General features: G+C 61.1%; 105 protein-coding genes and 2 pseudogenes (1 of these 107 running past the window's edge). 47 read left to right on the forward strand and 60 right to left on the reverse strand.

Features of this window, described 5'->3' with window-relative positions:
* Window positions 1–99: 99 nt before the first annotated feature.
* Entirely contained in the window at window positions 100–1,698 is a 1,599-nt protein-coding gene (locus ABH944_RS17385; RefSeq protein WP_404607745.1) for a methyl-accepting chemotaxis protein, read from the reverse strand.
* 307 nt (window positions 1,699–2,005) lie between these two features.
* Here ABH944_RS17385 and ABH944_RS17390 point away from each other — a divergent pair, with 307 nt between their 5' ends.
* Entirely contained in the window at window positions 2,006–3,070 is a 1,065-nt protein-coding gene (locus ABH944_RS17390; RefSeq protein ID WP_404607747.1) for an SGNH/GDSL hydrolase family protein, read from the forward strand.
* A 9-nt stretch (window positions 3,071–3,079) separates the two neighbouring features.
* On the opposite strand, the gene ABH944_RS17395 is transcribed toward ABH944_RS17390, so the two are convergent.
* The 5 genes from ABH944_RS17395 to ABH944_RS17415 all read right to left on the reverse strand — a co-directional run bounded on the left by ABH944_RS17395 (window position 3,080) and on the right by ABH944_RS17415 (window position 9,310).
* Window positions 3,080–3,931, reverse strand: a complete 852-nt coding sequence (locus ABH944_RS17395) for a carbohydrate ABC transporter permease (RefSeq protein WP_404607749.1) — start codon at window positions 3,929–3,931, stop codon at window positions 3,080–3,082.
* 14 nt (window positions 3,932–3,945) lie between these two features.
* On the reverse strand, window positions 3,946–4,854 hold the full coding sequence (locus ABH944_RS17400) for a carbohydrate ABC transporter permease (RefSeq protein ID WP_404607751.1): 909 nt from the start codon (window positions 4,852–4,854) through the stop codon (window positions 3,946–3,948).
* Between the two features lie 81 nt (window positions 4,855–4,935).
* Window positions 4,936–6,180 carry an ABC transporter substrate-binding protein gene (locus ABH944_RS17405; RefSeq protein WP_404607753.1) on the reverse strand — a complete coding sequence of 415 codons (1,245 nt, stop codon included), beginning with the start codon at window positions 6,178–6,180 and terminating at the stop codon, window positions 4,936–4,938.
* A gap of 35 nt (window positions 6,181–6,215) precedes the next feature.
* Complete coding sequence (locus tag ABH944_RS17410) at window positions 6,216–8,156, reverse strand: beta-galactosidase (protein WP_404607754.1); 1,941 nt, start codon at window positions 8,154–8,156, stop codon at window positions 6,216–6,218.
* A gap of 11 nt (window positions 8,157–8,167) precedes the next feature.
* Window positions 8,168–9,310: an ABC transporter ATP-binding protein gene (locus tag ABH944_RS17415; RefSeq protein WP_404607756.1), complete on the reverse strand. Its 1,143-nt coding sequence runs from the start codon at window positions 9,308–9,310 to the stop codon at window positions 8,168–8,170.
* Between the two features lie 292 nt (window positions 9,311–9,602).
* Between ABH944_RS17415 and ABH944_RS17420 the strand changes: the two genes are divergently transcribed.
* Window positions 9,603–10,619, forward strand: a complete 1,017-nt coding sequence (locus ABH944_RS17420) for a LacI family DNA-binding transcriptional regulator (protein ID WP_404607758.1) — start codon at window positions 9,603–9,605, stop codon at window positions 10,617–10,619.
* Between the two features lie 29 nt (window positions 10,620–10,648).
* Here the strand turns inward: ABH944_RS17420 and ABH944_RS17425 are convergent, their stop codons facing one another.
* Complete coding sequence (locus tag ABH944_RS17425) at window positions 10,649–12,034, reverse strand: dihydrolipoyl dehydrogenase family protein (protein WP_404607759.1); 1,386 nt, start codon at window positions 12,032–12,034, stop codon at window positions 10,649–10,651.
* 320 nt (window positions 12,035–12,354) lie between these two features.
* On the opposite strand from ABH944_RS17425, the gene ABH944_RS17430 reads away from it, so the two are divergent.
* A complete protein-coding gene (locus tag ABH944_RS17430) occupies window positions 12,355–13,272 on the forward strand; it encodes an AraC family transcriptional regulator (protein ID WP_404607761.1) in 918 nt (305 codons plus the stop codon).
* A 19-nt stretch (window positions 13,273–13,291) separates the two neighbouring features.
* Here the strand turns inward: ABH944_RS17430 and ABH944_RS17435 are convergent, their stop codons facing one another.
* The 3 genes and pseudogenes from ABH944_RS17435 to ABH944_RS17445 all read right to left on the reverse strand — a co-directional run.
* Complete coding sequence (locus tag ABH944_RS17435) at window positions 13,292–13,645, reverse strand: DOPA 4,5-dioxygenase family protein (protein WP_404607762.1); 354 nt, start codon at window positions 13,643–13,645, stop codon at window positions 13,292–13,294.
* 131 nt (window positions 13,646–13,776) lie between these two features.
* Window positions 13,777–14,205, reverse strand: a complete 429-nt coding sequence (gene tssE, locus ABH944_RS17440; protein WP_404607763.1) for a type VI secretion system baseplate subunit TssE — start codon at window positions 14,203–14,205, stop codon at window positions 13,777–13,779.
* Window positions 14,202–14,957, reverse strand: a pseudogene (locus ABH944_RS17445) (AAA family ATPase); the annotation flags it as partial. The pseudogene ABH944_RS17445 and the gene tssE, both read right to left, overlap by 4 nt.
* Before the next feature lie 19 nt (window positions 14,958–14,976).
* On the opposite strand from ABH944_RS17445, the pseudogene ABH944_RS17450 reads away from it, so the two are divergent.
* From ABH944_RS17450 to tssJ, 3 genes and pseudogenes are all read left to right on the forward strand, one after another.
* A pseudogene (locus ABH944_RS17450) lies at window positions 14,977–15,756 on the forward strand (type VI secretion system baseplate subunit TssF); the annotation flags it as partial.
* Window positions 15,757–15,830: 74 nt separating this feature from the next.
* The gene (gene tssG / locus ABH944_RS17455; RefSeq protein ID WP_404608105.1) at window positions 15,831–16,799 is read left to right on the forward strand and encodes a type VI secretion system baseplate subunit TssG; all 969 of its coding nucleotides are present in this window, start codon (window positions 15,831–15,833) and stop codon (window positions 16,797–16,799) included.
* 17 nt (window positions 16,800–16,816) lie between these two features.
* The gene (gene tssJ, locus ABH944_RS17460) at window positions 16,817–17,500 is read left to right on the forward strand and encodes a type VI secretion system lipoprotein TssJ (protein WP_404607765.1); all 684 of its coding nucleotides are present in this window, start codon (window positions 16,817–16,819) and stop codon (window positions 17,498–17,500) included.
* A 119-nt stretch (window positions 17,501–17,619) separates the two neighbouring features.
* On the opposite strand, the gene ABH944_RS17465 is transcribed toward tssJ, so the two are convergent.
* Entirely contained in the window at window positions 17,620–19,131 is a 1,512-nt protein-coding gene (locus ABH944_RS17465; RefSeq protein ID WP_404607767.1) for a CoA-acylating methylmalonate-semialdehyde dehydrogenase, read from the reverse strand.
* 108 nt (window positions 19,132–19,239) lie between these two features.
* Here ABH944_RS17465 and ABH944_RS17470 point away from each other — a divergent pair, with 108 nt between their 5' ends.
* Window positions 19,240–20,181: a LysR family transcriptional regulator gene (locus tag ABH944_RS17470; RefSeq protein ID WP_404607769.1), complete on the forward strand. Its 942-nt coding sequence runs from the start codon at window positions 19,240–19,242 to the stop codon at window positions 20,179–20,181.
* A gap of 4 nt (window positions 20,182–20,185) precedes the next feature.
* On the opposite strand, the gene ABH944_RS17475 is transcribed toward ABH944_RS17470, so the two are convergent.
* Both ABH944_RS17475 and ABH944_RS17480 read right to left on the reverse strand, forming a co-directional pair.
* Window positions 20,186–21,409 (reverse strand): diaminopropionate ammonia-lyase, encoded by a 1,224-nt coding sequence (locus ABH944_RS17475; protein ID WP_404607771.1) that lies wholly within the window; start codon window positions 21,407–21,409, stop codon window positions 20,186–20,188.
* On the reverse strand, window positions 21,409–22,617 hold the full coding sequence (locus tag ABH944_RS17480; RefSeq protein ID WP_404607772.1) for a M20 aminoacylase family protein: 1,209 nt from the start codon (window positions 22,615–22,617) through the stop codon (window positions 21,409–21,411). The genes ABH944_RS17475 and ABH944_RS17480 overlap by 1 nt, the downstream gene beginning before the upstream one ends.
* Window positions 22,618–22,769: 152 nt before the next feature.
* Here ABH944_RS17480 and ABH944_RS17485 point away from each other — a divergent pair, with 152 nt between their 5' ends.
* Window positions 22,770–23,261: an Lrp/AsnC family transcriptional regulator gene (locus ABH944_RS17485; RefSeq protein WP_404607773.1), complete on the forward strand. Its 492-nt coding sequence runs from the start codon at window positions 22,770–22,772 to the stop codon at window positions 23,259–23,261.
* Window positions 23,262–23,319: 58 nt separating this feature from the next.
* On the opposite strand, the gene ABH944_RS17490 is transcribed toward ABH944_RS17485, so the two are convergent.
* Window positions 23,320–24,507: a pyridoxal phosphate-dependent aminotransferase gene (locus ABH944_RS17490; protein ID WP_404607774.1), complete on the reverse strand. Its 1,188-nt coding sequence runs from the start codon at window positions 24,505–24,507 to the stop codon at window positions 23,320–23,322.
* A gap of 103 nt (window positions 24,508–24,610) precedes the next feature.
* Window positions 24,611–25,546 carry a LysR family transcriptional regulator gene (locus tag ABH944_RS17495; protein ID WP_404607776.1) on the reverse strand — a complete coding sequence of 312 codons (936 nt, stop codon included), beginning with the start codon at window positions 25,544–25,546 and terminating at the stop codon, window positions 24,611–24,613.
* Between the two features lie 77 nt (window positions 25,547–25,623).
* On the opposite strand from ABH944_RS17495, the gene ABH944_RS17500 reads away from it, so the two are divergent.
* On the forward strand, window positions 25,624–26,295 hold the full coding sequence (locus ABH944_RS17500) for an HAD-IA family hydrolase (protein WP_404607777.1): 672 nt from the start codon (window positions 25,624–25,626) through the stop codon (window positions 26,293–26,295).
* Window positions 26,292–27,434 (forward strand): DSD1 family PLP-dependent enzyme, encoded by a 1,143-nt coding sequence (locus tag ABH944_RS17505; protein ID WP_404607778.1) that lies wholly within the window; start codon window positions 26,292–26,294, stop codon window positions 27,432–27,434. The genes ABH944_RS17500 and ABH944_RS17505 overlap by 4 nt, the downstream gene beginning before the upstream one ends.
* A gap of 26 nt (window positions 27,435–27,460) precedes the next feature.
* On the opposite strand, the gene ABH944_RS17510 is transcribed toward ABH944_RS17505, so the two are convergent.
* A complete protein-coding gene (locus tag ABH944_RS17510; RefSeq protein ID WP_404607779.1) occupies window positions 27,461–28,921 on the reverse strand; it encodes a purine-cytosine permease family protein in 1,461 nt (486 codons plus the stop codon).
* Window positions 28,922–29,357: 436 nt separating this feature from the next.
* On the opposite strand from ABH944_RS17510, the gene ABH944_RS17515 reads away from it, so the two are divergent.
* Window positions 29,358–30,629, forward strand: coding sequence for an MFS transporter (locus ABH944_RS17515; protein ID WP_404607781.1), 1,272 nt, complete (start codon window positions 29,358–29,360; stop codon window positions 30,627–30,629).
* 38 nt (window positions 30,630–30,667) lie between these two features.
* On the opposite strand, the gene ABH944_RS17520 is transcribed toward ABH944_RS17515, so the two are convergent.
* From ABH944_RS17520 to ABH944_RS17535, 4 genes are all read right to left on the reverse strand, one after another.
* Window positions 30,668–31,336 (reverse strand): YceI family protein, encoded by a 669-nt coding sequence (locus ABH944_RS17520; RefSeq protein ID WP_404607782.1) that lies wholly within the window; start codon window positions 31,334–31,336, stop codon window positions 30,668–30,670.
* Window positions 31,337–31,394: 58 nt separating this feature from the next.
* Window positions 31,395–31,907, reverse strand: coding sequence for a DUF3455 domain-containing protein (locus tag ABH944_RS17525; RefSeq protein WP_404607783.1), 513 nt, complete (start codon window positions 31,905–31,907; stop codon window positions 31,395–31,397).
* 100 nt (window positions 31,908–32,007) lie between these two features.
* Window positions 32,008–32,613: a superoxide dismutase gene (locus ABH944_RS17530; RefSeq protein WP_404608106.1), complete on the reverse strand. Its 606-nt coding sequence runs from the start codon at window positions 32,611–32,613 to the stop codon at window positions 32,008–32,010.
* A gap of 384 nt (window positions 32,614–32,997) precedes the next feature.
* Window positions 32,998–34,014, reverse strand: a complete 1,017-nt coding sequence (locus tag ABH944_RS17535) for a 1-aminocyclopropane-1-carboxylate deaminase (RefSeq protein WP_404607785.1) — start codon at window positions 34,012–34,014, stop codon at window positions 32,998–33,000.
* Between the two features lie 160 nt (window positions 34,015–34,174).
* On the opposite strand from ABH944_RS17535, the gene ABH944_RS17540 reads away from it, so the two are divergent.
* Both ABH944_RS17540 and ppnP read left to right on the forward strand, forming a co-directional pair.
* Window positions 34,175–34,684 (forward strand): Lrp/AsnC family transcriptional regulator, encoded by a 510-nt coding sequence (locus tag ABH944_RS17540; RefSeq protein ID WP_404607787.1) that lies wholly within the window; start codon window positions 34,175–34,177, stop codon window positions 34,682–34,684.
* Window positions 34,685–34,832: 148 nt separating this feature from the next.
* Entirely contained in the window at window positions 34,833–35,153 is a 321-nt protein-coding gene (gene ppnP, locus ABH944_RS17545) for a pyrimidine/purine nucleoside phosphorylase (protein WP_404607789.1), read from the forward strand.
* A gap of 94 nt (window positions 35,154–35,247) precedes the next feature.
* On the opposite strand, the gene ABH944_RS17550 is transcribed toward ppnP, so the two are convergent.
* From ABH944_RS17550 to ABH944_RS17560, 3 genes are all read right to left on the reverse strand, one after another.
* A complete protein-coding gene (locus ABH944_RS17550) occupies window positions 35,248–35,778 on the reverse strand; it encodes a hypothetical protein (protein WP_404607791.1) in 531 nt (176 codons plus the stop codon).
* A 147-nt stretch (window positions 35,779–35,925) separates the two neighbouring features.
* Window positions 35,926–36,816, reverse strand: a complete 891-nt coding sequence (locus ABH944_RS17555) for an alpha/beta hydrolase (RefSeq protein ID WP_404607793.1) — start codon at window positions 36,814–36,816, stop codon at window positions 35,926–35,928.
* 1 nt (window position 36,817) lies between these two features.
* The gene (locus ABH944_RS17560; protein WP_404607795.1) at window positions 36,818–37,549 is read right to left on the reverse strand and encodes a DUF4118 domain-containing protein; all 732 of its coding nucleotides are present in this window, start codon (window positions 37,547–37,549) and stop codon (window positions 36,818–36,820) included.
* A 281-nt stretch (window positions 37,550–37,830) separates the two neighbouring features.
* Between ABH944_RS17560 and ABH944_RS17565 the strand changes: the two genes are divergently transcribed.
* Window positions 37,831–38,145 carry a DUF4148 domain-containing protein gene (locus tag ABH944_RS17565; protein WP_404607796.1) on the forward strand — a complete coding sequence of 105 codons (315 nt, stop codon included), beginning with the start codon at window positions 37,831–37,833 and terminating at the stop codon, window positions 38,143–38,145.
* A 125-nt stretch (window positions 38,146–38,270) separates the two neighbouring features.
* On the opposite strand, the gene ABH944_RS17570 is transcribed toward ABH944_RS17565, so the two are convergent.
* The 3 genes from ABH944_RS17570 to ABH944_RS17580 are packed head-to-tail and all read right to left on the reverse strand — an operon-like array spanning window position 38,271 to window position 43,808.
* Window positions 38,271–41,327, reverse strand: a complete 3,057-nt coding sequence (locus tag ABH944_RS17570; RefSeq protein WP_404607798.1) for an efflux RND transporter permease subunit — start codon at window positions 41,325–41,327, stop codon at window positions 38,271–38,273.
* Complete coding sequence (locus ABH944_RS17575) at window positions 41,324–42,406, reverse strand: efflux RND transporter periplasmic adaptor subunit (protein ID WP_404607799.1); 1,083 nt, start codon at window positions 42,404–42,406, stop codon at window positions 41,324–41,326. Before ABH944_RS17575 ends, ABH944_RS17570 begins: the two co-directional genes overlap by 4 nt.
* On the reverse strand, window positions 42,396–43,808 hold the full coding sequence (locus ABH944_RS17580; protein WP_404607801.1) for a TolC family protein: 1,413 nt from the start codon (window positions 43,806–43,808) through the stop codon (window positions 42,396–42,398). The genes ABH944_RS17575 and ABH944_RS17580 overlap by 11 nt, the downstream gene beginning before the upstream one ends.
* Window positions 43,809–43,955: 147 nt before the next feature.
* Between ABH944_RS17580 and ABH944_RS17585 the strand changes: the two genes are divergently transcribed.
* The gene (locus tag ABH944_RS17585; RefSeq protein ID WP_404607803.1) at window positions 43,956–44,618 is read left to right on the forward strand and encodes a response regulator; all 663 of its coding nucleotides are present in this window, start codon (window positions 43,956–43,958) and stop codon (window positions 44,616–44,618) included.
* A complete protein-coding gene (locus tag ABH944_RS17590; RefSeq protein WP_404607804.1) occupies window positions 44,615–45,949 on the forward strand; it encodes an ATP-binding protein in 1,335 nt (444 codons plus the stop codon). The genes ABH944_RS17585 and ABH944_RS17590 overlap by 4 nt, the downstream gene beginning before the upstream one ends.
* Window positions 45,950–45,964: 15 nt before the next feature.
* Here ABH944_RS17590 and ABH944_RS17595 read toward each other — a convergent pair whose 3' ends face one another.
* The 6 genes from ABH944_RS17595 to ABH944_RS17620 are packed head-to-tail and all read right to left on the reverse strand — an operon-like array spanning window position 45,965 to window position 51,709.
* Window positions 45,965–46,798 (reverse strand): phosphodiesterase, encoded by an 834-nt coding sequence (locus tag ABH944_RS17595; RefSeq protein ID WP_404607805.1) that lies wholly within the window; start codon window positions 46,796–46,798, stop codon window positions 45,965–45,967.
* 38 nt (window positions 46,799–46,836) lie between these two features.
* Window positions 46,837–47,895: an ABC transporter ATP-binding protein gene (locus ABH944_RS17600; RefSeq protein ID WP_404607807.1), complete on the reverse strand. Its 1,059-nt coding sequence runs from the start codon at window positions 47,893–47,895 to the stop codon at window positions 46,837–46,839.
* On the reverse strand, window positions 47,892–48,788 hold the full coding sequence (locus ABH944_RS17605) for an ABC transporter permease (RefSeq protein ID WP_404607809.1): 897 nt from the start codon (window positions 48,786–48,788) through the stop codon (window positions 47,892–47,894). The genes ABH944_RS17600 and ABH944_RS17605 overlap by 4 nt, the downstream gene beginning before the upstream one ends.
* Window positions 48,789–48,796: 8 nt before the next feature.
* On the reverse strand, window positions 48,797–49,621 hold the full coding sequence (locus ABH944_RS17610; RefSeq protein WP_404607810.1) for an ABC transporter permease: 825 nt from the start codon (window positions 49,619–49,621) through the stop codon (window positions 48,797–48,799).
* Between the two features lie 10 nt (window positions 49,622–49,631).
* Window positions 49,632–50,657: an ABC transporter substrate-binding protein gene (locus ABH944_RS17615; RefSeq protein ID WP_404607811.1), complete on the reverse strand. Its 1,026-nt coding sequence runs from the start codon at window positions 50,655–50,657 to the stop codon at window positions 49,632–49,634.
* A complete protein-coding gene (locus ABH944_RS17620) occupies window positions 50,654–51,709 on the reverse strand; it encodes a substrate-binding domain-containing protein (protein WP_404607812.1) in 1,056 nt (351 codons plus the stop codon). The genes ABH944_RS17615 and ABH944_RS17620 overlap by 4 nt, the downstream gene beginning before the upstream one ends.
* 412 nt (window positions 51,710–52,121) lie before the next feature.
* On the opposite strand from ABH944_RS17620, the gene ABH944_RS17625 reads away from it, so the two are divergent.
* Window positions 52,122–53,813: a phospholipase C gene (locus tag ABH944_RS17625; RefSeq protein WP_404607813.1), complete on the forward strand. Its 1,692-nt coding sequence runs from the start codon at window positions 52,122–52,124 to the stop codon at window positions 53,811–53,813.
* A gap of 117 nt (window positions 53,814–53,930) precedes the next feature.
* Window positions 53,931–55,361, forward strand: a complete 1,431-nt coding sequence (locus ABH944_RS17630) for a cytochrome-c peroxidase (protein ID WP_404607814.1) — start codon at window positions 53,931–53,933, stop codon at window positions 55,359–55,361.
* Between the two features lie 9 nt (window positions 55,362–55,370).
* On the opposite strand, the gene ABH944_RS17635 is transcribed toward ABH944_RS17630, so the two are convergent.
* The 7 genes from ABH944_RS17635 to ABH944_RS17665 all read right to left on the reverse strand — a co-directional run bounded on the left by ABH944_RS17635 (window position 55,371) and on the right by ABH944_RS17665 (window position 63,780).
* Window positions 55,371–57,323, reverse strand: coding sequence for a PhoX family protein (locus tag ABH944_RS17635; protein WP_404607815.1), 1,953 nt, complete (start codon window positions 57,321–57,323; stop codon window positions 55,371–55,373).
* Window positions 57,324–57,652: 329 nt separating this feature from the next.
* Window positions 57,653–58,687, reverse strand: a complete 1,035-nt coding sequence (locus ABH944_RS17640; protein ID WP_404607816.1) for an NAD(P)-dependent alcohol dehydrogenase — start codon at window positions 58,685–58,687, stop codon at window positions 57,653–57,655.
* A gap of 37 nt (window positions 58,688–58,724) precedes the next feature.
* On the reverse strand, window positions 58,725–59,477 hold the full coding sequence (locus ABH944_RS17645) for an SDR family oxidoreductase (RefSeq protein WP_404659433.1): 753 nt from the start codon (window positions 59,475–59,477) through the stop codon (window positions 58,725–58,727).
* 7 nt (window positions 59,478–59,484) lie between these two features.
* Window positions 59,485–60,477 carry a sugar-binding transcriptional regulator gene (locus ABH944_RS17650; protein ID WP_404607819.1) on the reverse strand — a complete coding sequence of 331 codons (993 nt, stop codon included), beginning with the start codon at window positions 60,475–60,477 and terminating at the stop codon, window positions 59,485–59,487.
* Window positions 60,478–60,522: 45 nt separating this feature from the next.
* On the reverse strand, window positions 60,523–61,419 hold the full coding sequence (locus ABH944_RS17655) for a carbohydrate ABC transporter permease (RefSeq protein WP_404607821.1): 897 nt from the start codon (window positions 61,417–61,419) through the stop codon (window positions 60,523–60,525).
* Window positions 61,416–62,354, reverse strand: a complete 939-nt coding sequence (locus tag ABH944_RS17660) for a carbohydrate ABC transporter permease (RefSeq protein ID WP_404607823.1) — start codon at window positions 62,352–62,354, stop codon at window positions 61,416–61,418. The genes ABH944_RS17655 and ABH944_RS17660 overlap by 4 nt, the downstream gene beginning before the upstream one ends.
* Before the next feature lie 73 nt (window positions 62,355–62,427).
* Window positions 62,428–63,780: an ABC transporter substrate-binding protein gene (locus tag ABH944_RS17665; RefSeq protein ID WP_404607825.1), complete on the reverse strand. Its 1,353-nt coding sequence runs from the start codon at window positions 63,778–63,780 to the stop codon at window positions 62,428–62,430.
* A 355-nt stretch (window positions 63,781–64,135) separates the two neighbouring features.
* Here ABH944_RS17665 and ABH944_RS17670 point away from each other — a divergent pair, with 355 nt between their 5' ends.
* The 9 genes from ABH944_RS17670 (at window position 64,136) to speB (ending at window position 72,202) form a co-directional block, all read left to right on the forward strand.
* Window positions 64,136–65,260 (forward strand): ABC transporter ATP-binding protein, encoded by a 1,125-nt coding sequence (locus tag ABH944_RS17670; protein ID WP_404607826.1) that lies wholly within the window; start codon window positions 64,136–64,138, stop codon window positions 65,258–65,260.
* A 349-nt stretch (window positions 65,261–65,609) separates the two neighbouring features.
* Complete coding sequence (locus ABH944_RS17675; RefSeq protein ID WP_404607828.1) at window positions 65,610–66,467, forward strand: transporter substrate-binding domain-containing protein; 858 nt, start codon at window positions 65,610–65,612, stop codon at window positions 66,465–66,467.
* Window positions 66,468–66,492: 25 nt separating this feature from the next.
* A complete protein-coding gene (locus ABH944_RS17680) occupies window positions 66,493–67,155 on the forward strand; it encodes an amino acid ABC transporter permease (RefSeq protein WP_404607829.1) in 663 nt (220 codons plus the stop codon).
* A gap of 7 nt (window positions 67,156–67,162) precedes the next feature.
* Window positions 67,163–67,816: an amino acid ABC transporter permease gene (locus tag ABH944_RS17685; protein ID WP_404607831.1), complete on the forward strand. Its 654-nt coding sequence runs from the start codon at window positions 67,163–67,165 to the stop codon at window positions 67,814–67,816.
* Window positions 67,813–68,616: an amino acid ABC transporter ATP-binding protein gene (locus tag ABH944_RS17690; protein WP_404607833.1), complete on the forward strand. Its 804-nt coding sequence runs from the start codon at window positions 67,813–67,815 to the stop codon at window positions 68,614–68,616. Before ABH944_RS17685 ends, ABH944_RS17690 begins: the two co-directional genes overlap by 4 nt.
* On the forward strand, window positions 68,616–69,863 hold the full coding sequence (locus tag ABH944_RS17695; RefSeq protein ID WP_404608108.1) for a M20 family metallo-hydrolase: 1,248 nt from the start codon (window positions 68,616–68,618) through the stop codon (window positions 69,861–69,863). Before ABH944_RS17690 ends, ABH944_RS17695 begins: the two co-directional genes overlap by 1 nt.
* A 25-nt stretch (window positions 69,864–69,888) precedes the next feature.
* On the forward strand, window positions 69,889–70,581 hold the full coding sequence (locus ABH944_RS17700) for a DUF1989 domain-containing protein (RefSeq protein WP_404607834.1): 693 nt from the start codon (window positions 69,889–69,891) through the stop codon (window positions 70,579–70,581).
* A gap of 150 nt (window positions 70,582–70,731) precedes the next feature.
* Window positions 70,732–71,253 (forward strand): helix-turn-helix domain-containing protein, encoded by a 522-nt coding sequence (locus tag ABH944_RS17705; RefSeq protein WP_404608110.1) that lies wholly within the window; start codon window positions 70,732–70,734, stop codon window positions 71,251–71,253.
* Between the two features lie 10 nt (window positions 71,254–71,263).
* On the forward strand, window positions 71,264–72,202 hold the full coding sequence (gene speB, locus ABH944_RS17710) for an agmatinase (protein WP_404607836.1): 939 nt from the start codon (window positions 71,264–71,266) through the stop codon (window positions 72,200–72,202).
* A 463-nt stretch (window positions 72,203–72,665) separates the two neighbouring features.
* Here speB and ABH944_RS17715 read toward each other — a convergent pair whose 3' ends face one another.
* A complete protein-coding gene (locus ABH944_RS17715) occupies window positions 72,666–73,973 on the reverse strand; it encodes an MFS transporter (RefSeq protein ID WP_404607837.1) in 1,308 nt (435 codons plus the stop codon).
* A gap of 191 nt (window positions 73,974–74,164) precedes the next feature.
* On the opposite strand from ABH944_RS17715, the gene ABH944_RS17720 reads away from it, so the two are divergent.
* From ABH944_RS17720 to ABH944_RS17760, 9 genes are all read left to right on the forward strand, one after another.
* On the forward strand, window positions 74,165–74,905 hold the full coding sequence (locus tag ABH944_RS17720) for a GntR family transcriptional regulator (protein WP_404607838.1): 741 nt from the start codon (window positions 74,165–74,167) through the stop codon (window positions 74,903–74,905).
* Between the two features lie 45 nt (window positions 74,906–74,950).
* Window positions 74,951–76,627: a malonate decarboxylase subunit alpha gene (mdcA, locus tag ABH944_RS17725; RefSeq protein WP_404607840.1), complete on the forward strand. Its 1,677-nt coding sequence runs from the start codon at window positions 74,951–74,953 to the stop codon at window positions 76,625–76,627.
* Between the two features lie 6 nt (window positions 76,628–76,633).
* Complete coding sequence (locus ABH944_RS17730; protein ID WP_404607841.1) at window positions 76,634–77,491, forward strand: triphosphoribosyl-dephospho-CoA synthase; 858 nt, start codon at window positions 76,634–76,636, stop codon at window positions 77,489–77,491.
* A 15-nt stretch (window positions 77,492–77,506) separates the two neighbouring features.
* Window positions 77,507–77,809, forward strand: a complete 303-nt coding sequence (locus ABH944_RS17735; protein WP_404607843.1) for a malonate decarboxylase subunit delta — start codon at window positions 77,507–77,509, stop codon at window positions 77,807–77,809.
* Window positions 77,806–78,651: a biotin-independent malonate decarboxylase subunit beta gene (locus ABH944_RS17740; protein ID WP_404607845.1), complete on the forward strand. Its 846-nt coding sequence runs from the start codon at window positions 77,806–77,808 to the stop codon at window positions 78,649–78,651. The genes ABH944_RS17735 and ABH944_RS17740 overlap by 4 nt, the downstream gene beginning before the upstream one ends.
* The gene (gene mdcE, locus ABH944_RS17745) at window positions 78,651–79,469 is read left to right on the forward strand and encodes a biotin-independent malonate decarboxylase subunit gamma (protein ID WP_404607846.1); all 819 of its coding nucleotides are present in this window, start codon (window positions 78,651–78,653) and stop codon (window positions 79,467–79,469) included. The genes ABH944_RS17740 and mdcE overlap by 1 nt, the downstream gene beginning before the upstream one ends.
* Window positions 79,454–80,092 (forward strand): malonate decarboxylase holo-ACP synthase, encoded by a 639-nt coding sequence (locus tag ABH944_RS17750; protein WP_404607848.1) that lies wholly within the window; start codon window positions 79,454–79,456, stop codon window positions 80,090–80,092. Before mdcE ends, ABH944_RS17750 begins: the two co-directional genes overlap by 16 nt.
* Complete coding sequence (gene mdcH / locus ABH944_RS17755) at window positions 80,089–81,018, forward strand: malonate decarboxylase subunit epsilon (RefSeq protein WP_404607850.1); 930 nt, start codon at window positions 80,089–80,091, stop codon at window positions 81,016–81,018. The genes ABH944_RS17750 and mdcH overlap by 4 nt, the downstream gene beginning before the upstream one ends.
* 150 nt (window positions 81,019–81,168) lie before the next feature.
* Window positions 81,169–81,888 (forward strand): DeoR family transcriptional regulator, encoded by a 720-nt coding sequence (locus ABH944_RS17760; RefSeq protein ID WP_097272144.1) that lies wholly within the window; start codon window positions 81,169–81,171, stop codon window positions 81,886–81,888.
* Between the two features lie 876 nt (window positions 81,889–82,764).
* Here ABH944_RS17760 and ABH944_RS17765 read toward each other — a convergent pair.
* The 8 genes from ABH944_RS17765 to deoC all read right to left on the reverse strand — a co-directional run bounded on the left by ABH944_RS17765 (window position 82,765) and on the right by deoC (window position 92,572).
* Window positions 82,765–83,838, reverse strand: a complete 1,074-nt coding sequence (locus ABH944_RS17765) for an ABC transporter permease (protein WP_404607852.1) — start codon at window positions 83,836–83,838, stop codon at window positions 82,765–82,767.
* A complete protein-coding gene (locus ABH944_RS17770) occupies window positions 83,835–85,364 on the reverse strand; it encodes a sugar ABC transporter ATP-binding protein (RefSeq protein ID WP_404607853.1) in 1,530 nt (509 codons plus the stop codon). The genes ABH944_RS17765 and ABH944_RS17770 overlap by 4 nt, the downstream gene beginning before the upstream one ends.
* A gap of 78 nt (window positions 85,365–85,442) precedes the next feature.
* A complete protein-coding gene (locus tag ABH944_RS17775) occupies window positions 85,443–86,447 on the reverse strand; it encodes a substrate-binding domain-containing protein (RefSeq protein WP_404607855.1) in 1,005 nt (334 codons plus the stop codon).
* 88 nt (window positions 86,448–86,535) lie between these two features.
* Window positions 86,536–87,570 carry an ABC transporter permease gene (locus ABH944_RS17780; protein WP_404607857.1) on the reverse strand — a complete coding sequence of 345 codons (1,035 nt, stop codon included), beginning with the start codon at window positions 87,568–87,570 and terminating at the stop codon, window positions 86,536–86,538.
* A 16-nt stretch (window positions 87,571–87,586) separates the two neighbouring features.
* Window positions 87,587–88,543: a ribokinase gene (gene rbsK / locus ABH944_RS17785; protein WP_404607858.1), complete on the reverse strand. Its 957-nt coding sequence runs from the start codon at window positions 88,541–88,543 to the stop codon at window positions 87,587–87,589.
* A complete protein-coding gene (locus tag ABH944_RS17790; protein ID WP_404607860.1) occupies window positions 88,540–89,013 on the reverse strand; it encodes an RbsD/FucU family protein in 474 nt (157 codons plus the stop codon). The genes rbsK and ABH944_RS17790 overlap by 4 nt, the downstream gene beginning before the upstream one ends.
* Before the next feature lie 109 nt (window positions 89,014–89,122).
* Window positions 89,123–91,513, reverse strand: coding sequence for an aldehyde dehydrogenase family protein (locus ABH944_RS17795; protein ID WP_404607862.1), 2,391 nt, complete (start codon window positions 91,511–91,513; stop codon window positions 89,123–89,125).
* A 45-nt stretch (window positions 91,514–91,558) separates the two neighbouring features.
* A complete protein-coding gene (deoC, locus tag ABH944_RS17800) occupies window positions 91,559–92,572 on the reverse strand; it encodes a deoxyribose-phosphate aldolase (protein WP_404608112.1) in 1,014 nt (337 codons plus the stop codon).
* A gap of 257 nt (window positions 92,573–92,829) precedes the next feature.
* Here deoC and ABH944_RS17805 point away from each other — a divergent pair, with 257 nt between their 5' ends.
* Window positions 92,830–94,383, forward strand: a complete 1,554-nt coding sequence (locus ABH944_RS17805) for a sensor histidine kinase (protein WP_404607864.1) — start codon at window positions 92,830–92,832, stop codon at window positions 94,381–94,383.
* Between the two features lie 44 nt (window positions 94,384–94,427).
* Here ABH944_RS17805 and ABH944_RS17810 read toward each other — a convergent pair whose 3' ends face one another.
* Window positions 94,428–95,576 (reverse strand): CaiB/BaiF CoA transferase family protein, encoded by a 1,149-nt coding sequence (locus ABH944_RS17810; RefSeq protein ID WP_404607865.1) that lies wholly within the window; start codon window positions 95,574–95,576, stop codon window positions 94,428–94,430.
* Window positions 95,577–95,905: 329 nt separating this feature from the next.
* On the opposite strand from ABH944_RS17810, the gene ABH944_RS17815 reads away from it, so the two are divergent.
* Window positions 95,906–96,709, forward strand: coding sequence for a hypothetical protein (locus ABH944_RS17815; protein ID WP_404607867.1), 804 nt, complete (start codon window positions 95,906–95,908; stop codon window positions 96,707–96,709).
* Between the two features lie 55 nt (window positions 96,710–96,764).
* On the opposite strand, the gene dapA is transcribed toward ABH944_RS17815, so the two are convergent.
* Together dapA and ABH944_RS17825 are read right to left on the reverse strand one after the other, a co-directional pair.
* Window positions 96,765–97,619, reverse strand: coding sequence for a 4-hydroxy-tetrahydrodipicolinate synthase (dapA, locus tag ABH944_RS17820; protein WP_404607869.1), 855 nt, complete (start codon window positions 97,617–97,619; stop codon window positions 96,765–96,767).
* Between the two features lie 278 nt (window positions 97,620–97,897).
* Window positions 97,898–98,797 carry a DMT family transporter gene (locus tag ABH944_RS17825; RefSeq protein WP_404607870.1) on the reverse strand — a complete coding sequence of 300 codons (900 nt, stop codon included), beginning with the start codon at window positions 98,795–98,797 and terminating at the stop codon, window positions 97,898–97,900.
* Window positions 98,798–98,917: 120 nt separating this feature from the next.
* On the opposite strand from ABH944_RS17825, the gene ABH944_RS17830 reads away from it, so the two are divergent.
* Entirely contained in the window at window positions 98,918–99,391 is a 474-nt protein-coding gene (locus ABH944_RS17830; protein ID WP_404607872.1) for an Lrp/AsnC family transcriptional regulator, read from the forward strand.
* Here the strand turns inward: ABH944_RS17830 and ABH944_RS17835 are convergent.
* A complete protein-coding gene (locus ABH944_RS17835) occupies window positions 99,374–100,306 on the reverse strand; it encodes a LysR substrate-binding domain-containing protein (protein ID WP_404607874.1) in 933 nt (310 codons plus the stop codon). The two genes, ABH944_RS17830 and ABH944_RS17835, sit on opposite strands and share 18 nt — an antisense overlap.
* Window positions 100,307–100,463: 157 nt before the next feature.
* On the opposite strand from ABH944_RS17835, the gene ABH944_RS17840 reads away from it, so the two are divergent.
* On the forward strand, window positions 100,464–101,645 hold the full coding sequence (locus tag ABH944_RS17840; protein WP_404607875.1) for a M20 aminoacylase family protein: 1,182 nt from the start codon (window positions 100,464–100,466) through the stop codon (window positions 101,643–101,645).
* A 65-nt stretch (window positions 101,646–101,710) separates the two neighbouring features.
* The gene (locus ABH944_RS17845; RefSeq protein ID WP_404607877.1) at window positions 101,711–103,027 is read left to right on the forward strand and encodes an MFS transporter; all 1,317 of its coding nucleotides are present in this window, start codon (window positions 101,711–101,713) and stop codon (window positions 103,025–103,027) included.
* 96 nt (window positions 103,028–103,123) lie between these two features.
* Here ABH944_RS17845 and ABH944_RS17850 read toward each other — a convergent pair whose 3' ends face one another.
* The 3 genes from ABH944_RS17850 to ABH944_RS17860 form a co-directional block, all read right to left on the reverse strand.
* Window positions 103,124–103,573: a PaaI family thioesterase gene (locus ABH944_RS17850; RefSeq protein ID WP_404607879.1), complete on the reverse strand. Its 450-nt coding sequence runs from the start codon at window positions 103,571–103,573 to the stop codon at window positions 103,124–103,126.
* 118 nt (window positions 103,574–103,691) lie between these two features.
* Complete coding sequence (locus ABH944_RS17855) at window positions 103,692–104,750, reverse strand: aldo/keto reductase (RefSeq protein WP_404607881.1); 1,059 nt, start codon at window positions 104,748–104,750, stop codon at window positions 103,692–103,694.
* Window positions 104,747–105,127 (reverse strand): TIGR04076 family protein, encoded by a 381-nt coding sequence (locus tag ABH944_RS17860; RefSeq protein ID WP_404607882.1) that lies wholly within the window; start codon window positions 105,125–105,127, stop codon window positions 104,747–104,749. Before ABH944_RS17860 ends, ABH944_RS17855 begins: the two co-directional genes overlap by 4 nt.
* A gap of 283 nt (window positions 105,128–105,410) precedes the next feature.
* Here ABH944_RS17860 and ABH944_RS17865 point away from each other — a divergent pair, with 283 nt between their 5' ends.
* The 3 genes from ABH944_RS17865 (at window position 105,411) to ABH944_RS17875 (ending at window position 108,486) form a co-directional block, all read left to right on the forward strand.
* Window positions 105,411–105,692, forward strand: coding sequence for a DUF3311 domain-containing protein (locus ABH944_RS17865; protein WP_062092806.1), 282 nt, complete (start codon window positions 105,411–105,413; stop codon window positions 105,690–105,692).
* Complete coding sequence (locus ABH944_RS17870) at window positions 105,689–107,200, forward strand: sodium:solute symporter family protein (protein WP_404607884.1); 1,512 nt, start codon at window positions 105,689–105,691, stop codon at window positions 107,198–107,200. Before ABH944_RS17865 ends, ABH944_RS17870 begins: the two co-directional genes overlap by 4 nt.
* Window positions 107,201–107,283: 83 nt before the next feature.
* Complete coding sequence (locus ABH944_RS17875; RefSeq protein ID WP_404607886.1) at window positions 107,284–108,486, forward strand: porin; 1,203 nt, start codon at window positions 107,284–107,286, stop codon at window positions 108,484–108,486.
* A gap of 46 nt (window positions 108,487–108,532) precedes the next feature.
* Here ABH944_RS17875 and ABH944_RS17880 read toward each other — a convergent pair whose 3' ends face one another.
* Window positions 108,533–109,057, reverse strand: coding sequence for a hypothetical protein (locus tag ABH944_RS17880; RefSeq protein WP_404607888.1), 525 nt, complete (start codon window positions 109,055–109,057; stop codon window positions 108,533–108,535).
* Between the two features lie 162 nt (window positions 109,058–109,219).
* Here ABH944_RS17880 and ABH944_RS17885 point away from each other — a divergent pair, with 162 nt between their 5' ends.
* Window positions 109,220–110,152 carry a LysR substrate-binding domain-containing protein gene (locus ABH944_RS17885; RefSeq protein WP_404607889.1) on the forward strand — a complete coding sequence of 311 codons (933 nt, stop codon included), beginning with the start codon at window positions 109,220–109,222 and terminating at the stop codon, window positions 110,150–110,152.
* A gap of 53 nt (window positions 110,153–110,205) precedes the next feature.
* Here ABH944_RS17885 and ABH944_RS17890 read toward each other — a convergent pair whose 3' ends face one another.
* A complete protein-coding gene (locus ABH944_RS17890) occupies window positions 110,206–111,177 on the reverse strand; it encodes a bifunctional helix-turn-helix transcriptional regulator/GNAT family N-acetyltransferase (RefSeq protein WP_404607890.1) in 972 nt (323 codons plus the stop codon).
* A 298-nt stretch (window positions 111,178–111,475) separates the two neighbouring features.
* Between ABH944_RS17890 and ABH944_RS17895 the strand changes: the two genes are divergently transcribed.
* On the forward strand, window positions 111,476–111,868 hold the full coding sequence (locus tag ABH944_RS17895) for a hypothetical protein (RefSeq protein ID WP_404607891.1): 393 nt from the start codon (window positions 111,476–111,478) through the stop codon (window positions 111,866–111,868).
* A gap of 78 nt (window positions 111,869–111,946) precedes the next feature.
* Here ABH944_RS17895 and ABH944_RS17900 read toward each other — a convergent pair whose 3' ends face one another.
* Entirely contained in the window at window positions 111,947–112,225 is a 279-nt protein-coding gene (locus tag ABH944_RS17900; protein WP_404607893.1) for a PXPV repeat protein, read from the reverse strand.
* A gap of 61 nt (window positions 112,226–112,286) precedes the next feature.
* Window positions 112,287–112,463 (reverse strand): hypothetical protein, encoded by a 177-nt coding sequence (locus tag ABH944_RS17905; RefSeq protein WP_404607895.1) that lies wholly within the window; start codon window positions 112,461–112,463, stop codon window positions 112,287–112,289.
* 262 nt (window positions 112,464–112,725) lie between these two features.
* Between ABH944_RS17905 and ABH944_RS17910 the strand changes: the two genes are divergently transcribed.
* Entirely contained in the window at window positions 112,726–113,631 is a 906-nt protein-coding gene (locus tag ABH944_RS17910) for a sulfotransferase family protein (RefSeq protein WP_404607896.1), read from the forward strand.
* 100 nt (window positions 113,632–113,731) lie between these two features.
* On the opposite strand, the gene ABH944_RS17915 is transcribed toward ABH944_RS17910, so the two are convergent.
* Window positions 113,732–113,993, reverse strand: the 3' portion of a protein-coding gene (locus ABH944_RS17915) for a LacI family DNA-binding transcriptional regulator (RefSeq protein WP_404607897.1). It continues 773 nt past the right edge of the window; the window shows 262 of its 1,035 coding nt (coding positions 774–1,035); its start codon lies beyond the right edge, outside the window; the stop codon is at window positions 113,732–113,734.

The raw sequence follows: 113,993 nt of genomic DNA on the forward strand, positions 1-113,993 counted from the left end.
ATAGGTGCCGGCATTCCTTGATCCGTTGTTCAGGTATCCAAGGTTAACCGTTTCGTGGAAAACTAAACAGCCCTTCCGAGCTCTTTTTGAACTGGTCTTTTAGAGCCGAAACACCTCCACCGCCTCGCTTAATGTTCTCGCCTGACTCTTCAGGGACTGCGCCGCGGCGGCGGCTTCCTCGACGAGCGCCGCGTTTTGCTGCGTGCTCTGGTCCATGGTTGCAACCGCCAGATTGACTTGCTCGATTCCCTTGCTTTGTTCACCCGCCGCGGCGGATATCTCAGTCACGATCTGGCAGACGCGTTCAACCGCGCTCACCACGCTGCCAATAGTCGTCCCTGCACTTTCCACCAACGACGATCCGGCGTCGATATGCGCGCTCGAATCCTGAATGAGCAGCTTGATTTCCTGAGCCGCCGCAGCACTGCGCTGCGCCAGACTGCGTACCTCACCGGCCACGACCGCAAAACCTCGACCCTGTTCGCCCGCGCGCGCCGCCTCGACTGCCGCGTTGAGCGCCAGTATGTTTGTCTGGAACGCAATGCCGTCGATCACGCTCGTGATCTCGGAAATTTTCTTCGAATGGGCGGCAATGCCTTGCATGGTGGTCACCACATTGCTGACCACAGCGCCGCCCTTTACAGCCATTTCCGATGCTTGCGTTGCCATCTCACTCGCTTGCCGCGCGCTCTCGAAGCTCGCTTTCGCCGTCGCCGTGATCTGCTCCATGCTACTCGCGGTGGTTTCCAGCGACGCCGCCTGTTGCTCTGTCCGAACGGAAAGGTCATTGTTGCCGCTGGCGATTTCCGTTGCGCCAACGTTGATCGATTCGGTGCTGGCACGCACGGTCGTCACCGTCTCAACCAGCGATTGCTGCATCTGCTCGAGCGCACGCAATAGCGCGCCCATCTCGTTGTCGCGGCCGGTCTCCACCGGATTCGTCAGATCGCCCGCAGCAATCCGCTGAAACTGGCGAATCGCTTGCCCGACCGGTTTGACGATTGCGTTAAGCAATGCATGGCGCGCGAATGTGCCAATGACCACCGACGCGAACGCCGCCGCGGCAAGAAGCCCCAGCATGGTGTGGAAGCGCTCTTGAGCGCTCGTATAGCGCGCCTTCTGACGGCCGGTGAGAACACCTTCCAGTGCAGCTACCTGAGCGCTGAAGTTGTTAGCCAGCGCTTCGGTGTCAGCGCCCTGGAGTTGCTTGTAGGCTGAGAAATCGCTTTTACCCAGCGCTTCGAACGAGGCGTCCAGACCGTCATGCAGATACTTCTGACGCGCGGCGACAAAGCGGGCGCGCAGCGCTGTTTCGGCATCGTCCGCCGATGCGGTTGCCAGGTAAGCCCGCACTTCCTCATCGGATTGACGCAGGTCGTTGTGCGCACCTTCAAGCAAGGCTGGCTGAACGTCGCCTAGTCCATAAAGCGCTGCAAAGCTACCCAGCGCGAGACGCGCATGCATCACGTGTTCATAGCTGCTTTTGATTTGAAGAAGCGAGCGCGTGTCTTCCATGTACATCTTTTCAATCGCGGCGTTGCTGGTTTGCAGCGCGACGCCGGCCAATGCGCTTACCGCGATCAACAGCGTGGCAAAAACCGTCAACACAAGCGTGATGCTGGTACGCAAGCTGATATGACTGAACAGGCTGGTATTTCCCGAAAAATGGGATACGGCAGGTGTTTTTAATGTTTTCATCCGATTGTCTCCGACTCGTCGTGTACCTTCTATCGAAGGTATATCGGCGGGTCGAAGACAGGACTGGAGGGGTGTTCGATTAATAAATAAAACCAGCCCAATTAGCGGGATTTATCGCGGTTACAGGCGCTTTTTCTTGAACGCGGAATGGCCGATTAAAACAGGTAAATAGATGGACGAATCTCGTTGTGCCATGAGCAATGTCGAAGACGGCAAACGAACCCCCGCTGAAGCGCTAAAGCATCGAGATCGTTCTCGGCACCGAAACCCGGGTATTCTTCGATAGCCCAACTACCTGGAGCACCCCATGACAGTCCGCCGTTTTGCGTTCCTCGCGTTGACATGCGGTTTGATCGGTTTGTCGCCTTCATCGAACGCATCGGCCGATTCCGCCGATCCGCAACGAAGCCTCTTGCAGGTAGTCTCGTTCGGGGACAGTCTGTCAGACGTTGGCACCTATGCGTATGCCCGGCGATTTGGCGGTGGCACCTACACCACGAATCCGGGCGCGATCTCCGTTCAGCTTATAGCGCAACATTATGGGTCGAGCCTCACGCCTGCACTGACTGGCGGATTTGGACAGCCAAGCGTGATTCATCCCGAAGGATTCGGCTACGCTCAAGGGGGCGCCCGGGTGGCAGGAGCGCCGAACCCCGGTGATGCAACGGGCGACACAGGCGAGTTACAGACGCCGCTGACCTCGCAAGTGGCCGCTTATCTCCAGTCGCATACGCGCTTCACCGCAAAGCAACTGGTCCTCATGCAAGGCGGAGCCAATGATGTTCAGGATGCCTATGATGCGTGGGCGGGAATGATTGCGACCGGCGGCAATCCAGCTGCCTCTTTACAGTCGCTCCTACCGGCGCTGCAACAGGCGGCGCAGCAATTTGCGGGATTGGTGCACAACGTGCAACAACATGGCGCCACTCATATCGTCGTACAAAACGTCCCCGATATCAGCAAGGCGCCAATCGCAAACCTTGCCGATCAGCAGTTGCCGGGCTCCTCGAAAGTGCTTCGGCGTCTGGTGCAAGTATTCAACACTGCGCTGGATGAAGCGCTCCCTTCATCGCCGGCCGTATTGCGGATCGATGCGTTCACGTTCATTGATGAAGCGTCGGAGAACTATCGCCAACTTGGTTTTCGCTTCGACGGCAGCATTGGCACCAACGTAGCATGTGCGCCGGCAAACCTGCCCTTGGCGTTTCAAGCCGACGACACCAGCGCACTCTTCTGCTCGCCCTCGACGTATGTCTCCCCCCATGCCGACAACATCTACATGTTCGCCGACGCTTATCATCCGACGACTCACCTGCAAAAACTCATTGCGGACTACGTCGTGGTCCGGATCGACACGTGGTTGCACGAATAGCCCACCGCCCTAGCCCTTCGTTGCCCCGAACGTCAGTCCGGCAACGAAGTGCCGCTGCATGGCGAAGAACATCATGACCGACGGCAGCGCCGCCAGTATCGATCCCGCCGAGACCAGGTTCCACGCAGTTACCCACTGGCCTTTGAGCGCGGCAACACCCACGGTAATAGGCGCCGCCTCGTCTCCGGTGGTAAGGCACAGCGCCCAGAAATAGTCGTTCCAGACGAACGTGAAGACCAGGATTGCCAGCGCGGCCAACGCCGGGCGAATCAGCGGCAGGACAATGCGAAAGAACACCGTCCACTCATTCGCCCCTTCAATGCGCGCAGCTTCGACCAATTCGAACGGCAGTTGCTTGATGAAATTGCGCAGGAACAATGCGCAAAAACCGGTCTGAAACGAGACATGAAACAGGATCAGCGCGCCGACGGTATTGAAGATCCCCAACTGCAAAGACAGGTCCCGCACCGGGATCATCAGGATCTGGATAGGCACGAAGTTGCCCGCGACAAACGCCGCAAACAACGTGGTGTTGCCCCGGAACGAATAAATCGCCAATGCAAAACCGGCCATGGAAGCCAGCACGATCGAACCGACTACAGCCGGCACGGTAATGAGCACGCTGTTCCACAAATAGTGGAGCATGGGTGAAGTCGTCAGCGCGTCACTGTAGTTGGCGATCAGCGAAAAGTGCCGTGGCCAGCCCCAGTAATTACCTTCGACGAGTTCATCGGAGGAACGGATCGACGTCACCATCACGGCTATCAGCGGCAACAACCAGATCACCAGCGCGACCGGTAACGACAACTTGTAAAGCGCCCGGTTGACGGGCTTCCACTTGGCGACGGGCATTGGAAACATGGCGCGTTCCTGGCTTATTGCTCGGTGCGCAACATTCTGCGCAAGTGATAGACGATGTACACCATCATGATCGCGAACAGCACCACGGCGATCGCGGCGGAATAGCCGATGCGGTAGTACTTGATTGCCTGGTCGTACATGTAATAAGCCAGCACGGTCGAGCTTTCGAACGGACCGCCGCCGCTCATGACGGCGATCAGGTCGAAGCTTCGCAACGCCCCGATGATGGTCACCACGATCGCCATGAAGGTAGTTGGACGGAGTTGCGGCAGGACGACGTGCCACAGCATGGTCCAGCCCTTCGCGCCTTCCATGCGGGCGGCTTCTATCTGTTCGGAATTAAGCGATGTCAATCCGGTCAGGTACAGGATCATGCAGTAGGTCGTCTGTGGCCAGAGTGCCGCGAAGATGATGCCGAAGGTCACGTAACGCGGGTCCCCGAGCACCGGCACGCCATGTCCGAGAATCAGCTTCAGCAAGCCGAAGGTCGGGTCGTAGAACCAGCTGAACATCAGGCCGACCACCACGCCTGACAATACGAACGGCGCGAAGAACAGCGACTTCACCATGCGAATGCCTCTTACCGCCTGGTTCAGGTACAACGCAACGGCAAGTCCCATGGGCGGAGCCAGCAGGAACAGGATCAGCCACAAGACATTGTTCTTCAGCGCGGTATAGAAGGTGGGCGCGTGGAACAGTTCGATGTAGTTATCGAAGCCCACGAAAGTCTTCTCCGTCATGCCGTCCCAGTTGTAAAAGCTGAGCCTGAGGCTGGAGAAGATCGGCCACATCACGTAGATCACCACCATGATGCAGGCTGGCGCAAGGAACAGGAACGCGGCCAGCCGCTGCTGGCGCGCAGTGGCCGACATCTTTCTGCGGCGCTTTGTTTTAATCCCCGGAACGCTGAGGGTTTCGGACATGCGGTGCTCTCCTGATCCTGATGCTGATCCTGATACTGATCTCCGAGGCGGCTCGCAATAGTCGCGAGCCGCCATACCACGTTACTTCTTGTAGATACGCTTGCGTGTAGCTTCGAGCTGCGCCAGGATCGAGTCCAGCTGGGTCGGATCGGACACGAACTGCTGCATGCCCTTCATGCCTTCGTCAGCCATCTCCTTGGTCATGTCGCGGTCGTAGAACTGCGCAATACCCCCCTTCGTTTGCGAAAGGATCTGGAAGCCGATCTTCGAAATGGGATCATCCGGTTCCGGCGACTTGCTGTTGGCCGGCAACGAGCCCAACCCCTTCGCCAGTTGTGCGCTGATATCCGGCGTTTCCGCGAATGCCAGGAACGTGTGCGCGTCCGCCTTGTTCTTCGCCTTCGACGGAATATGCAAGGACTCCACCGGACCGTCTTCGGCGGTCGGGACGTTGCTGTCGATAATCGGGAACTGGAAGAAGCCCATCTGCGGCTTGATGTTCTCCGGGAATCCGCCGGTAATGAACGTGCCCATCAGCATCATGGCCGCCTTGCCCTGGAACAGGAACGGCTGCACCGCGTCAAGATCGTAGGACAGCGAGTTGTCGATGAAATCCTTGTCGTCGATCAGGCCCTTCCACGCCGTATAAACCTTCTTCACGCGCGGGTCCGTGTAGGCAATGTCGCCTGCCATCAGCTTCTGATGAAACGCGTTGCCGTTGATGCGCAGGTCGAGGTAGTCGAACCAGCCGGCGAGTGTCCATGCATCCCGCCCAGCCACCGCGATCGGCGCAATGCCGGCTGCTTTCAGCTTCTTGCAGGCGTCCAGGAATTCGGGCCATGTCTTCGGCTCCGCGGTAATGCCCACCTTCTGGAACAGGTCCTTCCGGTAGAACATGCCCCACGCGTAATACACGGTCGGCGCCGAATACTGCTTGCCGTTGTACGTGGACGATTCTTTCGTCGACGCGTACATGCCGTTCCAGCCGTTCTTGTTCCAGTCGGGCGTCAGGTCTTCAAACAGGCCGCGCTTCGCGTAGTACGCCATGCGCTCGCCGTTGTGCCAGTTGACAATATCGGGCGCGACGGTGGTGAGCCAGCCGGGCAATTGCACCTTGTAGGCTTCTTCATCGACGAAGGTCACCTTCACGTCAATATCCGGATGCGCCTTCTTGAAGGCATCGAAAGTCTGTTGCCAGACCGCGCGCTGGCTTGCTCCCTTGAACGCGATGTTCGCAGTCAAGGTGCCCGCCTGCGCGATGCTGGTCGTGGCTAAAACAACGGCCAGCGCCGCACCGGTCAGTCCGTGGCGAATCAAGGTTTTCATGCGTGTCTCCTCATCGATGAGTGTTGTTTGCTTCGCTATGCTCTGTAAATCGCGACGCCCTGCGGTTCTACTTCCTCCTGCCCCACTATGAAACTCGCAGCCGCCGGAATCTTGTATGGCGTCGCGTTGTAGTTGAAGACGTAAGTCAAGCCACCACGCCGGCTGATGCGGATACCCTCAGGCAGCGGTGCGGGATCCAGGCCGGCTGCTTTCGCCACGTTCAGGAAGATGTCCTGCGTCAGGGTCTCGTCGAAGAGGCTGGCGAGATAAAGCACGGAACCGCTGCGTACGATGGCGGGATGACCATCGGCGAACGTTGCTTCAACCTGCACGCCATTGTTCGTCTCGATGAAGTCACGCCAATGACGCGCCTCGCCGCGTTGATCCACTTTTTCGGTCACGTTCGGCCGCATCGACTCAACGCGCCAGACGCGAATGGGCATCAGTTTTGCGATGCCCTCCCCCGGCGGCAACGCAGCGGGAATCGTCAGGTTGACCGTCTTCGATCCCGTGCGCGGCCCAAGTACCACCTGCGCGCCGCTCGCCGCGAGCCTCGCGACAAACTCCGCGGGCACCACCGGCAACGGTGGCACGACGATCATCTTGTATCCGTCAAGCGGGGCATCGACCGGAATCACATCGACGTCGAGTCCAAGACTGCGCAACGCGCTGTAGTATTCAAACGCAAAACGTGGATAGTGAAAATCTGCGCCCTGCGGATGGATCTCGAATAGCCATTTTGCTTCGTAATCCCAAACAAATGCCACTTTGGCGGATACCGTCGATTCACCATCCGCTTCCAGCACCTGTTCGATTTCCTTTGCCACCAGCGACGCTTCCGCGCCGCCCAGATCCAGCCGGTTATCCGGTGTGTTCAGGCCCGCGTGCATCTGTTCCTGCGCGAACGGCGCTTGCCGCCAGCGAAAATACGATACGCACCCGGCGCCATGCGCAAACGCTTCCCAACTCCACAGGCGCACCATGCCTGGCAGCGGCGCGGGATTCCAGTGCGCCCAGTTCACCGGACCCGGTTGCTGTTCCATCACCCAGAACGGCAGCTTCGACATGCCGCGATACACATCGTGATTAAACGACGCGAAGTCGGGATGCCCCGTGCGCAGCCACTGCAACTTGACCGACGGATCGAACCACTGCTCCTCCAGCGCGCCGAGTGGATAACTGTCCCATGTCGCGATATCCAGGTCTGCAGCCACCTTGTAGTGATCGAACTCGGTGAATAACTGCATGAAGTTGTGCGCGACCGGCCGCTGCGGCGAATGTGCGCGAATGATGTCCGTCTGCATGCGGTTGTAGCGCACGATTTCGTCCGAAGCGAAACGCCGGTAATCCAGCCGATGGCTTGGATGCGCTTCCGTCACGGTGCCAACGGGCGGATCGATTTCGTCGAAGCTGCGGTACTCCATGCTCCAGAACACCGTGCCCCACGCGGTGTTGAGCGCGTCGATAGTGCCGTAGCGCTGCTTCAGCCACCCACGAAAACGCTGCACTGCGGCAGGCGAATAACTAACGACGGTGTTGTGGCAGCCGAACTCGTTGTCCGTTTGCCAGAACGCGACGGCGGGATGTTTGCCATAACGCTCGGCCACGGCCGTGCAGATCTTCTGCGACGCCTCGAAGTACGAAGGCGACGAAAAATCGTAATGCCGGCGCGAGCCGAATGCACGCGGACGGCCATCGGCGCCAACGGGCAGGATGTCCGGATGACGATCGATCAGCCACTTCGGCGGTGTCGCGGTCGGCGTGCACATGACGACTTTCAGGCCCGCGTTAGCGAGCACATCGATTGCGCGATCCAGCCAGCCCCAGTTGTATTCACCAGGAGTTGGTTCGATGCGGCTCCACGCGAATTCCGCAATCCGGACGCGGTCGATACCCAGCGCCTTCATGCGCGCCGCATCGTCCTTCCACATCGATTCGGGCCAGTGTTCCGGGTAGTAACAGACTCCAAGACGCATACGGTGCGCTCCTACGCAAATTGTTGGATGGCGGCCGATGTAACGGCGAAGCCGTCCTCGGTGAAGAGATGACACGACGCGGGCGGCACGTTAAAGGCCACGCTCTCGCCCTGCCGTGGTGTCTTGTCGCCCGGTGCCTTGGCGATCAGCACCGCGCCGTGCGGTTGATCGAGATGCAGATAGCTGTGCTCGCCAAGTTGTTCGACCAGCGACACCGTGCGGCTGATTTGCTGAACCGGTCCGCCGCTTGCGGCCGGTTCGAGATGCTCGGGACGAATGCCGAGCGTGACTGCCTGATCGGGCCGCAAAGCCTCGCCGTTAGCGTGAACCTGCAGTCGCTCGTTGGTTCCATCGAGGACGATCGACACGCTTTCCGCGCTGCCCAATACCACCCGCGCGGGAAGGAAGTTCATGCGCGGCGAGCCGATAAACCCCGCCACGAAGCGGCTTCTCGGCCGGTGATACAACTCGAGCGGCGCACCCACTTGCGCGATGCTGCCGTACTTCGCCGTGTCCGCCCCCGAATGCAGCAGGACGATCTTGTCGGCGAGCGTCATGGCTTCAATCTGGTCGTGCGTCACATAGACGACGCTGGCCGTATTGAACTGTTTATGCAGGCGCGCGATCTCGACCCGCGTCTGGCCACGCAAAGTGGCATCCAGATTGGAGAGCGGTTCGTCGAAGAGAAACACACCCGGACTGCGAACGATTGCCCGGCCAATCGCCACGCGTTGCCGTTGCCCGCCGGACAACTCCTTCGGCCTGCGTTCAAGCAAGGCCTCGAGTTGCAGCACGCGCGCGGCTTCCTTCACTTTCTGCTCGATTACGTTCTTCGGTGTCTTTGCCAGCGTCAAGCCGAACGCCATGTTCTGGTAAACGGTCATGTGCGGAAAGAGCGCGTAGCTCTGAAATACCATCGCGACGCCACGCTGCGCAGCCGGCACTTCATTGACGATTTTTCCGTCGATGTACAGGTCGCCGTCCGTGATGTCTTCCAGACCCGCGATCATGCGCAGCAGAGTGGATTTTCCACATCCCGAAGGGCCGAGGAATACGCAGAATTCGTGCTCGCCGATCTCCAGATCGACATCGCGAATCACGGGTGCGTGATCGCCGTACGCTTTTTGAACCGATCGTAACGAGATGCTCGCCATGCCGACGTCTCCGTGTTTTACCGAGGAGACAAAGGAAGGTTAAGCGCTTAACCTTCTGCCTGCGAAAAAACGATCCGTATTCGGGATCGTGTTGACCGGCTGTCTCCGTCCTAATGTTTTTTTAACTGCCTTGGGTCTCAAATCTAGCGGCGTCGGCTGATTTATACAAATGCCGGGAAGCCATCCCAAAATGTGGGCGTCTACGGGAGTAACTGGATGAAGCTGCCACCCTGGCGACACTTCACTGAACTTGGCCGACGTTGAACCGCTTGAGCCCTTGCTGCGAGATTCGATGACTACTTTGGCCGAGGTTGCCTTACGCGCCGGCGTCACGCCGGCGACCGTCTCCAACGTGCTGCGCAAGCGCGGGAAGGTGGGGGCCGCGACACGTCAGCGGGTGCTCGACGCGGTGGAGGCACTGGGCTACCGGCCGCACCTGACCGCGCGGGCGCTGGCGGAAGGGAGTGCACCTACGTTGGCGTTGATGGTGACCAGTATCGCGAACCCGTTTTATCCGGAGTTCGCGCTGGCGGCAGAACGCGCGGCACGCAAGAACGGGCGCTTCCTGATCGTATGTAATACGAACGAAGATCCGGTGATCAGCCGCGCGTACCTGGATCAGATTGCGGGGACCTTGTCCGAGGGCGTGCTGGTGATGAACTCCCGGATCGGTTTCGACGATCTTCACACCACCCGCAAACGCGGCACGCCCGTCGTGCTGTGCATGTGGGAACGGCCGGATGTATCGCCGGGATTGCCTTGCGTAGCGGTTGATTTTTTTGCGGCCGGGGCGCTGGCCGCGCAGCATCTGCTGGACCTCGGACATACGCGGATTGGTGCAATCATCGGGAGTCAGCCGGAAGGGGTGCAGGCAGCGCGATACGCCGGTTTTTGTCACACGTTGAAGGCTGCGGGCGTGGCACATCCGGCGCAGGAAGCGCGTTTCACCCGCGACGCCGTCCAGGGCGGCTACGAGGCCGCGTGTGAGTTGCTGACGGAGCACGCCGACCTGACCGCGATCTTCGCGACCAATGATTTGCCCGCGTTGGGTGCAATGCATGCGGCTGCTGATCGCGGCATGCGTATTCCCGACGACCTCTCAGTCATCGGGATTACCGACATTCAACTCGCTCGCGAGTCACGGCCGGGGTTATCGACGGTTGCTGTTCCTACCGACGCCGCCGCTGCGATGGCCGTGGAGCTGCTGGAAGCGTTGATCGAAAGCGGCGGCCACTGCGAGACGCCCATGCGTGTCGCGCCCCCGCCCGTGCTGGTCCAGCGCGCATCGACGGGACGGGTACGTAGTTGAAGCGTCGTTGAAGCCTTATTGAAGCCCTCTCACGCTCTCTCAGGGATCTTCGCGAACAGCAGGTTCAGCCCTTCCGCGATGGTCGGATGCGAGAGGATCGCGTCCCGGATAGCGGTGTACGGGAGATTGCCGAGCATGGCCATCTGCACCGTTGCAACCACTTCGCCCGCGTTCGATCCGAGCATGGTGAAGCCGAGGATGCGATCCGATTGCGTATCGACAATCGCTTTCATGAAGCCGTGCATATCACCGGTCGTGCGGGCGCGGGGGACAGATGCCATCGGCAACTTAGCCACGCGCACGGCAATGCCTTGCCGTTGTGCATCGCTTTCGTTGATACCAACGCGCGCAAGCTCCGGCTCGATGAACATGGCGTACGGAATGACGCGGTCGCGCGTACTCAGATTTCCGCCCGCGAGTTGCGACTTGAGCACGCGATAGTCATCGAATGAAGCATGCGTGAACATCGGGGTGCCCGCTACTTCCCCAATCGCCCATGTGTTCGGCGCGGACGTTGCCAGGCGCTCATCCACTTTGATGAATCCGCGTTCATCCAGCGCTACGCCCGCCACGTCCAGTCCAATGCCTGCCGTGCGCGGCACCCTGCCCGTCGCCACCAGCAGATGCGTGCCCCTCAAGCGTGTGCCGTCGCTGAGTTCGACCGTGACCGATTGCCCCGAGCGGCCGCTGACTTGCAAGGACTTGACCGACACCCTTATGTCGATTCCTTCGCCTGCCAGGATCGATTCGATGGCATCCGTGACGTCGGTATCCTCGCGCATGGCAACGCGTGGCGCCTCTTGCACAACAGTTACGTTACTGCCGAGCCGCCGGAACGCCTGCGCCATTTCAAGCCCGATATACCCGCCGCCGATCACGATCAGATGCTCCGGCAGCGAGTCGAGTTCGAGTGCTTCGACGTGCGTCATGGGGGCGGCGTCGCGCAGCCCGGGAATATCCGGAATCGCAGCGTATGTCCCTGTGTTAATGAACACGTGAGTGCCTTCAACCACACGTTCCCGTCCGTCGTTCATCGCCACCTGAATGCGGCGTGGCGCTATGAAATGTCCGGTGCCGAGGATCAGGTCGAAGCCCGATGCTTCGAACGCTTTTGCGTTGATATCGACCATGCCGTCGACCACTTCACGCACGTAACGCTGGACCCGCGTCATATCTGCCTCCGCGCCGTGAACAGCCTCCTTCAATATGTCTGCGGATTGCACGGCATGCATGATGCGCGCGGTTTGAATCAGCGCTTTGCTCGGAATACATGCCACGTTGATACACGAGCCGCCGATCATTCCTTCCTCGACTACGGCGACGCGCTTGCCTGATTTGGCGAGTTCCATCGCCAGCGTCTTGCCGCCCTTTCCGCCACCCAGAAACACATATTCGAATTGTTCGACCGTCGACATTTTCAGCTCCCTTTCAAAGGTTTGCGCATAGCTGACTCGAGCCGGTAAGGGAGGATTCGCGCTATGCCGAGAGAGCGGGTTCGTTTCGATGCCACCCTGCCCCCGCCATGACGTAAATGTAGGCGCACGCGGCGCAAATCTCCATGTCGGAGCGGCTCGAATGGCTGCTCGTTCGTCTCATTGCCCGGGCTTCGTTGCGGACGAATTGCGTAAGGTTGGGATATTCGCGCAGGTTGCTTCCGATCATCGCGGGTTTTGTTCTCCGGTAAGATCGCTACGCCGCCTTTTATGCGTTGCCCCTCACGTCGCCCAGCTCAACCATGGATGCACTCGACCGACTGATCCAGTTATCCCGCCTGCAAGGCGCGCTCGACCTGCGCTGCCTTCTCAGCGGCCAGTGGGAACTGGACCATCCGCCCGCTCCACCGAGCGAAGCGGTGTACCACGTAGTGCTCGCCGGAAGCTGTCTCCTCAAATCTCAGGGGAAGGCAGACGTGCTGCTGGAAACCGGCGATATTGTCATGTTGCCGCGCGGCGATGCCCATGTGCTGCGGGGACTTGAACTGGCTAACGGCAGCGAACCGGTTGAAATGGAGAACCGTCATAACGGCGCGGTAACGGTGCGCTCGAATTGCGGGCCGAATGCCGCGAGCCTCGATTTGTTATGCGGCCGCTTCAACTACGCGGCTAACGCGTTACTCATCGACGTGCTGCCGGATCTCGTGAAAATGTCCTTTGCCCGCGCGGATGTCCCTGACCTCGCGCGCATGGTCGGCATGATGCGCAAGGAGGCGAGCGAGGCAGCGCCCGGCGCGTATTCCATTGTGTCGGCGCTCTCCACCGCGCTGTTTACGCTGTTGCTTCGGGCGCACCTTGAACAGCAGCCCTCCACCACCGATGTACTCGCGCTGCTCGCGCATCCGCGGCTTGGGGCATCGGTCATTGCCATGCTGGAACGGCCGGCTGAGCGATGGACGATCGAGATGCTGGCGCAGCAATCGGCAATGTCACGCGCCACCTACATGCGGACCTTCGGCGCACTCACCGAAGACTCGCCGATGACCCTGCTTACGCGCATTCGCATGCAGCTTGCGGGAACCTTGCTGACGCGTACATCGAAGAGCATTGCGGAGATTGCGGACGACGTCGGGTATCAGTCGGAATCGGCGTTCAGCAAAAAGTTTAAAGATACGTATGGGGTTGGGCCGGGCGGGTTCAGGCAAGCGCGGGGGGTGTGAGCGGAGTGGACTGATTCGGTCAGGCCATGAAGTTGTCGAGCAACAGCTTGTGCGAGTGGCCGATCCACACGGCCGCGTCGCGATGGTCTCGCAACGGATCTCCGGTATTGGGATGGAGGAAAACGTCCAGTACGCCGTGGTTAAGCGTCAGCCATTCGACAATATCGGCGAATTGTGTGCGCTCGAAAGCAAGCTGGTACGACCATTTAGGATGCGGGCCGACAGGCTTCTCGTGGAATCGGCCAAGTTGCAGGGTATCGCCGAAACGCGTCGAAATTTCCTCGCGAAATTGCCAGGCGGCGTCGCGAGTGGCAGCGTCGAAGTAGATGTGGGCGTGCCAGGTTTGGATGGGCGAGGCGGTGGGGAGGGTCATGGGGGTTGGGTTGGTTGCGCCGGTAGGGATATGGATATTCTATTACCTCGACGCCCCGCTTGGTCGCGTTAGCTTTCAATACCCTATCCCTCGTGCGTCGCTTCTCCTGTGCGACACCCACTAAGGGCCTGCTACCGTTCAATGTCCTCACGCGTAGTCAGCCGCGCTTGTCCCTCTGGCGTGAAATACGTGCCATAGCGCACGAGTCCACCTTGGTGCAGTTCGCAGGTCATCGTGAAACTGAGCGACATGCCGTCCTCTGGATCGGCGGAAGCTATATCGATCGATTTCAGACGTGGCTCATACTTGAGCAACGTGTCTTCAATCTCGCGCCGAAGTGTATGTGCCGAGGCTGGCATGTGCCGGTAAATCTTCGATAGCTCACCCAGACCGTAGTCAGGCAAATGCGCGAGGCTCTCGCGGTGGCTGTTTAAAATGCGCTGGATGTTGTCGCGCACAGAAAGGAATGTTTGCTGGTTCCGGCTGTGAAAATCAATCGGGTCGCCGTTCGCAAAATGCCCCGTCACCGTTTCGAACAACCCAGGTCCGCCGCGCGTCATGGCGTGACGTCTTCGCTGATCGACATCGCGTGAACATCGTTTGGTACCTCATCGAAATCGACCGCGATTCCGCCGTCATCCGAGTACGACAGCCTGACTGCATGAAGCGCCTGAGCTTGCGACACACGCAGCAACAACTCCCGCGAAAGCACCGGCAGTATCTGCTGGTCGAGCAGGCTGTCAATATTGCGCGCCCCCGAATCCGGTAACTGACAAGCACGCACCAGTTCACCGATCAGCGCGTCGCCGCAGATAAGCGGCACGTTGAACTTACGCTGGATGCGCTGTGCGACCTTCGCGAGCTTCATTCGTACTATCGTCGTCATGGCGTATGAAGAAAGCGGCCAGTACACGACCGTCTGGAATCGGGCCAGCAACGCCGGCTGGAAATGTTCGATCAGCGTCGGCCTGATCGCCTCCATCAGCATGCCGGTGGTGGCCTCACCGCCGGCCTCGACCACTGCGTCCTGCGCAGCCATGATCTGCTCACTGCCCAGATTCGATGTCATCACAATCACCGTATTGCGAAAGTCGATCATGCGCCCTTCACCGTCGCGCATGAAACCGCGATCGAATACCTGGTAGAAGACGTTCAACACATCGCGATGCGCTTTTTCCACTTCATCGAGCAGGATCACGCTGTAGGGCCGTCGGCGCACGGCTTCGGTCAGCACACCGCCCTGGTCGTAACCTACATAGCCCGGTGGCGAGCCCTTGAGCTGAGACACCGTGTGGGCTTCCTGATACCGCGTGCATACGGTGGACACATCGGGCGATTTTGTCGAAACCTATTCGGTGGAGTCCATCGTCGGGTTCGAAACATCCAACGGTACCCGCTTCGAGTACGCGCCGTTCTCGTCGTTCCGGCACCGCGGCGGCATGCTGCGCCATGAGATGCCCGAGCGATATTTCCATACGCGGGCTCGACGCGGCCCGTCAGGACGGTTCGACACGTGGGTGGTGTTGGGCGGCCATGCGTGGGAAGGGGAGACCACGCTTCCGAAAGAAACGCTATCGCTTTCGATTACAGGCACAAACGGCATGCTGCCACGCAAGGGTCTTCGAGAAGCAAGCATCAACCGCACGCGTGGTGGCTTTACGAACGTGGCATCGGTGCGAAACCTCACTGCACCCACCTTGCCCGTCTATCCGCCAACAGGTGATCGCTTTCATTGGCGTGTACTCTCGCATCTGACACCGAACTATCTCTCCCTGCTGGACGCAGAAATCCTGCGCGGCAGTCTTGCGCTCTACGACTGGACCGATGGAGAATTGAACCGGCGGCGTATCGATGCGATTATCGACGTCAAACATCGGCCCCTGCAAAAGCTCGTCAAGGGTGGCTTGCTTCGCGGTGTGGAAATCGAAGTCACGCTTAACAGCGACAAGTTCGCTGGAAACGGCGATCTCGCGTTGTTCGGCGAGATGCTGAATCGGTTCCTCGCGCTGTACGCGACGATGAATATCTATACGAAGCTGGTAGTCATTTCGTTGCCGAGTGGACGCCGTATAACGTGGCCCGATAACAAGGCCGAGGGAGCGCCGTTTTGAACGCGCCTCATCGAGAGTTTCCGGTGCTTGAAGAGCGCACCCTCTTGCCCGTGTTACTGCACGACGCCACACGTATGAACTTCATGCGCTTTTGTGAGCTGATTGAACTCGCGGCACCCGATCTGCCACCTCTCGGCTCGACCGACTCCCCGGCAAACGAACCGGTGCGGTTTCGCTCGCATGCTCGACTCGGCTTTCCGGGCAAAGAAATTGATGCGGTCGAAGTCGACTACGAGGACACATCAAAACCCGCCGCCATCCGTACGACGTTCCTCGGGCTCTACGGCGTCGATGCGCGTATGCCATCGAATTTCATCGATGAAGTCGCGCCGAACCGTGACGGCGCGGAACCGTTGTCGGCCTTTCTGGACATGTTCCATCACAGAATCGCGACGCAGTTTTATCGGGCGTGGCGCAAGTATCGCTTCCCGATAGGATTTCAAAAGGGCGGTACCGATGACGTCTCCCGCTGTCTGGTCAGCCTGGTGGGATTGGGTATAGGCAATGCCGATATCGAGCAGACAGTCGGCACACGCAAGCTGCTGTCAATGCTCGGACTCGCCAGTCAGCGCACGCGCACGGCCGAAGGACTCGCGGGCGTACTGCAACACGCCGTGCCTGATGCAACGATTACGGCCACCGAGTTTCATCCGGTATGGATTCAACTAAACGAATTCGAGCCAACGGCGCTTGGTGAGAACTGCGTACTGGGGCGGGGCTTCTACGATCGAGGCAATTGCACGCGTGTAGTGATCGCACCGGCGACACCCGAATCGGTGTTGGGCCTGACGCCCGGACATGAGGTACATGCCCAAATCATGGCGCTGCTGCGCTTCTATCTCGGCTACGAAGCGAACGCGCATCTGGAGATGCATGTCTCGCCCGACCTGATGCCAAAAGCCGAGCTTTCATCTGACCAGGTGAGCCTTGGTTATACAACCCAACTCGCGCAAGCTGAACGGCCCTATACGACAGGCGCCATCACCCGAGTGCAACTTGGCACATGGGACGGTCGAACCACCAAGACCTGCACGACACATTAAAACAATGGAATGCAAGCATGAAGCCCACAACGATCCGACAGACGCAACTCGCCGCCGCGGCGTGCGCCATTCTTACTTTCGCGGGATGCGGGGTAGGGCAAGCCGTTAAGAGCGGCACCGTGGACGCGGCGAAATGGGCATTCACCACGCAGGTGAAAACCATGAACCTCGACTTCGTCAACCGGTCTTCGTCGAATACAAGCGGCACCGGACAATCGTTGTCGACCGTGGTGCGAATCTATCAACTGAAGACACCGCAAGCGTTCGATCAACTCGACTACGCGCAATTGCAAACAAATGATGTAGACGCGCTGAAGGCTGACCTGCTTGGGTCAACGGACCTTGTACTCAGGCCCAATGCGAACGCCAGCATCAGCGAGCCGATGAGTGACGACGCGGAGTACGTCGGCATCGTTGCATTCTTCCGCGATGATGGAAGGGATGCGAAATGGAAGTTGGTGCTGCCGAAGAAACAGTGGAAGAAGACCGATCCGGTGAAGGTCGAAGTGCGGGACAGCTCGTTAAGTGTTACGGGTATCGGCAACGAGGCCGTCAAACGGCACAGTGCACCGCAAACAGTGAACATCCCGCAAACAGCAAGTCCCAGCGCGCCACAACCGGTGAGGCCAGGTGGGACCCCGTCGGTCAAGCCATCAAGCAGAACTGCGCCCGTGGGAGATGATTGGGCACAACCAGCCTGATCGCGGTCGATTAACCTTCGGTCGGACACACAACTTCCCGGTGGTTAATCGACCAATCGACCGCAGGAACCGCAAAAACCACTCACGTTGCGGTCACCTTCGGCGGCGTGGAATCCCTCTCACTTAGCCGTAGGCATCGCGAACTCGGCGCCCTTCTCCGTGCTTTCCGGCCAGCGCTGCATGATCGACTTCTGCCGCGTATAAAACCGCACGCCTTCTTCGCCATACGCGTGCATATCGCCGAATAAGCTACGCTTCCAGCCGCCGAAACCATGCCACGCCATTGGCACAGGAATGGGTACATTGATCCCGACCATCCCCACTTCAATCCGCCGTCCGAACTCGCGTGCAATGTGTCCGTCACGCGTATAACACGCAACGCCGTTGCCAAACTCATGCGCGTTGATCAGATCAACCGCTTCCGTAAAGTCCTTCACGCGCACACAAGCCAGCACCGGCCCGAAAATCTCTTCCTTGTAAATGCGCATCTCAGGCGTCACGTTATCGAACAACGTGCCACCCGTGAAGAAACCTTCCTCATGTCCCGGCACCTTCAGACCACGTCCGTCGACGACCAGCGAAGCACCCTCTTCCACTCCCAACGCGATGTAACCTTCAATGCGTTCCAGCGCCTGGCGCGTGACGATCGGGCCCATTTCGGCATCAGCTTCCATACCGTTCTTCACGATCAGCGTGCGTGCCCGCTCCGCCAGTCGCGGAATCAGCTTGTCGGCCACATCCCCCACCAGCACGGCCACCGAAATCGCCATGCAGCGCTCGCCCGCCGAGCCATAACCGGCACCAACCAATGCATCAATAGCCTGATCAATATCCGCATCCGGCATCACGACCATGTGATTCTTCGCGCCGCCAAGTGCCTGCACGCGCTTACCGTGCTGCGCGCCGGTCTGATAAATATAATTCGCGATCGGCGTTGAACCCACAAAGCTGATGGCCTTCACATCGGGATGCACGAGCAACGCATCGACCACGACCTTGTCGCCTTGCACCACGCTGAACACGCCATCGGGCAGACCCGCTTCCTGCAACAACCCCGCCATGAACAACGACGCCGACGGATCGCGCTCGCTCGGCTTCAATATGAATGCATTGCCTGCCGCGATAGCAACCGGGAACATCCAGCACGGCACCATGCACGGGAAGTTGAACGGCGTTATGCCTGCCACCACGCCAAGCGCCTGACGCGTCGTCCAGTTGTCAATACCCGTGGACACCTGCTCGGTGTAGTCGCCCTTCAAGAGTTGCGGAATGCCGCAAGCGAATTCGATCACATCAATGCCGCGCGACACCTCGCCCTGCGCGTCGCTGAATACCTTGCCGTGTTCGGCGGTGATGATCGCGGCCAGCTCGTCGCGGTGCTTGTTCATCAGTTCCAGAAAACGCAGCATGACGCGCGCGCGCCGGATGGGCGGTGTCTCGCTCCAACCCACGAATGCCTTCTTCGCGCTGGCGACGGCAGCGTCCACATCGGCGACATCGCCCAGACGCAGCGTGCGTGCTTCCTGTCCGGTCGCGGGATTGAAAATCGGCTGGGTGCGCGTGCCCGTGCCGGGAACACGGCGGCCCTGGATAAAGTGGCCGACGTCCGCGCGATCGCTGAAGCTCTGCATGATGAGGCACCTGTATGAGTTGGGAGTATCCAGAGTGTAAGAACCCCGGACGTGTCTGCAAAGACGCTATGATTGAAATGATTGTTTTCTATGGTGAACAATGAAGATATGGAAACGCAACGTGTCGAGTCGCTCTGGACCCATCTCTATTGGCTGACAATTCTCGCGCAGCAAGGCAGCTATACCCGCGCCGCCACACGGCTCGGCGTGAGCAAGGCGGCCATGAGCCAACGGATTGCCGAACTGGAGCGCGCAGCAGGCGTTTCTCTGGTGCAGCGCACAACTCGCAGCGTGCGGTTGACGGAGGCGGGACAACGTCTGGTCGACCAGACCCGCGGCCAATATGAAGGGATCGCGCAAAGTTTCGCGGGCGTGCGCGATTCGGCGGGTATCGCCCGCGGCGAGCTGCGCGTCACCGCCCCCGTGGCGTTTGCGCGGCAGCAACTCGTGCCGCATCTGTCGGTTTTTCTTCGGGCAAATCCGGAAGTGCGCGTGCAGCTAGAAGTGTCAGACCGGATCACCTCGCTAGCCAGCGAAGGCTTTGATCTCGCGATCCGTCATAGCGCCGCGCCACCCGAAACGCATGTGGCCTGGACCCTGTGCGCCACGCGCTCGGTAATCGTGGCAACGCGAGCGTATCTGCGCCGGCGCGGCACACCTGCCTCGCCACAGGAACTGGCCGCACATGACTGCTTGTTCTATCCGCGTGCGCAGGAGGCGCCGGCCTGGACGTTCGAACGCACAACGGGACGCAAGACAGCCGCCGGGCGAGTGACTGTGCCAATCTCCGGGCCGTTTTCCGCGAACAATAGCGAGACCTTGCGCGACGCAGCACTCGACGACCTGGGCATCGCGCTCCTGCCCGATTTCAGCGCGCAAGCTGCGCTGCGCGCTGGGCACTTGATCCGGGTGCTGCCTGAGTGGCAGCCCAAGGGCGGGTTCGCTGAACAGCTTTATATCGTCAGGCCCTACGCGCCGCACGTGCCGCGTGCAGTGACAGCGTTTGTAACCTATCTGCGCAAGACCTTCGAAAACGGCTTCTCCGACTAGAAGGCTAGGCACCCTCCTTTTGCCGCGCAAGCCAGCCTCTCTGCGCCGCCAACACATCGTCGGCGCGCAGTCCTGTTAGCTGCCTGTACAAAGCCGGCGCGGTCGCGCCTTCGGTGTTCAGCAGCAATACGCTCGAGCGTTCGTCAAGCCCGAGCGCAGCGCGATCTTCCGCGCTGCTGCTCGCCTGAACGAGTCCCGCGAGTCCCGCGGCGCCCGACTCCCCGGCCACAAGAGGCACATCGCGCTCAGCACCAGCGGCTAGCATCCGCATGGCATCGACAGCGGCATCGTCGGGAATGGTCATGAAGGCATCGGCGAGAACATGCAGGAAACGCCACGCCAGCGGCGACGCTTCCCCGCACGCAAGCCCGGCCATGATCGAGTCGACAGAGCCCGTCGCCAGCGCCGCCTGTCCTTTGACTGCGCTTTGAAACAGGCAATCCGCCTGCTCCGGTTCGACAATCACGCAAAACAGCCGCCGCTCGGCAAAGCGCTCGGCGAAATAACTGACAACACCAGCCGCCAGTCCACCCACACCACCCTGAATAAACACGTGCGTGTAAGAGCCTTGATTGCGTTGCTCGATTGCCTCGGCGGCAATCGTCCCGTATCCCTGCATCACATCGCGTGGGATGGTTTCGTAACCCTCATACGAGGTGTCGGAAACGACATGCCAGCCGTGCTCACCGGCGAGACGCGCGGCTTCCTTCACGGACTCGTCGTAGTTGCCGTCGATCTGCACAATCTGCGCGCCCAACTGTTCTATCGCGAGTCGCCGTTCATCGTTCACGTGTCGATGCAACACGATCACACAACGGCATCCAATGCTGCGCGCAGCCGCTGCCAAGGCGCGGCCGTGATTGCCATCGGTCGCGCTGACGACCGTGAAATCCTGCAACCGCGCCTTGTAGTGCCCGGCCACCAACTTGGCCGGGATAAAGTTTTCGTCGGGCCAAAGGCGTCGAATCAAACGGATCAGCGCTATGGGCGCACCCAGCGCCTTAAAGCTTCCAAGCGGGGAACGATGGCCTTCGTCCTTCATGCTGATCGATCCAACGCCCAGCCGTGCAGCAAGATCCGGCAAGTCCCACAACGGCGTAGGACCGGCTTTCAGCCCATCCCACGTCGATAACCACGCGCGGCTTTCATCGGCGGCTTGAATGTTCAGGATGTCGCGCAGCGACTCGTCGTAGCGGCCCCGGCGCGCGCGGGCGTTATGTAGCAACATTAAACTTTCCTCGGATTCGGGTTATGGCTATGGATAACCGATAGTTTCGTGCGCACGATCTCGGCAAGATAGCGCGCGCCAATAGGCAAGACTGTGTCGTTGAAATCGTAGTGAGCGTTGTGAAGCGGGGTCGCACCCGGCTCGCCCTCGGCACCATTGCCAATGAACGCAAAGTTGCCAGGCACCACCTGAAGGAATGCGCCGAAGTCTTCCGAAATCATCATCGGGGCCACGTTGCCATCCACGTTCTCGGCTCCCACAACTGCGGTTGCAGCCGCGATCGCTGTCGGAACGCATTCCGGCGTGTTCACCGTAGGAACAAACTCGTGGGTGTATTCGAATGAACATTCAGCCCCATGCGCCGCGCAGATACCCTCACTGATGTTGCGCATCCGGGTCTCGAGTAACCGCTGCACGTCAGGCGTATAGCTGCGTGTATCGCCCTTGATGATCACCTGTCCGGGAATTGCATTGCGAATGCCGTCGGTGAACAGTTCGGTGCAGGAAATCACAGCAGACACACCGGGATCGACACTCCTCGATACAACCGTCTGTAAAGCGAGCACAACCTCTGCTGCAATCACAATGGGATCGATGGTCATATGCGGTCGCGCCGCGTGCCCACCTCGTCCATTGATACGGATAACGAAATCATCTTCACTGGCCATGATGCCGCCAGCCCGCGTCGCAATGGTTCCCGCGCGTTGACCGGGGATGTTGTGAACGCCGTAGATTTCATCCACGGGGAAACGCTCGAACAGTTTGTCGGCGATCATCGCCTTTGCACCCTTGCCGTGTTCCTCGGCGGGCTGAAAGATAAACCGCACGGTCCCGCTGAAATCGCGCCGCTCGCAAAGAAGCTTCGCGGCACCCAGCACCATGCTCATGTGACCGTCATGCCCGCAAGCGTGGGACTTGCCGGCGTGCACGGACGCGTAGCCGCGCTCCGGCGCCTGCTCATGAATGTTGAGCGCATCCATCTCCGCACGCAGACCAATCACACCGCGACCATCGCCGCAAGACAGGCTCGCGACAAAACCCGTCCCGCCGATACCCCGCGTCACCTCCAGCCCGAAATCTTCGAGCACGCCCGCCGCGAACGCACTTGTTTCGTGTTCCTCGAAACCCGTCTCGGGCGCGCGATGAAGCCGGTGCCGCCACTGCGTCAATTGCCTGTCGAAGTCCAACGCCTCGTTGCTCGTGTCCATTGTGTTGCTCCCATGTCCGCTCGATTCCTCTTGTGCTCCAGTATAGGAACCTGTGGATGAGAAAAAATCTCACATAAGACGCGATCTTCGATAAATTGATTCTATTTTGGTCTTTAACCTTCGCGATCGCCGCGTTCATCCCAGGACACCCCATGGCACTCGACCGGCTGGACGTTCGAATCCTCAACCTGTTGCAGGAAAATGCGGCTACTCCGCTACGCGTGCTCGCCACAGAGGCCAATGCGTCGGCCGCGACCTGTCAGCGCCGGATCGCGCAGTTGCGGGCAGACGGCGTGTTGCTGAAAGAGGTCGCTATCGTCGATCGCATGCGGGTCGGGCGGCCACTGACTGTGTTTGTATCGGTGGAACTGGACAAGCAGAACGACGCACTATTGCGCGCGTTCGAGCGGCGCATGATGGCGGAGGGTGATGTGATGGCCTGCTACGAAGTATCCGGCGAGTTCGACTTCCTGCTGATCGTGAACTCGGCGTCCATGGAGCGTTATCACGCGTTCACGCGCCGGTTGTTTTCGTCGAACAACAACGTGCGCAACTTCAAGAGCAACTTCGCGATGAACTGCTCGAAGTTCGAGACGAAGATTTCGATTGATGACCCGGAAGAGCCGGACGACGGGCTGGCATAAAGCGACCGGCGCGACGCTGGATGATTCATGCAGCACCAACACCGCCCGTCATCCCCGTTCAACCCTTCGCCTTCCCCACCAAACTCCCAACGAACGCGGCAATGCGATCGCAAGCCTGCGCAAGCCGTGCTTCATCGACCACAAAACCCAGCCTCACATAACCGCTCGCCGTCTCGCCAAACGCGCTTGCGTCGAGTACTGAAACACCTTGTGCACGGAACAACTGCCAACTGAAATTGTAGGCATCCAGCCCCGTGCCGGTCACATCGACCATCATGAACATGCCTGCCTCGGGCAATAGACAATGCAAGCCCGGCACGTCACGAAGACGATTGAATACAACGTCGCGCCGCCGCCGGTAGATCTCGCGCATGTCCGCCACAATCTGCATCCGGTTCTCGAGTGCGGTCACCGCCGCTTCCTGGATGAAACCCGGCAAGCCGTACAGCATGCAGAGAGCAAGCCGCCCCAGATGCTCGATCAGCGTCTTGGGTCCTATCACCCAACCCACGCGCCAACCGGGCATGGCATGCGACTTGGACAAGCTGCCGATAGTCACGGTGCGCTCGGCCATGCCTTCCAGCGAAGCAATGCTCACGTGCTCGCGCTCAAAGGTCAGGTCCGCATAGACCTCGTCGGCGACGATCCAGAGATCGTGCTTGCGAGCCAATTCGGCAATGCGCTCAAGGTCTTCACGCGGCATCACCACGCCGGTCGGATTGCATGGCGTGGCGAAGAAGATTGCTTTCGTACGCGGGGTAATGGCTGCCTCGAGCGCCGCGCAGTCCAGATGAAAGGCTCTCAGCGGATCAACGGCCACAGGCACCAGCGTTGCGCCCGATGCCCGGACGCTGGCCTCGTAGGTCAGGTACATCGGCTCGGGCACGATGACCTCGTCACCTGCTTCGCACAGGCACAAGGACGTAGCGAAGACCCCGTTCTGCGCGCCCGCGACCACGATCACATTGCTCGCATCCGCGCTCGTGCCGGTCTGACGCGAATGATCCCGCGCGATAGCGGCCCGCAACGGCTCGCGTCCAATCACTTCCGCGTAATGGGTGTCGCCGCCCCGCAGCGCTGCCACGGCGCGATCGACGATGACTTCGGGTGTAGCAAAGTCCGGATCGCCAACGCTCAGGACAATGACGTCCTCGCCTTTCTGCAAAGCCTGCTGCGCGGCGTGATGAATTTCCCATGCAGCCGTGCGCTTGCCCTGCAGGCGCTCGACGAGGTTCGAATACTTCATGCGCTCACTCCCTGAAGCGTGACCATCAACCCGGCACGCGATGATTGATCTCTGTTCCCTTCGATTATAAAGTCCGCCATGACGCGAACGTCAAGCGGCTGCGTCACCGCCCTTTCGTCTTCTCTCCCGCAGCCTCCGCGCCAAGATTCTCCACGAGATAACTCAACAGCGCCTGGATCCGCAGCGACCGCCCCTTGCGCGTGGGCACGAGTGCAATCACCGGCGCGCTGCCGAAATCCCAGTCACTCAGGAACCTCACCAGCTTGCCCGCGGCGACTGCATCGGCCACGTCCCATTGCGAGCGCAGCACGAGGCCGAGGCCTTCTTCCGCCCAACGGCGCGCGACGCTGCCGTCGTTCGTGGTGAACGCCGGCGTGACGCGCAGCGTGGTTGGCGACGATGGTTTCCTGCCCGCCTCCGACCTTCGCTGGCGCACGTGCCAGAGCGTCACGTCTTCATCGTTTTCGCGGATACAGATGCAGTCGTGTTCCAGTATCTCGCGGGGTTCGCCCGGGTAACCACGCGCCGCGATATAACCCGGGCTCGCGCATAACCAGCGCTCGTTCGCCAGCAACGGCCGCGCGCTCCAGGACGAGTCGCGCACCGTGCCGATCTGGATCACGACATCGGCGGCATGGCTGTGCGGCCAGGGCGTTTCCAGCAGGTCGAGTTGCAGGCGAATCCCCGGGTTCGCGCAGGCGAACCGCGCGAGCAACGGCGCAATATGCACGCGCCCAAAACCGAACGGCGCAGCAATCCGAATATGTCCGGCGAGTTGTGCGGTCTGTTCGCGGAAGGTGTCGGGAAGTGCCTCGATAGCGCTGAGCAAGCCCTGCGCTTCGCGCGCCAGCCTTGCCCCGTCCGCGGTCAGCGACATATGCCGGGCATCACGCGTGGCAAGCGTCACGCCCAGCGCTTTCTCGAGCTTCTTGAGCCGCATGGAGAGCGCCGACGGCGTCACGTTCAGGACGCGCGCCGCCGCGCTCAGTGATTCCGAACGCGCAAGCATGGTGACGAGCCGCAGGTCAGCAAGTTCCATCGTTCAATTTTGCTTAAGGATAGATGTGACTGGATTTAAACACAGCTTAGGGTTTCGTCAGTAAAGTCACGTCCATCATGCTCAATCAAACTACTGAAACTTATCCCAAAGCGGTGCTGTTCGACCTACTCACCGCATTGCTCGATTCGTGGAGCCTGTGGAACCGGGCGGCCGGCAGCGAAGCCACCGGCCGCGCCTGGCGCGCTGAATACTTGCGGCTGACCTACGGCTGCGGCGCCTATGTTCCCTACGAAGAACTGGTGCGCCAGGCCGCGGTACAGGTCGGCTTGCGTGAATCGGCCGCACGCACGCTGGAAGCGCAATGGCTGCAACTCGCGCCATGGAACGGCACGAAAGAAGTGCTGCGCAAGCTCGCACCGCACTGCCGGCTGGCTATTGTGACGAACTGCTCCAAGCGTCTCGGCGAGCAGGCCGCCGGCCTGTTCGATATCGACTGGGACGTGATCGTGACCGCCGAAAGCGCGGGCTTCTACAAACCCGACCCGCGGCCGTATCAGATGGCGCTCGGCCGCCTGAAGGTCAACGCGAATGAAGCCGCGTTCGTGGCCGGTTCAAGCTACGACATGTTCGGCACGGCGAAGACCGGCTTGCGCACTTACTGGCATAACCGCGTTGGCCTGGCGCTCGTGGAAGGCGCGCAAGCGCCCGAGATCGAATCACCCTCGCTCGACGCGCTGCTGCCTTGGCTGCGAGAGTTCAACTCATCGAAGGGAACGTCCACGTCATGACCCTGGATCAGATCCAAACCCCCGCCGCGCTGATCGACCTGACGCGCATGCAACGCAACATCGCACGCATGCAGAGCCGGATGGACACGCTCGGCGTTGCATTCCGGCCGCATGTGAAAACATCGAAGTGCGTGGAGGTTGCGCAGGCACAGCGCGATGCGGGTGCTCGCGGCATCACGGTGTCCACGCTCAAGGAAGCCGAGCAGTTTTTCGTGGCAGGCTTCAGCGACATCCTGTATGCGGTGGGGATGGTTGCATCGAAACTGCCCCGGGCAATGGCGCTGCGGCGCGCGGGATGCGATCTCAAACTGGTCGTCGATAACCTGGAAGCGGCGCTTGCCGTTGCGCAGTTCGGCCGTGAACATGGCGAGACCTTCGAGGTGTGGATAGAAATAGATACCGACGGTCATCGTTCCGGCGTCCAGCCCGACGAAGCTCGCCTGATCGATATCGGGCGGGCGCTGCATGGCGATGACACGCACCATGGCGCACGCCTGGGTGGCGTGATGACTCATGCCGGCTCGAGCTACGACCTCAATACATCCGACGCACTCGCCAAGCTGGCCGAACAGGAACGCGCGGGTTGCGTGCATGCGGCCGAGCGTTTGCGCGACGCGGGCCTGCCGTGCGATGTCGTGAGCGTCGGGTCCACGCCAACGGCGTTGGCCGCGCAGCATCTCGACGGCGTCACGGAGGTACGGGCCGGCGTGTATGTGTTCTTCGATCTGGTCATGTGCAACGTTGGAGTCTGCACGACCGGCGATCTTGCGTTGAGTGTGTTGACGACGGTTATCGGTCATCAGGTTGACAAGGGCTGGGCCATTCTCGACGCCGGCTGGATGGCGATGAGCCGCGACCGTGGCACCTCGAAGCAAACGAACGACTACGGTTACGGGCAACCCTGCACCTTGAATGGCGCGCCGCTCGACGGCTACGTGCTCATGGGCGCGAACCAGGAGCACGGCATTCTCGCGAACGTCGATCATCCCGACAGAGATATCGCCGCGCATCTGCCGGTCGGAACACGCCTCTTGATCCTGCCGAATCATGCGTGCGCAACGGGTGCGCAATTTCCCGCTTATCACGCACGCTCGGAGGATGGGGAAGTGGCCGTATGGGACCGCTTTTACGGCTGGTAGATCGGCAACGACCCCTTCACTTTTAGTTAGCTCGACACGGCTTGCGCATCCGAAGGTGTATCGATACGACCTGCATCAGCGGGCAGGATCAGATGCGCCGGCACATGGCGCGCCGCGCGACGCGCTACAAGGAAATAGAGCGCCGCCGGAACGATGAGACCAACGATCCACGAGATGTCAGTGCCGTCGAGCCGGTCAACCAGCGGCCCCGTATAAAACGCAGTGGAGATGAACGGCATCTGCACGAGCACGCCGAACACGTAGATGCCGATCCCCGTCATGTTCCAGCGCCCATAGCGGCCATTCGGGTCGTACAGGGCCGGCACGTCATAGCGATCACGCGTGATGAAGTAATAGTCGACCAGATTGATCGCGCTCCACGGCGTGAAGAAGGCGAGCAGGAACAGGATGAACGACGAGAACTCATGCAGGAACGCATGGCGTCCCGCCAATGCAAGCGCCATTGCCACGCCGATCATGCCGAGGATATACAGCAGGCGGCCGCGCCCCGACAGCTTGTTGTCGCCACGCAAACCGCTGACCACCGTCGCGATCGACATCACGCTGCCGTAGGCGTTAAGGGTGGTGATGGTGACCTTGCCGAAGGCAATGACGAAATACAGCAGCGCCGCGACCCCGCCACTTGCACCGAGCCCAACGACAAACGACACCTCATGCCCGGAGAACTGCCTGCCCGCCAGTGCGGCCGCGAACACCCCAAAGGTCATGGATGCCTGCGCGCCGATAGCCGAGCCCGCGAAGATCGCCCAGAACGTCCTGCCTGGGGATGTCGAGCGCGGGAGGTAGCGGGAATAGTCGGCCACATAGGGGCCGAACGCGATTTGCCAGGAAGCGGACAACGACATCGCAAGCAGGAAGCTGCTCACCGTGAAGTGGCGATTCGCCAGCAGCGCGCTCATGTCGTGACCCATGAGCAAGCGCGTGAACATATAGATGAACGCAACGACACCCACGACACTGGCGATCCGGCCGATCGCATGAATCACACGATACCCGAACACCGTGAACGCAACGATCACTGCGGTGAACAACACAATGCCGACCGCGTCGTCCACATGAAATAGTTGTGCGACGGCCTGACCCGCCAGCACCGAGCCGCTGGCCGAGAAGCCCACATACATCAGGCACACGAGCGCGATGGGAATCATTGCGCCGTACACGCCGAACTGCACGCGGCTCGAAATCATTTGCGGCAGTCCAAGCTGCGGCCCTTGAGCGCCGTGAAGCGCCATCACCGCTGCGCCGAATACCTGACCGATCACCAAACCCACCAGCGACCAGAACACGTCTTCACCGAGCACCACCGCAAGCGCACCCGTCACGATCGCAGTGATCTGAAGATTCGCGGCCAGCCACAGCGTGAACTGGCTGATGAGACTGCCGTGGCGCTCGGCGTCCGGAATGTAGTCGATCGTGCGGCGTTCGGCGAGGGCGCGTTCAGGGGCGTCACGGGTGGGGACAGACATATCGATTCCTCTTGATCGCGGCACCGCTTCATATGCGTGCCGCCAGTTCAGAACACTCAACCGCACGCTTGTTTCGTGCGACGCGGGAGGCCGGAGGACGCGTGCCCCGACACTCAGGCACGGACTATATGACTATATGACGGACAAAATGTATAGACAAGTTTGTCAGGATAAGTATTTATACCAATGAGAGGGAAATTTCATCCAAAGCATTACCACTAAGCATTCAACTCTCTTTCTGTCTAATCACCAATCATATTGACTCTTATTGTATAGACAAGTAGAGTTGTTTTATTCGCTTCTTGAAGTACGCTTTCACAGTATGTTCAGGACTGCGTTGTGCATCTCGGGCGGAACAGCCGTGGCTGATCGGGGCCATGCGGCGCGCGGGCGCCGAGCTTGGCCAAACTCGCCTGCCGGTCAAAAGGAATTGACGATGAAAACCAGAATATTCCCGGGCTGGTATGTGGTGTTCGCAGCGCATTTGCTGCTCGCGCTTATCTTCGGTGCCGCGTACTCCTTCGGCGCATTCTTCTCCCACATCCAGGCCAACTTCGACGCGGGACGTTTCTCCGTGGCGTCGGTGTTCTCGCTGACGGCCTTCATCTACTACACGACCGGCGTGTTTTCCGGTTCGCTCGCGGACCGTATCTCGACCCGGGTCGTGGTGAGCGCGGGTGTCATGCTGCTGGCGCTCGGCTTCTTCATCAGCAGTCTTGCGACAGGGTCGCTGCAACTGTTCATCGGGTCTTTTTGTTCGCTCGTCGGGTTAGGTGTCGGTCTCGTCTATGTTCCGACTGTGACGGCAGTCCAGCGCTGGTTCGTGAGAAATCGCAGCAAGGCCTCGGGAATCTCGCTGGCAGGTACGGGACTGGGCACCTTCATCGGCCCCACGGCGGCGGGACTGCTGATGCAGCAAGTCTCCTGGGAGTCGACCATGCGCATCTTCGCGGCAGCAATCGCCGTAGCCGGAGTCCTGGCAGCCATGCTGATGAGGAGCAGTCCTCAGGAACTCGGCCTGCTTCCCGATGGGGACCGCCAGGCCGGCAACAACACCGGCACGGGCACCGCGGCGCGCGCTCCGGCACAGTCTGGCGTGCGGCTTGCCGAAGCCATGAGGACCACCCGTTTCTGGTGGTATTTCGCGGCAATTCTCTCAGGCTCGATCGGTATGTTTCTCGCCATCGTGCACATCAATCCGTATGCGCGGCAGCTTGGCGTGTCACCCACCGAGTCGAACCTGCTGATCGGGTTGATCGGCGTGGGCAACGTGGCGGGGCGGCTTTTCCTCGGCAGCATAGGGGACCGCATGGGAGCACGCCGGCTCCTCGTCTACCTGACCCTGGCACTCGCGATCCTGAATATCTTCTGGCTCGGTGCCCATACGTTCGCCTCACTCGCCCTGTTCGCCATGCTCTTCGGCATGGCCAACGGCGGTTGCATATCGCTTTACCCGTCTGTTACGGCAAGCTGGTTCGGAACAGCGAATCTGGGTGCGATCCTCGGAGCGCTCTATATTGCAGTTGGCATTGCGGCTGTGGCGGGCGGAAGCATCGCCGGACTGCTGTTCGACGTCTATCAAAGCTACTCCACCTCGATCGTTCTCGGCGCGGTCTGCGCGCTGATGTCCGTCGGGTTCATCCTGATGGCCGGACGAGAGGCGCGATCATTCCCGCTGCGAGCTCCGTCCAGCCGTTCCTTCCATTGACCCGGCCGCCGCACGCTTCCCCGCGCTCACGCCGCCCATCACTGAGACGCCGCTTCCGGCGTGGCTGCGTCAAACTCCGCCTGGATTGCCACGTGTACGTCGTCGCCCACGGCCGGATACCACGTAGATAATCCGAATTGCGCGCGGCTGAAATGTCCGTCGGCGGAAAAACCCAGCGTCTGCAGCTTGGTCAGTGGATCCCGTGCGTGCCCATTGAACGTGACCGCCAGCGTGACCGGCCGGGTCGTGCCATGAATGGTCAGGTCGCCGGTCAGTTCTCCCTTGTTGTCGGCGGTGCGCCTGAACGCCGTGCTCGCAAAATGAATGGTCGGAAAACGCTCGACGTCGAGCATATCGTTGCCCTTGACCATCTTGTCGAGGAGCGGCACGTTGGTGTCCAGGCTGGTTGCATCGATATCCGCCGTCACCGTGCTGTGCTCCATGCCGGCCGCATCCCAGTTCAACTGCGCGGTCGTCTTGTCGAAGCGCATGACAAAGCGCGAATACTTGAAGTGATCGACATCGAAACTGACGTTCCAGTGATGCGCGTCGAGTTGATAACGGCCGGCCGGAACGCTTGCTTCATCGGTCGATACCGAATGCGTCACCACGCTCAGTGCGGTGCAGGCGGACATCGTCCCAACGACTGCGATGAGCAAACCCGTCCGAAGGGCGCGGAGGCCGGGCAGGAATCTGGAGTCATGCATGCTTGTCCCTTGAAGAAGTCGGCGCACGGGATGTGGTCATCGTGACCGCTCACCCAGGCTATTTATAGAAAATGTAATTGGCGATGTAAGGCGAGTTGCCAATCTCATGTTCGGTTGAACAGGGAGCTGCCGGCATCACACCGCCTACCGTGTTCACGCGCTGCACATAGCGAATGGCGGACAGCGTGCCGTTCGCCGCGGTGCTGCGGGCTTCGAGCAAGAGCTGCGGCACGCTGGCGGAAGCCTCGCTTGGCGTTTGCGCGATCACGTGACCCACGATCCGGCTGCCGTCGTCCGCTTCCCACGAAGGCCCGGCCGAGTGCCGGATCACCGCGTGGCCGCTTGCGTCGTAGAGCGTTGCCTGCGGGTTCTTGAACACCCAGCCAAGACGATGCTGTGCGTCGTACTCGCATGAGTAGACCTGCACGCCGGACGCAGTGGTCTCCAGCGCGCGCTCTGCCTGTGGGGGATCGATGGGAGAAGCGGCGAACGCGACAGTACTTGCCACGCAGGCTGCGATCACAGCGGTTGAACAGAGGACACCGCCCGCACGGTCGAAAATGGTGAACATGAAATCCCTGCTGGAATGGATTGACGAATGTGCTCACGAACGAGCTGATGATAGATTGTGCGCCCGAGTCCGCGCTGCAGGCAAAATGCCCTCGCCCGGCTCAGACCCGGTCCAGGTTCGCCGACGCGAACGCCCAGTTCAAGAGCCCCGACACGGTCGCGACCAGGTAGTCAGGGCGGCGGTTCTGATAGTCCAGGTAATACGCGTGCTCCCACACATCCACTGTCAGCAACGGCACGAGGCCGCGCGTGAACGGCGTTTCAGCGTTGCTCGTCTTGACGACGGCAAGCTCGCCCTGATCGAGCACCAGCCAGCCCCAGCCGCTGCCGAACTGCGATGCCGACGTGCTCACCAATGCCTTCGTCAACGCTTCTGTTGAACCGAACTTGCGCACGATTGCCGCCTGGAGTTTTTCGCTCGGCCGGGTCATGACCGGGCTTAGCGAATTCCAGTAGAAGTTGTGATTCCAGGCTTGCGCGGCGTTGTTGAAGACATCGGCGAGAGCGAGTTGATCGTGGGATTGCATGATCACCTGTTCCAGCGATGCCTGCGCGAGCGGCGTGCCGGCCAGCAGCTTATGCAGGTTATCGAAATACGCCCGATGGTGCTTGCCGTAGTGAAAGCTGATGGTGCGCGCCGAGATCACCGGGTCGAGCGCATTGTCAGCGTAAGGCAAGGGCGGAAGCGTTTGCGGCGATGAACCCAGGTAAGCGGGAACGACGCCGAGCGGCGTTTTTGCATCGGCAGGAGATTGGGCCGATGTGTCTTGCGTGGAGGCACCGAACGCAAGCTTCGAGAGCGCGATACTCACCGACGCTAACGATCCGCTTGCGATCAGACGGCGACGGGAAATGAGCGAATTGAGCATGTTGAAACCCGTAAGTGTGGAGTGGTTGCAGCCCTGACCGGTTCACCGGTCTTTGCTGACTGCACTCACACAACACCTCGGATTCAATATCTATTCCATCGCGAGCGGCAATTCCTGGCTGGGTATGGATCGACTGCAGGCAAAGCCGCTGGCCGCGTACACGTCGTGAACTTCGGATGGGCGCACAACGGACGTGTGCGTCCCGCATGCTGGTTCACCCGCTCAACCTTCGCGAAACAGGAAGCTGTAGGCGTTCAACGCCGGCACGCCGCCGAGATGCGCGTACAGCACCTTCGAGCCTTCCGGGAACTCGCCACGCTTCACTTTATCGATCATGCCGTGCATCGACTTGCCTTCGTACACGGGGTCGGTCAACACGCCTTCCAGCTTCGCGCAAAGGCGAATGGCTTCCAGCGTGCCTTCGTTCGGCAAACCGTATTCGGGGCCGCCATAACGTTCGTCGAGCACGATGTCGTTCAACGTGATGTCGCGTCCCAGTTCCACTTGCTCAGCCGTTTTCCGCGCGATCCGGTAAATTTGCTCACGGGTCTTTTCAGGCTTGGCCGATGCATCAATACCAATCACCCGGTCCGCGCGTCCGTCTGCCGCAAAGCCCACGACCATGCCCGCCTGCGTGCTGCCCGTGACCGAGCAAACCACGATGTAGTCGAACTTGAAGCCGAGCTCCGCTTCCTGCTGGCGCACTTCTTCCGCGAACCCCACAAAGCCCAGGCCGCCAAGCGGATGATCCGAACAACCGGCGGGAATAGCATAGGGCTTGCCGCCCGCCTTCCGGACATCTTCCAGCGCGTCTTCCCAGCTCTTGCGAAAGCCGATGTCGAAACCATCGGCGACCAGGCGCACATCCGCGCCCATGATCCGCGACATCTGGATATTGCCGACGCGGTCATACACCGCGTCCGAGTAGTTCACCCAGTTCTCCTGCACCAGCACGCATTTCATGCCGAGGTGCGCGGCAACGGCTGCGACCTGACGCGTCTGGTTCGACTGAATCCCGCCGATGGAGACCAGCGTGTCGCAACCCTGTGCGATTGCTTCGGGGATCAGGTACTCGAGCTTGCGGGTCTTATTGCCGCCGAATGCGAGGCCGCTGTTGCAGTCTTCGCGCTTGGCGTACAGGTCGACCTTGCCGCCAAGATGTTTTGACAGTCGCGCGAGCGGCTGGATCGGGGTCGGCCCGAACGTGAGCGCGTGACGGGGAAATTTCTTGAGGTTCATGTGTCACTCCGGTAGACAGCCAGGTCGTCGCATTAATTTGCGTCGATGAGAAGTATGGTAAAAAACTTCGTCCGAAGCGTGGTTGCGAATAAATTATCGTTTGTTTAATTGCCACTGGACTAAACGTGGATCGACCTAATTAACGTGTGAGTAAATCATCATGAGCGCAATAAAAGTTCGTGCCGGTTCACGTGTCAGCGACCCGGCGGGCGCCGAGCTGGACCGCGTCGACCGCGCCATCCTCAGGCAGCTTCAGCGTGACGCCTCTATTTCCAACGTCGCGCTTGCGGATAAGGTGAACCTGAGTGCGCCGGCCTGTTTACGCCGCGTGGAACGGCTTAAACAAGCGGGCCTGATCCGCGGCACGGTCGCGTTGCTGGACCCGAAGAAACTCAACGCGGGCATGCTGATGATCATCGGCGTGGTGCTGGATCGCTCCACGCCCGAGTCTTTCGCCGCGTTCGAGAAAGCCGCCCAAAAGGTTTCGGGATGCATGGAGTGCCACATTACGACAGGCGAGTTCGACTGCTTCATGCTGGTCCGTACGCGCGACAGCGAGAGCTTCAACCGCCTGCATGCCGAGCAGTTGCTGTACTTGCCGGGCGTGCGCCAGGTCAGGACATTCATGGTCCTGAAGGAAATCCTCTCGACGACCAGTTTCCCTATCTAGCCTTTCCGTGCCCGCCGGCAGGGCGCGTGACGCGTGCACGGAGTCATTGCCAAGCGGCAGGATAATGACTATGTTTTGCGGGGCGGCAAACCACGCTTAAAGGGTCGGCCATGCCGATCAACAAACCGGACTATAGGAATTTCAACGTATGACAACGACCGCACAATTCGACAACGCCTCGATCCTCAAGCGCGCAAACATTTACTTCGACGGCAAATGTGTGTCGCATACCGTCCTTCTGAGCGATGGCACGCACAAGACGCTGGGCGTCATTTTCCCGGCGTTGCTGACGTTCTCGACGCAAGCGCCTGAACAGATCGATGTGAACGCCGGCCGGTGCCGCGTACGTAATCCGGGAGAAGACGCGTGGCGTGAATACGGCGCGGGCGAGTCCATCACCGTGCCGGGCAACACCAGCTTCGAGATCGAAGTGCTTGAAACCGTCGACTACGTCTGCCACTACTTCTGAAACGCAGACCGGTCGCTCGCAGCGTGCGCTGCGGGGGACCTGAGCCTCACCTGACACCTCCTGACCCGATTGACGGCAAGCGCTCGCAGCGCCATCAATCGCTCGCCTTCGGCCCTCTCACATTGCGTGCAGGGCTTCCCGACTCAATCTGCCGACGCGCCGCCACCGGACAAAGCTCGGCGTACATCTGAACCAGCCACGCGTGCGGGCAGCCGTCGCTGATGAAAATACCGTTCGCGTTGAAGTCGCTCAACCGGATCTGGCGCGTCTGCAAGGCGGCCCTGAACGCGCAGCGTGCCTTGTGCCGCACAAACAGCGCGCCGAGCACCGCGATACCGAATAACGTCGCCCTGTGCCCGAACAAGCCCGGATCATCCAGCGGCACGTGCAGCAGCAACACGATGCAAAGGCAAACCGCCGTCAGCACCGCCACCGACGCCGACAACAGCACCGCGTGGGCGCGCAATGCAATCGACAAGGTGGTTTGCATGACAGTCTCTCCGGGCTCGCGCCCAAGCGGAATTTTCTTTCGATCTCGAACAAGGCCCGCTTCATCCGATGCTGCGCCCATGTCGACCGGCAGCGCGGAATGCGGCACCGTGGCAGTCTTGGGGAAATCGACCACCGCAGGCGCGATTGAATCCGCGCTCCGCATAGAGTGAGCGGGACATGCTTAAGCCACGCTTATCCGCGCGCGGAGCGTTCAGTTACCAAAAATTGTTTTGAAAGCTTCGGCGCCGCTTCAGGCCGCCGCCGGGCTGCTGCCCGGGCTTTATTTGCCGATGGACGCCATCTGCCGGAGACGTCGGGCCAGCGCCTTCGAAACCACCGGCTTCGCGCCACCTTCGGCGCTGCTGGCGGCCTCGCTTTCCTTGAGAAACACGGCTGTCTCGCGTGCAACGATTTCCCGCTCGTTGTCGGAGGTGATCATGTGGTACGAATCGTCGAGATAGATGGTGCGCAGAACCGTCGATCCAATGTTCGCCGCAACGAACTGCGCGTTGCGCGGGCTGGACGTCTCGTCGTCAATTGCATGGATCAGCAGGCAATCATTCTTGAGCGCCGCCAGTGTTGTTCTCACGCTCGCGGCAAGGCGGCTGGCCTCGTGCAGCGCGGGAAGCGAGATGCTCGACGGACCAACTTCGCTCAAGTCGTTACGTTGCATCGCCCGGCCGATCTTCGCGCGCAGCGCCTCGTTGCGCAGCCCGAACGGCGACTCCTCGCGGTATCTCCAGCGATTGCGCAACGGCGTGTAATAAGCCCAGCCCAGCAGGAATCGATACCACGGCATAGCCCAGCCGTCGTAGTCGAGCGTGACGGACAGCAGCACGATAGCTTGCGCGCTGGGGCGCTCACGCATGAGCGCCAGCGCCAGCGTAGCGCCCATGGACAGGCCGCACACGGACACTCTGGGGTAACGGGCACTCAGCGCATCGAATTCCCGGACCGCGGCCGCTACCCACGCTTCCATGCGTAGTTCCGGCGTGCCCGCGCTATAACCATAGAGGTTGGGCGCGCACGTGGTCAGCCCTTCGCTATTCAGGTAACGCGCGAGATGGCGCATTTCGAGCGGTGAACTGGACAGGCCGTGCAGCATCAACACGGCGTGATCGCTGCCGGGATAAAAGATCGAGCCGTTCAACGCGGGGGGTTCCTTTGTCACGCTATTCAACCGTGCGCAGGATCAGGAACTCGCCTGCGTGCGTGGTAAAGCGCTCGCAGATGCATTCCACAAGTTTATGCATGCCGTCGCCGGTGCCAATCCGCACGCGGTGCCGCCCCGGTTGCAAACCACGCTGCAGCCGTTCGATATCGTCGGGATGAGCATTGGCGAAAAGCCGCCCGGGCGCCATTTCCTTGGCGCCTTGCGCCGCGTCGCGATCGACGGCCTGCAGCAGGATGATGGCGTCGTGGTAATGCGGCAGATGCCGCACCAGCCGATGCGTTTCATCCACGACCCGGCGCGACAGCGCACGTTCGTTGTCCGCGCGCAGCAGCATTTCATAGCGCGACAGCGCGACCGCCGCGATCATTTCCGCACCGAATTGCGCGCGCCGCAGCCGTTCGATAAGGGTGATGGTCGACAGGGTGACGAGCGGGTACGAAATCGCCAGCATGATGTCATCGCGGGTGATTATCGTAATGTGTCCGTAAGGCGGCACAAACAGGAAATCGGCAATGCCCAGTCCAAGCAGCATGACCGTCAGCGAAGGAATGAGACCGAAGAAGTATTCGACCATGGCCGCCGCTATACAGAAAGCGACACCTGGCATGACCGGGCCGAGAAACGGGTGCAAGGCGAGTCTGACCCCGCTTGCGACACAAAGCGCCAGCGCACTCATCAACCACACACGCTTGCCTCGCGGCGCCCAGCGGCGGGCGTTTTGAATATTCATTAATGCAGCTTTGTGTCAGCGAAGTAACCGGGACGGGGATGGATTATTACACACAGTTACAGTCAGTGTGCCATGCGCGTGCTTAAGCTTTCCTTAAGGACCTGCCAGCGGCGGACGTGCCGCTGAAACCATCTGTTTGTGTATAAGGAAATATTAAGGATCACTGCGTAATCTAGAAGCATGCATCGCGGTTGACAAGCTGCGCGTTACGGCACTTTCCGCGATGTAGCCACCCCATATCCGGATCTGCCGGATAACCTCTCGTTCCAGGAGAACGCATCATGAAATCGCTTGTACTGTCGTTGCTCGCCGCCTCGGCCCTGACCCTTCCGCTCGCTTCATTCGCACAGACCGCGAACGATCCGGTCACCCGTGCGCAAGTCCGCGCCGACCTGATCAACGCCGAACAACAAGGGACGGTTCCCCCGTCGAAAACGCACTACCCGGCAGGTCAGGAGACCGCACCCGATACGACGCGTCACGCAGATCAACAGGACGGCGTAAACAACGCATATGGCCCCTCGACCTACGGATCGAGCCAGTCAAGCAGCGTCATTCCACTGAGCCCGCATAACTCCCTTTTCTCGCATCACTGATCAGGGTCTTGTGCACGCGGGATGAAAGTCCCGCGGCTGAGTGTTGTGAAGCTCGTTTGTGTAACTCGATGAGGGGCGCTGATCCAGCGCCCCTTGTTTTATGCGTTTGCCTTATTCCTTTGTCCTTATTCCTTTGTGCGGCGCGGTTTCATCAACAACTGCAGCAATACCGGCAACAGCAGCAGCACGAGCGGCAACTGCACGATCAAGCCGGAGATGATCGCCACCGCCAGCGGTTGCTGCATGGCCGATCCCTGGCCCAGCGCAAACGCCAGCGGCAGCAACGCAAGAATGGCCGCAATCGTCGTCATGGCAATCGGGCGCAAACGGTTCCGGCCCGCTTCTATCAGCGCCCGGTCGAGCGGCATCCCCTCGTCGCGCATCAACCCCTGCAGCTCCGATACATAGAAGATCGCCACCTCGGTGACAATGCCGACGATCATCGTCATGCCCATCATCGCGGAGATGTTGAGTTCAATGCTGGTCACCCACAGGCCGACAAACACCGCGCCGGTCGCCAGCAAGGGCATGGCAAGCACGGCCAGCGCAATGCGAAAACGCTCGTAGAGAAACAGCAGCAGGCCAAATACCAGCGCGACAGCCGCGCCGAATACGGTCATCAAACCCTTGAAGGCAATCTGCTGCTGTTTAAACAAGCCGCCTAGTTCGTAATACACGCCCGTGGGCAGCAGATTGGCCGTAGCGAGCACTTTCTGCACGTCGGCAATGGTCGAGCCCAGATCGCGCCCATCAATACGCGCTGTCACCGCCACCATGCGCTTCAGGTTGTCCCGGCTCACTTCCGGCTGGCCCGTCACGGTCACACGCGAAGCCACGCGATCCAGCGCGAACAGATGGCCGTCCGGCGCGCGGATCTGCAACTGACCTAGCTGCGTGTCGGTCAGTGCGAATGCACCGGCCACCCGAACCCGAATGCCGACCGTCTTCGGCCCATTCTGGAACTGCGTGGCAATATTGCCCTGCACCATGTCGGAGACAGCCTGTGCAATGCTCTGCGGATCCATGCCTTCGGCCGCCGCCGCATCCGGCCGGATGTGCAGTTCAAGCGCGTCCCCGGCGGGATTGATGCCGTCGTTCACATCCACCACGCCCTGGACCTTGCCGATCGCCTCAGCCACCTTCCGCGCGGTCGAGTCGAGAGTGGCCTGGTCGTCGGAATAGATCTTGATCTGCACAGGTTGTGGCACGGAGGTCAGATCGCCGATCAGGTCTTCCATCAACTGCGCAAGTTCGATACTGACCCCGGGCACGTCCGTTTCCACTTTCGAGCGAATCTCCTCCATCACGGTCTCGATCGGCTCGCGCTTGCCGGACTTCAGGCGCACGAAAAAGTCCCCCCGGTTCGGCTCGTTCAGATCGCCGCCCAAACCTGCGCCGGTTCGCCGCGAGTAAGTGGCGACATTCGGATTGGCGCTGACAATCGCCTCGACCTGCTTCATCAGCCGGTCGGTTTCACTGATCGATGTACCCGGCTCGGTGTGATAGTCAAGCACAAAACCGCCTTCGTCCATGGTCGGCATGAACCCGCTGCCCACCCGCGTGAACGCAAACGCAGCGACAACAACCAGCGGTACGAGGCCGATCAGGACCAGCACCGGCCGTGCGCTGACGCGGCCGATCAGCGTCGCATAACAGCTGTTCATCCATGTCGCGAGGCGCGTCTCCGTGTGCTCCTCCGCGTCCCTGGGCTTGAGCCATCGGTCGCAGAGGATGGGCACGGCGAGCCAGGTGACCATGAACGAAATGAAGAGCGCGCTTGCCATGGTGACGGACAGCGCCTTGAAGAACGCGCCCGTCACGCCAGACAGAAAAGCGAGGGGCACGAAGATGATCAGTGTCGCCGCGGACGACCCGGCAAGCGGCCGGGTGAATTCGAGCGCGGCCGCCATCACGCGGCCATGAAACGCGTTCGCGCCGCCCTCGCGCATGCGCCGCACGATATGCTCGATCATCACGATCGCATCGTCGATCACCAGCCCCACGGCCGCCGCCATGCCGCCGAGCGTCATGATGTTGAAGCCCATGCCGAACACATCGAGCAAGAGGATGGTCGCGGCCATCACGACCGGCACCAGCGCCACCGCAATCGCAGTGATCTTCCAGTTGCGCAGGAATGCGAACAGTGTCAGTGCAGCGAGCACCACGCCGATCATGATCGCGTCACGCACGCTCGTGGCCGCTGCGGTCACCAGTTCGCTCTGGTCGTACCAGTTGGCGAGGTGCACGCCCGGCGGCATCTGCGGCTGGAAAACGCTCAGCTTGGCGCGGATCGCCTTCGCCATGGCGACGCTGTTCGCGCCCGGCTGCTGGTAGATGTTGACGAGCACCGCGTCCTGTCCGTCGGCGGTCACCCGCATCCATTGCGGCGCGACGCCTGCGCGCACCGTGGCAACATCGCCGAGCCGGATTTGGGTGGGCCCGTTCGCCGCTACCATCACGTTCCTCAGGTCGTCGAGCTTCGTAATGGCCGCATCCGCTATGACCAGATAGAGCTTGTAGTGATCCTCGATCCGGCCGGTCGCCATGAGCACGTTGCTCGCGCTGATCGCCTTCGATACATCGGCGAGCGAGAGTTTGTAGGCCGCGAGCCGGGCGGGGTCCACGGCCACTTCGAACTCGTCGGTCGCGCCGCCGGTCACGTCCACGCGCGCCACCCCTTCCACCGACGACAACAGCGGGCGCATCTGGAACTGCGCCAGGTCGCGCAGCGCGGAAAGCGATTGCTGCTTCGACGTCAGGCTGTACGCGAGCACCGGGAACACTGTCGGGTCCATGCGGCGGACCTGCATCGACGTGCCTTGCGGCAACGTCCCGAGGATCTCGCTGATCGACGATTGCGCCTGTAGCGTGGCCTGCGCCATGTCGGTGCCCCAGTTGAAGTTCACCGATATCTCGGCGGACCCGCGGCTCGTCTTTGATTCGACATCGAGCACGTTGGGCACGCGCCGCAGCGCCTCTTCCACCGGCATGGTGACGAGCGTCGCCATCTGCTCGGCGGGGCGGTCGCCGGCATCGAGCGAGACAACGGCACGCGGGAACGCCACGTTCGGGAACAGCGATATCGGCAGCCGGAACGCGGTCAGTGCGCCCGCCACAGCGAGCAACCCGATCACGAACAGCAACGAGCGCCGGTGCGCCTGCATCCATTGGCCAAAGTTCATCGTGGCGCACCTTGTGCGCCCTGCACCGTCATGCCGTCCTTCAACTCATAGTTGCCGCTGACCACTACCGGCTGCGCCGCATTGAGCGGACCGTCAATGCCATAGCGGTCGCGGTCCTCTATCTGCGTCACCACATTCACGCGGTGCGCCTTGTTGCCGGACATAACCTGGAACACAAAGTCGCCATGGTCGTCCTTGAGCACGGCCGAGCGCGGGACGACCCAGTGCATACCGCGGTTCGTATCGATATCCGCAGCCACGTGCGTACCGGGAATGAACGCGCTATTGCCGAGCGGCACGTTCGCGGCCACACCGACGAGCTGGCTTTGCGGGTCGATAGACGCGCCCACCAGGACCACACGCCCGGCCACGGAGACCTTCGAGAGCGAGGTCGACAGGCCGCGCAGGCGGACCTCATCGCCGGCATGGATGTTGACGGCGTCCGAGGGTTCGACCGCCAACATCACGTTGCCGCGCTCGGGTCGGCCACTGTCCGCGCCGGCGAGTTGCATGATCGGCGCACCCGCCTGCACCTGATCGCCCTGCCCCGCTGAAACCTGCAACACCACGCCGTCAATGGGCGACACAACGACCTTGGCCCCGCTTGTGATTCCGCTCTGTGCCTGCGACGTCAGCGCCTCGCGCGCATCCTGCGCGGCTTTGCGCGCGCCAGCCAGTTGCGACGCGGTGGCGAGACTCTTGTCGAACAGTGACTGGGTGCGCGCGAACTCGCCGTCGGCCAGCGTCGCAGCGCTTCTTGCTTGCGTAGCGGCAAGCGCGGCAGCGGGATCGGCCTGCACGACAAACAGCGGATCGCCACGCCTTACCGGCTGACCCGTCTGCACGCGCAGTTGCGTAATCCGCGCCACGTAGGGCAGGTTGATCGAGGTGAGATCAGCCGCCGATGCCGCGACGATTCCATACGCGCGCACCGGTTGCGCGATGGGCGCGCGCTGGATCGGGACGGTCGTGACGGCGACCGCGGTGTCGTCGGCAAGAGCGTTGTTGGCTTCGAAGAAAACGCCGAAGCAAAAACAAAGGGCGATGCAGGCTTGCATCGAAAGCCGGTTATTTTGCATGTGCTTCAGTCAGGGTCAGGTCGGAAGAAAAGGCGTCGGGGATCCCGCTGCCCAGCAACGCCTGGAGGCCGACACGCTGTTCGGCCCGCGACTCGCGCAGCGTCGCGATATCCACGCGTTTGGTCAGCGCGGCCGACATCGCATCCGTGTACGCGCCGAGCGTCAGGTTGTGCTCGGCAAAGGCCGCGGCTGCGTCGCGCGCCGCATGCTCCGTGCCGGGCAACGCCGCTTCGGTCTGCTCGAGCTGGCGCGAGAGGATGGCGTCATCGGCACGCAGATGGGCCACGTCCGCGAACGCCTGGTTCAGGCGGTTTTGATATTCATCACGCAGACGCTGGCGCGTGCTTTGCTCGATCGCGATATTGCCGCGGTTGCGGTTGAAGATGGGCAAGCTCAGGTTGATCTGGAAGCCGGACGTGTAGACATTCGACGTGTCGCGCTGCCGGTCGAACCCCACCGTCAGAGACGGAAACTGGCTCATGATCGCCGCGCGATACTTTTGCTCCTGCGCCTCGTAGCCCGCTTGCATGGCCAACAGATCAGGCCGCCGGCGCGGCAGCGCCGCGAGCGCGTTATCCACCGTGGCGTCGTCGAGCGACGCGTCTTCAGGCTCGCGCACAAGCTGCAATTGCACGTCGGGCGACAAGCCCAGCAACTGGTTCAGGTCATGGTGCGTCTGCTCGGCCGCGCGTTCAGCGTCGGTATAAAGCTTGCGCGCGTCGCTATACGAAGTCAGTGCTGCGGTCAGTGCATCTTCGGTTAGGTTGCCCTCGCGCCGGGCCACGGCCATGCGCTCATAACGCGTGCGCGACAGGTCGCGCTGTTGCGCAAGCAACGGCAGCGTGTCCTCTTGAAAGCGCGCCTTGATGAACAGTTGTTTTGCTTGCGCCACCACCTGCCACTCCTGCCAGAGCAGGCCGAGATCGGTCTTCGCGACGGTCGCGTCCGCCGACTGCTTGTTGGGGCCGCGCGTGAAGATCGCCAGCACGTCCATGGTCAAGCCATAATTGAACGCACGCGTGGCGCCCTCCATCCCTGGGTAATCGCTGGATACGGCGAGTTGCGGATCAGGCAGCAATCCCGCCGAAAAGGCTTGTGCCCGTGCAATACCCAGGTCGTCGCGGGCGAGCTTCAGATCAGGATTGTTCGCCACGGCCAGCATGGCGACCTCTTCGATGTCGAGGCCGTCCGAGGGGTCGAAGCGATGCGCGGAAAGCTCAGGCAGGGGCATGGTCGCCGGGTCGATCTGCACGCGTGAGAGCGCAGTGAGCGAGGTCGATGTGTCCCGCGGCGCCAGCGGCTCGCGGTGATACCAGGTGCAGCCGGCCAGCAGCGCGGCGCACGTGCTGGCGCACACCAGTTTGCGCAAGCAGGAACTCGGGATGGCGGACAATGCAGGCAAGCCTGGCTCCTGGGCGAAGAAAGTGAACGGGCAAGATTCATCGAAGGAGCGGCTGATTCTAGGAAGCGCGTGCTTAAGGAACGCTTAAGCAGGGGCCGCCGACAATTGACGCTCCATACTTGTTGGCAGGACCTGGGAGAGTTGACGATGCGGCTATTACTGGTGGAAGACGACGAGATGATTGCCGAGACCGTGCTCGACTCCATGCGCCGGCTGGGTTACGCAATCGACTGGGCGGCGGACGGACGCGCCGCCGATCTGTCGCTTGGCAATGGGGTGTACGACCTCGTATTGCTCGACCTCGGCTTGCCGAAACGCGATGGCATCCAGGTGTTGAACACGTATCGCAAGGCAGGCGGTGCGGCGTCAGTCATCATCCTGACCGCGCGCGATGCCGTGGACGACCGCGTTCGCGGGCTGGATGCGGGCGCCGACGACTACCTCATGAAACCCTTCGATCTCGACGAACTGGCCGCACGCGTGCGCGCGGCGCTACGACGTCGAACCGGCCAGAAGCAGCCCATCTATACGCATGGCGAACTTGCTCTCGATCCCGCCTCGCACGAGGCCACCAAGGCCGGTGTGCCGTTGCCGCTGGTGCCGCGCGAATTCGCGTTGCTGCAGGTGCTGATCGAGGAGCCAACGCGCGTTTTCAGGCGGGCGGAACTCGAGGAGAAGCTGTACGGATGGGGTGAGGAAGTGGGCAGCAATACCATTGAGGTGCATGTCCACAGTCTCAGGCGCAAGATTGGCGCGGAGCAGATATTGACGATCCGGGGCGTGGGCTACCGGCTCAAGGGACTCGAATGACCTCCATTCGCCGCTGGCTGCTCGGCTGGCTGATCTTCGGGCTGGCCGCGACGTCGCTGGCGGCAGGTTATGGCATCTTCCACACCGCGCGCCGCGAAGCGAGCGAGTTGTTCGACTACGAGTTGCGCACCGTCGCGCTTTCATTGCCGGCGAATATTGCTACCGCCAACGCCGCCGAGCGGGCCAGCCACGACTTCAACGGCATAGCCGACGACCGTATTGCGATCGATATCTGGGACAAGCAGGGCAAGCTCGTTTACCACTCGCTCAAGGAGCCTGCGTTGCCGCGTGTCGCTGAAGGATTCCGGTCGATTGAACGCGACGAATATCGATGGCGCGTGTTCGGCCTGCAGCAGCCGGACCGGTACATCCAGGTCGCGCAACCGTTCTCCGTTCGCGAGGATCTTGCGCTGCGGCTCGCCTGGCGCACGTTGTGGCCGCTGGCGCTGGTGGTGCCGGTGACCATTGTGCTGGTGTTGTTCGTCGTGGCGCGGGGACTTGCACCGATCGGCGGGTTGTCGCGTGCGTTATCGCGGCGTTCGCTCGACTCGCTTGAGCCGTTGCAGGCGGGCACAAAGGTGCCGGTGGAGATCCGTCCGCTGGTCAATGCGTTGAACGACTTGCTGCGGCGTTTGAACGACGCGTCGCAGGCGCAGCGAATCTTCGTTGCCGACGCGGCGCACGAGTTGCGCACGCCGCTGACCGCGTTGAAACTGCAGCTTCAGGCGGCCCGGCGTGACGGGACGTTGCAAGACGATGGCCAGACGCTCGAGCGTCTTGAGGGACGGCTCAACCGGATCATTCACCTCGCACATCAGCTATTGGCCATGGCGCGCGAGGACGCGAACCGGGCGGCGGCGGTGGCGCCCATGAGCCTGCGGCGTCTCGCGGAGCGCTCAGTGAGCGACCTGTCGTTGCTGGCCGAGGCCAAGGGTATCGACCTGGGACTGGAGGAGCGTTCGCGCGACGCATCGGACGACTATGTCGTCATGGGCGACGAAGATTCGCTGGGTATCCTGCTGAACAATCTGATCGACAACGCGATCCGCCATACGCCCGAGGGCGGCAAGGTCGATGTGATCCTCACGCGCGATACACAGGGCATGGGCGTTGAAGTGGTAGATACGGGTAGAGGCATTGCGCCCGATGAACTGGACCGGGTGTTCGACCGGTTTTACCGCGGTGCCGGTGCGCAAGGGTCGGGCAGCGGGCTCGGACTCGCGATTGCATCGAGCATTGCGGGACGGCATGGGGCTACGCTCGATGTCCGCAATCGCGAGGACGGGAGCGGGCTGATGGTGAGGGTGGGCGGGTTGGTGGCGGGTGCGTAGTAACCCGCCAGGCTTTTAATCCACCAACGCCCCATCGTCATCAAAAAACGGATACGGCCCGTCGTACTGCTCGACGTATTCATGATGCGACACAAGCCCCACGGCCTCTGTCCAATAGTGCAAAGCAAACGCCCCAGGCTCAAGCACGAACGCCGACGGTGCATCTGCATGCAGATCAAGCACCACCTGATGCGCGGTCGACGGCGCGATAGAAGCGATCGTTCCCGCGAAGCGCTTATGCACCGGCCGATGCACATGCCCGCATAAAACGCGCTCCACGTTCGGATACCGCGAAATCAGCGCCTCCAGCTTCGACGAAGCTTGCGAGTCAAGCGCCATGTCGTCCATATGCCCGATACCGGTGGCAAACGGCGGATGATGCAACGCGACAATCACCGGGCGGCCGTCAGCGGCCTCCAACTGCTGCTCAAGCCACGCAAGACGCGCGTCGCATAACGTACCCGGGCTTTCCTGCGGCTTCTGCGAATCCAGTGCAATGACCCGCATATCCTGCACATCAAACGCGTATTGCACGAAGTCGCTACCAGTACCGCTTTCGTGCAGATAACCTGCATCGAAAACTTCGCGCAACGCAGCGCGATCGTCGTGATTCCCCACCATCAGATACACCGGCATCTCTAACGGCTTCAGGCACGCCGCCAAGTGCCGATATTCATCGGCGGTTCCAAAATCCACCAGATCACCCGTCACCAGCACGGCATCCGGACGCGGACTCAGCGCATTCAACCGTTCGACACAAGCGCGCAGACAGGCCGCCGTATCGACTTTTTTATACGCGAGCACACCGGGCAGCTTGATATGCAAATCGGTGATTTGAGCGAGCAGCATGGCATCTCCTTGGTTTGGCTTTGAGCGAGCGTGCAGGATCAGTGCAACGCGACCCAACCTTCGTCGCGCACCGATATCCCCACGGCCGTTCCCTCCGCCAGTTCGACACGGCCGGGCACATCGACAATCAACGCATCCGGCGCCGCGTCCCTGATTTTCAAGCGGGTGCGTTCACCCAAAAACAGCGCCGACTCCACCGCGCCGCGCAACTGCGCCGACTGCGGGTCGACGAGCACCGCATCTTCCGGCCGGAAGAAAATTTCCGGCCGGGCACCGTCCCGCGCACGCAGTTGCGCGACCAGTCCCGTCACGCTAATCGTACCGCCAAGCGTGACGAATGCGTCATCACGGCACTCGCCCGTCACCCTGTTCAATGTGCCGATGAATTGCGCCACCGCGCGGCTCGCCGGTTGATAATAAATCTCGCGCGGCGTACCACACTGCTCGATGCGCCCGGCGCTCATCACCACAATGCGGTCAGCCAGGGCCATCGCTTCCGACTGGTCATGCGTGACATAGATGCTGGTCACGCGAAGCTCGCGCAGCAATGCGTTCATCTCGGCACGCAAGGTCTCGCGCAGGCGGGCATCGAGTGCGGTCAGGGGTTCATCAAGCAACAATACACGCGGCCTCGGTGCGAGCGCGCGAGCCAGCGCGACACGCTGCCGCTGACCGCCGGACAGCTCCGTTATCGGCTTGTCCGCATGCGCGGTCAACTCGGTCATCTCGAGCAGTTCATCCACCCGCCGGCGCGCTGCCGACACCTCCACCTTCTGGATCCGCAAGCCATAACCCACGTTGCCGCGCACCGTGAGATTGGGAAATAGCGCGTAGTTCTGGAACACCATGCCGACCTGACGGCGTTCGATTGGCAATGCCGTGACATCGTCAGCGCCGAAGCTCACGCGGCCGCCGGCATCGGGTTTTTCCAGCCCCGCGATCAGGCGCAGCGTGGTGGTCTTGCCGCAGCCCGACGGTCCGAGCAGCACCAGCGTTTCGCCGGGTTCGATGCGGAGATCGACGGGTTCGAGCACACGCTGCCCGCGAAACGTTTTTGCGCAACGGCTGAGGGTGACGGGAACAGCTTCGAGTCTCATCGTGCAGTCTCTACAGGTTGGGTAAGGGTTTGCTGCCCCGGTGAACCGCTTTGCGACAACGCGCGCTGGCGTTTTGCTGCGGCGCGCTCGCTCTGCGCGCCAGCTGGATCGACACCCAGCCACTGCATCGCAATCAGCAACGGCAGCGTCATCAGCAGGAACAGGATGGTGTAGGCGCTGCCAACTTCAAGACGCATGGACGCGTATGCATCGGCGAGTCCGACCGGCAGCGTCTTGGTGTCGGGCGTATGCAGCATCCAGGTCAGGTTGAATTCGCCTATCGACAAAGTCAGCACCGCGAGCGCACCGGCAACTATGCCGGGACGCGCATTCGGCAGCACGATTGTCAGGAACCGCTGCGTAAACGACGCACCCAGACTGGCCGCGCCTTCTTCCATGGTCCGCAGGTCGGTGCCCGCGCAGACCGCCGCGACCGAGCGCACCATGAACGGCAAGGTAAAGACCACATGCCCGGCGACGATGAACCACATGCTCGAGCGAAACGCGCTCCAGCCGCCGTACACCGACAACAAAGCCAACGCCGTGGCAAGACCCGGCAATGCGATAGGCAGCACCAGCAGTTCTTCAACAAACCGCGCCCAGCGCGTATTGCTGCGTGCCAGCGCATACGCCGCCGGCACCCCGATAGCGAGTGTGATGGCAAGCGTTGCAAGCGCGATCTCGAGCGATAACCAGACCGAATCCTGATACATCGCCCACACCTGCTCCAGCCATTTGAGCGTCAGCCCGCTCGACACGCCGCGAAAATAGTTGACGGTCAATCCGGCCATCACCGACATCACCACGGGCACGACCATGAACGCGACCAGCACAAGCGTCAGCACCAATTGCCCCGCAACGAGCAGACGGCGCGGTTTCAGGAACTCAGGCATCGGCGTCCTCATGCGGTAGCGGCGACGGTCGCGCCGGTAAGGCTGCGAGCAACCGCCAGCACGGCCCAGGTAACGAGGCCGAGCACGATCGACAACGCCGCTGCCGTCGCAAGATTCGCGTTCAGCGTGCACTCGGTATAGATGGTCATCGGCAATACGTCGAGGTCGGTGGCGAGTGTGAACGCGGTGCCGAATGCACCCATCGCGGTAGCAAAACACACCGCACCCGCCGCAATCAACGCAGGCATCAGGGCAGGCATGACCACATCGATAAAGATGCGCCACGGCGATGCCCCCAGCGAACGCGCAGCCTCTTCCAGCGACGCATCCAGCTTCGTTGCTGCGGCCATGACGGTGACGATCACGCGCGGAATCGAAAAGTACAGGTAGCCCAGGAACAAACCGCTGAGTGAATAAGCGAACACCCATCGGTCCCCTGTCAACCGTGTGGAAATGGCGCCGATCAATCCTTGGCGCCCGGCCAGCATGATCACCATGAACCCCACCACCACGCCGGGAAACGCGAGCGGAAACGTCAGCAGTGCGACCAGCAATCGCTTGGCCGGAAGCTCACGACGCGCGAGGAATAATCCCGCGATGGTCGACAAAACCAGCGTCGCCGCCGTCACCGCCAGCGACAACGCAATTGTCGCGAGCAAGCTATGCAGATAACGCGAGTTGGTCAGGACCTCGCGATACGCGGTGAACGCATTCGGCACCGCACTGGCCTGCAACAACGCGACCAGCGGCAGCAGCCAGAACGCGCAGAACACGGCAATCGCGGGCGCCAGCAGGAAGATCCGCGCACGGGTGGAAAAGGTGGAGTCTTGCATGGCTGGAAGCTCAGTGCATGACGCGCAAATACTCTTCGCCGAACGCGCTTTGTTTGGCAGCCATCTTCGCGAAGTCGACGTCCTTGGCGCGCGCATACTCCGACGCCGGCAGGAACTTGGCGGCTATGTCAGCCGGCAACGCTCCGCCGCGCACCGGTCGCAAATACGCATTCGCCCACAGGCGCTGCCCTTCGTCCGACAGCACGAAATCCAGCACCTTCTCGCCGTTCGCCTGATGCGGTGCGCCCTTCACAAGGCTCATCACATACGGCACCACGATCGTGCCTTCCTTCGGGATCACGAACTCCACGTTCGCGTGATCCTTGTATTTCGCGCGATACGCGTCGAAGTCATAGTCGAGCAGGATCGGAATCTCGCCCGACATCACGCGTGCATACGCGGTCTGCTTCGGCACGATCGGCGCGTTGGCCTTCATCTTCGCGAACCAGTCGAGACCGGGCTTGAAGTTATCGAGCGTGCCGCCCAGCGCCTGGTTCACCGCCACTGCTCCCGCGTATCCCACGAACGCCGACGACGGATCAAGATAGCCGACCATGCCTTTGTATTCCGGCTTCAGCAAGTCCGCCCACGAGCGTGGTACCGGCTTGCCGTCGAGCGCGTCCTTGTTCACGAAAAAGCCCAGCGTGCCGGAATGGATCGCGAACCAGTAGCCGTTGGGATCCTTCATGCCGGCAGGGATATCGTCCCAGTGCGCGGGTTTGTACGGCTGCACGAGGTCCTTGTCTTTTGCCTGGAACGCCGATGAAACGCCGAGATACACCACGTCGGCAATCGGGCTCTTCTGCTCGGCCATCATCTGCGCAATGGCCTGGCCTGAATTCTTGTTGTCGAACGGCACGCGGATGCCGGTCTGCTTCTGGATGGCAGCAATCTGGCTCGCCCAGTCCGCCCATTCCGGCGGGCAGTTGTAGCAGATCGCGGTGCTGTCGGCGGTGTTGCCAGCACAGGCCGCGCCGGCCGCGCAAAAAGTGGCCGTTGCTGCAAGCAGCGACGCCAGGACATGACGAATTTTCATGCAGGATTCTCCGATACGAGGGAGGCCGTTCTGGCCGCAGGATCGATCAATGGCGCGATGGTCGCACCGGTTCTTACGCTATGAGGCAACTTGAAGGGAACGGGGCCGTTGGCCGTGTCGCCGGGCAAACCCAGCCGGGCAGCGAGATGAAGCCATGCGTACCGGCCAATCTCGCGGTTCGGCGTAGCGACGCTGGACAGCGCTGTCGATAACCATTCGCCAAGCGGAATGCCATCGAAACCAAGCACCGAGATATCGCCCGGCACGGACAATCCCGCGTGCCGCAAACCCCTCATCACGATGATCGCCAGCCGGTCATTGCTGCAGAACAGCGCAGTGGGCCGGCGGGCGGGATCGGAGAGATGGGCGAGCAGCGAAGGCGGCAGATCGTCCGCGTTGAAATCGAGTTCGATCGGAGGATGCGGTGTGAGGCCGGCGCCGAGCATCGCGTCTTCATAACCGCGATACCGCAAGCGCGCGCGGTCCGATTCCGCGAACGAACCAGCGAGCATCAGGATGCGCCGGTGCCCGCGCTGCAACAACGCACACACGCCGTCACGCGCTGCGCGCCGGTTATCCACCGATACCGCCGCGCGATACGCCGTGTCGTTATGCGCGAGCACATAAGGCAGGCCGATGCGGTCGAGTTCGTCCAGCAAGGGGTTGGATTCAGCGTCGGCAACCGTCGCGATCAGGCCATCCACGCGTTGCTCGCGCAGGGTCTCGATCGCACGGCGCTCACGTGCGCTGTCATACGCGGTGGTCATCAGCATCAGGCGGTAGTCGCTGGCGCATGCCGCTTCATCAATGCCTTGCAGCGACTCGGCGAAGACGGGATTGGCCAGTGTCGGCACGACCACGCCGACCAGCCGCGTGCGCACGCCGCGAAGCTGGCGGCCTCGTGCGCTAGGCATGAAGTCGAGTGCTTCAATCGATTCGCGCACCTTCGCGAGGGTCTCCGCATTCAGCAACTGGGGTGCGTTCAGTGCACGCGAGACCGTGGCGATCGAGACGCCTGAATGCGCGGCAACGTCCTTGATGGTGGAGTGCATGGGCTTTGGCCAGAGTGAACTGAAAACGTTTACAGCAGCAGCGATTATCGAAGCGCTCTGTGACGTCAGCATGAAAGGTTGCGACTCGTTAGCGAGTAAGGCTCGCGATTCTTTCCCTTCGCTTAAAAAAGCCGTGCCATCGAACAGCCGGGCCGCCGCTCGCGCCACCGGCCTTGAAGGACCAGCCCGTATCGCGCTTCGCCGTTACACCTTACCGACTCTTTCTGCTTGTTATTTCCACGTAACCACAGCGAAAGCAGACCGTCTTTTAGGGTTCATACGCAAGTGTTCCAATGCGCTCGGATCGAAAGAAAGGTCTTTGAACAGTCCGCATCCTAGTCCGCACCCGTCCCCAAAAGGCCAAGCGGCCACACAAGCACTGAAACAAACAACGACATCGGGAGCTTCACACATGTTTCGTCGAGCCTTAATGGTTGGCGTACCCACTGCAGCAATTGCTATAGGCCTGTACGCCTGCGGCGGTGGCAACAACAGCAATCCCAGTTCGTCGCAATCCATCCAGAACCGGATCGCGACAGCTACCCCCATCAAGCACGTAGTCGTGATCTATAACGAGAACGTTTCGTTCGATCACTACTTCGCTACCTATCCGAACGCAGCGAACCCGGCAGGCGAGCCGGCGTTCACGCCGGCAGCGGGCACGCCGGCAGCGAATGGCCTTAGCGGCACGTTGTTGACGGCGAACCCGAACTTCACGAACCAGGCCAACGGCACGGGCGCAGCCAATCCGTTCCGCCTGGACCGCACGCAAGCCGCGACGGCCGACCAGAACCACTCGTACACGCCGGAACAACACGCCTACGACAACGGCGCAGCCGACCTCTTCCCGAAGTACACGGGTAAGGGCACGTCAGGCGGCGCAGGTGCATTCGGTACCGCAGGCCAGGTCATGGGCTACTTCGACGGCAACACGGTCGGCGCGCTCTGGAACTACGCGCAGCACTTCGCAATGAGCGACAACGCGTACACGGCCACCTACGGTCCGTCCACGCCGGGCGCACTCGAAGTCGTCTCGGGCCAGACCAACGGCCTGCAGATCGTCAAGTCGAGCGCGGGCGGCCCCGTCACCGCAACGAACACGGGTTCGTACTACGTGAACGACGGCCAGGGCGGCTTCACGCTGATCAACGACGTTGATCCGGCCAACGACACCTGCTCGAGCACGACCGACACGGCGCTGATGACAGCCAAGAACATTGGTGACTTGCTGAACGCCCAGAACATCTCGTGGGGCGGCTTCATGGGTGGCTTCAACTTGTCGCTCGTGAACGCCAACGGCACGACGGGTTGCAAGCGCAGCACGTTGTCGCCGGTGGTCGGTGCGGCAACTGCCGACTATGTCCCGCACCACAACTGGTTCCAGTACTTCGCATCGACGGCCAACCCGACGCACGCACGTCCGAGCTCGACGGCAGTGATCGGCTTGTCGCTTGAAGCGGATGGCAAGACGCCGGAACCGGCAAACCATCAGTACGACACCGAAGACTTCTTCGCCTCGGTCAAGGCCGGCAACTATCCGTCCGTCAGCTTCATCAAGGCGCCGGCGTTCCAGGATGGCCACGCAGGGTATTCGGATCCGCTCGACGAGCAGGCTTTCACGGCGAATATCGTCAACTTCCTGCAGCAGCAGCCGGACTGGGCAACCACCGCTGTGATCGTGGCGTGGGATGACTCGGACGGCTGGTACGACCATGCCTACGCAGTGCCGAACTCGTCGTCGTTCGACGCAGTTGCCGACCAGGTGAATGGCGCCGGCACGTGCGGCACGGGTACGGCTCCGCTGGGTGTGAAGGGCGCGCCGGTCAATGGCCGCTGCGGTCCGGGCACGCGTATTCCGTTCGTCGTGATCTCGCCGTGGGCCAAGGTGAACTACGTGGACCACACGCTGATCAACCAGGCTTCGGTGGTTCGCTTCATTGAAGACAACTGGCTCAACGGTACGCGTCTCGGTGGCGGTTCGTTCGACGCAACGGCCGGCAGCATCAACGGCCTGTTCAACTTCAGCGGTTCGGGCAACAACCCGACGCTGTTCGTCGATCCGAACCTGGGTACGCCGGTCGCATCGGTTGTTCCCACCCTCTGATTGTTGCCTGAACGCCCGCGTCGGATCACTGACGCGGGCGGTAAGGTTCTTGCTGCGTCGCCGCCGGGCAACTGGCCGGCGGCGTTTTTTCAATGCTGCCTCTGCTTCCTGGTTAACATGTCGCACACCGTCATACCCCCGGTAACGCCCGCCGCAGGTGAGAAACCCCGCTTCCCCCGCCCGAAACACATCTTGCTCGGATGCATCGCCGCGGTGGTTCTCGGCGCCGCCGGATTCAGCGCATGGGCCGTCGCCTTCCCCTCGCAAGTACCGGCCCGCGTGGGCGCCATCGTGGAAGATTTGACGGGTGCCAATCCGAATCCTGTTGTCCTCTCCCGCCCCCCGGTCGCGCCGTTGAGCGCGGTCGCGCAACTCGGCCAGAAGATTTTCTTCGACGAGTCGCTGTCCGGATCCGGGAAACAGTCCTGCGCGTCCTGTCACAGCCCGGACCACGCCTACGGACCGCCAAACAAACTTTCCGTGCAGCTGGGCGGACCGCATATGAATCTGGAAGGCTACCGTCCGCCGCCTTCCCTGATGTATTTGTATCTGCAGCCTAACTTCAGCATTGGACCCGATGCCGGTGAAGCCGAAGCTCCGCCCGATTTCGCCGCCCTCGCCTCGCAGGCCGCCGGAACCGCCAAGGCGCAAAAGAACGCGGGCGTAGCGCCCGCAGCGCCGGCCATGGTGCCGCAAGGCGGTTTCTTCTGGGACGGCCGCGCCGATACGCTGCAGGCACAAGCGTCCGGCCCGATGCTCAACCCCGTGGAAATGGCCAACACCAGCGAAGCCGATGTCGCCGCGAAATTGCAGCGCAGGCCTTACAAGGACGACTTCACCAAGTTGTTCGGCCCTTATATTTTCCAGAGCACGCAGCTCACCGTCTCCGAGGCCATGTTCGCGATCGCGCGCTACCAGATTGAAGAGCAGTCGTTTCATCCGTACACGAGCAAGTACGATTACTGGCTCGAAGGCAAGGCGCGGCTCTCGCAAGCGGAGTTGCACGGCCTGCGCCTCTTCAACGATCCCGACAAGGCCAACTGCGCCGGCTGCCATTTGTCCAAGCCCAGTTCGGACGGCATCCCGCCGATGTTCACCGACTACCAGTACGAGGCGCTCGGCGTACCGCGCAACACCACGCTTGCTGTCAATCACAATCCGAAGTTCTATGACATGGGTGTGTGCGGGCCGTTCCGTGACGACATAAAGGACCAGACGCAGTATTGCGGCATGTTCCTCACGCCCACGCTCCGGAACTCCGCTACACGGCAAGTGTTCTTCCATAACGGCGTCTATCATTCGCTCGACGACGTCATGGCGTTCTACAACGACCGCAATACCGCGCCGCAGAAGTTCTATCCGAAGGGCGCCGACGGCAAGGTCAACAAGTACGACGACCTGCCGCCGCAATTCCACGCGAACGTCGACGTGACGGACGCACCGTTCGACCGCAAGTTCGGCGACAAGCCCGCGATGACCGATCAGGAGATGAAGGACATCATTGCGTTCCTGCATACCCTGACCGACGGTTACAACAAGGGAAGCTGATCCGCTCGATCAGCTTTTGACGAGCTTGATGCTTGAGGCGTCCGCGGTCAGGTAACCGACCGTGGCGCCGAAACGGTCCTTGAAGTTGGCCCGCACGAGCGGGTCCAGCGCGACCTTCACCTTGTCGTGGACGGGGCTCTCCCAGTCGCCCGCGTGCTGGAAGTTGCTCGTGATGTAGGTCCAGCCGTTGATCTCGTCAACCGCGTGAAGGCCGGTCGATTCCGCACCGGCCGGACACGACAGCACGCGCGACAGCGTCTGCGTGTCCACGTTGCAGGCCCACAGGAAGTTGTTCACGTGCATGCCCGAATCTTCGCCAATGAAGAGCGTGCGCAGCTTCTCCGAGAACTTCAGGTTGTCCGGGTTCGCGATCTTGCTTGCGTTCGCGGTATTGCCGATCGCATCGGGCGTTGAGAGGTCTTCGCCTGTCAGCGCGGCCGGCGCGGCCATGTCGACCGGAACCCATTCGCTGTTGATCACCGACCCGCTCGTATCCCGCTGCCCCGCTTTCAGGTTCAACGCATAGACCGCACCGGCGTTGATGGTCTTGTCGACGGCCACGTCTGTGGATGCCACGTTGCCCTTGACCATCGACTTCTCGACGCGCGACATGGCGGTGTACACGATCTTGTCCTTCGCGTTGATCGTCGTGCCTTCGAGCTTCGTAAAGCCCATGCTCCCGCCAATATAGGCAGCGTAACGATGCGTCTCCAGGAACGCCGCCGCCTTCTCCATGCCCGGCTTGATGCGGATCCAGTTGAACGTGCCGTTGAAATTGATCTTCGTGAAGCTCGCGTCGAGCGGGTCCTTCGTGCTCACGTCCATGATGTCCGACGCTTTCAGCCTAGCTGCCATTGCTTCGATCTCTGCACTCGTCGCGCTGCCAATCCTGATCCAGGTCAGGTTGGCCGAGCCCGCACCCGCTGACGATGTCTGCGCCCATTTCGCCACATACAGCGTGCCCGACGACAAGTCCTCCGCACGATCCGCGATGAGCATGAAGAGGCCGCCGTTGGTCGCGTCGTCGCCCATCATGACGGTGCGTTTGTCCGGCATCACCTGCACCAGTTCGTGCGAAATGCGTCCGAGGTTGTAGTGTTTCTTGATCGTGCCCGTGCCGTCCGGGTTCACCGTGACTTCCGGGAGGTGACCGTAGTTGTACGGGTTCGCGCGGGTCGCGTCGCCATAGAGACTCGTGCTGAACGCCTTGAACTGGCTGTTGGCCGCCATGGTCGTGGCGTCCGGCTCGTACTCCTCGCTCGACAGGTGCGTGTTCCACGGCGACAGGCTCGCGCCGCACGTGATCCACAGGCCATTCGCCTTCGACGTATCCACGTTGTGATACTTCACGAGCGTGAGTTTGCCGGTCGTCTGATCCTGGTCGAGCGTCAGGACGGCAATAGGCGAAGGCAACTGTCCATACGCCGATGCAAGGCTCTGGTCACGCGTCGCATATTCGAACTGGACGACTGCGAATACAGCCTTTCCCTTGATACCGGCAACCGTGGGTTTCGCGAGCGAGAGCAGCGAGGTGCCGTCCGGGCAATCCGAGAAGAACTGGCGCTCCTTGCCGGACACCGATTTGTCGATGATCGGCTGGTTGTTGATGTCGTAATAACCACCCGCGAGCGTCGTGCCGCCGCTGCCGTTCGGCACCATGTCGCCTGTCACGAAGAACGGCTCGTAGGCGAGCTTGTACGCTTGGGTCGTGCCGTCGGTGTAGGTCACCGTGAGCGAAGAGCGGACCGTGGTGGTCGCCATGGCGGCCGTGTCCGAGAGAGTCGGCGCGGCCATTGAAGCGAATGAAGCGGACTTGAACGATGCCGACGTGACCGGTGTGGTCGCGCTGTCGCCACCGCAGCCCGCCAGCGTGGAGATGGAGAACGCGCCTAGAGGCAGCATGGGCGCGGTCACGAGCAGTTTGAGGGCTTTACGGCGCGATACGTTGGGCTGCTCTTGCATGTCGTCTGGTCCGGTTTTCTGTTGGGTGGGGGCCAGCGCACCCTGTCATTGAAACGCCTGGGCGCATGAGTCATGAGTTGAGGGGTACGCGGCGAAGGCTAATTGTAAGTTTCATGAATGAAAGCTATATGACATTAAATAGTATTGAATATGGAAGATATTGCGGACACGGTTTGACGGCCGGCGGGACATCGGGCGCAACGCGTTATCAGAAGGAGAATTGCTGCGATGGGAACGCTGCGATTAGCGCGCGGCGATTCTGGAGGAGGCCATGAAGGTCCATTGCTTGAGCAATGGACCTGAATCAGAGCTCAGGTTAAAACGCCCCGCTATTCCAGAACGATCTGCACTTTTACGTCGGAGGGGTTGCCGCTGGCGGCTTCCTCGAACGCCTTGATGCCGTCCGCGAAAGCAAACGAGCGCGAGATGAACGGCTTGACGTCGAGACGGCCCGAGGCAATCAACTGGATCGCACGCGGGAACATGTTGGCGTAACGGAACACGGACTCAACCCGTACTTCCTTGATCTGCATCGCGACAATATCGATAGGCACGGCCTTTTGCGGCATCCCGACCAGCACGAGGCAACCACCCGGGCACAGCAGGTCGACAATGCCGTCGAATGCCTTTTCGTTGCCGCTGGCTTCGAACACAACGTTCGCGCCCCAGCCGCCGGTGAGCTCCGACACCACGTCCTGTACACGCTGGTCGCGGATATTGACTGCGGTCACGCCCTGCACGCCGCCAATCAACGCAAGCTTTTCCGGCACGAGATCGCACACGATCGCGCGGCTGCATCCCCCCGCGAGCGCGGCCAGCGCACACATCATGCCGATCGTGCCGGCACCGAGAACAACCGCCACATCCCCCGGTTTTATCGTCGCTTTCGTGGCCGCCTGCATGCCAATAGCCAGCGGTTCGACAATCGCGCCTTCCGCAAAACTCACGTTGTCCGGCAGCTTGAACGTGAACGCCGCCGGATGCACGACAAACGGCGTCAGGCAACCATGCACCGGTGGAGTGGCCCAGAAACGCACGCTCGGGTCAAGGTTGTACATGCCTTCGCGCGATGCGCGCGACTCCATGTCGGGTACGCCGGGTTCCATGCAGACACGATCGCCAACTTTCAGGTGCTTCACTTCATCGCCGGTCTGGATCACGGTTCCCGCCGCTTCGTGACCCAGGACCATCGGCTCATTGACAACGAACGGCCCGATCCGGCCATGCTGGTAATAGTGAATGTCGCTGCCGCAAATGCCGACCGTGTTGATGCGAATACGCACGTCGCGCGCACCGACCACTTGCGGCAACGTGAACGGGCGCAAGCTGATGCGGCGCGCCTCTTCGAGAACCAGTGCTTCCATGATTGAAGCCCTCTGCTAGTGAGTAAGAGTTGTGAAATCAGCCGGCCTGGAAACCACCGTCCACAGCAAGGCTTACGCCGTTGACCATGCTCGAGTCGCGGCTGAGCAGGTAGGCGATCGCGCGCGCCACTTCGTCGGGCTGCACGAATCGTTGCAGCGGAATGCGGGCAAGCATGGGCGCGGATTTCGCCGGCTCGCTCCAGACCTTCTCCGCCATCGGCGTCAGGGTGACGACCGGATTGACCGTGTTGACGCGAATACCATGCACGCCAAGCTCGACCGCCATCACGCGGGTCAGCGCGTCGAGCGCCGCCTTGGACGCGCAATACGCAGCATGCAACGGCGTACCGACCTGCGCCGCGATACTCGACACGCTGACGATCGCGCCGCCCGTGCCCCGCGCAATTGCACCGCGCGCATATTCCTGCGCGATGATCATCGCGGCGCGCACATTGACCGCCATGGTGAGATCGAATGAGGCAACGGATGCCTCGAGAAACGGTTCAAGTTCCACGATACCCGCACAGTTCACCAGCAGATCGACCGGCTGCGCCTCGCATACTTGCTGTGCCGCTGCGAGCGTGGCGGCGGCATCGGCGAGATCGACGGTGATCGTCTTGCAAGGAATTGTCGTGCTCAACGCATCAAGGTCCGTCTGCGACCGGCTCAACGCAACCACGTGTGCGCCGCGCTCCGCCATCAGGAGCGCGGTTGCGTAGCCTATGCCCTTGCCCGCCCCGGTGATGAGCACCGTCCTGCCGGCAAATTCACGATTGCGGTCCACGTTCATCGCTTTCTCAGGGTTCATCGCAAAGACGCTGTGCCGTGTCTTCGTCGGTGACGAGCACCGACGGATAACGGCCGCGCAGCGCCGCTCGCGTAACGACAAATTTCTTCGCGCCGCCGCTGACCAGCACGACGCGTCCGATCTTGCGCAGGTCGTCCAGCGTGATCGCCACCGTGCGGCGATTCAGCGGGTGATCGATTGCTTCTCCGTCGGCATCCATGAAATGCCCGAGCATGTCGCCCACTGCACCGGCTTTTTCCAGCGTACGCACTTGCTCGGGATCATTGATGCCGTAGGTCACGACCAGCGACTCGGTCAGGTCGCCGCATGTCAGCAGCGCCATGTCGGATTGGCGCGCGCGTTCGTAGGTCTCGCGCACCGCGTCCTCCTGCAGCAGCATGTCGCGCACTTTCTGGCTGCTCACATAGATCGGTGCGGCGAACAGGAACCCATCCGCCTGACATAGATTGGCGAAGTCGGACACGATGTCGAAGGTGTTGATGCTCGGGCAATGCGACAGCCCGCCCTGCAACGACACCGCCGATACCGGTCCATATGAGCGCTGCGGCAGCGCCCGCAGCACGGCGCGAATGGTGCGCCCCCACCCGAGTCCGATCGTCTGACCTGCCTCGATCTGCCGCGACAGGTAATTCGCCGCGCCAATGCCGAGCGCGGCCATGTTGGCGTCGGTGTCCGCGCCGGTTGGCACAACCACCGCGGCCTCCAGGCCGAAGCGTTTCATCAGCGCTTCCTCCAGCGCCACGCACGGCGCGAGCCGGTTGTTGATGGTGATCTGCACCATGCCCGATTCACGGCTTGCGGCCAGCAGCCGGTTGACCCGCACCCGGTTGCTGCCAATACGCTGGGCGATCTCCTGCTGCGTAAGATTGCCGACGTAGTAATGCCAGGCCACCCGCGCCTGCAACTCCTCCTCGGGATCGACGGACGAATCAGCGGAGGGTTCCGCAAGCGGGGGAACGGCGGTCGGTGTGGGTTTATTCATGAGCTTCTTAATTTCGGTTGGGGCGGACGGATCGTGGCTCACCCGTCATTTCACCGCACCCATGGTAAGCCCCTGCACCAACCGGCCCGACACTGCGAGCGCAAACACAACCATAGGCAGCACGATCAGCGTCCCTGTCGCCATGATTTCGCCCCACGGCAATTCGTACCCGCTCATGTAGCTGGTTGCCGCAACCGGCGACGTGATGGCGTCGGTGCGGGTGAGGACCAGCGCATACAGCAGGTCGTTCCAAGAAAAGATGAACGCGAAGATTGCCGAGACAACAATGCCGGGCATGGCCAGCGGCAGATTGATGCGCCAGAAAATACGCCACGGCGATGCGCCGTCCAGGCGCGCGGCTTCATCGAGTTCAACGGGAATGCTGCGAAACTGGTCAGTGCAGATCCATACGACGATAGGCAGGGAGAACGTCAGGTACAGCAGGATCAGAACGATATGCGTATCGACAATATCCAGCTTGGTGGCGATCAGGAAAAACGGCACCGCCAGCACGACGGGACTCACCATGCGGTTCGAGATGAACCAGAACCAGAGGTCCTCCTTGCCGCGAAACTCGAAGCGTGCAAGCGCGTAAGCGGCCGGCGTGCCAAGCAGGAGCGACAGGAAGGTTGCGCTGCTCGCCACGATCAGCGAATTCAGCAAGCTGTTCGCGACGTCGTGCTCGAACAGCGCATCAATATAGTGGCTCAGCGTAGGCGTGAATACCCAGACAGGCGGCACGGCGAGCGCGTCCGCCTGGCTCTTGAGACTGGTCGTGACCATCCAGTAGAACGGAAACACCGAGGTAAGGAATACGATCAGCAGTCCGATGAAATGCCAGCCTGTAGCCCGCCGCCGCGCATTTCTCGCACGGCGCGCACGCGCCGACAAGGGCTTGGCGGACTGGTCCAGGGTAGCGGCGGTATCCGTTGATGTGTTCACACGGCCTCCCGATAAACAAAACGAATATAAAGCCGCGACAGCACGATCGTCAGGATCAGCAGCAAGACCGCCTGGGCGGACGCCATGCCTTGATCGAAGAGGCGGAAACCGACACGCTGGATATAGATGCTGATGAATTCCGTCGCCGTACCCGGGCCGCCGCGCGTCATGGTGAAGACCGCGTCGAACATCTTGAGCATGTCGGCCGAACGCAGGATCAGGATGGCCGTCAGGCCCGGCAGCAGATACGGCCGCTGCAGGTGCCACAGGATCTTGCTCCACTTCGGCGTCTCAAGGCGTGCGGCTTCCTCCGCTTCCTTCGGCACCATCGAGAGGCCGGCCAGCAGGATCAGCGCGCAGAACGGCGTCCATTGCCAGATGTCCATGATCATCACGGAGACGAATGCGAGCGTGGGGTCCGCCAGCCAGTCGAGCGGCGCAATGCCGAACAGGCTTAGCAGATAGTTGACCACCCCGAACTGACGGTTGAAGATCAGCCGTCCGATCAGGCCGACCACGGCGTAGGTTGTCGCCATCGGAATGACCAGGCCGACCCGCGCGGCAACACGAAGCCACGGTAAGCCGGTGCGATGCAGCATCAACGCGGCGAACATGCCGAACGCAACCTCGATAGGCAGGGTCAGGCACAGGAACACCACCGTGCGGCCGAGTGCGCCCCAGAACGAGGGATCGGTGAGCGTGGCAATGTAGTTATCGAGCCCGATGAACGGCGTGCCCGCAGCGAGATCGGCGAGCTTGTACTGGTGAAACGAGTTGTAGACCGCGAGCAGCAGCGGATAGATGCCGATGATCGCCAGCGCCGCGACCGCCGGAAACAGAAACCAGAACGCGGGCGAACGCGGTATGAAGCGAAAGCGTGCCCGCGGTCGCGGCCGCATCGCGCCGGTCGCTGGGGGAACCGTGGTCTTGAGCATGAATCTTCTCCGCGGGGTTGTCCTGTCCGGGTGCGCAGCGAGGCGGCGTTGGTCCCGCCCCGTTGCACCGGTTTTACTTCAGCAAAGGCTTCTTGCCGTCGTAGTAGCCCGCCTTGCTCAGGATCTCTTCCGTCTTGTCGCCAATCGTCTTGGCGCCGTCCTTCACCGACACCTGGCCGAGCATGATCTTGCTGCCCCATTCACCGATCACTTCAGACACTGCAGGCCATTCCGGGAAACGCGGCCGGTAGTCGGGCACACCGCCCTGCCACGATTCCACCATCGGCTTCACGAACGGAAATTTCTCCTGCACCGCCGGGTCCTTGTAGACCGCCATGCGGCCGCTGACACCACCCGCATCCAGATACGGCTTCGCCATCTCCTCGGACGTGATCCACTGGATAAATAGCCACGACGCCGCCTGCTTCTTCGCATTCGACTTCGCATTCACCGCCAGCGAGAAACCACCGAGCGCCGGCTTCAGTCCTGCCGGCCCCTTGGGTTCGGTCGTAATGGCGAGACAGTTGCCGATCTTCGACTTGCTCGGGTCCGTCAACGTTGGGTAGAAGGCGGACCACTCGGTGATCATCGCGACCTGCCCTTGCGCCAGTGCGTTCACGGATTCCGCGTGGTCATAGTCGACAATGCCCGGTGGCATGTATTTCATCAGCTTCTGCCGGTATTCAAGGCCCGCCTGCGATTGCGGTGACATCAGGTTCGACTTGAATTTGGCATCGAGCAGCGAGCCGCCGTTGGGCCAGAGCATGCGCATGAAGCTATCGGCGGACTGGGTTTCTCCACGACGCGACTGCAGCGCGAACGCGAACTGATTCTTGTCGGGCTTGGTCAGCTTGGGCGCATAGACATTGAGCAGTTCGTCCCAGGTCTTCGGCGGCTCGTTGAAACCCGCGTCCTTCAACATGCACTTGTTGTAGAACATCAGGCCCGAGTAGTTATCGAAGGGCAAGCCGTACGTGGTCTTGTCCCAGGTGCCGAACGAGTCGAGCAGGATCTGGAAAAAGCCGGGCAGGTTGAGCTTCGGGTCGGCCAGCTTGGGGTTGTCCGTGAAGGTCTTGATTGGCACGAGCCACTTGTTGCTCGCGAATTCACCGATCCACACCACGTCCACCAGCACGATGTCCTGGTCCCCTCCGCCCACGAAGTTGAGCACTTCCTTCTCGCGGGTATTCTCGTACGGGACTACTTCCGTACGCACCTTGATACCGGTCTCCTTCTCGAATTGCGGGATCAGTGCCGAGGCCGCCTTGTAGCCGGGCCGGTCAAGGAAAACGGCCTTGATGGTGGTACCCGAATAGGGCTGTGCCGCTTCCTTCAGCGTCCAGGCGGACGCATTCGATACCGCGAGCAAGGATGCCGTAACGCTCAGTACTACGAATGCGCCGGCCTGCGTGTAACGCTTCTTCATGCCTGTCTCCTGGGAGGTTCTTCTTAAAATGCCCAATAGCAATCAAGGCCGGCTGAGCTGCTCAGAGCGGCTCCTCGCGGCCAACGCCTATTACTTTCATGATGGCCCTGCCATATCGTTGCTTCGCTGCTTCGTTTCCACCGACCCGGCTTGACGGCCCGCGCTTACTGTCCGGCTTTCTCGGCTTCGTTTCACTTGTAATTTCAGTTTTACAATTGTATATTTGGACACGAACAGGTTGTCAAGAACAAATTAGCCAAGGCGTTGCATGCTGCGTCGCAAGGCGAAGCCACGCGCCAACGCCCGTTCCATTGCTTGTCGCCGGCCACGGCGCGAGCATCAGAAGGAGACATGCATGAGTGCAGTTCAATTGCACCAGATCCGCAAGGCGTTCGCCGGTACGGAGGTGTTGAAGAGCGTGGACATAGCGGTGACCGACCGTGAATTCATGGTGTTCGTCGGACCTTCCGGTTGCGGCAAGTCCACGCTGCTGCGCACCATCGCGGGTCTGGAACGCAGCGATTCCGGACAGGTACTGATCGGCGGTGAAGACGTGACGGACCTCGAGCCATCGCAACGCGGCGTGGCCATGGTGTTCCAGTCGTACGCGCTGTATCCGCATATGTCGGTCTACGAAAACATTGCGTTCGGACTGCGGATGATCAAACTACCTGAAGCGCAGATCAAGGAGCTTGTGCAGCGCGCGGCGCAGATCCTGCAGATCGAACAATTGCTTGAACGCAAGCCTCGCGCGTTGTCCGGCGGACAGCGCCAGCGGGTCGCGATTGGACGTTCGATCGTGCGCGAACCGAAGGTGTTTCTCTTCGACGAACCACTGTCCAATCTCGATGCCGCGTTGCGCGTACAGATGCGGCTCGAGCTCATCAAGCTGCACAAGCAGCTCAACGCAACGATGATCTATGTCACGCATGACCAGACCGAAGCCATGACCATGGCCGATCGCATTGTCGTGCTGAACCAGGGCAAGGTCGAACAGGTAGGCTCGCCGCTGGAGCTTTACAGAACGCCGGTGAACCGGTTTGTGGCGGGGTTCATCGGCTCGCCGAAGATGAATTTCCTGCCGGTTACGGTACAGCGTGCAGACGCAATGGGCGTGACGATCGGCTTGCCTGGCGGCACGCCGATCATGCTGCCGTTCAGTGCGGACGGCGTGAAGGCGGGCGACAAACTGACCTTCGGCATCCGCCCCGAGCATCTGTCGGAATCCTCGTCAAGCGGTGCGCAAGGGAAGCTGACGGGGAAGGTTTCGGTCGTCGAGCATCTCGGCGGCGAAACGCTGCTGCATGTGAACCTGGACAACGACACAACGATTCAGGTGAAAGGATCCGGTGAATCGACGACGGTCGACGGACAATCCATCGACGCCGCTTTCGGCGTGCGGCATGCGCATCTGTTCCGTGAAAATGGCGAAGCACTGAAGCGTTTGCAGACCGTGGAAGCAAGCGCGGCTGCAGCTTGATACCCTTGGGGCCCGCGAGCCCCGTCGCTTCCTCGCGCTTCGATAAACCCGGGGCATCCAGCCTCGGTGCGCGTTGATAAACGCACTTCAGACGGTGATCGGCGAGACGTCGCCGCCTCCCTTCCCTCTCTCGTTCACATAGACGGCCCTCCTGCCGTTCTCTTGTGCATGGCGGCACTTTATCGGTGCCTGAATGCGTTTAAATCCCACTTCAGTGCATGCCGGCCAGACCAAAACATCTCGCCACAAGTCCTTTTCATGTGGCACACTTCATGCATAGTGAATTTCATTCAAGTAACTTGAATACATTCGCTAACCCCTCTTTGCGGCATGGCCGCACGGGAGCATCATGCATAAGTCACTTCACAGGTTTGTCTTGTCGATGACCGGCGCGCTTGCGCTGTGCGCGTCAATTCCGGGTCACGCGCAAAGCGGCGACCTGCTTGACCGCGTCAAGGCGAACAAGGAAATCACGGTGGGCACGGAGGCGCGTTATGCGCCGTTCGAATCCGTTGAGAACGGCAAGATCGTGGGATATGACGCTGACCTGCTGCAATACGTGCTGAAGTCGTTGCCCGACGTGAAGCTCAAGCAGCTCGACCTGCCATTCCAGGGCTTGCTCCCGGGCCTCGACGCCAAGCGTTTTGACATGGTGATCACCGCCGTCACCGTCAACAAGGATCGGGCCAGCCACTTCGCGTTTACATTACCCATTGCCGATGCAACCGCAGGCGTCCTGGTGCGTTCGAATGAAGCGTCCATCAAGTCGCCCAACGACCTGAACGGCAAGATCGTCGGATCGCAAACGGGCTCGGCGCAGTTGCAGGCGCTCATCGCGCTCGACAAGAACCTGAAGGCCGCCGGCGGTCCTGGCATCAAGCAGATCAAGCAATACGTCGCGTTCGACGAGGCTTATGCGGACCTGGCGGTCGGCCGCCTGGACGCGGTCGCGCAATCGGTCGCGAATCTTGGACCCTTGCTGAAATCCCGTCCGGGCGTGTTCACCGTATTGCCGCAAAGCATTGGACCGAAGAGCTATTTCGCGTGGGTCGCGCGCAAGGACGCGGACAGCGCAACGCTGCTCAAGCTCGTCAGCGACGCCATTGCCCGCGCAAATCATGACGGCACCATGAAGGCACTGCAGATGAAGTGGTTCGGCACGACCATGGACGTCCCCGCCGACGCCATGCCCGAACCGTCGATGTAAGCAGCGTCAAACCGCATCGACCGATATGAACCCACCCGATCTCCTCGCGCGTTGTCTCGGCTATATGCCGCAACTGCTGGACGGCGCGATCACGACGCTATGTCTGTCAGCGGTCGCGGTGGCGTGCGGCTTCTTTGCCGGCATCTTCATCTACATGATGTCCGCGAGCAAAAGCCGCACGCTCGCCTCTGCTGCGCGGGTCTATGTGAGCCTCTTTCGCGGCACGCCGGTGCTCGCGCAATTGCTGGTGTTCTACTACGTGCCCTCGGGACTCGGGTGGGCCATCCCCGGCGTGGTCGCGGCGGCAGTGGGTTTGTCGATGAATACAGCGGCGTATCAGTCGCAGATCCTGGGCACGGGTTTTCGCGCGATTCCGCGCGGGCAGATCGAAGCCGCGCAGACTTTCAATCTCACGCGCCGCCAGACCTTGTGGCATGTGGAGATTCCGCAGGTCGTCGCGTTGACGCTGCCGGCGCTGGTGTCGGAGATGATCGACATAGTGAAGGCATCAGCAGTGGTGTCGGTGATTGCGGTCACGGACCTGATGCGCGTCGGGCAGCAATTGTCTTCGGTCAGTTACCGGCCACTCGAGGTTTACACGCTCGCGGCCTGCTTCTATCTCGCGATCACTTCGCTGCTGTCGCTTGCCGGGCGGGGTATCGAACGGCGCGTGGCGCGACGGGCCTGAGGCAACCATGAACAGTTTCCTCTCGCTCATTCCTCGCTTCGCCGAAGCCATCCTCGTTACGCTCGAGGTCAGCTTGCTCGCGGCCTTCATGGGCGCGCTGGCCGGCTTCGTGCTGAACGCGCTGCGGCTGCGGTTCCCGCGCTGGGTTGCGGCGCCTTATCGCGTCTATGTCTGGCTCGTGCGCGGTACGCCGTATCTGTCGCAACTGGTGATCGTCTATTTCGGCTTGCCGGTGATCGGCATCACCATGACCGCGGTGCAGGCCACCATTGTGTCGCTCGCGTTTTATTCGGCCGCGTACTTTGCTGAAATCTTTCGCGCCGGCTGGGCCAGCATTCCGCGCGGACATGGGGAAGCGGCTCGCGCATTCGGTATCAGCCGATGGGCTGCGTTTCGCAGCATCGACATGCCTCAGGCCATTGCGTTCGCCATTCCCCTGCTCGCCAACCAGACCATTCTCGTCATCAAGGAAAGCGCCGTGGCGTCGATCATCACCGTGCCCGAGCTGACCATGACAGCAAGCGACATAGTCTCGTCCACTTATACGTACATCGCCCCGTATGCGATGTTGATCGTGTGCTACTGGCTCCTCACGCAATGCATTGTGCTCGCTGCCCGATGGGCGCAGGCGCTGATTGCCCCTTCGCGGAAAACCTCATGAGTTCATTGCCCATTCTCGAACTGCGTGCCGTGGGGAAATCGTACGGTGCCAATCGCGTGCTCAAGGACATCGATCTCGCCGTGACGCGCGGCGAGATCGTCTCGCTGATCGGGCCCTCAGGGTCGGGCAAAACAACCGCGCTACGTTGCATGAACTTCCTCGAAGCCTACGATGAAGGCGAAGTGTGGATCAAAGGCCAGTTGCTCGGTTATCGCTCGGCAGGTCGTTCGGACCATGATCGCGATAGTGAAAAGAGCATTGCGGAAGTGCGCCGGCCCGTGTCCATGGTGTTCCAGCAATTCAATCTCTGGCCACACATGACCGTGCTGGGCAACGTGGCCGCGCCGCTGGTGTTGTCGAAGAAAGCGGGCAAGGCCGATGCTCATAAACAGGCGCTGGCCGCGCTGACGCGCGTTGGCCTCGCAGAAAAAGCCGATGCCTACCCCGCGTCCCTGAGCGGCGGTCAGCAGCAACGCGTGGGAATCGCGCGCGCATTGGCAATCGAACCCGAAGTCATGCTGCTCGACGAACCGACTTCCGCGCTCGATCCCGAACTGGTGGAAGAGGTATTGAGTGTGATCCGGTCCCTTGCGCAAGACGGCATGACGATGGTCATGGTCACGCACGAAATGAGCTTTGCCGCCAAGATTTCGGACCACGTGGTGTTCATGGAAGCCGGGCGGATAGTGGAAGCGGGGCCGCCTGAACAGATCTTCGGCAACACCCGCACGCCACGCCTGCAGCAGTTCCTGAAGCCGTGGTTCGATCGCAGCCTGACCTCTGTCACGGGGGTCGCGTGATGGTGGACGATGCACTCAAGGCCGCTGCTCATATAAACGCATCACGTCTGCTCGAATCGGTCGAGACGCTTGCTCGTTTCGGTGCGCGTGAAGACGGTGGCGTGGATCGCCCGGCGCTGTCTCCTATCGATATTGGAGCGCGGCGTTTCCTGATCGACCGTGCTGCCGCACTCGGCTGCACGGTCCGTACCGATGCTTGTGCGAACCTGTTTTTTCGACACCCCGGCCTGGAGGACCTGCCGCCGGTGATGACAGGCAGCCATGTCGATACCCAACCGACGGGCGGCAAGCTAGATGGCAGCTACGGCGTGCTCGCGGGCTTCGAATGCCTTGCCGCACTCAATGATGCCGGTATCCGTACGCGCCGCCCGCTTGAAGTGGTGGCATGGACCAACGAAGAAGGCACGCGCTTTCAGCCTGGCGCGATGGGGTCGAGCGCGTTCGTCGATCCGGCATTGATCGAGCGCTACGGGCGGGCGCAAGACAGCGATGGTATCTCGCTCGACAGCGCGCTCGCCGCGCATCGCGAAGCGTTTCCGTTGCTCCAGACGCGCGTTGTCGATACGACCGCGCACGCGTTCATCGAATTGCATATAGAACAAGGGCCCTTGCTGGAACTCGCCAATGTTCCCCTGGGCGTAGTCAGCGGCATTCAGGGCGTTCGGTGGTACGCGGTGAGGTGCCGGGGCATCGCTGCGCACGCGGGCACCACACCCATGCACGCTCGCCACGACGCCATGACGCTCGCTGTCGCCGTCCGCGCGGAGATCGAAACGCTCGCTTACCAGCTAGGCGGCGACGATACCCGCATCACCTTCGGACGTTGGACCGTAGTGCCGAACTCGATCAACACGATTGCATCGGAAGTCACGTTCACTATCGACTTCCGTCACCCGGACGCGGTTGTACTCAGTGCGTTCGACCGGCAACTTGCGGACTGCGTGAGCCGCCACGCGGTGACATTGGCAGCGCTGTTCACCCACGCACCCGTGGACTTCGCACCGGCCGTGATCCAGCGCGTAGCGGATGCATGCGAAGCACTCGGCGCGCCTTCACGACGCATCACGTCGGGCGCATTCCACGACGCCATGTATCTCGCGAAACATTGCCCGAGCGCGATGCTGTTTGTCCCGAGTCGCGGCGGCATCAGCCACAACCCGCTCGAAGCCACCGACGACGATCACCTCGTACTGGGCGCCCGCGCATTGGCGCATTGCCTGGTTTACCTCTGCAACGAAGCACCTTGAACACGATCTGACTGAAGGAGTCACCATGAGCACGCCGCACGTTGAACATCATCATGACAACAGCCATGCGCTTGGCGAAAACGCCACGCTGCGCGAACCCATTTCCGCCGACGGCACGCCCGAGATCGGCAAGACCTACACGGTGCCTGCGCGCAATGGCCGCGCGGTCAAGGTGCAGTCGGGCCAGACGATCCGCATCACGAACACGCACGGCACCCAGGTCTGCGATACGTGGATCTTCAATGCGGCTCACCTCGACGAATTCCTGTCGTTCGAACATGCCCGCGCGTCGCTGGACAAGGTAATTCCGCAAGCCGGCGATCCGTTGATGACCAATCATCGGCGGCCGATTGCCGAACTGGTCACGGACACATCGCCGGGCGTGCACGACACGCTGATGGCCGCGTGCGATCTGTACCGTTACAAGAACCTGGGCGTGGCCGGCTATCACGACAACTGCGCGGACAACATGCGGCTCGCGCTGAAAGCGATCGGCCTGCGCGCTCGCGAGGTGCCGCAGCCCTTCAACCTGTGGATGAACATCCCGATCAGGCCGGACTATTCGATCGAATGGCTTGCTCCGGTATCGAAGGCGGGGGATTACGTGGAAATCAAGGCGTTGATGGATTGCGTCGTGGTCATGTCTGCGTGCCCGCAGGATATTATTCCGATCAACGCGTTGAATCCGTTGGAAGTCGAATTCACGGTGCTCGCGTAGATCCCCCCTACTTTTAGGAAGAACCTTCCGGTGGCCACAAAAAAAACCGCAGCACGCAAACCAGCGGGCCCGCGCCGGGCCGCGAGCAAGCCGCCCGAGGTTCAGCCCGATCCGTCCGCCACGCTCGGCGTGCGTCTGAAACACGCGCGCATGGTCAAGCAGTTGACGCTGAAAGCGCTCGCGGCGGAGGTGGGTTGTTCGGAAAGCATGTTGTCTAAACTTGAGGGCGGCCACGCGCAGCCCTCGCTTGCGACCTTGCACAAGATCGCGCTGGCGTTGTCGACCAATGTGGGCGCGCTCGTCTCGGGACCGGACATCAATACGTCGCCTGTGCAGCGTGCGAACGAGCGTCCCACCACGGAGTTTCCTTCGGCCGGCAAGCGCCTTTCGATCATGCTGGAACGGGTGATCGTGCCGGCCGCGGGGCAGTTGCTGCAAAGCGATATCCATGTGATCGAACCGCTTGCGAGCAGCGACGAGCAGATCAGCCATGCCGGCGAGGAACTGGGTTACGTGATCGAGGGCCAGTTCGAACTGACGCTTGGCGATGAATGTTATCTGCTGCATGCAGGAGATACCTTCTATTTCCCCAGTACCGTTCCGCACAGTTATCGCAACCCCGGCAAGACTGTTGCGCGTGTGCTGTGGACCAATACACCGCCTACTTTCTGACGAGAACATCATGCCCGGTACCGATCGAAGCCAGATGGCGTTACCCCGCTTTAGCGGCATCCCTACCTTCATGCGCGTGCCGTACTGCACGGATATCAATGAGCTCGACATTGTGCTGGCCGGTGTGCCGTTCGATGGGGGCGTGACTGCCCGTCCGGGTGCGCGGTTTGGCCCGCGTGAGATCCGCAATATGTCGAGCATGACCCGTGCGATCCATCACGTGACGCGTTTCAATCCCTTCGATGTGTGCCGCGTGGGTGACATGGGCGACGTACCGTTCACCGACCTCTATCATCTTGAGCGTTCGCACGAGGACATCCGGCGTTTTTTCGAACCGGTGTTCGCGGCCGGCAAGATTGCGTTGAGTGCGGGTGGCGATCATTCGATTACGTACCCGATCTTCCAGGCGATGGCGCCGAAGCGGCCTGTTGGCATGGTGCATATCGATGCGCACACTGACACGTGGGATAGTTTCAAGGGGTCGAAATTCACGCACGGCGCGCCGTTTCGCCGCGCGGTGGAAGCGGGCTTGCTGGACCCGAGGCGAACCATCCAGATTGGCATTCGCGGTGCGCAGAATTCCGACGAGGGCTGGCGTTATTCGCTCGAGAGTGGGATGCGTGTGGTGTTTATTGAAGAATTCGAGGCCCGGGGTGTAGGTGCGATCATTGATGAAGCGCGTAAGGTCGTGGGCGATGGCCCGACGTATCTTTCACTGGATGTGGACGGCCTGGATCCGGTCTACACGCCGGGTACGGGCACGCCTGAAATAGGTGGACTGACAACGCGTGAAACGCTGGCGCTGCTTCGCGGGCTGGATGGTTTGAACTGGGTTGGCGGCGACGTGGTGGAGGTGTCGCCGCCTTATGACCCGAGCGGTAATACGGCGCTCGTCGCCGCCACGCTCATGTATGAAATCTTGTGTTTGCTGGCGCGGCGCTTCGAGTAGAAGCACTGGCGGTCCGGGTCGCTAGTGCGTACATATTGGAGGAGGGTTGTCCGCGGATAGCGCGGGGTGTCCCTTGGGCAGGTTCAATCACTGGTGGCGAAGCGTGTGGGTATCCGTGTTCGGAGAAGGAGGGTTTCACACATCCGTGGCTCTGGCGAGCACCGTGCTTTTGGGGCACCTATGAATCAAAACTGCACGCTGTGGACACTTAGGGTAGCGTGGTTTGAAAGCGTTTTCTTTGCTTCGTTTCTTTGTCGCTTTGGACAAAGAAATGACGTGCCGCCACGCACAGTGGCTAATAGTGATAAAGAGAATATCCGACTCAGGCAGACCGCTAACCCCGAAAGCAGCAACCCGGCACTGACCCAGACCGCTCACGCTAGAACCTGGCACCCCGGCACCACCCCCGACCGCTCCCCCGCCCCCGCCAAAACCCCAAACCCGTCCACCGGCGCGAGCGACCCTAACTTGGTAAATCCTGCCCTTTCGTTTCCGGCGCGAACGGGATTACCGCCAGCCCGATCACGAACGCAATGGCGGTCAGCGCAATCGGCACGCCGAGCGTCTTCATGTGCAGCACCATTGCGCCAATCCCGAAGTTCACGATTGCCCCGAAGAAGCGTCCTATCGATGTGCAGAACGCAAATGCCGTTGCTCGCACGCGGGTCTCGAACTGTTCCGGCAGCCACAAGCTGAACAACGCGAAGTTGCCGCCGAAGAAACCCAGCACCACCAGCAACGCGATGAACGGCACGAGTCCATTCTCCAGATAAAACGCCCAACCAAACGCCAGTGCAATAGACCCCGCCATGCCCACGAAGTACACCGCGAGCGTGAGTTTTCGGCCGATACGCTCGGCCATTGGCGGCAACGCGAGACACCCGATGATCGTGCCGATCGACAACAGCCCTGTCGCGATGGATGCGGTCCGGGATGCATCCGCCTTCGTCATGCCGGCTTTCGTCGCAAGCTGGATGACCGCCGACGGTTCATACACCGCGCCCGCCCACAAGCCGATGATCGCCACCGTCAGCAACACGGTCGCGACGATGGTGCGTTGCCGGTATTGCGCCGAGAAGATCGCGCGCAGCGAACTTGCTTGCTTGACCACGGTCGCTTCGACCTTCTGCCACTTGTCGGTTTCCTTCACACGCAGCAACACGACGATGGATACGATCACCGGCACAATGCCGACGAGGAACATCGCGCGCCAGCCGAAGGTCGCGCCGATCGTATAGTTAAGCGCGGCGGCCATGAAGAAGCCCGCGTAATACCCGGTCTGGAGATACCCTGCGCCCATCTTGCGGCGATCTTCCGGCCACGCTTCGGCCACGTAAGTTCCCGCCAGCGCCCACTCCCCGCCAATACCCACGCCCGCAAGAAAGCGATAGATGCCCAACTCCCACACGGTATGCGAAGTCGCGGCAAGCCCGGTAAAGATCGCGAAGGTGAAGATGGTCGCGGCGAGTACCTTGGTGCGCCCAAAGCGGTCGGCGAGCGGCCCCCAGATGAACGACAACCCCCAACCCACCAGGAACAGTGCGAAGAGAATTGACCCTGCCAGTCCGACATTCGCGGGCGTAGCCGCATAGCCGGACTTGGGCAGCAGCTCGGTCAGCGCGGGCGCGAGCACCAGTGCATAGATGAACGAGTCCATTCCATCTAGCGTCCAGCCGGCCCAGGCACCCCAGAAGCCTACGATCTGTGTCCGGTTGAGTGGCGTGCGCGTGCGCTTGACGGCGCCTATCGAACGTTCGAGCGTACTTGGCATGACTGTCTTCCTGGTAGGTGTAAACCTGGTGTGAGCCTGATATGAACGACACCCGCTGTTCGCAAATGGGGGCGTCTGCGCTAAAGCACCGGGTTTGCCTGACAAGCCCTAAAAGTGCATTTTCATATATAATATTTGAAAACGAGCTGTTGACCACTCCGCACTTGTACCTAGCTTCCGTAGGAACAAACATGAAAAACGAGCTGAATCTCCCGTTTCGCGAGGCGCAATTCGAGCCGCGCCAGAGCACGTCGCGTTATATAGCGGACGCGTTGCGCTCGGCCATTGTCGAAGGCACGCTGTTGCCGGGTGAACCGCTGCGCCAGGACGCTATTGCCAGGCAGTTCTCTGTCAGCGCCATTCCAGTGCGCGAGGCGTTCAGGCAGTTGGACAGCGAGGGCTGGGTCACCATTGAACAGAATCGCGGTGCGTCGGTCAGCCTGCAATCCCCCGATGAAGCCCGCGAGATCTATGAGATCCGCGCGTCGCTGGAGAGTCTGGCTATCGGCATCGCAATCGAGCGCCATACCGATGCAACGCTGGCCGAGGCACGCCGGTTGCTGGAGGCCGCGGCCAACGAACAGGACCAGGCCCTCTATGTCGTGCGCAATGAGCAGTTCCACATGAGCCTGTACGCGCCCGCCGAGCGTCCTCACCTGATGGAGCTGATTGGTACGATGCATCGGCGGGGCGAGCGTTATCTGCGGCTCAAGTTCGGCATGCCCACGTTCAAGGGACAGTCCGACGCCGAGCACGAAGCCATTCTCGACGCACTGCATGCACGCGATACCGCAGCGGCGCAAACACTGGTCGCACGCCACCTGCTCGCCACCGGCGAACTGGTTTATGGTTTTCTCCACGACGCTCAAATGCAGGCCCAGGCCGCGCAGCCGAAGAAGCGTCGCCGTCCTTCCACTGCGCGGTCAGACTAAGCGCTGATCCTGCTCTCCTGATCCCGCTCAATACCGAGGCCCCGCATGAACCCTCCCGCACAAACCGACACCACCCCAGCACCGCGCCAGTGGAACACGCGTGCGCTGGAAAAGGCCCGGCGCCTGAAGGCTATCGAAGGCTGGCTCGACAACGGCGTGCTCAAGGCGGAACGTATTGTCGACGCCCTTGAAACGCTGATTCAATCCGGGGACCGTGTCGCGCTGGAAGGCAACAACCAGAAGCAAGCCGACTTCCTTTCTCGCGCGTTCGCGAAGCTCGATCCGGCGCGCGTGCATGACGTGCATCTGCTGATATCCAGCATCAGCCGGCCTGAGCACCTGACGCTGTTCGAACGCGGCATCGCGCGCAAAGTGGACTTCTCGTTTGCGGGCCCGCAAAGTCTGCGCGTCGCGCAATTGCTCGAAGACGGGCAGCTCGAAATTGGTGCGATCTATACGTATATAGAACTGTATGCGCGCATGTTCATCGACCTGACGCCGCAAGTTGCGCTGGTTTGCGCGGTGCAGGCCGATCGCCACGGCAATCTGTACACCGGCCCGAACACCGAGGACACGCCGACTATCGTCGAAGCGACCGCGTTCCGTCATGGCATCGTGGTGGCGCAGGTGAACGAGATTGTCGACGAACTGCCGCGCGTCGATATCCCAGGTTCGTGGGTTGATGTCGTCGTGCAGGCGGACCGGCCGTTTGCCGTCGAGCCGCTGTTCACGCGCGATCCGCGTCATATCGGCGAGTTGCAGATTCTCATGGCAATGATGACCATTCGCGGCATCTACGAGCGTTATGGTGTGACGGCACTGAACCACGGCATTGGCTTCGACACCGCCGCGATCGAATTGCTGCTGCCCACTTATGGCGCAGCGCACGGCCTGAAGGGCAAGATCTGCACGCACTGGGCGCTCAATCCGCACCCCACGCTGATCCCGGCCATCGAGAGCGGCTGGGTGGAAAGCGTGCATTGCTTCGGCAGCGAAGTGGGCATGGAGGATTACATTGAAGCGCGCTCGGACGTGTTTTTCACCGGCCGCGACGGCAGCCTTCGCTCAAACCGCGTGCTGTGCCAGCTTGCGGGCCAATACGGCGTGGATCTTTTCATAGGCTCGACGTTGCAGATGGACGCCGACGCGAATTCATCGACGGTCACGCTCGGCCGCCTCGCCGGATTCGGCGGTGCGCCGAACATGGGACACGATCCGCGCGGGCGCCGTCATTCGAGCGCGGCGTGGTTATCGCTGATGAAAAACGACGGGCCGAACAGCGCGATCGGACGCGGGCACAAGCTCGTCGTGCAAACCGCCGAAACTTTCAAGAAGGGCGGCGAACCGACCATTGTCGACGCCCTCGACGCCATCGCCGTCGGCAAGCAAAGCAACATGCCGATAGCCCCGGTCATGATCTACGGCGACGACGTGAGCCACGTCGTGACCGAAGAAGGAATTGCGTATCTGCATGCTGCCGAAGGCGTGGAAGAGCGCCGTGCGGCGTTGAGTGCCGTGGCGGGGGTGACACCCGTCGGCATGCGCGCCGACCCCGCCAAGACGGCGGAATTGCGGCGTCGGGGCATTGTTGCGTACCCGGAAGATCTCGGCATCCGCCGCGGCGAAGCGAAGCGCTCGTTGTTGGCGGCACGGAGCATCGACGACCTGGTCGCATGGTCGGGCGGGCTGTATCAGCCGCCGGCAAAATTCCGCGGCTGGTGAAACGCGATGGCCTGCACTCAACCCGCATTCATCGATGTTGCCTGCAACCCGTCAGCCCTCGCGGATCATGCGGTTACCGCGTTGATTGACGAGGCGTCTCTCACGCCGAAACCCGCGCTGGTGGACCGGCGCGGAAGCGGTGCGCATCGCGATCTGGATCTCGACATCATGCTGCGTTCGGCGCGTTCGTTGCAGCCGACCTTCCTCGCACTGGCGCGCGCAGCGGTCGATCAAAAACCTTCACAACGGCTGCGGGAGCAACTTGCGCGTATTGGCCGTGAGGGTGAGGTGGCCATGCTGCGTGCAACGAACGGCAGCAATGCGCACCGCGGGGCGATCTGGATTGTCGGCTTGTTATGCGCTGCGGCGGCAATGAGCCCTTTGGGTGAGCCCTTCGAGCTCTGCGCGCAAGCGGCGGCCGTCGCGCGCTTCGAGGATCGGTTCGCGCCATCACCCACTGCGATGAGTAACGGTGCGCGTGTTTCCCAGCGCTTCGGCGTGGCCGGCGCACGCGGTCAGGCTGCGGAAGGTTTCCCGCACGTGCTCGAAGCCGGCTTGCCTGCGCTGCATCGTTCGCGTGCGAACGGCGCGACCGAAGACGAGGCGCGGCTCGATGCGTTGCTCGCCATCATTGCGACACTCGACGACACCTGCGTGCTGCATCGCGGCGGCCAGGTCGCGCTTGAAGCCGCGCAAACCGGCGCGCGCGACGCGCTGCAAGCAGGCGGCGCGGCACGGCCGCAAGGCCGTGCCGCGCTCGCCCGGCTCGACCAACGTCTCACCGAACTGAACGCATCTCCCGGAGGCGCGGCGGACTTGCTGGCCGCCACCCTCTTCCTCGATACCCTGCCGCGCGTCGGCTGACGCGGAGAACACGCCATGGAAAACTTGCGCTACGAATATCCCGCCACCCGCCCCGTGCCGCAACGCGCGCATGTGGGCGTGGTCGGCTCGGGCGACCTGGAGATCCTGCTGTCGCCATCGGAGGGTCAACACGCGGAAGTCGTGATCCGCACGAGCGTGGACGGTTACGAACACGTATGGAAAAGCGTGCTCGACCGCTTCTTCTCGCGCTACGACGGCGCCGCGCGCCTCGAACTCAACGACTTCGGCGCAACGCCCGGCGTCGTCATGCTGCGGCTCGCTGAAGCAGTGGAAGCGAGTGAAGGAGACGCATCATGAGTGGTCACGAAACCTTTATCGTCCAGCATAGTTTTATCGAACTGACCGCGCGAGAGCGTGCCCGTGCGTTACTCGATGCCGGCACCTTCCGCGAGTTGATCGGACCGTTCGACCGGCTCGAATCGCCGTGGCTCGCCATGCAGGATGTGGTCTGCCAGGCCGACGACGGTGCGGTCATTGCACGCGGTACGCTGGGCGGCGAAGCCGCGGTCATTGCGGCGATCGAGCCTGCGTTCCAGGGTGGCAGCATCGGCGAAGTGTCGGGCGCGAAGATCGCGGCGGCGCTGGAAATGGCCGTGCGCGAGTTCGAAGCGGGCCGCAAGATCCGGCCGGTGATCCTGTTCGAGACCGGTGGTGTCAGGCTGCAGGAAGCGAATCTCGGTCTCGCTGTAATCGCGGAGATCCAGGCGGCGATCGTCGCGTTGCGCCGTTACGTGCCGGTGGTCGGCGTGATCGGCGGCATGGTCGGCTGCTTCGGTGGGATGTCACTGGCGGCGGCTTTGTGCACCCGGCTGATCATGACGCGGCAGGCACGGCTCGGGATGAACGGGCCTGAAGTAATCGAACAGGAAGCTGGCGTGGAAGAACTCGATTCACGTGACCGGCGCCTGATCTGGTCGATGATCGGCGGGGAGCAACGAGCAGCCGTGGGCTTGGTCGATACCCTCGTGGAAGACGATACCGATCAGGTTCGCGATGCGGTGCTCAGCGCATTCGAAAGCGGTGTGCCGGCGAGCCATCGGACCGAACAGGTCGATGCACAACTTGAACGGCTTGCGCGCGTGGACCCGGCGGCAATCGATCCCGCCGTGCTGCGGACGCTTTGGCAAGGAGAGGTTTGATGAACGCATCACGTGGGCAAATATGGTTCGACGCGTTGACGTCGAATGAACACCCGGCTTCGGGCACCGAAGGCCCGATCCGCAGCGCCGACGCGCCGCTTGGCGACACGACCGCGCGTTTCATCGCCGTCGTTCCCGATCCGGACAACCGCTTTCCGCGCGCGACCGACAACGTGGTCGGCCTCGAACAAGGCTGGTTGCTTGCACGCGCGGTGCGCGACGCGATGGAGGCGGACCGCGATGCTCCGGTCAAGCGCCCGATCGTGGCTATTGTCGATGTGAAGAGCCAGGCATACGGCCGTCGCGAAGAATTGCTTGGTGTTCATCTCGCGTGTGCGGCCGGCGTCGATGCGTATGCCAGCGCGCGGCTCGCCGGTCATCCTGTGATCGCGCTGATTGTGGGCCCGGCGATGTCCGGCGCTTTTCTCGCGCACGGTTATCAGGCGAACCGGATCATCGCGCTCGACGCGAGCGGCATCGCCGTGCATGCGATGGGCAAGGAAGCGGCGGCACGGGTCACGCGGCGTAGCGTTGAGGGACTCGACGAGCTCGGCGACCGCGTGTTGCCCATGTCGTACAAGATGAGCGCTTACGCGAAGCTTGGATTGCTGCATGAGCTGATCGCCGGCATCAATGCGGATGCACCCGGGCGCGAAGACATCGACCGTGTGCAGTCTTCGTTGATCGCTGCAATTGACGATGCACGCAAAGGTCCGCGCGATCTCTCATCGCGGTTGGAGTCAGCGGATGCCAAGCGGATTCGCGCCGCGTCCATAGAAGTCCGCAAGCGCATGGTGGAGCAATGGGACGCGTCGTGAGTCCGCACGACTTGCTGCGGCTTGCGCCGGGAACGCCCGATTTCCCCGACGCCCCGGCGTGGGTCGCAGCCTCACTGACACGCGCACCGTTCGTGGTGGTTCGACGGGCCGTGTCGGTGAACGGCTTGATCGCGGTGGGCATTCGCGGCGAAACACGCAGCGAGCGGTTCGGCTCGTGGCTTGATCCGCGTTTTGTTGCCGATGTCCTGAAGCCCGAATCGCTTGGGTCTGCGAAGACCGCAACGATACGCGCAAACTTGCCTGCGTTTGCATTGCTTCGGGCAGTCGCGCCACTCTGCGACTTAAGCGGCTACGTTTGGGGGCCTACCGGCAGCGTTGGTTTTGAACTCGCGAGCGGTTATCCCACAGTCACGCAAACAAGCGATCTCGACCTGCTGATGCATGCGCCTGATCCTCTCGACCGCGCCACGGCAAAAATCTTATTCGATGCCCTCGCTCAAGCGGCTCTCGACCACGGCACGCGCATTGACGTGCAGATCCAGACATCCATCGGCGCGTTCTCGCTGGCTGAATACGCACATCCCGGCGCACGCGTGATGATGCGTTGCGCCGACGGTCCGAAGCTTGTCGCCGATCCGTGGCAGACGAGTCAAGCGGCATGATCGCATTCCTCTTCCCCGGTCAGGGCTCGCAATTCGCGGGCTTTTTGCACACGCTTGGAGGCGCGACGCCGCATGCGCGTTTTGCTGAAACTATCGAAGAGGCGTCCGATGTGCTGCATATCGACGTGTTCTCACTCGATCACGCCGATGCTTTGCATTCGACCGTCGCCGTGCAGATCAGCTTGCTTGTTGCAGGGGTGGCGACGGTGCGAGCGCTGCGCGATGAAGGGATCGAACCGGATGCGGTGGCGGGTTTATCGGTGGGCGCCTATGGCGCTGCGGTTGCGTGCAACGCCCTGTCTTTCGACGATGCCTTGAGGCTGCTGCACTTACGTTCGCAATTGATGGAGCGCACCTATCCGCACGGGTACGGGATGCTGGCGGTGTCGGGTTTAAGCGAGCGTGAACTGGACGCTGTGATTGCGAGTGCGCATACCCAGGCCGCGTACATTGCGAATTTGAATGCCCCGCGACAGATCGTGGTGGCCGGCGCGGACGCGGATCTCGACCAGGTTCGGGAACGCGCATTGCAAGGTGGCGCGCGCAAGGCCGAGCGGCTTGCAGTGAGCGTGCCGTCTCACTGCGTATTACTCGACGATGCCGCTCGCGAGCTCACCGAAGCTGCCAGCAAGATAGCGTTCCATGCACCAACGGTTCCGTATATCAGCAATCGCGGCGCGCGGCCTTTGCGCCAGGCCGACGCTATCCGTACTGATCTCGCGACTAACCTGCGATATCCCGTTCGTTGGCACGACTCGACTATCGTGCTGGGTGAACTCGGCGCACAGGTGTTGGTTGAAATGCCGCCGGGGCGTACGCTGACGCAACTCGCGGAAAATGCGCTGCCGGGTGTCGCCAAAGTTGCGATAGAGCAGACATCAATTCCATCGGCCGCTTCGCTGATCCGGGCACGCGCCGCCGGGTAATCCTCGGTTTTCACCTCATCAAACGCGAAACCGCAAAGCGTTTTCCCCGATCACTTTTCGCGGGTTCGCTTGTTATAATTGTTTCATCTGGCGAACAAAATCTAACAGCCACATCCACGACGTGCAGCTTGCGTCCACTACCCTCTGCGAATGACCAAAAGCGATCGCTTGCGTGTTCTTGCCGATGCTTTGCGCGAGCAAAGCGTGATGCGTCTTCGCGATGCGGCGACTTTGCTCGATGTATCGGAGATGACGGTTCGCCGTGACATAGCGGCGAGTCCGGGGACCTTCACTTACCTTGGCGGTTATATTGTTCGCGCCTCGGATGTTCCGAACAGCGCGGGTTATACCATCGACGAAGAGAAGGATCATTTTGCGCAGGCCAAGGCGGAAGCGTCGGCGCTGGCTGCGCGGCTGCTTGCTGACAACGAGACCATTTTCATCGATTGCGGAACGACGCTGACCACGTTGGCGCGGCTCATTCCGGCTGAAATGCATTTGACGGTGGTGTGTTATTCGCTGAACGTGGCTGAGATTTTGCGGCGCAAGGCCAATGTGCGGATGATTTTATTGGGCGGCGTTTATGCGCCCTCGTCGGATTCGTTTTCCAGCGATGAAAGTATCGAGACGCTGCGGCGAATGGGGATCAACAAGGCGTTCATTTCAGCCGGCGGCGTGGATGAGGCGCGTGGCGTGACGTGCTGGAACTTTCACGAGGTAGCAATCAAACAGGCCGCAATGGAAAGTGCGGTTGAGAGGCATCTGGTGGTGGATGCCAGCAAGCTGGGGAAGGTCAAGGCAGTGCGGTTTTCTCAGCTGGATCAGTTTGATTCGCTGATTACCGAGAAGGGGATGGAGGTCAGGAAGTGAATCGTTCGCACTCGGTCGGGGGGTTGGGTTCTAGTGCCAGGTTCTGGGGTTAGCGGCGAGGGTCAGTGCCGGGGGGTGCTTTCGCTGTTAGTGGTCGGGGTCTATGCCGGGTTGCTGCTTTCAGGGTTAGTGGTCGGGGTCTATGCCGGGTTGCTGCTTTCGGGGTTAGCGGTCTGCCTGAGTCGGATATTCTCTTTATCACTATTAGCCACTGTGCGTGGCGGCACGTCATTTCTTTGTCCAAAGCGACAAAGAAACGAAGCAAAGAAAACGCTTTCAAACCACGCTACCCTAAGTGTCCACAGCGTGCAGTTTTGATTCATAGGTGCTCCAAAAGCACGGTGCTCGCCAGAGCCACGGATGTGTGAAACCCTCCTTCTCCGAACACGGATACCCACACGCTTCGCCACCAGTGATTGAACCTGCCCAAGGGACACCCCGCGCTATCCGCGGACAACCTTCCACCGAATTTGTACGCACGTCGAACCACGTCGCCAACCCACCAGGAAATGAGGCCGTAAAAATGCGTGAGGCCGTGGTGGTTCCTTGGCAACTCGTGCTTGCCCGAGAGCACTGGTGGCGAAGCGTGTTCATGTCAGTATTCGCGAGAAAGAGGGGTTCAAACATCCGTGGCTCTAGCGAGCACCGTGCTTTTGGGGCACCCATGAATTGGAACTGCACGCTGTGGACACTTAGGGTAGAGCGGTTAAAGCGTTTTCTTTGCTTCGTTTCTTTGTCGCTTTGGACAAAGAAATGACGCGCCGCCACGCGCAGTGGCTAATAGTGATAAAGAGAATATCCGACTCTCGCAGACCGCTAAGGCCGAAAGCAGCAACCCGGCATAGACCCCGACCAAGTGCGAACGTATCCCCTTTCCTACGCCGCCCTTCTCCCCAACGCGAACAACGTCCCCGCCACCAGAATAAACGCCCCGATAATCACCTTCTGCCAGGTACTGGGCACGCCGATCAGGATCAAGACGCTGTTGATCAGCGTAACCAGCACCACGCCCAACAACGTCCCCACCACCGTCCCTGTCCCGCCGGTAATCCGGGCCCCGCCAAGAATCACCGCCGCGATCACATCCAGCTCAGTCCCGACCAGATCGAACGGATTCGCCAGCCGGTTTGTCGATACATGGATTATCCCGGCAATCCCCGCCAGCATCCCGGTGTAACCAAACACAAACAAATGAATAGCCCGCAGGTTGTAACCAAGCCGCTCGGCGATCGGCAAACTGCCGCCCATGGCATACACACCCCGCCCCATCATCGTCCGGTTGAGCAGCCACCACGTCAGACCCGTCGCTATAAACAGCGCAATCACAGACACCGGCAACACCGCTCGCAACCCATCGTTCGTGTGGTAGAAAAACAGCGGCAACTGCCCGAAGCTATCCATGCTATGCGGGATATTCATGAAAAACTGCGTTCCCACGAACGTCAGCAACAACCCGCGATACAGATACTGCGTGCCAATGGTCACAATCAGCGAAGGCGCTTTGAGCCGATGCACCAGCACGCCATTGATCAACCCAAGCAACACGCCGCCCACTGCGCCACAAACCAGAATCACAAAAAACGGCGCATCAGGCCACCAGGCAAATACCGCCTTAGTGATCGAATACATCGTAAAAGCAGCAATGGCAGTGAAGGACACGTCAATACCGCCCGATGCCAGCACGACCAGCGTCCCCAGCGCAAACAACGACACGGTCGTCCCTGAATGCAACAGATCGAAGAGCGTTGCGAACTGGAAGAAGCGCGGATTCAGCGTGCCCACCACCAGACACGTCACGATAATCAACCCGACGGTGAACCATTCAGGATTACGCACCAACCGCGCGGTAAAACTGAGCGGCTGTACCTGCGGCGCAAACTCCGCCAACGCGGGACTTAGCGCTGAAGCGCCTTGCGATGTCTGAGCAACGCGATGAAGTGACTCGCTCATGCTGCCTCTGAAAGTAAAGCGTGATAAAGATCGGCTTCAGTCAACTGCCCCGCACGATACTCGTTCGAGACGCGCCCCTTCTTCATCATCAGGATCCGGTCGCAGTTCTGCAGCAACTCAGGCAAGTCATCGCTGATCAGAATAATGCCGATGCCCTGCTCCGCCAGCCGCTGCATGATGCGGTAAATAATGTCCTTCGATCCCACATCCACGCCCACCGTCGGGCCGTGCAGGATCAACACACGCGGGTCAATAGCAAGCCATCGGCCGATCAACACGCGTTGCTGGTTTCCGCCGGAAAGCGATTGCACCGGCTTGTCAATGTCAGGCGTCGCAATCTGCAACTCCTTCACGGTACGCTCGGCAAGCTCACGTGTGCGCTTTCGGTCGACCTGTCCGAAGCGGTCCCGCAAGCTCGAGATCATCGCCGTGATGACATTGTCGCGAATGGATTTATCGAGGAAAAGGCCTTCGTTCAGGCGGTCTTCGGGCACATAGCCTATGCGCTGCCACTTCGCATCGGACGGTGTTTTAAGCCTCACGACAGAACCGTCCAGCGTCACCGTACCGCTATCCGCAGGCGCGACACCTGCCAATGCGCGCGCCAATTCGTTGCGCCCCGAGTCGAGCAAACCCGTCACGCCGAGAATCTCTCCGCGATGCAGCGAGAACGTGACATCGGCGAACTGGCGCGACCGCGATAACGCCTTCACATCCAGCACGATCTCGTGGCCATCCATGACTTCAGCCTGCCGATATCGCTCGTTCGACAACTGCTTGCCCGTCATCAACTCGCCAATCTGCGCCTTCGTATAATTCTCGATCGGCCCTTGCGCCATCTTCTGGCCATCGCGCAGCACAATCACCTCGCCGCCGATCGCGTAGCACTCGTCCAGCTTGTGACTCACGAACAGCACGGCAACGCCATCGGCACGCAACTTCGCCAGCACCGCGATCAGGTTATCGACTTCCTTTTGCGTGAGCGACGTAGTCGGCTCATCCATGATGACGAACTTTGCCTCGCTTGCAATCGCTCGCGCGATAGCCACAAGCTGACGCGTCGCCAGCGGCAATTGCTCGACCAGCGTGGCCTGGAAATCGGCGTCGCCCGGCAAACCAACCGCTTCCAAAGCACGCGCCGCCGTTTTAGCCAGCGCGCGGCGATCGAAGGTCCGCGCAAGGCGCCCTGCATGCGCGGCCAGTTCCGACGTCAACGCCACGTTCTCCGCCACGCTCATGTTGGGCAGCAGCGAGAGGTCCTGATACACCGTTTCAATACCCGCCGACAACGCCTCCAGCGGTGCAAGCCGCGCATGCCTTACCCCTTCGATCACAAGCTCGCCCTGATCGGGCGGCTGCGCACCGGAAATGATCTTGATCAGCGTGCTCTTGCCGCAACCGTTCTCGCCGAGCAGGTGATAAATCTGCCCACGCTGGAACGAAAGGCTCACACCACGCAGCGCATATACGCCGGTAAAGCGCTTGTGGATATCGACGACTTCGAGAAGCGGCGCTGTACTCATCATTGAACCTTCCACCCTTTCAACTTCCTGAAGACAGCGCGCACGGCAGCCGTGCGCGCTTCACTGCATCAGCTACAGCAATCAGAACGGATACTGCTTGTAGTTGGTCTTGTCGACGTCCACCCAACCGGTGCCGCGCACAATGATCCCTTTGCCCGGACCCTTGGTGACCGTAACCTTGTTATAGCCAACGAGTCCCAGGTCGGCACCGTTCTCAACCGTCTTGCCGTCGATCAGCATTTTCGCAATCTTGTTCATCGCGATACCGGCGAGCTTCGGGTCCCAGAACGCAATGCCGTTGATCGCGCCGCTCTCCAGGAACTTGCCCGCTTCGGTCGGCAGTCCCGTGCCGTACACGCAGATCTTGCCGATCTTGCCAGCCTCTTCCACCGCACGGCCGATACCAATCACGTCCAGCGACGACGACCCTTGGAAACCAGTCAGGTCCGGGTGCTTGCGCAGCACTTCCTTCGCGACCTGGTAAGCACGTTCGCCGTCGTTATTGGTTTCAAGCTTCGGCTCGACCAGATCCATCTTCGGGTACTTCTGCTTCGCATTGCCAATGCCGCCATCCGCCCACTGAACCTGCGAACGGCTGCCGAGCGAGCCCACCAGCACCGCCCATTTGCCCTGGTCACCCATGCACTTGGCAAGCCGCTCGTTCAGGCCGGCACCATACGCGGTGTTGTCGAAGGCTTCGATGTCCACCATCGTGTTCTTCTCGTTGTCCGCTTCATGCGTGACGACCTTGATGCCGCGATCCATCGCCTTCTTGAGCGCGGGTTCGAGGGTCGGCGGATCGTAGGGAACGACTGCGATCGCCGTGACTTTCTTCGCAATCAGGTCTTCGATGATCTTCAGTTGCTGCGCCGCGTCCGCGCGTCCCGGTCCGGTCTGATACGCGTTCACGCCAGGGTTGTCCTTGGCGAATTCCTTCACGCCATCGTCCATCCGGTTGAACCAGTTGATACCCGTGACCTTGACCACCGTGACGATCGTTTGATCGGTCGCGGCTTGCGCGACAGCAATGACTCCGGCCGCAAGCGTGACTGCTGTAAGCGCAATGGCGATTCGATTGAGTTTCATGCGTTGTCTCCGTTATGGTTTGTCTGTGATGCACATGAGGTGAAGTTTTGAAACCTGGCAAAGCTCGTTTATTCGCTTGTTTGTCCGACTACGCCGCTGGCGGTTTCGGCGCCTTTGAAACGGGTGTTGCGCCGCCCAGGCCAAAGATCGCCCGTACGCGTTCCCCGCCCGCCAGCGCCAGCGACGCGAGCAACAGGAAGCCCCACGCGCAGTCGCCGAAGAACTGCGAGACGCCGAGCAGATTGAACAGGCTCGACAGGAACTGGAGTACGGTCGCGGCCAGGAAAACACAGATGATCCGGCCATAACCGCCCGCCGGATTCACGCCGCCCATCACCGCAATCAGGATAGCGATCAGCAAGTACGAGTTGCCGTAGTCCCACTTGGCGCTCGACGTATGTGTCGCGCTGATCAGCCCGGCGAGCGACGCAAGCACGCCGCACATGCCATAGGTCAGAATCAGCATGCGGTCACGCGGAATGCCGGCATAGAACGCGGCTTTCGGATTCGTACCCATCAGGTAAAGCCGCAATCCGAAGGGCGTGCGCTTCAGGATCCAGCCGAGCAGCAACACCGTGACCACGAAAATCCACAGCGAGACAGGCACTTGCAGGAAGGTGCCGTTGCCGATGTCGGAGAGGGCATCGACATATTCCACCCGCACCGACGCACCGTTGCTCAACACCACGGCAATGCCGGTAAACAGCAGCGATGTTCCAAGCGTGCAGAGAATCGGCGTGAGTTTCAATCGCGCGATGATCACGCCGTTCATCAAACCGCCCATTGCACCCAGCGTCACGGTGATCACGCAGAACACAGCGGTATAGAGCGACGGCGAGTTATCGGCGGAAACGAGCATGGGCAGGAGTTGCGCGGCCACCATGCCCGAGAGGTTCGCGAGCGCGACGCCGGACAAGTCGATACCGCCATTACCCGACACCATCGAGAGCATGATGCCGAGCGCGAGCAGTCCCAGTTCGGGCAACTGGCTGCCCATGGACTGGAGGTTGTCGATATCGACGAACTGGCCATGCGACAACGCGGTCGCGACAATCACGACCAGCAGGTTCACGCCGACCAGGAAATTCAGTTGCCGGTCGGCGAGCCATTTCGATGGGTTCATCGATGCGCTCCTCCGTTCAGGATTGGTGGATCAACACGCTGCCGGACTTCACAGGTCCGCCAAGCAACACTTCGATCTCGGCCAGCGTCGGCATCGACGGCGCGGTGCCGGGACGCGTGACCGACAAGCTTGCCAGCGCACAGCCGAAACGCACGGCGTTCAACGGGCTTTCGCCGCGCGCAAGCGCCGCGGCGAAGCCGCCGGTGAAGCCGTCGCCCGCGCCTGCGGTCTCGACCACGCGACCGCAATTGAATGCTGGCACGAGCACCGATTGTTCCCGCGTATGCAGCAACGCGCCCGCTTCGCCCAGCGTCACGATCACCGCGCGCACGCCCTTTCCGAGCAGGACGTCGGCGGCGCGGCGAGCGTCATCGACGGACGCAATGGCGATACCCGTCAGCGCCGTTGCTTCGGTTTCGTTCGGCGTGATGTAGTCGCAAAGGGGAAAGATGTCGTCGTCGAGCGGTAGCGCAGGCGCTGGATTGAACACGGTCGTCACGCCGTGGCGACGCGCAAGTTCGAGTCCGCGCCGCGCGGCAGGAACGGGTTGTTCAAGCTGCGTGACGAACACGGCGGCGGATGCAATATCGGCTTCGATTGCTTCAACGTCTTCGGGGCACAAGTGTCCGGCAGCACCCGCTGCAACGATAATCGCGTTGCCGCCCGTGACGTCGTCAACAAAGATGTGCGCGGCGCCTGTTGCCACGCCATCGGTCGTGATTGCCCGCCCCGTGATGCCTTCGGCGGCCCACGTCGAGCGCGCGATGTCGCCGAACGCATCGGCGCCGAGGCGCGTGCAGAAGATCACGTCGGCACCAGCGCGTGCTGCGGCCACGGCCTGGTTCGACCCCTTGCCGCCCGGTCCCATCGCAAACGCGGATCCGGCGATGGTCTCGCCAAGCAGCGGCATGCGCTCGGCGCGGAACGTGAGGTCCGTCACGTAGATGCCGAGGATGACGATGCTGCGGTTCATCGCGTGCTCTCCGACGGTGCATCGGGCGCAAGGTTCACGCCCTTCTTGAAGATGAAGCAGCCATATCCACGCGCTTCGCCGGTAGCGATCACGCAATACGCTTGCTTGGCGCGCTCATAAAACGCAAAACGTTCGATGGAAGCAAAGGGCGTCGCGCGCCCTTCGGCGGCATCCACTTCGGTCTGCGCCTCGCGCTGCACGGCAGGGAGCGCGTTGGCGTCGCCGACCACTTCCATGCGCTCGGCGGGATGATCGACGAAACTGTCCAGCGGCAACACCGACAACACCGCGCGGATCGCACGCGGCGCATTCACGCCGTCGAGCCGGAGCACATGGCCAAGCACCGTTTGGCGCGCGACGGAGTCGGCGGGGAAATTGGCGTCGCAAATCACGACTTCATCGCCGTGCCCCATTGCGCACAGCGCGTGCAGGATGTCGGCGTTCAGCAGCGGATCGAGATTCTTCAGCATTACGTCTCCTTCAGGTTGAGCGTGCCTCGCTGTGTTGCGAGGTCATCGCTCATGATTCTATTTTGAACCCAGCGTTCTTGCGTCCGTTTGTGAGGTTCATTAATGACGTTCAGTCGCCGTACGGGATCCAGATGTTCTTCACTTGCACGGCCTGACGCAGGAACGGCAGGCCTTCGCTTGCGGCATCGAACCAGTCGAACACGCGGCCATGATCCACGAACGTGCGCTTCAGGTTGCCCACCGACTCACGTTCGGCCAGCGTCGATAAGCCCGCGCCGCCGAAGCACCACAACGCGTCGAGATCGTCGTGTTTCGCCAGGGTCGACGCCAGCGCCTTACGCTCGCCGGTGACAATATTCAACGCACCCGCCGGCACATCCGACGTCTCGACCACCTGATAAAAATCGGTCGCCATCAGCGGGCACGTTTCGCTCGGCACGGCGACCACGCGATTGCCCAGCGCGAGCGCAGGTGCGATCAGCGAAACGAGGCCAAGCAGGGGCGCTTCGTCCGGGCACACCACGCCGATCACGCCGAGCGGTTCGTGCATCGCCAGCGCAACGCCTCTTAGCGGCGGCGAATGCACAGCACCATCGAACTTGTCGGCCCACGCGCCGTACGTGAACAAACGCGTGATGGATGCTTCGACTTCGCGCTCGGCATCGGCGGCGGACACGCCGGTTCGCGCCACGAGTTGCCTTGCGAATTCATCCGCACGCGCCGACAGGTTTTCCGCGAGGTAATACAGTACCTGGGCGCGGTTATGCGTGCTGGCTTGCGACCATTTTTCAGCGCTGCGCGCAGCGGCGACCGCGTTGCGCACGTCTTTGCGATTGCCCTCGCCCACCTCACCAACGATCGCCCCCGACGGCCCATGCACAAGCCGCGAGTAACCACTGTCCGGACGAACCTGCTTGCCGCCGATAAACAGCTTCGCAGTACGGTCGAGCGCGCTGACGTTGGTATCGGCTTCGAAAGCGGAAGGCTGCGCAATCCGCTCGGAAGGCCCGGAACGAACGGCCAGCTTAGTCCACGCGTGCGGCTTCAGGTACTCGTAAATCCCCTCGCGTCCGCCTTCACGGCCAAAGCCCGATTCACGATACCCGCCGAAGCCGACACCGGCATCGAAGAGATTGGTGGCGTTGATCCAGACCACACCGCATTGCAGGCGCGGCGCAATATCCAGCGCACGGCCAATGGTCTCGCTCCACACGCTTGCAGCAAGTCCATAACGTGAATGATTGGCCAGCGCGACCGCTTCATCGGGCGTTCGAAAGTTCATTGTCACCAGCACCGGCCCGAAGATTTCTTCTTGTGCAAGCGTGGATGCGGGCGCGACATTCGACACCAGGGTGGGCGGATAAAACGCGCCTTGCTCGGGCATCCGAAGCCCTTTGGGCTGGTGAATCTCGCAGCCTTCCTGCACGCCGCGCTCAACGAGCGAACGAATGCGCTCAAGCTGAACGGTGTCCACGATCGCGCCCAGATCGATGCCCTTGTCAAGCGACGGCCCAACGCGCAGCGTGTCCATGCGGCGTTTCAATTTATCGATGAAGCGTTGCTCCACGCCTTCCTGCACCAGCAACCGCGAACCGGCGCAGCAGACCTGGCCCTGGTTGAACCAGATCGCATCAACGACACCTTCGACCGCGCTGTCGAGATCGGCGTCGTCGAATACGATAAACGGCGACTTGCCGCCGAGTTCAAGCGTAAGCGACTTGCCCGAGCCTGCGGTCGCCACGCGAATCTGCCGGCCCACTTCCGTCGATCCGGTGAACGCAATCTTCGCCACGCGCGGATGTTCGACGAGCGCAGCGCCCGTGCGGCCGTCACCGGTGACCACGTTCAGCACGCCTGCGGGCAAGCCTGCACGCGCTGCCAATTCAGCGAACAACAACGCAGTCAGCGGCGTGTATTCGGCGGGCTTCAGCACCACGCAATTGCCCAGCGCGAGTGCCGGTGCGATCTTCCACGAAAGCATCAGCAGCGGAAAATTCCACGGCACGATCTGGCCGATGACACCCAGCGGCGCCCAGTCGGCAAACTCCCGATCCTGCAACTGAGCCCAACCCGCGTGATGCAGAAAATGCCGTGCCACAAGAGGGATGTCGATGTCGCGCGACTCGCGGATCGGCTTGCCGTTATCCAGCGATTCGAGCACGGCGAAGAGGCGCGCATGCCGCTGCACCATCCGCGAAAGCGCGTACAGATGCCGTGCGCGACCCGCGCCGCCAAGCGCTTGCCATGCAGGCAGCGCACGATGCGCGGCGTCAACCGCTGCGTCGATATCCGCCTGGCCGCCCTGCGCGATGCTCGCGATCACGCGCCCGGTCGCGGGTTCCAGCGAGTCGAATTGCTCACCCGCCAGCGGCGCGCGAAAGGCGCCGTCGATGAAATGGCCAAAGCCGGTCGCGTGTTGATCCAGCCAGGCGCGCGCGGCGCCGTCGTCTTCCGGTGCAGGTCCGTAATCCATCGAGGTGAAGTAGTCGGCTACGCTCATTGGGAGTTCGTGTAAGAGATGATGCGGTGCGGGCTCAGGCAACCGTCAGGCAACCGGATGACGATGGAAAGCCGAATAGCGGCCGGTGACGTGATGCTCGAGTTGCCGTTCGATGTCGGCGAGCAGACTCGACGCACCTATGCGGAACAACTCCGGTTCGAGCCATTCGCGGCCAAGCTCCTCCTTCATCAGGATCTGGTATTCGAGCACCGACTTGGCGGTGGACACGCCGCCGGCCGGTTTGAAGCCGATCATCACGCCCGTCCGTTCCAGGTAGTCGCGGATCATGCGCACCATCACGAGCGAAACATCGAGCGTGGCGTTGACGCCTTCCTTGCCGGTGGATGTCTTGATGAAATCGGCGCCCGCCATCATGCAAACCATGGATGCCTTGGCAATGTTCGAGAGCGTGCGGATGTCGCCGGTCGCAAGAATCGCCTTGATATGCGCCGGGCCGCACGCCGCGCGAAAGTCGCGCATTTCGTCGTAGAGCGCTTGCCAGTTGCCGGTGAGCACGTGTTCGCGCGTGACGACAATATCGATTTCCGCCGCGCCGTCTTTCACCGACGCCTCGATCTCCTTCAACTTCAGCGGATGCGGGATCAGGCCCGCAGGAAAGCCCGTGGAGACGGCCGCGACCGGGATGCCGCTACCGGCAAGCGCGGCAACGGCCGTGCCGACAAAGCGGTGATACACGCACACGGCGCCGGTCTTGATCGAGCCGGGCGGCATGCCCAGCGACTCCAGCAGGTCGTCACGAATTGGCCGGCGTGCTTTGGCGCACAGGCGTTCGACGCGTGCGGCGGTGTCGTCGCCGTTGAGAGTGGTCAGGTCGATGCACGTGATGGCCTTCAGCAGCCACGCAGCTTGTGCGTCCTTTTTAACCGCGCGCCGCGTGCCCAGCGTGCTGACTCGCCGGGCCACCGCTGACTGGTTGACGCGCAGGGTGTCAAGCCACGAGAGATCCAGCGGGACGCCTGGGTTTCGCTGCTGTAACTCATGATGGGAGAGCGGTTTGGCGCGCAAGGCGACAACAGGTTGGGAAGCAACATCGAGCATGAGATGGCCGGTTGTGCAGCGCACAACATTTTCCGGTTAATCGATGGATTATTCTAACACCTTGTTGTTATGATTATAACATTCGGGATTATACCGAGAGAGGTGGCTCACACCTTGCGCGGGCGTTGGGGGCGGCAGCGGTGCTGGCGAATGCCCCGTTCAAATCTGTGGCCTTTTAATCTCCACGGTTAGAATTGACCTTTAAGCATGAATCGCCGGACGAAAGCATAGGCGACACTGCGGTCAAGGAGAACCCGATGGATGCATTGCCACCCGAAGAAACGATCCGCAGTGCTGTCGAACGGTCGGTAAGCCGGCTGCGCCTGCAGCACGAGATCGCCGTGCAATTCGCGACGTCGGTGCTGCGCGTACACAGCGCGAACGTGCTTCTCGACGAAGCCTGCAAGGCCGTATCGGCTGGACTGCACTCGCGCTTCGCCAAGGTGCTCCGCTATCAGCCTGAAAGCGAAACCTTCGTGCTGGAAGCTGGCGTCGGCTGGGACCCCGCGGACATCGGCACCACGGAACTTGGCGCCGACGACGCCAGCCCCGCCGGCCACGCATTCGTCAGCGGCCGACCAGTGTTGTCGAATCACCTGGGTACCGAGCATCGTTTCCGCACGCCCGATTTGCTGGCGCGGCACGGCATCAAGCGCGCCATCAACGTCCCCATTCGCGGCATTCCCGAAACCTTCGGCGTGCTCGAAGCCGATAGCTCCGACGACGAAGACTTCAGCGAAACAGACATCGTTTTCCTGGAAGCGATCGCGAACGTCATCTCCATGAGCCGTGAGCGGCTCGCCGCCGAGTCGCAGACCGGCGCTGACGAACTGTTCTCCACCAGCGTGCTGAACGCGAGCACGGACTGCATCCAGGTGCTGTCGTTGGATGGCGCTATCGAATTCATGAACGATAACGGGCTGGTGGCGCTGAGCATCGACGACTTCGGGGACGTGGGCGGTACGCATTGCGTGGACCTGTGGCCTGACGATCAACGCCCGAAAGTCGAGCATGCACTGGCGAAATCCGCTCGCGGCGAACCGGTCCGCTTCGAAGGCCCTTGTCCGACCCGTGTCGGCGACGCCCGCTGGTGGGATGTATCGGTGGCGCCTATTCTCGATGCCGACGAACGTGTGAAGCGCGTCGTGCTCACCATGCGCGACGTCACCGAGCGGCACGAGAACGAGGAGAAACTTGCCGCGCTCGTGTTGAGCCAGGAAACGCAGCTCGGCAATTCGGCGCTGATGATGAAAGAGGTTCACCACCGGGTTCGCAACAGTCTTCAGCTTGTGCAGACGCTGCTCGCGCTGCAGGCGAATCTTGCCGGGGACAAATCGGTCGCCACGCATTTGCAGGCGGCAGCCACGCGCGTGCGCACGGTGGGCTCGGTGCATCACCGGCTCTACCAGGACGACGGCGCGGAGGCAACCGACGCGACCAGTTACCTGCGGGGCCTGACGGCCGATCTGGCTGAACTGGCGGCGGGGCGGGAAATATCGCTGGAAGGGGAGTCGATCGTGCTGCCCGCCGCGCGGCTCGCGCCGCTCGGCCTCGTGACGGCGGAACTCGTGACCAATGCGCTGAAGTACGGACGCGGAACGGTGCGCGTGAAACTGGAACGATCCGGCGATGTCGTGCTGTTGAGCGTGGAAGACGAGGGAGACGGCTTCCCCATCGACTTCCCGAAACCACAGGGCACGGGGCTTGGCATGCGGCTTGTGACTACCTATGCGGGTAAAGGTACGGGTTCGGTGACCGTCGACAGGTCGGTGCCGTTCAGCCGGATCCTGGTGAGGTTTCCGGCGGGGTGAAGGTACTTGTCAAGGCGCTCGCGCTTGAATGGAATGTAGCCCCCTTAAACCCCCTTCTTCTCCCGCAACTTCTCAATCAACTCGCCCGGCACGTTCCAGTCCCGCAGGATCGCGTCGTTGTCCTGCCCCGGACTCGCGGGCGGCGAACTCACTTCCGGCACCGTACGGCTAAAGCGCGGCGCCGGACCCGGTTGCGTCACCCCGTCCACATCAATGAACGTTCCCCGCGCCCGGTTATGCACATGCTCCGGTGCTTCGTTCATGTCGAGAACAGGCGCAAAGCAGACATCCGTGCCTTCCATCAATTCACACCACGCCTGCCGCGGTTTCGTTGCGAAGATGGCCGCTATTTTCGTTTTCAGCGACGGCCATTGCTCGCGGTCCATCTGCGTGTTGAAGGTTGCATCGTCGATACCGCAAAGCTTCAGCAGCAAAGCATAGAACTGCGGTTCGATCGCCCCGACCGACACAAATTTGCAATCTGCGCACGCATAGGTACTGTAGAAATGCGCGCCGCCGGCAAGCATGCTCGAGCCTCGCTCACCCGCCCATGCACCAAACGCCTTATAGCCGTAGATCATCGCCCCCAACAGCGCGGAGCCTTCGACCATCGCGGCATCGATCACCTGCCCCTTGCCCGATCCGCGCGCTTCCAGCAGCGCACACAACACGCCGAAGGCGAGCATCATGCCGCCACCGCCAAAGTCGCCAACCAGATTCAGCGGCGGCACCGGCGGCGCATCGCTACGGCCAATCTCGTGCAACATCCCGCTCATCGCGATGTAATTCAGATCGTGCCCGGCAGCATTGGCAAGCGGACCATCCTGCCCCCAGCCCGTGACACGGCCGTACACAAGCTTCGGATTGCGCGCCATGCACACGTCCGGCCCAAGGCCAAGCCGCTCCATCACGCCAGGGCGAAAACCTTCGATCAGCGCGTCGGCCTGGGCAACAAGATGCAGCGCCAGCTCACGTCCTTCCGGCTGCTTGAGGTCCAGCGCGAGCGAGCGGCGCCCGCGCGCCATTACATCGAATTTCGTGCCTTGCATGGGATACGGCGTAGCGCCGCCGGTAGGCTGACGATCTATGCGGATCACTTCCGCGCCCATGTCGGCGAGCATCATGGCGGCGAACGGGCACGGTCCGAGCCCGACCATCTCGACCATACGAATTCCGTTGAGCGGCCCGCTCATCGCAACGTCCCATGCGATAAACAATCCGGGGCCGGCAACGCATGAATTGCTGGAGACTTCATATTGGTTTTCCCTGGCGGAAAGAGTGTGCGAGAGCCGCGTTTCTCTTAAGTGGCTGAATTCCAGTTGCTCTTCAATTCTGGAAACTCTACATCAGCGGACCCAAGCGCCTCCACCTTACGTTTAATACATCCTCACGCCAATGTCCCCATTTATCTTTTCTAGCCGGGTAGCATTGAATAGAATTGAATTGCAATGAATCGACTCGAATGCTGCTAGTGCAGCACGAAGACCAGGCGGTCCGCGATCATGTCCATGGGAGTCTGCTAGTGAGTCTTCAGAAAATCCAACAAGCGAGCGTCAGCGCCGCTTGTGCTCTTCTTTGCCTGTGCGCAACAGCACAGGCTCAACCCGCCGGGAGTGCCAACGCAGCGTCCGGACCGACAGAGGACGTTACGCCGGTCAGCATCGTGGTGACACCGGGTTTCACCGGCGATGATCCCGCTGCCGTGAGGGACGCGCTGGCGCGCAAATTCACCAATAGCAAGACGCGCACGTTCACGCATCGGGTAGAAGATCTGATCGGCGATGCTTTGCCGAAAACCTTGCACGACGCCGCATTGATGGATGCCAAGCTGGGCCGCGACCTGGCGTTCGTCGTGCCCGCACCGGATGGAATCCGCTATCGGTCGAAGGTCCACGTGATGACGGTCGACGTGGATCTGTCGGACAGCGATCACCCCAACACAATCGTCCTCAAGAAGAGCATCACCGGACCGCGTGGCCGAAACCTGGTGGTGGCCGCCGAAGCAATCTCCAAGGGCTATATACAGAACATTGACATCATCGAACTGGATCCCGTCAACAGACACAACAAAACAACGGTGCATGGACGCTTCGTGCTGTCGCCGGAGGCGTTCTCGCAAGATGACGGCGATCTCGCGCTCGTGTTGATCTGTCGCGTGGTGCCGCCGTATCTGACGCAGACCAAGGACCATACCGACCCGAGCAACGAGGAGCCCACCGACATCACCACACGCACGGCAACGCTCTACGCGAACGTCGGCGACATCTGGCTGATCAACCGCGAAAAGGGAATTGTGCTGTCGAAGGGACTGCACCTGGTGAAATAAGCGCGGCGGAATTGGCGTGTGAATCTCACGCGCCCGGCACCGCGCTGATTTTCGCCTAGCTCGATAACAACACGTCAAGCTCGTTGCGCAGCCTGTCGGTCGCTTGCGTCATCGCACGAAGTTCCTGGCGAATCATTCCGAGCACCTCGAGCGCACACTTCACAGGCGCCGGATTGGGCTCGGACACGAGTGCTTGTATGAGTGGCGCCAGCCGATGAAACCGCGCACGCCCTTCATCGATTCGCCCCTCCTTGATGGCGTCATGGACCGCAACGAAGTCGGCCGCGCGCACATGCGCACTTGCCGCGATTGCGCCATGCCCGCCAAGACATAGCGTGCTGAAAATATTCAGGTCTTCACCCGCCAGCACTGACAACCGTCCATCGAGGATCAGCGCAAGCGTTGTGTCCAACGATCCGGCGCAGTCCTTGATGGCGTGAATGTTGGGATGACCGGCAAGCGTCAACAAGGTCGCGAGCTCCAGCCGCACACCCGTCCGATACGGAATGTCATAGACAATCAGAGGGACCGTGCTGATGTCAGCAAGCGTGGTGAAGTGGCTTGTCAAACCCGCCTGCGACGGTCGAACATAATAAGGCGCGGGAACCAGCAAACCGGCAATCGGCAGCTCGTTCAAGCGAAGCGCACGCTCGCGAAGCTCCGCCGCGTTATTGCCCGCCAGCCCTACCACGACCGGAACGGTCTTCGCCTCATCCAGGATGGTCGCAAGAACCTGTTCTTGCTCAGCGTGATCGAGCGACGAAGGTTCACCCGTTGTTCCCAGCGCAACGAACCCCGCTACCCTGGCTTCAATGTAAGACCTCACCAGACTTCGCAGCGCGTCGCGATCGACTCGTCCGTTTTCAAACGGCGTGACAAGCGGAATCCAGATACCGGAAAAAATCGACATTCCATACTCTCCTGTTTGACCGATAAAAACCGTCAGGGTGTCGGAGAACAGGGATGAGATCGAGCGGCCGTGTCAGTTCCGTCACACCTGACGGAACTGCGCTCCGGTCAGATGAGCGACGGCTTTTTGCTTTTCGAATCCACGTGCGCGAGCGATCGAATCACATTGATGTGATCGAATGCACTGCGAGGAAATACATGATGAGAGTTCATGACGGATAGTCGCTGTGACGGCTCGTGGGATGCGCTTGTTGACCAGGAAAAACGCTTGATGTTTGTCTATTCGAACGCCGCTCGTTTCCGTGGCATGAGTTCCCAACCCAAGGTTGTTCCAGCCGCCGCCAGCAGAATCAGCGCGGCGCCTGCAATCTGTAGCCATCCTAACCGCTGTCCGAACGCAACCCGGTCCACAATGATCGCAACAACCGGATAGATGAAGGACAACGCTCCCGTTATGGCAGTGGGGAGTTTCTGAATGGCGCCATAAAGCAGCACATACATGATGCCGGTATTGACCACCCCAAGCACGATAAGATCCGCCCAATGATTCGGGGTTGCGGGCAGATTCCGGAAATCGACAAACGGCGCAAGCATGATGATACCGAGCGCCACGTGCAACAACGCAATCAAGTGGGGCGGCGTTCCCTTGAGCTGCTTGGTCACGATGGAACAGATCGCATAGAGAAATGCCGCGCCGAGCGCATAGCCAATACCTTCCAGATATTCACCGGGCCTGGCCAACACCGCAGGCTCCACCCGCACGACCAGCACGAGGCCCAAAAACGCGATGCCCAGCCAGAGAATCGTGCGCAAGGTGATCCGCTCGCGAAACACCACCGCGCCGAGCAGGACGAGCATGAACGGCTGGGTGTTATAGACAGCAGTCGCCATGGATATGGAGGCTCGCGAATAGGCCGCAAACAACAGGACCCAGTTGCCGACAATCGTGGCGCTGCCAAGCGCAACCAGTCCAAGCATGCGCCAGGAAAACAAGCTTTTGCGCAGCATTCCTTTTAACGCGCAGATCGCGAGGAGCGTCGCCGCGCCGAAGACACAACGAATGAACACCACGTTCAGCGGCGTTTGCTGCGACGACACGACGAGCCAGCCGACCGTGCCGGATATCAGCATCGCTACAGTCATTTCCACGCAGCCAACGCGCGTTTCTCTCGAACTCATCGCCTCACCTTTCAACTAGTGCCAGTGCTACCGGTCTAGTCAGTTTAGTGAGCTGCCAAGCGAGATTCCATGTGTAAAATGAGCGGACATCGACGTTTTAACTTCAAATCGAAGGTCCATTTGAAGAATCGCCTTTCTTCCCCTCCGGGTCTTGTTTTGCTCGACCAGACCGACCGCGATCTGCTGACCATTCTTTCCGAAGACGGCCGGATCGCAATCAGCGAACTCGCGCGCCAGATTGGATTGTCGGCGCCCAGTACCGCCGAGCGCGTGCGCCAGCTCGAAGCGCGTGGCGTGATCCAGGGGTTCGCGGTCAAGCTCGACCCGCGTGCGCTCGGATACACGCTTCAGGCTATCGTCCGGGTCAAGCCACTGCCTGGGCAATTGCACCTGGTGGAAGAAACCATCCGGCGCATTCCCGAATTCGTCGAATGCGACAAGGTCACCGGCGACGACTGTTTTGTTTGCCGGCTCTTTCTCAAGACAATCGAACAACTGGACGAGATTCTTTCGAAGGTCACGGAGCGGGCCGAGACCAGCACGGCGATCATCAAGTCAACCCCCGTCGAACGCCGCTTACCGCCCCTGGATTGAACGGCGCGCCGGAACATTCAACTTCAGCGACGCCACCGCGTCCTGCAAACAATCCAGCAGCAACGAAGCAGCCGGCGTCAGCGGACTGTCGCGGCGCGTCACTACACCAATGGCAATGGGCGGCGGCAGGTGGGTTATGGGCAGCACGGCAATGCCCTCGCGCACCCACGGCTGGTCCAGCAAAGGCTTGGGCAACACCGCGACGGTATCCGTGCCGCGTAGCAAACCGTGCGCAATCACGAAGCTCGGGCACTCGATAATCTTCTGCGGCACCGGCAAACCGTTCGCGGCGAAAAAATCGAGCAGCCCACGCGTCGAGCTTTCGGGCGACGGATTCAACAGCCATTCCGCGTCGACAAGTTCAGCCAGGGACGTACATTGTGCGAGCGGATGATCTTGCCGCGCGACGACCACCGAACTGATCTTGTATAGCTCGATGTAGTCGAATGCGGGACCCAGATGCTCCGGCACGACCACGGCCACGACGAAATCAAGTGACCCGTCACGCAAACGCGGCAACGCAACGCCCGGAAATCCTTCGATAAAACTCACGCGCGCATGCGGCATCTTCTTGCGAAATGCGCTGAACGCTTCAGGCAGGATCGACAACGCGGCGGTCGGCGTGACGGCGGCCGCCACGCTGCCGGTAACCGCACCTTTCATATGTTCGATGTCGTCTTCGGCCCGACGCATCTCGCTCACCACCATCTGCGCCCGGATCCTCAACTGCGAGCCGAACGCGGTCAATTGCACGCCGCGCGCGGTGCGCAGTACCAGCGGCACGCCCAGGTCCTGTTCGAGTTCTTTTAGCGCCTTCGTCAATGCCGCCTGCGACAGATGCAGGCTACGCGCCGCCGCGCGAATGCTGCCCTGCTCGGCCACGGTGAGAAACGCGCGCAACTGATGATATTTCATCGTGAATTCGAGGGTTTATACCGACAACTAGAGGTTGTCACAAATTTAATTAACTGTCTTTTGGTTTTCTTTGTGACTTTATATGCTTGACCGGAAGCAGTCACGTTGAATCAGTCACGCTGAATATCGAAACGTATTAAGGATTAAGGAGTTAGCCATGCTGTCAGTCGATCCCGTCATTCCCGGAATAGCAGCTATTGCGCCGGACCTCATCGCCGTGCGGCGCCAGATCCACGCCAATCCGGAACTCGCGTTCCAGGAGCGGGCGACCAGCGACCTCGTCGCCAGCCTGCTCACGCAATGGGGCTACGAGGTAACGCGCGGCCTCGGCAAGACGGGCGTGGTGGGCGTGCTGAAAACAGGCAATGGCGGCCGGCGCATCGGCCTGCGCGCCGACATGGACGCGCTGCCCATCGAGGAGGCGACCGGCCTTCCCTACAGCAGCGCGGTACCGAAGACCATGCACGCCTGCGGTCACGACGGCCACACCGCGATGCTCCTGTGCGCAGCGCGTTACCTTGCAGAAAGCCGGCAGTTTGCCGGCACGCTGACGCTGATCTTCCAGCCGGCCGAGGAAAGCTACGGCGGCGCACGCGCGATGATTCAGGACGGTCTCTTCGAGCAGTTTCCGTGTGACGCCGTGTTCGGCCTGCACAACATGCCGGGCTACGAAACGGGTGGGATGAACTTCTGCACCGGCCCCGCGATGGCCTCAGTCGACCGCGCCACCATCGTGCTGCGCGGGTTGGGCGGGCACGGCGCGCTACCCCACCTGTCGCGCGACCCCATGCCCGCGGTAGCGGGAATCATCCTCGCGCTGCAGAGCATTGTGGCGCGGGAAATCGACTCGCAAAAGTCGGCGGTGATCTCGGTAGGCAGCGTGAAGGCCGGCGACACCTTCAACGTAATTCCGCAGACCGCCGAGATGAAACTGTCGATCCGTGCGCTGGATCCCGCTGTGCGCGACCTGTTGCGGCAACGCATTACGGCGCTCGTGCATGCGCAGGCGGCGTCGTTCGGGGTCGAGGCGGAGATCGATTACGAATGGGGTTATCCCGTGCTCGTGAACCATGCCGAACCGACCGCGTTCGCGGCTGAAGTCGCACAGAAGATGCTCGGTGCGCAGCGCGTGGATACGCAGGCACATCCGCTCATGGGCAGCGAAGACTTCGCGTTCATGGCCGAGGTCGTGCCGGGCGCATATGCATGGATCGGCAATGGCGTCGAGGGCAAGGGGAGCTGCATGGTCCACAACCCCGGCTACGACTTCAACGACGACATTCTTGCCATTGGCGCGAGCTACTGGGTCCGTCTGACCGAAGCGTACCTGGCCGACTGAATCATTTCGGGCCTCGTTTCACACCCAACTTCACCAGCATCACACACCGCGTCTCGAGAGAAAACATGAGCATACCGACCGTATCAGGCCTCGACGTTGCGCCCGCCGCGACGCCGGGTCAGCGCAAGCAAAGCCGCGCGCGGCTCGTCACTGCGGCAGCAGTGGGTAATGCGCTCGAGTTCTACGACTTCACCGTCTATGGATTCTTCGCATTACTGATCGGTAAGCTGTTCTTTCCGGTCCACGATCCAGTCGGACAGTTGCTGCTCGCGGTCGCGAGTTTCGGTGTGGGCTTCTTCACGCGGCCCGTGGGCGGGCTTGTGATCGGCATGTACGCGGATCGCGCCGGACGCAAGAAGGCGATGGTCCTGACGCTCGGGCTGATGGCAGTGGGCGCCGCGATGATCGCCGTTGCGCCGACCTACGGGCAAGCAGGTTTCCTCGGCCCCGTCATCCTTGTCATCGCGCGGCTGATCCAGGGGTTTTCAGCGGGCGGCGAAGTGGGGGCGTCGACTACGCTTCTGCTCGAACAAGCGCCGTCCAACCGGCGTGGCCTGTATGCGTCGTGGCAGTTCGCAAGCCAGGGGCTTGCCGCACTCGCGGGCGCGTTGACGGGCGTGGCGCTGACAGCAACCCTCTCGACCGCGCAACTCGAAAGCTGGGGATGGCGCGTGCCGTTCCTGATCGGCACGCTGATCGTGCCGGTCGGCTGGTGGTTACGCAAGACGCTCGAAGAAGAGCCGGTGCAGACACCGAAGCAGAAAGCGCCGAAGCTGCCTCTCCTCGATGTACTCCGCGATCACCGGCGTGCGGTGCTGATGGGCCTGGGACTGACGATTGCCGGGACATCGGCCCATTTCATCATCGTGTTCTACCTGTCGATCTACGCCGTCAAGACGCTCGGCCTGCCGCCTGGAATCGCGATGCTGTCGGGTTGTGTATCGGGCGCGATTATTTTCGTGCTCTCACCGGTCGGCGGATATTTGTCCGACCGCTTCGGACGCAACTCGCTCGCGCAAGTCACGCGTGTCGTACTGCTGCTCGCCATCTATCCGGCCTTCGTTGCATTGAACCGCTGGCCGACGGCCAGTACGCTGCTCACGGTCGTCACGCTTCTTTCCTCGGTGCACGCGATCAATATTGGCGGCGTTGGCGCCATGCTCGGCGAGCTGTTTCCGCGTTCGGTCCGGGCGACCGGCGGCGCCGTGGTCTATAGCCTTGGCGTCGCGATCTTTGGCGGCTTCGCGCAATTCTTCGTGACCTCGCTGATCGTGGCGACCGGCAGTGTGCTCGCGCCCTCATGGTATGTGATCGGCTGCGGCCTGCTGGGGTTGATCGCCGTCGCCTTCATGGATGAAAAGTCGCAGGCGGCGCTGGATTGATCGAGCAGGTGCGGCGGCATAGGTACGGATACTCCGGGGCTGGCGGCCTGGTCTGCGAGAGACACGACCAGCCGCCCCCAGTTTCACTCGCAACGATCAGCGTTCGAACACCAGCAACGTCGACGTCGCCGATGCATACAAGCGCCCGGTAGCATCGGTCAGTGTGGCTTCGGCGAATGCGGCGCGCCGCCCGATCGAGATCACGCGGCCCTCGGCGCGCAGCAACCCGGAGTCGCGCGTGACCGCTTTGTGATACGCGATCTTCAACTCAAGCGTGGTGTACGCCTGCGTGGCCGTGAGCCGTGAATGCACGGCACAACCGCATGCCGAATCCAGCAGCGTGGCTGCATAGCCGCCATGAACCGTGCCGATCGGGTTATACGCGTGATCGCCAGGCATGCCGGTGAAGACAGCAAGGCCCGCATCGACCTCAACGAAGTCGAAATCCAGTGACACCATAATTCCGGGCTTGCGTCCCGACGACATCAGCGCACGCAACTGCGCGAGGCCGTCGAGACCCGCGCCGGTTTCATCGACAAGGCTCATCGTTTCATCTCCGGTTGATTTGAAAACGATGATACTGTGAATATGCACACTTCGCTGGAGCGGGCTCGAGCCCGGACGTTTATGAATGTCCATGCGGGCTCGAAACAAGACAGCGCAATCAATGCGGCGTCTCGTTCAGGTCGTATTTCATGACCCGTCCGTGGCGCCCTTCCAGATCCCGTTCGCTGCTGTAGACATCACCCTCGAGCGGACGGCGCTGCGCCAGCACGGCGTCGAGCGCTGCCAGATCAGCGGGATCCAGCGTCGCTTGCATCACGCGCAGGTGATCGGGCAAATGATCGCCGCGCCGCACGCCGACAATAATGGCTGCGACCAGCGGTTGCTGAAGCACCCAGCGCATTGCGATAGTCGGAATGGACACCGCATGGCGCTCCGCGATTACCTTCAGCGCCGCCAGAAGCTGCTGAAACAAATCCCAGCCCCCGAAGTCATCGATCATCAGCTTGTATTTGACGAGCGACCGGTTCTCGAGATCATTGGTCGGCTCGCTCCTGCCAAGCCAGCGCTCCGACAGAAAACCTCCCGCAACCGTCCCGTAGCACAGCAGTTGCATGCCCGCGCCCGCACAAAACGGCGAAAGCGCCGCCAACGGACGCTGATCCAGCAACGAGTACTGAACCTGCATGCTGACGAGCCGCGTCCCGCCTTCAACCAGTTCGCGAGTGTGCGCGGTATCGAAATTGGTGCCGCCAAGATGCGCGATCTTCCCTGCCCGCTGCAACTCGGTGAGCCAGTGCGCCGTCTCGAGATAACGCGGCACGTTGTAGTCCCACCAGTGAAACTGCACCAGATCGAGACGTTCGACACCCAGGCGGCTCAGCGACCGGTCAATCGTTCGTTCGACCTGCCGGCGATCGAGTGTGGGAAGGGTCGCGAGATCGGGAACGTACTTGGTGTGGACGCGCAGATTGCGAAGGCTGTCCCGCCCTTTGCGAACCACGTAGTCGCGACGGAATTCACCGATCATTTCTTCCACGCCCGTGTAGATATCCGCGCAGTCGAACGTCGTGATGCCGGCCTCGTAGTAGGCCGCCATGTCGGCGATCGCGGCTTCCCTATCCACCGAACCATGGCCGCCGGCGAGCTGCCAGCCGCCCTTGAGCAGACGCGAAATGGTGTAACCGGGGGCCAGGTTGATGCTGTACTGCGAACTCATTGATGTTGCTCCGTGGAGGGAAGTTTGACGGCCGTGGTGTCGGCGTGGCTAAAGCGGCGCAGGCCCGAGCGCACGATCCTGAAACGCGAGGGACAGTTTGGATCGGGACAGGCGACCTCGGCGTCGGTACTCATCCAGTCATTCGGATGCAGCCGCCGTTGCTTGGACGCGAGCAGCGGCAGCAGCGCGGCGAGCGAGTAAATGGAAAAACCCTGACCGGCCGGCAGATGAAGCATCTCGCCCTTCAGCTCGAAGTAGTCACCCACCTTGGCACCGCAGTACAGCTTCGCCCCGTCCGGTGCGACGACCTCGACGCGCAGGTCGTATAGCTCGAAAACATCGTCTGCGGAGGCGGTCGGGTCTTGGGTGGAAGGCATGGATATCTCCTGGAATAAGGGTGCCGTAGCGGCCCGGCAGTCGCGCCGCGCGATATGCACGGCGTTTTCGTGCAGCCTGAACATACACTTTGATCGAGTGTACGTATCGTTATTTTGTACGTCAATACTGCACGCCCCTATCCAGTAAACGATTTTTCTAAGCGTTTTCCCGGTTTTAGGTTGGAAATTTCAATTATTTGTTTTTGACACGCTTGAGTTTGTGTGCTGCCTGAGTGCACACTTCACTTCACAATATGTGCAGTCACAACTTACAGGAGGTGGCATGGACAGCAGCTATCAAGGTGAACGAAGTCGCCCTCGTTACTGGTACCGGTGGATGCTGGCCATTCCATTCATCTGGCAAGCCGCGTTGGCGCCGGCGGTGAACGACATCGCCGCAAGGCCGTTCGGATTGCCCTTCCCCATGTTCTGGCAGATGGCCGGCATTGTCCTGGCGAGCATCGTCATAGGACTGGTGTTCTTCATGGATCGCCGCGCGGGGGTGGAAGACGAGGAAGCCGCCTTCCTGGAGAGAACCTCTGCGTCCACGGGAGATGCGCAATGAAAATAACCATCGTGCTGTGCATCCTGCTGGCGACCGTAGTCGGCGCGGTCGCTTACGGGCGGCGTACCAGCAAAGGCGCAACGCTCGCGGAGTGGGCTGTCGGCGGACGCAGCCTGGGCACGCTGATCTTCTGGTTCATGAATGCCGGCGAGGTCTACACGACCTTCGCCGTGCTCGGTATTTCCGGCTACGCATGGGCGCTTGGCGCACCGGCCTACCTTGCCTTCTGTTCGGTATCGATGAGTTACGCAGTCGGATACTGGTTGATGCCCCGCATCTGGAAGGCCGGCCGGCTCGGCAAGCTGGTCACGCAAGCCGACTTCTTTGCTGCCCGCTTCGACGCACCCTGGCTCGGCGTAATCACCGGCGTGATCGGGATTGCCTCGCTGATCGTGTATGTCCAGATCCAGCTGGTGAGCCTGGGACTGATCGTGCAACTCACACTCGATGACTCCATCTCGAGCCACACGGCGACTATCGTTGCAGGCTTGCTCATGATTGCGTTCGTGTTCGTTGCGGGCATCCGCTCGGCGGCGTTCGCCGCGGGCGTGAAGGACGTGCTGATGATCGTCGTCGTGGTGTTGCTGAGCGCGACCGTGGCGGCCAAGGTCGGCGCCGGGTCGCTGCTCGATATCTTCGGCATGGTCGAAGCCAGGCATCCGGGCATCGGCAAGTTCCCTGGACTCGACGCCAGTTCGCCCACCACCGCCATCTGGCTGATGACCTCGGCGATCAACATTGCGCTCGGCAACTGGGTGTTTCCGCATCTGTTCCAGATGTCGTACTCGGCGCGCAGCGCGACCTCCATTCGACGCAATGCCATCTGGCAACCGCTGTATTCGCTCGCGTACTTCTTCATCATCCTGCTCGGCTTTGCCGCGCTGCTCGCCAATACGCATCCGCCCGGCGACAACCTGAATGCCGCGTTGCTGCAGTTCGTGTCGGAGCGTTATCCGTCCTGGGTGATCGGGCTGGTGGCGGGAACCGGATTCCTGCTTGCGCTTGCGCCGGGTGCCCTGTTGCTGGTCGCCGCTGGTTCGATCTTCACGCGCAATGTCGTGCGGCCGTTCGCTCCGCGTCTGAGCGAAGGTCAATCGCTGGCGTTATCGCGCGCCTCGCTCGTGTGTTTTGCGGGCGTGGCCGTGTACTTGTCCCTCGCCCAGAAGGGGTCGCTCGTCAAGATTCTCCTCGATGCGTACTCAGCTATCGGCATGCTCGCTCCTGGTGTGTTTCTCGGTTTCCTCTGGAGACGCACGAATGCAACCGGTGTTCTGGCCGGCATGCTGGCAGGCTTCATTGCGTTGCTCGCACCGTTCTCCGCGCACTACTGGGGCACACACTGGCCGCAATGGGAACCCGGCCTGATCGCCATGGCGATCAACGCCGCCGTCACCATTCTTGTCAGTCTTGTCACGCCCGCACCCGCACGGGCCGCCGTTGGAATCGGTCTGCTGGACAGCGCCGCGCCGCCGGCGACTTCCCGCACCGGCTACAAGCTCGGCGCGTGAGACGCGGTCAATAACAACACCTGTTCGAACCCTCCTTCGCCTTATCCGCGTTTGCACCCTTGACACGCCTTCTGGAGATCGCCGTGAAAAAGAGCTGGTTCTGTATTGGCGCGTTAATCGCGTCGCCTCAAGTCGTATTCGCCCAAAGCAGCGTGACGCTTTATGGCCTCGTGACGGCAGGGGTTACCTACGTCAATAACACCGGCAAGGGGCCCGTATACGAAACGGAAACCTGCGCGCCGCCCGGCTGCAACCGATGGGGCCTGAAAGGCCGCGAGGACCTGGGCGGCGGCAATGCAGCGATCTTCACGTTGGAAAACGGCTTCAACATCCAGAACGGAAGGCTGGGCCAGGGAGGCACGGAATTCGGGCGGCAGGCGTTCGTCGGATTGACGAACAACTACGGGACTATCACACTTGGACGCCAGTACGATTCGTTGTCGGATACGGTCGGCATGTTTCCGTCGAGCAATAACTTTGCAACTGGTTACGGCTCGCACTTCGGCGACCTGGACAACCTGAACCAGTCGATCCGCATCAACAACGTGATCAAGTATGTGAGTCCCGTCTGGAACGGCTTGCAAGTCGACGGCATGTTCAGCCCGGGCGGTCAGGCGGGTAACTTCTCAACCAACCGCGTGTGGGCGCTGGCGGGCTCCTATACGGCGGGACCCTTTGCGTTTGCCGCCGGTTACCTCGATATCAACACGCCCGCGACCAGCGCGAACGGGACGGGTGGTGTGTATGCGTCCAACGGTAACTACGTAGGATCTCTTAACAACTACGTCGCACTGCAGGATGCGAATGCGATGAAGGTCCTTAGCGCGGGGGCATCCTATTCCATAGGCAATGCTAACGTGGGCCTGGTCTATTCGCATACGCTCCTGAAGAACAGCCAGTATTTCGTAGCCAACGGTTTCGCCAATGCCGGCAGCGGCAGCGATTTCAAACTGGACAGCTACGAAGTCACTGCCACTTATCACATCACGCCTGCCCTGCTGGTGGGAGGCGCTTATATCTATAACGCGGGCAAGGCCGATTACGAAGGCCTGAAGCCGACTTTCCAACAGATCAACCTGGGCACCAACTATTCCATTTCCAAGCGCACCAGCCTCTTCGCCGTGGCCGTGTTCCAGAAAGCGGGCGGGGACGGAATAGCGCCGGTTTTCAACTCGGCGGGGGCGAACGTGGGGAGAACCGCGATAGCTGAAATTGCCGGTGCCGGAGTAGACTCCAGTTCGGCAAAACAGGTGCTCGTGTCGGTCGGGATTACCCACGCGTTCTAAGGCGTCACGATGTTGAAGGTCGCATGGCCCTGGCGCCTGGTCCGAGCTAAGAGGCGGCCGCATCACCGGCTAGAGCCCAAGCCGCCGTGGACTTAGGACGGGTGAGAAAATAGAACGCGACGAAGTGCGTGATCATCAGCAGGGGCACGTAGATGATCGCGATCGCGTATGTCGAGCCCAGTTGCCCCGCCATCGCAGGAAGGCCGATCCGAACCGCGTGATAATAGTCGACGATGATATCCGCCGCCCCCGCGAGATTGAAGGCGACCACGAAAAACCAGAAGAGTAGACGTATCCTGAAGGTAAGCAGCGCGAAGATGGCCAGCACTCCTGTCAGGAAGTCGCCATAAGCGGCGAACTGGGCGAAGCTGGCCGGCAGACCGGGTCCGACAACGCCGGGAAGGATGAAGACAAGCCCGAAGAAGCGGAAGCTGTGCAGGGTGGCAATGACGCGCTGCGCGTCGACACGCTCCATCGACTTGAGCTTGGGCAGGATGTACACGATGAAGCAAAGCAGCCACGCGACATAGCCTAGAACAAGATGTATCTGGAAGAGGGTTTCGGGTGACATTGCGGAACTCCTGTCAGGGGTTGGTCGACACGGCCTCGAACACCGCGGTCAGGATGCCGGGCCGGCCCGCCGCCACCCGAGCTATTGGTGGAATTCCTGATCCGCAAGCCGATTGTAGGATCGCTTCCGGCGGGCGACTATTCCCGATAATATTGATGCGTTATGAAGCAAAACTTCACAGTCCGGCAAGGCGCAATCGACGGTGTCGAGGCGTTCCTGAGCGTTGCCCGGCACCGCAGTTTTCGTAAGGCGGCGGCTGAACTCGGGGTGACGCCTTCGGCGATCAGCCAGACGGTACGCGTACTCGAGGCGCGCGTCGGCGCCGCGCTGTTCGTGCGCACAACGCGCAGTGTCGGCCTGACCGAAGCCGGCGAACGATTCCTTTCGCGAGCAAAACCCGCCTTCGAAGAACTCGTCGCTGCAAGCGAGGTCGCGCGTGAACTCGGACAACGACCGACCGGACTGCTGCGCCTCTCCGTGCCGAGCGCGGTAGTGCCGATCGTACTGGATCCACTGATCGCATCCTTCTGCCGTGCCTATCCCGAGGTCGAGGTCGAGATTGTCGCGAGCGCGGAGTCGGTCGACCTCGCGGCCGAAGGGTTTGACGCCGGCGTCCGGATGGGCCAGTTCATCGCGGCCGACATGGTCGCGGTTCGGCTGACGCCGTCGTTCCCGTTCGAGGTCGTTGGCAGCCCTGATTATCTAAGTCGGCAAAGCCGGCCAGAACGCATTGATGATCTGCAAGACCACACCTGCCTGCGCATACGCCGCTCGAACGGGTCGATCGCGCCCTGGTCCTTTATCGACGGCAACAAGGCAGTTGAGGCAATCGTCTCCGGCCCGCTAATCGCGCGCGACTATCCCACACTCCTCGGAGCGGCGATTCGAGGTGTGGGACTTGCACAAGTGCCCGGGCCGATTGCCGCAGCACCGCTTGCCGACGGCCGGTTGCAAGCGCTGCTGAGACCCTTCGCCGTCACCACGCCAGGCGTTTTTCTATACCACTCAGGCAGACGCCAGGTCTTGCCGAAACTTCGCGCATTCATCGACCACGTTAAATACCAGAACGCTGTCGCTCCCGATGACGGATCCTGAAAACGTGCTGGACATGGTAACCAGGATAGCGATCACCCCTGCGATCACCACCTCTAAAACCGATTGCCAACCAGTCGCTTTTCAAACCAGTGATGGGCGTACGGTTCTGCGCTGAACGCATCGACTTCAACGTATCCGGATTGCCGGTACAGAGCGATCGCCTCGTGTAGCGTTCGGTTTGTCTCAAGGCGGATAACGCGGACGCCGGTCTGCCGGGCATGTTTCTCCGCCTGATCAATCAACCGCCTGCCTATACCCATACCGCGAGCAGAAGGGCTCACCCACATCCGTTTGAGCTCGGCTGGAGACTTCTTATGAAATTTAAGCGCTACGCAGCCTATGGGACTTCCATGGAGGCTTGCCACGATCAACGCGCCCTCCGGTGCTGTTAGTTCATGGGCGTCTGCCGACAGGCTTTTCGACGGGTCGAATCCTGCGTCGAAGCGCTCATCAAGTTCGCTGAAATACTGTTCAAAGCACCAGCGGGCGTTATCACTGCCGGGATCTTCAAGTGCGAAATGCACAAGCGATGCCTGTAGCAAGCGCTCGACTTCAGACATTGCAGCAACGAGTCTTCTGCGCTGCCCATCGGATAGCGGCTCGAGGGCCCGTGCAGCCACCGCGTCCGAGAGCCGTTCGAGTTCAGACCTTTCCTTGCGGCCAGCCTGAGTCAGACAAGCGCGGCGTACCCGGCGGTCGCCCGGATGAGTCACGACAGCCACAAGTTTTTGTCGTTCGAGAGAGGCGAGCGTACGGCTGAGATAGCCTGAGTCGAGGTTTAGACGCGCGCGAAGAGTGCGAACATCCGCGCCGTCGACGCCGATTTCCCATAGGAGGCGCGATTCACCCATTGGGCGGCCACGTCCGAGGAATCGATCATCGATAGCGCCAATGCTCTCGGCAACTATGCGGTTAAAGCTACGAATCTGGAGAATGTCGGATGCGTTCATATCTCTGACTTTAGTCAGAGATATTTGGTTCGTCAACCTCAACGGACGAACAGCGGCGGTGATGAGCGACGGCATGCGGAACTGCTTCCCGCTTTTACTTCGTTGAGTTCGACGAGCACAACCCCTCTGAGCCGCCCCGCACAAGCCTCCCCCTGCAATGCCTGCGGAGCGTTATCGAGGCCGCTGAAGCTCGTGCATGGAAGGTGGATGGCGCATTCATGCCGCCATTCATCCAGGCGTTGCGTCCATTCGTCAAACGCGTCAGGGTCCTCTTCTGCGCTATAGCCGCGCAGTGTGATCCCCTTGATGGGGAGCTGAAACGAATCGATTTCGGTCGGCGCAATGGAGGTGCCATCTCGGCGCGGTACTCGCGGTGTTGCCCGACCCCGACGAACGCGGCGATGCAATCCGGCTCGAGACGCGGGTGGCCCGGGTGATCGACGGCATCATCACGATCCATTCGGGCAATCAGAGACTGCATCGGGTGCTACTGGACGAAGTGCCGCTCACGGCCCGGGAGAGCCATGATGCGTTCGAGGCGGAATATCTGCGCCGTTACCAGGCGTTGATCCGGCCAGGCACGCAGGGACGCGGCGCCGCGCGCGATACCATCGCAGCCCAGGTACTCGCGTCGGCAGTCGAAGGCGTGGTCCATGCGGCCGCGTCGCGCGGCGAGCTTGGCTTACAGGAGGTGCGGCGGGAGCTCAATGGCTTCGTTTGCGCCTACTTGCGTGAGCGCATTGTTCATGTCCCGGGCAACGCCTGATTGCGACCGAGCCGCAGCCGCGGTTCTTCGCGGCGCGGCACACGGCGGCGAAGACACGGTTAACGCGGAGCCGCAGCCCTACCAATGGCGCCGTGCATTCCAGTCACGACGGGACCACCAGTGATGGCCATCCCAGTACTGGCCGCCGTGCCAGCCGATCACCACCGTCGGCACAACCACTGGCGCCGGCTGATAAGCGACATAGGCGGGCGGCGGTGCGTAAACCGGGGCGGACGCGAGGTAAACCGGTGCCGGCACGCCAATGTTGAATCCGAGTGAAACGCCCGCATTGGCCATCTGCGAAGCCCCGAGGATGACTGCCCCAAGTCCTAGCGCGATCAACATTCTGCTTTTCATTTTTGCCTCCGTATCAGACGAGTAGACGGCTTTACTTTAGCTAGCCGACGCTCGCATTGAGTTACATGAGTGCAACAACATTGACCGTTGAAATTTTCCCGTTGCGCTGCGCGCGGGCGGCGAACCTGTCGCGCGTTGCAGCTTGCGGAAAGGGCAGCAAAGCGCCGGCAACGAGCGGTAACAACTGAAAGATCTTTTCAAAAATGCGAGCTTCTGCACTGGCAAATACCGGCGTCAAAGTGACATCCGCAAGCCGGCGGGTTCTGCCGGCTCCGACGGCTCCCAATGGCACGGCTCCCGATATTCAAGACGGTCGGGTTGACCGCGGGAACGGCCCCTGTACCAGTGAAAATAAAGCAAGAACTTGCCCTCGGGACACGTTCGTCCCCACATGGCGGAGCCTGTTCATGGCACGTTTGCGAGCAATAAAGTCCGCGTAGGGAGCTACCGACGCGGAGCCTCCCAGGTAATTTCGTGCAATCAAAGCGGCGCTACAGCCTGTGGAAACGTCTAAGAAAATCGAGCCTGGTGAAAAGGTCATGGCTGCGTCAGGTTCGTGCCATCTCCATTGGGTATGCTTGGAATCGAAACAATCATCAGGAGGGCCAATGAAATCATTCCCGCTTTTCATTGTGGGCTCGCCCCGGTCTGGAACGACCTTTCTTTGTTCCGTCCTGAACGCGCATCCGCTCATTCAACTGACCAATGAGTGCCGGATTTTTGCATTACTCAAAGACATGATGGACGTCGGCAGTAATCGTCCTGACTTGTTGAGCACGGCCTGCCATGACCGCTTTTCCAATTTCGGCAGGCGCACGCTTGGCGCGTGGGTCGAACGCTTTTATCGCGAAGAACTCGAGATGACGGCGCCCATCTGGGGAGACAAGCATCCGTCTTATGCGGACCCCACCGTGCTGTCCGGCCGCACAGGTTCGATCGAATGTCTGCCGCGATCAGGATCCTGCCTGGGGTTGATACGCGAGTTGCTGCCGCAAGCGCGCTTCATTCACATCCCTCGCGATCCCCGCCACGTTGCCAATTCGATGCTGCACAAGCACTGGATCGGGTCTATTGAAGATGGGATACGGGTTTGGGAACAGTATGTGGGCGAGATCATCAGATTTTTTGACGAGATCCCGGCGGAGCTGGCCCTGACCGTCTCGTACCGCACTTTGATCGAGGACCCGGTCGCGACGGCTGCAGCTATCGGACAGTTCCTCGACCTGGCGGATGCGTCGCCCATCAGCGACTTTCTAATGTCTCAACGTAGCGCCCCGACGCCGTTCAGTGACCCTGTCACCGATATCGGCGATCTCTACGTCATACCCGATGCGCCGACGGGCAACGACAAGCTCCTCGCCCTTGCGGGAAAAACGGCGACATGTCTGGGATATGCGGCTGCTTGACAGGATGTAGCGGGATGTCGCGGCGGAAGGGCCAATCTTTCCGTATGCCAGTGCCGGCCGCCATCACATCCGCCCGGGTTGGTAAGGAGACGCTCCGACGCTAACGCTGTGCCCCACGTTTTGCCGCAGGCTGCGCAGTCGAGCTGCGCAGGATCAGATCTGTCGGCAACGTGATGCGATCCGAGGGCGATTCGATCCCGGCAATCCGCGCCAACAATATGTTGACCGCCGACCTCCCCATCTGTTGCAACGGCTGGCGAATGGTCGTAAGCGGGGGATAAACCTGCGACGCCATTGGGACATCGTCGAACCCGATCACCGAAACGTCCTCAGGGACACGCATTCCCAGTTCGTGCGCCGCT

Origin of the sequence: Caballeronia udeis, from assembly GCF_044909315.1 — a bacterium.
Classification (GTDB): domain Bacteria; phylum Pseudomonadota; class Gammaproteobacteria; order Burkholderiales; family Burkholderiaceae; genus Caballeronia; species Caballeronia udeis_A.

What these genes read in the sequence shown, in the direction of transcription:
- ABH944_RS17385 (WP_404607745.1), bottom strand. Translation starts at nt 1,698, where the DNA reads ATGAAAACATTAAAAACACCTGCCGTATCCCATTTTTCGGGAAATACC.
- ABH944_RS17390 (WP_404607747.1), top strand. Translation starts at nt 2,006, where the DNA reads ATGACAGTCCGCCGTTTTGCGTTCCTCGCGTTGACATGCGGTTTGATC.
- ABH944_RS17395 (WP_404607749.1), bottom strand. Translation starts at nt 3,931, where the DNA reads ATGTTTCCAATGCCCGTCGCCAAGTGGAAGCCCGTCAACCGGGCGCTT.
- ABH944_RS17400 (WP_404607751.1), bottom strand. Translation starts at nt 4,854, where the DNA reads ATGTCCGAAACCCTCAGCGTTCCGGGGATTAAAACAAAGCGCCGCAGA.
- ABH944_RS17405 (WP_404607753.1), bottom strand. Translation starts at nt 6,180, where the DNA reads ATGAAAACCTTGATTCGCCACGGACTGACCGGTGCGGCGCTGGCCGTT.
- ABH944_RS17410 (WP_404607754.1), bottom strand. Translation starts at nt 8,156, where the DNA reads ATGCGTCTTGGAGTCTGTTACTACCCGGAACACTGGCCCGAATCGATG.
- ABH944_RS17415 (WP_404607756.1), bottom strand. Translation starts at nt 9,310, where the DNA reads ATGGCGAGCATCTCGTTACGATCGGTTCAAAAAGCGTACGGCGATCAC.
- ABH944_RS17420 (WP_404607758.1), top strand. Translation starts at nt 9,603, where the DNA reads ATGACTACTTTGGCCGAGGTTGCCTTACGCGCCGGCGTCACGCCGGCG.
- ABH944_RS17425 (WP_404607759.1), bottom strand. Translation starts at nt 12,034, where the DNA reads ATGTCGACGGTCGAACAATTCGAATATGTGTTTCTGGGTGGCGGAAAG.
- ABH944_RS17430 (WP_404607761.1), top strand. Translation starts at nt 12,355, where the DNA reads ATGGATGCACTCGACCGACTGATCCAGTTATCCCGCCTGCAAGGCGCG.
- ABH944_RS17435 (WP_404607762.1), bottom strand. Translation starts at nt 13,645, where the DNA reads ATGACCCTCCCCACCGCCTCGCCCATCCAAACCTGGCACGCCCACATC.
- tssE (WP_404607763.1), bottom strand. Translation starts at nt 14,205, where the DNA reads ATGACGCGCGGCGGACCTGGGTTGTTCGAAACGGTGACGGGGCATTTT.
- tssG (WP_404608105.1), top strand. Translation starts at nt 15,831, where the DNA reads ATGAACTTCATGCGCTTTTGTGAGCTGATTGAACTCGCGGCACCCGAT.
- tssJ (WP_404607765.1), top strand. Translation starts at nt 16,817, where the DNA reads ATGAAGCCCACAACGATCCGACAGACGCAACTCGCCGCCGCGGCGTGC.
- ABH944_RS17465 (WP_404607767.1), bottom strand. Translation starts at nt 19,131, where the DNA reads ATGCAGAGCTTCAGCGATCGCGCGGACGTCGGCCACTTTATCCAGGGC.
- ABH944_RS17470 (WP_404607769.1), top strand. Translation starts at nt 19,240, where the DNA reads ATGGAAACGCAACGTGTCGAGTCGCTCTGGACCCATCTCTATTGGCTG.
- ABH944_RS17475 (WP_404607771.1), bottom strand. Translation starts at nt 21,409, where the DNA reads ATGTTGCTACATAACGCCCGCGCGCGCCGGGGCCGCTACGACGAGTCG.
- ABH944_RS17480 (WP_404607772.1), bottom strand. Translation starts at nt 22,617, where the DNA reads ATGGACACGAGCAACGAGGCGTTGGACTTCGACAGGCAATTGACGCAG.
- ABH944_RS17485 (WP_404607773.1), top strand. Translation starts at nt 22,770, where the DNA reads ATGGCACTCGACCGGCTGGACGTTCGAATCCTCAACCTGTTGCAGGAA.
- ABH944_RS17490 (WP_404607774.1), bottom strand. Translation starts at nt 24,507, where the DNA reads ATGAAGTATTCGAACCTCGTCGAGCGCCTGCAGGGCAAGCGCACGGCT.
- ABH944_RS17495 (WP_404607776.1), bottom strand. Translation starts at nt 25,546, where the DNA reads ATGGAACTTGCTGACCTGCGGCTCGTCACCATGCTTGCGCGTTCGGAA.
- ABH944_RS17500 (WP_404607777.1), top strand. Translation starts at nt 25,624, where the DNA reads ATGCTCAATCAAACTACTGAAACTTATCCCAAAGCGGTGCTGTTCGAC.
- ABH944_RS17505 (WP_404607778.1), top strand. Translation starts at nt 26,292, where the DNA reads ATGACCCTGGATCAGATCCAAACCCCCGCCGCGCTGATCGACCTGACG.
- ABH944_RS17510 (WP_404607779.1), bottom strand. Translation starts at nt 28,921, where the DNA reads ATGTCTGTCCCCACCCGTGACGCCCCTGAACGCGCCCTCGCCGAACGC.
- ABH944_RS17515 (WP_404607781.1), top strand. Translation starts at nt 29,358, where the DNA reads ATGAAAACCAGAATATTCCCGGGCTGGTATGTGGTGTTCGCAGCGCAT.
- ABH944_RS17520 (WP_404607782.1), bottom strand. Translation starts at nt 31,336, where the DNA reads ATGCATGACTCCAGATTCCTGCCCGGCCTCCGCGCCCTTCGGACGGGT.
- ABH944_RS17525 (WP_404607783.1), bottom strand. Translation starts at nt 31,907, where the DNA reads ATGTTCACCATTTTCGACCGTGCGGGCGGTGTCCTCTGTTCAACCGCT.
- ABH944_RS17535 (WP_404607785.1), bottom strand. Translation starts at nt 34,014, where the DNA reads ATGAACCTCAAGAAATTTCCCCGTCACGCGCTCACGTTCGGGCCGACC.
- ABH944_RS17540 (WP_404607787.1), top strand. Translation starts at nt 34,175, where the DNA reads ATGAGCGCAATAAAAGTTCGTGCCGGTTCACGTGTCAGCGACCCGGCG.
- ppnP (WP_404607789.1), top strand. Translation starts at nt 34,833, where the DNA reads ATGACAACGACCGCACAATTCGACAACGCCTCGATCCTCAAGCGCGCA.
- ABH944_RS17560 (WP_404607795.1), bottom strand. Translation starts at nt 37,549, where the DNA reads ATGAATATTCAAAACGCCCGCCGCTGGGCGCCGCGAGGCAAGCGTGTG.
- ABH944_RS17565 (WP_404607796.1), top strand. Translation starts at nt 37,831, where the DNA reads ATGAAATCGCTTGTACTGTCGTTGCTCGCCGCCTCGGCCCTGACCCTT.
- ABH944_RS17570 (WP_404607798.1), bottom strand. Translation starts at nt 41,327, where the DNA reads ATGAACTTTGGCCAATGGATGCAGGCGCACCGGCGCTCGTTGCTGTTC.
- ABH944_RS17575 (WP_404607799.1), bottom strand. Translation starts at nt 42,406, where the DNA reads ATGCAAAATAACCGGCTTTCGATGCAAGCCTGCATCGCCCTTTGTTTT.
- ABH944_RS17585 (WP_404607803.1), top strand. Translation starts at nt 43,956, where the DNA reads ATGCGGCTATTACTGGTGGAAGACGACGAGATGATTGCCGAGACCGTG.
- ABH944_RS17590 (WP_404607804.1), top strand. Translation starts at nt 44,615, where the DNA reads ATGACCTCCATTCGCCGCTGGCTGCTCGGCTGGCTGATCTTCGGGCTG.
- ABH944_RS17595 (WP_404607805.1), bottom strand. Translation starts at nt 46,798, where the DNA reads ATGCTGCTCGCTCAAATCACCGATTTGCATATCAAGCTGCCCGGTGTG.
- ABH944_RS17600 (WP_404607807.1), bottom strand. Translation starts at nt 47,895, where the DNA reads ATGAGACTCGAAGCTGTTCCCGTCACCCTCAGCCGTTGCGCAAAAACG.
- ABH944_RS17605 (WP_404607809.1), bottom strand. Translation starts at nt 48,788, where the DNA reads ATGCCTGAGTTCCTGAAACCGCGCCGTCTGCTCGTTGCGGGGCAATTG.
- ABH944_RS17610 (WP_404607810.1), bottom strand. Translation starts at nt 49,621, where the DNA reads ATGCAAGACTCCACCTTTTCCACCCGTGCGCGGATCTTCCTGCTGGCG.
- ABH944_RS17615 (WP_404607811.1), bottom strand. Translation starts at nt 50,657, where the DNA reads ATGAAAATTCGTCATGTCCTGGCGTCGCTGCTTGCAGCAACGGCCACT.
- ABH944_RS17620 (WP_404607812.1), bottom strand. Translation starts at nt 51,709, where the DNA reads ATGCACTCCACCATCAAGGACGTTGCCGCGCATTCAGGCGTCTCGATC.
- ABH944_RS17625 (WP_404607813.1), top strand. Translation starts at nt 52,122, where the DNA reads ATGTTTCGTCGAGCCTTAATGGTTGGCGTACCCACTGCAGCAATTGCT.
- ABH944_RS17630 (WP_404607814.1), top strand. Translation starts at nt 53,931, where the DNA reads ATGTCGCACACCGTCATACCCCCGGTAACGCCCGCCGCAGGTGAGAAA.
- ABH944_RS17635 (WP_404607815.1), bottom strand. Translation starts at nt 57,323, where the DNA reads ATGCAAGAGCAGCCCAACGTATCGCGCCGTAAAGCCCTCAAACTGCTC.
- ABH944_RS17640 (WP_404607816.1), bottom strand. Translation starts at nt 58,687, where the DNA reads ATGGAAGCACTGGTTCTCGAAGAGGCGCGCCGCATCAGCTTGCGCCCG.
- ABH944_RS17645 (WP_404659433.1), bottom strand. Translation starts at nt 59,477, where the DNA reads ATGAACGTGGACCGCAATCGTGAATTTGCCGGCAGGACGGTGCTCATC.
- ABH944_RS17650 (WP_404607819.1), bottom strand. Translation starts at nt 60,477, where the DNA reads ATGAATAAACCCACACCGACCGCCGTTCCCCCGCTTGCGGAACCCTCC.
- ABH944_RS17660 (WP_404607823.1), bottom strand. Translation starts at nt 62,354, where the DNA reads ATGCTCAAGACCACGGTTCCCCCAGCGACCGGCGCGATGCGGCCGCGA.
- ABH944_RS17665 (WP_404607825.1), bottom strand. Translation starts at nt 63,780, where the DNA reads ATGAAGAAGCGTTACACGCAGGCCGGCGCATTCGTAGTACTGAGCGTT.
- ABH944_RS17670 (WP_404607826.1), top strand. Translation starts at nt 64,136, where the DNA reads ATGAGTGCAGTTCAATTGCACCAGATCCGCAAGGCGTTCGCCGGTACG.
- ABH944_RS17675 (WP_404607828.1), top strand. Translation starts at nt 65,610, where the DNA reads ATGCATAAGTCACTTCACAGGTTTGTCTTGTCGATGACCGGCGCGCTT.
- ABH944_RS17680 (WP_404607829.1), top strand. Translation starts at nt 66,493, where the DNA reads ATGAACCCACCCGATCTCCTCGCGCGTTGTCTCGGCTATATGCCGCAA.
- ABH944_RS17685 (WP_404607831.1), top strand. Translation starts at nt 67,163, where the DNA reads ATGAACAGTTTCCTCTCGCTCATTCCTCGCTTCGCCGAAGCCATCCTC.
- ABH944_RS17690 (WP_404607833.1), top strand. Translation starts at nt 67,813, where the DNA reads ATGAGTTCATTGCCCATTCTCGAACTGCGTGCCGTGGGGAAATCGTAC.
- ABH944_RS17695 (WP_404608108.1), top strand. Translation starts at nt 68,616, where the DNA reads ATGGTGGACGATGCACTCAAGGCCGCTGCTCATATAAACGCATCACGT.
- ABH944_RS17700 (WP_404607834.1), top strand. Translation starts at nt 69,889, where the DNA reads ATGAGCACGCCGCACGTTGAACATCATCATGACAACAGCCATGCGCTT.
- ABH944_RS17705 (WP_404608110.1), top strand. Translation starts at nt 70,732, where the DNA reads ATGGTCAAGCAGTTGACGCTGAAAGCGCTCGCGGCGGAGGTGGGTTGT.
- speB (WP_404607836.1), top strand. Translation starts at nt 71,264, where the DNA reads ATGCCCGGTACCGATCGAAGCCAGATGGCGTTACCCCGCTTTAGCGGC.
- ABH944_RS17715 (WP_404607837.1), bottom strand. Translation starts at nt 73,973, where the DNA reads ATGCCAAGTACGCTCGAACGTTCGATAGGCGCCGTCAAGCGCACGCGC.
- ABH944_RS17720 (WP_404607838.1), top strand. Translation starts at nt 74,165, where the DNA reads ATGAAAAACGAGCTGAATCTCCCGTTTCGCGAGGCGCAATTCGAGCCG.
- mdcA (WP_404607840.1), top strand. Translation starts at nt 74,951, where the DNA reads ATGAACCCTCCCGCACAAACCGACACCACCCCAGCACCGCGCCAGTGG.
- ABH944_RS17730 (WP_404607841.1), top strand. Translation starts at nt 76,634, where the DNA reads ATGGCCTGCACTCAACCCGCATTCATCGATGTTGCCTGCAACCCGTCA.
- ABH944_RS17735 (WP_404607843.1), top strand. Translation starts at nt 77,507, where the DNA reads ATGGAAAACTTGCGCTACGAATATCCCGCCACCCGCCCCGTGCCGCAA.
- ABH944_RS17740 (WP_404607845.1), top strand. Translation starts at nt 77,806, where the DNA reads ATGAGTGGTCACGAAACCTTTATCGTCCAGCATAGTTTTATCGAACTG.
- mdcE (WP_404607846.1), top strand. Translation starts at nt 78,651, where the DNA reads ATGAACGCATCACGTGGGCAAATATGGTTCGACGCGTTGACGTCGAAT.
- ABH944_RS17750 (WP_404607848.1), top strand. Translation starts at nt 79,454, where the DNA reads ATGGGACGCGTCGTGAGTCCGCACGACTTGCTGCGGCTTGCGCCGGGA.
- mdcH (WP_404607850.1), top strand. Translation starts at nt 80,089, where the DNA reads ATGATCGCATTCCTCTTCCCCGGTCAGGGCTCGCAATTCGCGGGCTTT.
- ABH944_RS17760 (WP_097272144.1), top strand. Translation starts at nt 81,169, where the DNA reads ATGACCAAAAGCGATCGCTTGCGTGTTCTTGCCGATGCTTTGCGCGAG.
- ABH944_RS17765 (WP_404607852.1), bottom strand. Translation starts at nt 83,838, where the DNA reads ATGAGCGAGTCACTTCATCGCGTTGCTCAGACATCGCAAGGCGCTTCA.
- ABH944_RS17770 (WP_404607853.1), bottom strand. Translation starts at nt 85,364, where the DNA reads ATGATGAGTACAGCGCCGCTTCTCGAAGTCGTCGATATCCACAAGCGC.
- ABH944_RS17775 (WP_404607855.1), bottom strand. Translation starts at nt 86,447, where the DNA reads ATGAAACTCAATCGAATCGCCATTGCGCTTACAGCAGTCACGCTTGCG.
- ABH944_RS17780 (WP_404607857.1), bottom strand. Translation starts at nt 87,570, where the DNA reads ATGAACCCATCGAAATGGCTCGCCGACCGGCAACTGAATTTCCTGGTC.
- rbsK (WP_404607858.1), bottom strand. Translation starts at nt 88,543, where the DNA reads ATGAACCGCAGCATCGTCATCCTCGGCATCTACGTGACGGACCTCACG.
- ABH944_RS17790 (WP_404607860.1), bottom strand. Translation starts at nt 89,013, where the DNA reads ATGCTGAAGAATCTCGATCCGCTGCTGAACGCCGACATCCTGCACGCG.
- ABH944_RS17795 (WP_404607862.1), bottom strand. Translation starts at nt 91,513, where the DNA reads ATGAGCGTAGCCGACTACTTCACCTCGATGGATTACGGACCTGCACCG.
- deoC (WP_404608112.1), bottom strand. Translation starts at nt 92,572, where the DNA reads ATGCTCGATGTTGCTTCCCAACCTGTTGTCGCCTTGCGCGCCAAACCG.
- ABH944_RS17805 (WP_404607864.1), top strand. Translation starts at nt 92,830, where the DNA reads ATGGATGCATTGCCACCCGAAGAAACGATCCGCAGTGCTGTCGAACGG.
- ABH944_RS17810 (WP_404607865.1), bottom strand. Translation starts at nt 95,576, where the DNA reads ATGAGCGGGCCGCTCAACGGAATTCGTATGGTCGAGATGGTCGGGCTC.
- dapA (WP_404607869.1), bottom strand. Translation starts at nt 97,619, where the DNA reads ATGTCGATTTTTTCCGGTATCTGGATTCCGCTTGTCACGCCGTTTGAA.
- ABH944_RS17825 (WP_404607870.1), bottom strand. Translation starts at nt 98,797, where the DNA reads ATGAGTTCGAGAGAAACGCGCGTTGGCTGCGTGGAAATGACTGTAGCG.
- ABH944_RS17835 (WP_404607874.1), bottom strand. Translation starts at nt 100,306, where the DNA reads ATGAAATATCATCAGTTGCGCGCGTTTCTCACCGTGGCCGAGCAGGGC.
- ABH944_RS17840 (WP_404607875.1), top strand. Translation starts at nt 100,464, where the DNA reads ATGCTGTCAGTCGATCCCGTCATTCCCGGAATAGCAGCTATTGCGCCG.
- ABH944_RS17845 (WP_404607877.1), top strand. Translation starts at nt 101,711, where the DNA reads ATGAGCATACCGACCGTATCAGGCCTCGACGTTGCGCCCGCCGCGACG.
- ABH944_RS17850 (WP_404607879.1), bottom strand. Translation starts at nt 103,573, where the DNA reads ATGAGCCTTGTCGATGAAACCGGCGCGGGTCTCGACGGCCTCGCGCAG.
- ABH944_RS17855 (WP_404607881.1), bottom strand. Translation starts at nt 104,750, where the DNA reads ATGAGTTCGCAGTACAGCATCAACCTGGCCCCCGGTTACACCATTTCG.
- ABH944_RS17860 (WP_404607882.1), bottom strand. Translation starts at nt 105,127, where the DNA reads ATGCCTTCCACCCAAGACCCGACCGCCTCCGCAGACGATGTTTTCGAG.
- ABH944_RS17865 (WP_062092806.1), top strand. Translation starts at nt 105,411, where the DNA reads ATGGACAGCAGCTATCAAGGTGAACGAAGTCGCCCTCGTTACTGGTAC.
- ABH944_RS17870 (WP_404607884.1), top strand. Translation starts at nt 105,689, where the DNA reads ATGAAAATAACCATCGTGCTGTGCATCCTGCTGGCGACCGTAGTCGGC.
- ABH944_RS17880 (WP_404607888.1), bottom strand. Translation starts at nt 109,057, where the DNA reads ATGTCACCCGAAACCCTCTTCCAGATACATCTTGTTCTAGGCTATGTC.
- ABH944_RS17885 (WP_404607889.1), top strand. Translation starts at nt 109,220, where the DNA reads ATGAAGCAAAACTTCACAGTCCGGCAAGGCGCAATCGACGGTGTCGAG.
- ABH944_RS17890 (WP_404607890.1), bottom strand. Translation starts at nt 111,177, where the DNA reads ATGCCGTCGCTCATCACCGCCGCTGTTCGTCCGTTGAGGTTGACGAAC.
- ABH944_RS17900 (WP_404607893.1), bottom strand. Translation starts at nt 112,225, where the DNA reads ATGAAAAGCAGAATGTTGATCGCGCTAGGACTTGGGGCAGTCATCCTC.